Raw genomic sequence first — 113,102 nt, forward strand, 5'->3', positions numbered from 1 at the left:
GGACGATCTGCGTTGCGCTGACGTCGATTTTCTGACCATCGGTCAGTATCTCCAACCGACGCGCAAGCACCATGCCGTGATGCGCTTCGTGCCACCTGATGAATTCGAGGCCTATGAGAAGACGGCCTATGCCAAGGGATTCCTGATGGTCTCGGCCACGCCACTGACGCGATCCTCACACCACGCCGGCGAGGACTTCCAGAGGCTGCGAAAGCGACGAAGCGATCATCTATAGGCGTGCACGCCTACTCAGCTCTCCGATAAGTCCGCCGCCGCCGCAATCGTGCAGCAGCTTCCGCCGATCTGTCTTCGAAGCTCGCGTTGGGAGAATTGAGAGAGACGGCACGCTCCAGGGGCCGCTTAGCTGGTTCGCGCCAGCGACCTCGGACCGCCACCCGTCGGGGTACAATCTCGCAGAAAATCGCAAGTTGGCGTAATTAGAATCGTCTGGATTTGGTAGCGGGGGTCCGCTACGTCGCTAGACCCACTATTTCGGAAGCCCTGTTTTCTTACCGGAGAGCAGCCTAACTCGGAACGTCGCATCTCGATAGTCGCCAAATCCGCCGTTCATGCGCGATCCGTCGCCACCAAAAATGGGCGGCGAGCAGGTTCAAATTGGGGGAGGCGCAACCACCGATACCGACATTCGGTTCAAGTCGCGATGTGATCGTGAACGCCCCTTGCGTCCCGAACGCAGTGAGCATCTCCTAAGCTGTTGATGTTTCTTGATGTAGGGACCGCATTGGTCGCGTTCTGTTCACGGTCGTTTCACGCAAATCGTTGCGAATTCGTTGCGGCGTCCTGAAACACTTGAACTCTCGCTCCAATGTCCGTTTCGGGGTCAAAATGCGAAGAACTCAGATTGAGCAAATCTGGTCGGCTCTATCCCGATGAGCGGACCTCCGATAGACGGTTCAACTTCGCAGATGGGCCAATAGGCGAGTTTGAATGTTATGATGGCCCTCTCCGTTCACGGGAGGATTACATGAGGATTCTGAACAAAGCTGTATGCGTGGCGCTCGTTTCGGTCGCAACGCCAACTTACGCGAGTCCTGCAGAGGAGGCCAGCGCGGTGGTCGATCGGTGGTCGGCAACATACAGCGCCAACGATCGTAACGCACTGGTAAGACTCTATGCTCCGGATGCCCTCCTTCTCGGAACGACCGACCCGGTCGCGACCCGACGCACGGAAGCGATTCGGGAGTATTTCCTGGCGCTTGATCAGGGTGGCCGCAGCAACACGATTCAAGAGAAGAATGTAATCGTACTCGGTGAAACCGCTGTCGTTGTCGCAGGATTTATGACTTTGCCCGAAAGGAACAAAACTACGAACCCCGACCATCGCGTTTCACGTTTGTGATTGTTAAGCGAGACGGCAAATGGGTAATCGCGCATCATCACTCGTCGCCACGCGCTGCTCAGCGGCAGTGAGCAAAGTCCTCAAGGCTTCAGCTAGAGTCGGCCAGAGGTCTGCTCAGGGTCAGAATGGGCGGTCCTGGCCCTTGCACGCCGCGTCCGGTCCACACCCAGCAGCCGACACCACAATGGCCTCAGCCTTGTTCGGGAAGGGCCATAGGCGACTTGAATCAAATGGCCTCGAAAGCCTGCTACCGTCCGGTAACGGCATGGGCGGGCTAACTGTTCACTCCCTTCAGGGCACCGGATGGTCGCTCGGTCGTTCGGGGTGCCGGACAATCGGTACCGGCTTCCGAAGAAGTTCATACGAGCGCGCAAGCTGCTCGCGGGACCGCGCCAGCATAGTTGAGGTCATGTCTTTCCCGGATTGCGCGCGCTCTCGTGTCGCTTCGATGTAAGATTCGCACGCGGCTATGTCGAAAGCATGGGCTCATCCTCGTGCCCCGTCCCGTGCTTATCCTATGTCAAGTTTTGAGGCCGAGGAAGCGCCCAGATCCAAAGTTGCGTCCGAGGTTGTTTACTCCCCTCAGGAGAGCCCTAGCGCCATCGAAAGGATCGTGAGGAGACCGATGGCGGCTATTGCCCCAGCCAATAGCATCATCATCCACGTAGGACGATTACTGAACATTCCCTGCGCCTCCGGTGCAGCTCAACGTAGGCAACTACGTGGGTCGAGAGGCTGTTTGATCTAAATCAAAAGTCCATGTGTCCCGTTAAACCCCGGGTCTGAGTCCTTCAGGATTGCAGGACCTTAAAGACCACAGTGGTGCGTCTTCTTATCTCGTCCTCGATTTCTTGAGCAACTGGAGGAGCTTGGGGCCATCCAATTCTTCGCGCGCGGCGCGCATATAACGCTCCACGATTCTTAGCTCGGCCGTCGAAATAGGTTCAGCCACGTTTTCCATCGCCGTCTCCGATCCGGTTAAGGTCTGCCATCGGCCGGCTTTGCTCATTCTCGCGCCGTGTGCGCTCTGCAAGCTCGGCCAGTTGCCTGTACTCGCGTGCCATCGTCTCAAGCTCCCGCTTTGCTTCGGATTGCCGGTTTGAGACGCCTGCCGCCGGCACAGGACCTCAAGCGAGCGATAGGAATAGTTGGGTAGCAGACTCACAAGGGCGGACTTTCGTCTGTTTGTCTGTTTCCTGCCCGGCGGGCTATCTTTCGATAGTGTCCAGGTTCGAGCTTTGTGCATATTATTTAGCCACGATGACCGAATCGGATGTTGACAGGTTCCGCAAGGAGGCAAACGAGTGCCGGATGCTCGCCGCTGCTGCGACCAATCCGATCGATAAGGAGACCTGGCTCCGCCTCGCTGCCGAATGGCAAAAGCTCGCGGAAGAAGCCGCGAAACGCTTGCGCCAACCAAGCCCATTGCGTGAGTGGGGACGATAGGAACGACAAAGCATCTGCCGGATTCTTACTGATGCCCCGCTACTACTTCGATTCGCGCGACAACGAGACGTTCATCCCTGATGAAGACGGGGTGGAGATCGCCACCTTGGACGAGGTGAAGCTCACCGCTTCCCGAGCAATGGCAGATTTCGCCAAGGACGTACTGCCCGGTTCAGTCGTCCGTATTTTGACGATCGAAGTTCGGGATGAAGATGGTCCTGTTTTGCTGGTTTCCTTGCGCTTCGAGATCGCACACGCACCAGCCCGCAATTAACATAGGTTAGATTGGAACCTTCCTCTTAACCTATGCTTATGGTCTCATCGCTGGCTGAGACTCTCCGGGCGCCAGCGGCTGAGAGTTTTGGGCCCGCCTCGTCGCTAGGAGCGGTACTTCCATGCCGGCTTCAAGCTTCCTTGGGCAGGAGGGGATGTGATGCCCAATACCTTGACGGATGCGCTCGTCCTAAAACTCAAAAAGAGCAACCGGCTGGATCGAGACGATATCCTGGCTATCCAGCAACTTCCGATCCGCGGCCAGCAAGTCATGGCCCATCATTGCTTCGTGCGCGAGGGTGATCGGCCTTCGGAATCCTGCCTGATCGTGGATGGGTTTGCGTTTCGGTCCAAGCTCACGCCGGATGGAAGACGCCAAATTCTCTCGCTTCATATTCCGGGAGAAATCCCTGACCTTCAGGCCCTCCACCTGCACGTCATGGATCATGACCTGGTCGCCCTCACGGATTGCACCTTGGGCTTCATCCAGCACGATGCGTTGCGCGAGTTGATCCGCCGGCGGCCGAATGTATCGGCCGCGCTCTGGCGCGAGACGTTGATCGATGCAGCAATTTTCCGAGAGTGGATCGTTAACGTCGGGTGCAGGCAAGCGCTTCCTCGTATGGCGCACCTGCTTGCAGAGATTCATGCAAGACTTGAAATGATCGGCCGGACTGCAAACGGTTCATTCGAGCTACCGATCACGCAAGTCGAACTGGCGGATTGCCTCGGCTTATCGGTCGTCCACCTCAACCGAACCCTTCAGCAGCTTAGGCACGAGGGTCTCGTCGCGACCGAGCGGAGGTTCTTCCATCTGCTTGAAAAGGGGCGGCTGGAACAGTTGGGTCAGTTCGATCCGACCTATCTCCATCAGAATCCCTCGCTATGACAAAGGTGCGCCGCTCCGCGACTTCCGCTTGTGGGCCATAAGCTGACGGTCGGCAGCAGCGCGACAAGGTCAGCTATGGGCCGAAGAGCTGGACGCCGCGATGTCGGCTCGCGCGGTCACGACGCTGCACTGGGGCTTTTTGATCAGGTCTTCAACGACGCGGCGTTATAGACCTCGCGCCTCCCAATACGTAGGCGTCCCGTAATACTTGTGGGTTCGCGTTTCCCAGTCTCGATCCTGCCACGAGTCATCACTGAACTCAGGCGCGTCCCTCAGCTGTTGTTCGGTGATATTGGTTCGAAAACCACCAAGCGACGTATCGTATGTTAGAGCACCCCAAGGAATGGGGTAGTGGCTCTGACCCAATCCAACAAATCCGCCAAAGCTCATGACGGCGTAAGCCACGCGACCTGACACCTTATCGATTATGAGGTGATCAATTTCACCGATATTCTTTCCATCGGCTCCATAAACCTCGGTTCCTTGAATGTCTTCGCTTGAGATGCATTGACGATCCGGATGGGCTGTTGCGCGGGCCATGGCTTTGTCTCCCTCACATGGCTTTGTCTCCCTCATAGGTGGTTTTGTCGGCTTAACTCGGCCGCCACGGGGGCGTTCCTGGCTTCGGAGAACATGTCGCAGCGCCAGTCAACCCATCTATCGTCGCCGACATCGGCCCAAACAACCTCCGCTCCCAAAGAGCCGATGGCGAAAAACCTGCATCAAGGTCGCGGTGTCCGTGACCAGGAGCAACTTTCGGCTCTGGCGATCAAAACGCTGGGCACGGACCTCTATGAGGCCCGCCACTGTCGGCGGGCACGTGAACCTCATACGCGCCCTGACTGCGTCGCGGCCGCGCTCCTAGCAGTCGTCTCCCGCGGTCGCCTTTTGCTGGGACGGTGCGGGCTGGGCCGTCCCGGCCGTGGACTTCTTTGATAGTTCAGTAGGCGCAGGACGGGTTTGCTCGACCGTGCCTGCCGTCCGATCCGGTTGCTGCGTGGAGGGAGCGGGCTTCGTCGCAGTTGATTGCTCGGCAGCGGTAGGCTGGTTCTGCATCTGGCGCTGCGCGTCTTCTGACGACGTCGCGGTATGCTCTGAGGCTTTGCTCATCGCAGATGTCGGCGGATGCTGCGTGGAATCAGTTGCTGTGGAACCAGTGGTTTGTCCGGTATAGCCCGGGACATTCCCCGATCCTGCATCGCGGCTCGCCGTGTTACAGGGACCGGCATACACGGAGCTGGCGCTGAAGACGAGCACCGCGCCCAAGATTATAAGTTTGTTAGCGATCATAGCCTTCCTCCTCAGTTAGGACTCTGGAGGATTGAACAAAAGTATTGGGCTTTCCGTTCCGGGTGTGTGAACGCAGCGCCCAAATGGTCGAATGCCTGATTTCACGGGGCTTGTTGCCGCCCGGTCGAGTAGCTTCCTTGGCACACTCCATTCGATCACCTCGCCGGCGTGGGCGAGCTGCGCCACAGCCGATCGACCGGCTCTCCGCGCCTCAGCCAAGAAGCCGATTCCGCCGGAACATGAAACCGGTCGGAGTGAATCTTCTGGCCACCTCGAGCGCGCGGCTCTCGCAGCTTTCCAGCGAAATCTTCTGGGAGAGCATGACGTCGCCGATTGGCAGCTCGCCCATCGGCAGGAAACACAAGCCGGTCGTTGGACGGTCCTTTTCGTCGATCTCGCAGACGTTCGTCATAGTGCCCGCGTAGATCCTGTAGTGCTTGCCCGTGTCGCCGCCGACGACCTCGAAGTAGCCCTTTGCCGCGAACTGCGTCCGTTGCGCCGGTGATAGCCACTCTCGCAAGAGCTGCAGCGAGCGGCCCTCCGAAGTTTTCTCGGCACCGTGTCGTATGAGGAGAGCCCGGATGGCCCTCATGCGGGAGCGTTCATTTGAGCGAGACGGCCTGAAGCCTAGCATGGTGCGCACCGATCACCCGCCGACCAGCCTAGGGAAGAACACGATTTCCGCCGCGTTCGGGTCGAATGACCGGATCTGCGAGACCTGACCCGGACCCGTCCGGGCCGCCGCGGTGAAGCCCGCATTGGTGAGCTCGTAGAACCGCCGCTCTGCCTTCGCCAGCTCTCGTTCGTCGTCGGGATCGAAAAGGTGACGGCTGTCGCCGGTGCGGTCCATCACGATCTGGATTGCCATGATCGCCCTCCTCGGATTGCTGATGGCCAAGGATCTGATCAATTATCCGGCCGAAATCGCGGAGTTTCAAGAGAAGAAGATCGAGAAAAAGCGTGATCAGCCGCAGGACGTCAATGGCCAAAACCATCCACATCATTGGCGGCGATTGCAGCGGCTCTCTTCGCTCTTCTCTCGTTACTTGTCCTCGCGACGCATCCGTCGCGCCGTAATCAGTGCCGCCGACAGCCAGAGGCAGGGACGATCGGATCGGGCATCCTTCCCCCTTCAATTTCTTTGTCGGCGCCAGAAGGGCTTGGCGGCTTCGCGTAGAGCCTGTTCGCGTCAGGTCGAGGTCGTTGAGTAGTTGCGAGTCATCGGCGATCTCGCCCACACAACGCGCTGATCCCGCCGGTCTAGATTGATGAACTGGTCCGGCAGGGTCGGCGGCCTGGGGCGCACGCCCTACTTCGAGACGATGCGCGGCAACAAGGCACTGGCGAGCGGACGATTGCCGCGCATAAAGTACGTCTAGGCCGTGTACTCATGAACCGTCGGCGACGTCCGCTTTGCGCCGATTGCCATAGCCTTTGTGCGACCCCAACAAATGTCGCGATGGGCCAACAGGCGACATCTCAGCCGGACATGAACGAGGCCGCCAACTGTGGCGACCCTCGCGACGACAGTTGCATGGGTCGGTGCCGAGCGGTGCCGACCACTCTGCAACGTCGAACATTGGCGACCTTACAGGCGGCCCCTACAAGTCTCGCGATACCTGCGGCAATTTCCTGCGCCTTGTTCGCCCAGCTCGTTCTTGTAGAGGCAGGCCTGTCTCAATTCGGCGCACACATCCCTGCGTACTGGTCGCTGGCAGGTCTCCCGGTATCTGCGGCAATTTCCTTCGCCCCGTTCCCCTAGAGCGTCCTTGTTTTCGCAGGCAAGCCGCAATTGCTCGCATTGCCGACCACCTCGACCGTCGTACACTCGGACGCCTCCCGGTCCAAACTCGACGGATTGGGAAAAGGCGGAGATCGGAATTACGAAAAGAGCAGTTGCTGCTGCGGCGCCGAACGCGTGCTTGCGCATAGCCGAACTAAGAAACTTCCTCATAGCGTCTCCTCCAGTGTGCGTAGCTTACGAGCGGCGTGGAGTCGGATCCACGGCTGAGAACTACGTCTATGTGTTCACGAACCCTTTGGTTCCTGGACGGAGACCTTAGAAGGTTGATCTGAACCCCAGCCGAACGGGCAGTTCAGAGACTATTTATTTCGAGCTTACCGACCTTCGCGTTCACAATCGCCCTGTCCCCCAGGGTCGATGTCAGGTTCGGTCATTACCACCGTTTGTGAAGCTCGGCCGATTGCTTCCGGTCTCACCCGACAAGCCGACAACTGCGGACGCCTTCCGAACCTCGCCTTCGGGCCAACAGCGGAAGTTGGCGGGTGAAATTCCGATGAGCGGCGCCCAAAAGATAGCACTTCTCAACTTTGTGCGCTCGGGCCGTGGCTTTCTCGGCATTCACTCGGCCACGGACACACTCTACACTTGGCCAGACTATCTCGATCTGATCGGCGGCTACTTCAATGGTCATCCCTGGCATCAGGGTGTGACTATCGAGGTGGCTGATGTTGCAGACCCACTGGTGGCGTTTCTAGGGAATTCATTGCAGTTGAACGATGAAATCTACCAGATCAGCGACTTCGACTATCGCGGATCACGCGTGCTCCTGCGCCTCGACCAAAGTTCGGTGGACCTCAATAAGGCCGGTGTGCATCAACGCTTCTATGGTTGGCCGCTCGCCTGGAAACGATTTTTACGGCGAGGGGCGAGTATTCTATTCGGCTCTTGGCCACGAGGCGTCGGTCTGGCAGGACCCGCGCTGCCAGAAGATCCTCACTAACGCTATCCTCTGGTCTACGAGAAGGTCGGCCTAGGGCAACCGGATTGCTATGCCGCTTGTGCCTTTACTACAGGCAAATATTGTGGCGGCTATCGACAATGCCGCTCCCCTTGATCGAGACTGGCTGTCGCCCGGCATGTCGGATTATCGGAAGTATCCGACCCTGCAAAGAACTGAAAGGCAAGAACATGGGCCACTGCACGCTCAATGCTGGTTATCACTTCGGGATTGGGTCAGACCTCGGCCCTCAATGTGCCGGATCGGGGCTTCCGGTCCTTCCTGACAAGCTGACCTTTTTTGAGGCGCATCGAACGTCGCCGGCCGTGTCCGGACCCTTGCACTTCCATTCCGAAGGATGAAAATCAGCTGGCTTTATATTTTATGTTGAGCCGCAGTTCCGAAGCGGCGATCTCGAAACGAGGTTCGCGATGACCTCCAGGTACTCGATCAGGCGGCTCGGCGCGCCGCTCGTCGCCTTTCTTCTGACCATCTGGCCATTCGTTCCTCCGGTGCATGCTATTGAGGGCGCTGCAAAGGTTGGCGTGGTGTCCTTTGGCCTGTATGGGGATCAAAGCGTGTTTAGATCCGAGGCGATCGGCGCGGCTCAGGTCGTGGCGGGCCGTTTCGAGACTGGACCGATCAACGTGGAGTACAATTCCAAGAAAGGGGGAAGTGCAACGATCGAAGCTCTGACCAAGTCGTTGCAGGCGGCAGCCAACCGCTTGGATCCCGAGAAAGATGTTCTGTTTCTGATTCTCACCTCGCATGGCTCTCCTGATGGCCTTGCAATCAAGGCGGGGCGGCTGACAGAAACGCTTACACCATCTCGTCTCCGCGACATGCTCGCGAAGACAGGTGTGCGACACAAGGTGGTGGTCATCTCGGCTTGTTATTCCGGGGTTTTTATTCCGCGCCTAGCGACTCCCGATGTGCTGGTCATCACCGCGGCCGATGACAAGCATCCGTCGTTCGGCTGCCAGGACAAGGCCAAGTGGACCTATTTTGGAGACGCTTTTTTCAACGTCGCGCTCCGAAAAGCTGTCAGCCTGAAGGATGCGTTTCTCGATGCGCGCTCACTCGTCCGGAAACGAGAATTGCGGGAACATTTCGAGCCGTCGAATCCGCTCATGGCGGGCGGTGCAGACGTGCTGCCATTGCTCGTCGGACGCCCTTAAGCAACCGGCCGTGAGCGCAGACGCTATTGCTCGCGGGCGTATCGCCGTTTCCGATCACACCCGATAAGCAGACTATTTGGCTGCCCGCTCAGACTTGGCATTCGGGCCAAAAGCAGACGTTCACTCTCTTCAGGTAGGGGGTCGCCATCGGCTCACAATGAATTTCTTGACTGCATGAATTGTGCGAGCAAGCTGTCGCGGCCGGTGCGACCTACGCGGCGGAGTGACTAGCACAACGAAGAGCAGGTTCAGCAGCAGCCAGCAACCGACCGCGATGAGAATGTAGGTCATAGCTCCTCAAGGGAGCCCTCGGAAGAGCACTGCAAGAAGAGCGGCAGCAACAATCGCCAGCCAGATCATCGATACAACGATGGTCGCGAAATGCCAATCTACGTCGCGGCGCCCGGGCTGCATTGCGTCTCCTTCCGGAAGCCGCGTCTCAGCGGTCCTTGTCGGGCTTCCCATTGGGGCTGCCGTCACCGCCGCCGTTGCCTTTGCCGTTGTTGCCAAGAGGGCCGGCCGGCCCCGCGCCGGATTTTGCAATGGCGTCCGAGGTGAGAGACGTCGAGAGCAGGAGCGTCATGGCAGGAGGAGTCACCGCGGCGAACCTGCCGCAGGTCTTGAGGAATTCGCGGCGATCGTCATCCGGGCAAGGCATGGGGTGAACCTCCTATAATGACGGCGATTAAATCCAGTTATATAAATTAAATCAAATAAAAATATTAAGTTCCATGTCGCTCGCTCTTTCATTTCTGTCGGAGGAACGGCAGGCCGCCGCCGCGAACCAAGCCAATTCCAGACGGCGGCCAGAGTCGCTGACAATTCTGGAACACGCAGAACTTTTAAGATTTTGCCGAGTTTTCCCGATGCCCTTCCCCAAGGGCAGCCCCGATTGGCCCCAGCTCATCCCCATTGCCCCCCGGAGCTGGGGCCATTTTTAGCATGAACCCGAACGGACCAGCCTGGGCACCTCAGTTCTTCGTCAGTGGTTTCTTGGGCTGCTCGGCGGCCATCTCGATATCAACCGGGGGCAACTCTCCCGTGCGGTCCTTCAGGTCGGCCGCTCGCTGGATCAATCCCGAGGCAACCTGCGGGTCCCTAGTTGTTTTGGCCATTCGCAGCAACGTTGCTGCCGCCTCTCGGGCGAAGGAGGTGTAACGCGGCACGTCATTTATCCCGTCAAAGTCCCCGTAATATGAGTCAGAAGCCCGGACTGCGTTCCGGTGCTATGTGCAAAAATGTACACAAGCAGCAAAAAGGCCTCAGCTCCGGGGCTGGCGCCGAGCTGAGGCCTTGGGTCGGCATCACGTTTGTCGAGGCGCAGGGCCTCAACGTGACGGCGGGTCGAAACGATCTATCTTCCGGTTACCTTGCCACAGCTCGACGGCGTGACCATCCACGAGTTGTTTGGCGCGTTCGCGTGCGCTGTCCTCATCCGCACAAACAAGATCGATCCGAGTGGTGAAGTGGCCGTCCTGATCGACGACATAAGCCCTGTATTCTTGCAACTGGCTCTCTGGTCTGTCCCGCCGGTCTGTCCCGCCGTCCCAACAGCTAGTTTAGAACGTTTCAAAAGTTTGAGTCTAGTCCAAGCTCCACCCCGTCAGGGCGGGTCCACTCCCTTCAAGAGAGCCCTAGCGCCATCGAAAGGATCGTGAGGAGACCAATGGCGGCTATTGCACCAGCCAATAGATGCATCATCCACGTCGGACGATTACTGAACATTCCGTGCGCCTCCGGTGCAGCTCAACGTAGGCAACTACGTGGGCCGAGAGGCTGTTTGATCTGAATCAAAGCCCATGTGTCCCGTTAAACCCCGGGTCTGAGTCCTTCAGGATTGCAGGACCTTAAAGACCACAGTGGTCCGTCTTCTTATCTCGTCCTCGATTTCTTTGAGCAACTGGAGGAGCTTGGGGCCATCCAATTCTTCGCGCGCGGCGCGCATATAACGCTCCACGATTTTTGGCTCGGCCGTCGAAATAGGTTCAGCCACGTTTTCCATCGCCGTCTCCGATCCGGTTAAGGTCTGCCATCGGCCGGCTTTGCTCATTCTCGCGCCGTGTGCGCTCTGCAAGCTCGGCCAGTTGCATGTACTCGCGTGCCATCGTCTCAAGCTCCCGCTTGGCTTTGGGATTGCCGGTTTGACACGCCTGCCGCCGGCACAGCACTTCAAGCGAGCGATAGGAATAGTTGGGTAGGTAATCCATCCGGCCAGTATGATTGGCAACCGCAGTTAGGTCGTTCACTTGTGTTACAAAGTGGACAGTTCCGGAGGTCACTATCACTTGGTTCCTGCACGGAAAGATGTTGTGCTCGCCTCCGGCTACTCGATCCACTCCCTTCAAGGAAGCGCATAGAGGCAGCCTGAAAGTCCGCTTCGGGTCAATCGCGACGCTTTGGCCTGGCTTAAGTTAGGTCCGGTCTGCCCCTGACCGCCGACATATCCTCGGCCGTGGGACGCGGCGGCGATGGGGTAGTAGGAGACAATCCTTGCGCCGAGTACGGCTCATGTCGATGGTCACGAGTTCATTTGACGAAAGCCTGTAACCTCCCTGACTTGAAGTTGACTTCTTCAAAACTGCAGGTCCCGCTTGGGTTCTTAAGCGGGGGGCCGCAACGCCAGGAGGCGTCCATGGGTAACGAACTCGTTGTTCGAAAGTCCAGCCTTCCAGCTTCTCAAAGGATCCATCGAGCTGCCCAGTACGTTCGTATGTCCACCGAACGTCAGCAGTACTCAATTCAGAACCAGGCTGCAGCGATCGCTGCATACGCGCATTCGAACAAGCTGACCATTGTTCGAACTTATAGAGACGAAGGCGAAAGTGGTCTTTTGATCAAAAATCGAGCCGGTCTCATTCAGCTCCTGGAGGACGTACAAGCGGGAGAGACCGATTTCGCTCATATCTTGGTCTATGACGTGAGCCGCTGGGGACGCTTTCAAGATGCGGACGAAAGTGCGCACTACGAGTTCATTTGCAAACGAGCCGGCGTCAGAGTGGCTTATTGTGCAGAACAATTCGACAACGACGGAAGCATGCTCGCCAGCATCGTCAAGAACATCAAAAGAGTCATGGCGGCCGAGTACAGCCGAGAGCTTTCGTCGAAGGTTTATGCGGGTCAATGCCGATTTGCTCGACTGGGTTACAAACCTTGCGGCAAAGTTGGTTATGGTTTGGTGCGAGAGCTCGTTGACGAGAAAGCGGATATCGTCGTCGCGCTCTTTGTTCCGCGTATTCGCGACTGGGTGGCCAAGATAGCGCACGATGAGACGCGCCATAATGATCAGCAGCATGAGCAGAACCTGCGGCAGGCGATCGAAATCCTGGTCAGATGGGGCAACGATGATGATCGTCGTTTCATCGAAGAGGTTGCACAACAACGTCTCGCCGGGGGACTCACCGTTCCGTTCGCGAAGGTGTGGTTGCCGCCGCTTCTAAATCTGAATCCGGTCGCCGCTATCGACGTCCTGGAGAAGGGGCTGGCGAACATGCCGGCCGCCAAGCTCGGCTCCGGCGTTCAGTTGTTTGCCGACCTTTTCGGGCATGACTTCGGCGGATTCGGCTTCGATCTCCATGGCCCTGGATTTACGCCGCCGCTTCTGCTTCGCCTTCTCCGGCTCGCCTATATCCAAGTTCGTATCGGCGACGATACAGAGCATGAAGGCTCCCATTCTCTCGACACCCGGGACTACGCAGAGCGCGGGCGCGGCGCGATCTTGGGCGCGCTTTTTGCCTCAACAGGCCCCGAGGGCTGGGCAGCAAAGATCGAAGTGGCTGGCGATTGTTTGTTTGCGCATATCAAGGATCGCACCTTGGCTCTCGCGGAAAAGAAGGCGGCTGAGGAAGCGGATGGCGTTGCGCTGACGGAGACTGAATTCTGCATTCTCGACAAGACCGGAGAGTCGCCACCGAAGACCTGCGAAGCGATGTTTGCGCTCATGCGGGACCGGCTCGATGATATCGACGATCTCCTGCTTCAGGATATTTCGCCGCGCGCACTCTGGGCCAGTATCACCGATGAACATATCATGCGAAGGGAGCTCGCGCGTGCACTCCGTGACGCCGCCAACCACAGTTACACCGTCGATCAGGAAGCCGTGACAGCAGACGAAAAGGAGACCGATATTCGCTTCCGTTCGACCGGTTCCGCCCAACAGGGAACAATCGAACTCAAGCTCGGCGACGACCGCTCCGGGAGGGATCTGTTCGACACCATACGTGACCAACTTCTCACGAAGTATATGGCGGCGGATGATTGCCGCGCAGGGTGTCTGCTCGTCACCATCGCGAAAGAGCGGAAGTGGGATCACCCCAAGACTGGAAAACAGCTAGACTTCGCAGAGTTGATGACTGTTCTAAGCGATGAAGCTGAACGCATCTCGACCGAACTCGGCGGCACAGCGAAGCTTATGGCCAAGGGATTGGACCTGCGGCCCCGGTTATCTTCGGAAAGGAGCTCTCGGGCAAAACGCCGCCAAGGATAGGTCACTTCAAGTCCTGCCGGACCGGCCTAATCGGCTAACCTCGGGTTCGGCACCACGGACGACACTTCCATGAAGCTGACGCGCTTGGGATCGATGCCATGGAACACCGCGGCAAAATCGGGCACAAACTAGCCGCGCTTCGTAAGATTGTGCCGCGCCTGCCTCCCTATCGCATGCATGATAAAGTCCGCGACCTCGAGGCCCGACTCGGCCTCGCGCTTGCGCATGAAATAGCAATCGACCGGCAGCCGTTTTCCGTCCTCCTCGATCGCGATGTTTTGAAATGCTTCCTCGATCAGGGGATCAGCGCGCTCGGAGGATTCAAAGATCATCGCGATGGAATGAAACCGTGTCCATCTGGCGATATCGGCGATACGCTTATTAAGGACCATCGCGACGTTTGCGATTGCGCTCAACTCGTCGGCAAACTCGGTATCCACCGTAACAATGGCGCCGAACCGGGCAAAGCGCCCGCGCTGGAAGAAGTCGGCACCCTCAGGATGTCATCTTTTGTCGCGCTCGGGCCGAACTCACTTGCGTGCAGCGGCGTGTCCGGTGAGCCCGTCACCTGTCGCCGCACCTCCCGCCACGGCGACCGGACGAAGGCATCAAGATCCTGCGCAAGGGCTGCGCAACCACCGAGCCCGTAGACCGGATGGCCGGGGACTAGGGCTTCATGGCCGGTATCATCAAAGAACACGGCGAGACAGTCGTTTGGCAGCTTCAATTCCATCGATCGATCCAGAGGGCACGGCTTTCGAGCCTAGCAGGCTGCACTGCTGCCATCCGTCTCGCCGATCGCGGTTCTTTCTCCGGCCTTATCGCGCCTCACGTCGGCTCGCGAATGCAAGTGCCGGCACTTCTCCACCGCGTTTCGGTCGCAAGCGATGCATCCGCCTCCCCCGGCGCAACGGCCTCCTTTGAAGACCGCGATTGGCGCGTTCGGCATATGTCCGAAACTGATAAGCTTTCTCTCAAAAGCTTATCAGTTGGCGAAGCCCGACTGGGCTCGTCTGGCGGCGGTCGCAATAGAGCCTGCTCCACCAATCGTCTCTTTGAAACGAGAATTTTTGGGAGACCGCCGGAGACTTCCCGTCATTTTAGACAGAAGCTGGAAGATGACGCGCGACGCCATCGCCCATTAAATTCTACAGCTATATCGGCGCTTCGAGGCGGGACCGGTTCTGCTCTATCACCGCATGGCGGCGTACCGGCCGAACAACATGAGGGTTCACGTCGACTTTAAACACTATTTCGAATGGAAGTGCCGCGCAGCTGGCGCAATACGTCGCCGATGGCATTGGACAGAGGGGCAAGAATGCCGGCTTCGTCGGGCGGCTCTGACTCAACACAACGTTGAGGAAGCGGTTCTGTGAGGCGGACTTCTAGTCGCCTTGGCTTCTGCCGCGACGAGTAGAGCAGATCACAATGCCGAGAGTGGACTCGCCAAACGGCCGTCAAAAACACCGTTTGAAAAACCGTTTTAGTCTGGCTCTCTCAAACGGTTTGTCTCGCTAAAGTCTTGATTTATATGGTGGGCGCACCAGGGCTCGAACCTGGGACCCGCTGATTAAGAGTCAGCGGGTCCAAGGGCGATAATCTGATGCGCGTTCCAAAATCTCCTATCACCGCACCAGTTTCGCGCCAGAAACAACGCGAACGAAACACAACGAACGCGAGCGAAGTCAAACAAAACTGCAGCAAAATCAACGAACCTGATCAATAGTCTGCCGCTCATAACGGCCTGGTTGCACGCTCAAGTCCACTGACCGGCCAGTGAAATTCTGCGCCCTCGTGGTGCGCGGGCTCGTTCGCCGCACCAGTTACGCGAATCCCCGAAGCGGCGGACGAATGTCGGACATGTTAGCACCGGGGCATCCTATTCGTACTCCAAAGAAGCCGAATTCCCTCCGCGCGATGGGGAGCGCTTTTCGCCTGCAATCTTATCCGCTCATTTTGCTTCACCAAGACAGAGCGGCGAGGCATTATGCATTTGCGCCCCGGGAGCGTGCAGCCACCCTATTCTTCGACCGAGGTCGCGGCAGCGATCGGCGTCTCTCTGGATACATTCTATCGCACGCGCCGCCTCAGGCACGAGCGCGATGGATTGCCTTCGCCGATCAGCGAGCGAGGACCGCTGAAATGGGAACGCACGGGCTTCGATGCTTGGCTTACCCGACATCATCCTATGCGCCCAAAGACGATTGCGAATGACGCATTCGCGCCGCCTCCGGCATCAAGCGACGACGAACACCGTGAGCGGCTGCGGAGGGCCTACGGCCAGCACGATGCTTGACAGACCGGATTACGCTAGATTCCAATGGGTGCCATCTCTTACTGGTACTGAGGCGCGCAATGGCCGATCCTAAGTTTCCTCATGTGAAGTGGCGTGATGGCCGTCCACGCTCGTCGCACGGCTCTTATGCCAGAGCGCTCGGCTTTGCCGACGCCGACCTGCGCCATCCTCCGTACGATGAAAAAGGCCGTCCGGTTGGCGCCTGGTTCAATCTCCAAGAAGCCTCAGACTTTTCAGACAAACGAAAGTCTGAAATCGAGGCGGCGCGCCGCGCCGGCAAACTGCCGAAGAAAATTACGATCCGGAAGCGTTCTACGATCGAAGATCTTCTGGACGATTGGAGCAAGTCGGTTGAGTTCAAGGCGTTGTCGTCCGCCTCGCAATCTTCCTATCGCAAATGTATCTCCGCCATCTTGTACCGACCGCAATCACGCGAATCCGCGGCGAAGATGCGTGCCGAAATCCGTGCCGCCAAGCTGCTCGGCGTAGCCGAGCCCGTTCGAGAACTCGAGGCGATCGCGACTGCCACTCCGACATCAATCGGGAAGCCGGAGTTCCGAGCCTTTTATAACTATGCGAAATCGGCTCGCGGCCATCACATGGCGCTCTCGATGATAGCGACGCTCTCGGCAGCATTCACTTGGGGGCAGGAAAGCACACTGTGGCGTCTCGGGCCCAATCCGCGAGAAGGCATGGAGTTCGATCATCCAGAGGGACGCATCGTGCAGGTTACGATGCCCGAATTTTCCGCGTGGGTCGCCGCAGCCGATGCGATCGAACGGCCTTCGATCGGCGATAGCTTTCACCTGGCATTGTTCACCGGGCAGCGCCAGACCGATCGTCTAATTATGCGCAATGAGAGCGACGTCGAGGGCCGCCACGCGTTCCGGCAGAGCAAAACTGGCGAGCTTGTCGACATAAAAGAGGCGCCGCAACTCAGCGCACGGCTGAATGCCTCGCGTGCACGAGTAAAGGAGCTAAAGCTTCGGCTTCAACTGGATAGGGTGCCACCCGAGCTGGTGGTCAATGAGGACAATGGCGAGCCTTATGACGAGAGTACCTACCGCCACTGGGTGTCGACCGCCCGAGCTGTCGCTATATTCGGCTTTCTGAAGCGCGACAACGCGCGCCAGGCAATCGTGCGCGCAGAGCGATTGAACGCCGAACTGATTAAGGATGTCGACAAGCTCTTCGCGCCGTTCCCTCTCGAGGAAAGTAAAGCGCGGCGCGCTCGAGCGGTCGATCAGCGCAAGCGCGTATTAGCGGAATGGCTGGATGCGCAGACCGCTCGCGACAGCAATGGCGACGAGACAGCATGGCACGTGAAGCCTTGCCCCACCCTAATGTTCGTCAACGGCGCTGGGGAACTCGACCAAAAGCATGACCAAGACCTACGCGATACTTGCGTCATGCTTCTCGATCGCGCTGGCTGCGACTTGCTGACGATCTGCGACATCACCGGGCATTCATATCGAAGCGCGCAGACTATCGTGAAGCACTACCGCGCCCGCAATGCGGCTCGGGCTGATTCCGGTATCGACAGGCTTGAATTGCAGGTCCGAAAGGAAGGCATGAAGACCTGAACGCAGGCCGGTGGGTCTCATTTGGCCGCGCGTGTCAGCGGCGGATGTTTCGCGCCTAATTATCCGACTCGTCGCACGGCATGCGACGTACGACCATCAAAAGCGTCGCACGAGACCCGGTTTGTTCTGCCGAGGAATTTAAAAAAAGCCCTTGCGGGCCAATCTCTTAAGAGTGGTGGGCGCACCAGGGCTCGAACCTGGGACCCGCTGATTAAGAGTCAGCTGCTCTACCAACTGAGCTATGCGCCCGAAAGGCGGTCAAGGCCTTGCGAGGCCGGTCGTTTAGCAAAGCGATCCGGGTATGGCAAGCGATCGGACGTAAGTTTTCCAAGGTCTCGTCCACAGGAACGGAAATGCGAAAAGCCGCTGGATTCCAGCGGCTTCGCCAGGGTTTACGGCCTGAGAACCGGTCCGTTCAGAGCCGGCCCTCCCGGTCCCGGTCGGGACCGCGGTCACGGTCGAAGCGGTCATGGTGGAAGTGGTCCATGCCCCGTTCCATCATGCGGTCCATGCGCTCCTTGAAGTGGTAGTGGCGCGGGCCGTCCTCGCCGCCGCCGAACGGGCCGCGGTGCCGGGTCAGCACGGCGAGACGCCGCTTCTGGCCCTCGTCGAGGGTCTTGTAGAGCGGATCGGCGGCATCGGCGATCTTCTTCAGGGCGGCGGAGCTGGCGCCCATGTCCTCGGCCCGCTGGCGCAGGCGGGCGATCGGATCCTCGGCCCTGTCGGCATCGCCCGGCCCGGCATTCATCCGCGCATTGGCACGGTCGATGCGCAGCTTGGCGAACTCCCGCACCGCCGCCTCGACCGGCGGCCACAGCTTCTCCTGATCTGCGTTAAGCCTCAAGCCGGCATGGACGGCGGCGATCCGCGCATCGACGAAAGCGGCCCGGTCCTCGGGGTTCATGCGCATGTGGCGGACGTGCTCCATCCACGGGCGATGATATTGGGCGTAGACCGCGCCCGAGCCGGCGATGCTGAGCACGGCGATGGCTGCGATGGTGAATTTCTTCATCCTGACCTCCTCTGGAAAGGTGCCCGTGAGGATGAGCGCGAGGGGGCTGACGCGCAACTTACAACTTGGACAGGAAGGGGTCCTTGCAGAGATGTAACTGCCGTGAATGTCCGTTCAGATGCAAACTGAAACGATCTGCAACAAAAAGGGCTTCCGTGCGCTGCGCGGAAGCCCTTCGTTGGGGTCGCCCCGTCGAGGTCAGTTCGTCGGGCTCTTGGCTTCCTTCAGGAACTCGTCGATCAGCCCCTGGCCGATGCGGCCCGCGGCCTCCTTGTAGACCGGCTCCATCGCCTTGCGCATCGCCTCGTCCTGATCGGCCGTCAGCTTGATGATCTCGCTCTTGCCGCTCTTCTTGATCTCGGCCAGCGCGTCATCGTTCTCCTTCTGCGACTGCGCGTTGCTGAATTCGGTCGCCTCTTTCATCGCCTTCGACAATGGGTCACGGATGTCGGCCGGCAGATCGTCCCAGAACTTCTTGTTCACGATCACGACGTAGCCGATGTAGCCGTGATTGGTCTCGGTGATGTACTTCTGAACCTCGTGCATCTTCTGGGTATAGATGTTCGACCAGGTGTTCTCCTGGCCGTCGACCACGCCGGTCTGGAGTGCCTGGTAGACTTCCGAGAACGCCATCACCTGCGGCAGCGAGCCGAGCGACTTGAACTGGGCCTGGATCACGCGCGAGGATTGGATGCGGAATTTCACGCCCTGATAGTCGGCCGGCGTGATCAGCTTCTTGTTCGCGCTCATCTGCTTGAAGCCGTTGTCCCAATAGGCAAGGCCGGTGATGCCCTTGGCATCCAGCAGCTTCAGCAGTTTGGTGCCGAGCGGCCCTTCCGTCACCTTCCGCAGTGTCTTGATGTCGGGCAGGATGTAGGGCAGGTCGAACACCTCGAACTCGCGGATGCCGAGCGGGCCGAACTTGGAGTTGGACGGCGCCAGCATCTGCACGCTGCCGAGCTGGAGCGCCTCGAGCTCTTCCTTGTCCTTGTAGAGCGTCGAGTTCGGATAGACCTCGACCTTGACTTTGCCGCCGGTGTACTTCTCGGCGAGCTCCTTGAACTTCTCCGCGCCCTTGCCTTTCGGCGTGTCGGTGGCGACAACGTGGCTGAATTTGATGATGATCGGTGATTGGGCCGATGCCGGCCCGCTCAAGCCAAGTGCCAGAACCGCGATGGAGGCGGCGATCGCCAAGGTGCGCATAGTCTCTCCCTGTTGTTCGTTTGAGCCCCCGGCGGCGCCGGGTGACCAATCTTATGCCGGCTACATCAATAGCGGCTCGCCTGCAGGGCCGCTATTGGCTCTTAGCAGGACAGGCATTCATGGTGAATACCGCAAGCACTGCTGCGCTCCCTCTCCCGCTCGCGGGAAAGGGTTGGGGAGAGGGTGTCTCCACAACGGGACAATCCTCGGGAAGAGAGAGCCCTCACCCGGCGCTACGCGCCGACCTCTCCCGCAAGCGGGAGAGGAGTAAGAACTCGCAGCTTCGCTTGTCAGCTCGCCGCCGCCGTCGTCACATTGTCGCGCTGGCGCTTCATGACGATCTTGTTGAGCGCGCCGAGATAGGCCTTGGCCGAAGCCACCAGGGTATCCGGATCCGCCGCGCGCGCCGTCATCGAGCGGCCGTCCTGCGCCAGCCGCACCGACACTTCCGCCTGCGCGTCGGTACCTTCGGTGACTGCGTGCACCTGGTACAGCTCGAGCTTGGCCTCGTGCGGCACCAGGCGCTTGATGCAGTTGAAAACGGCATCGACCGGCCCGTTGCCCTCGGCTTCCTCGATCTTGATCTGGCCGTCGACGTCGAGCTTCATGGTCGCGCGCTGCGGGCCGTGGGTGCCGGCGATCACGGTCAGCGAGGTCAGCTTGATGCGGTCGTGGGAGGCCGCCATCTCCTCGTCGACCAGCGCCTCGATGTCCTCGTCGTAGATGTCCTTCTTGCGGTCGGCCAGCGCCTTCATCCGCGTGAACGCATCTTCCAACTGGTTCGGACCGAGCTTGTAGCCCATCTCCTCCAGCTTGTGCACGAAGGCATGGCGACCGGAATGCTTGCCCAGCACCAGCGAGGACTGCTTCAGGCCGACCATCTCGGGGCGCATGATCTCGTAGGTCGAAGCGTCCTTCAGCACGCCGTCCTGGTGAATGCCGCTCTCATGCGCGAAGGCATTCCGGCCGACGATCGCCTTGTTGTATTGCACCGGGAACGAGGTCGCCGCCGACACCAGCTTCGAGGCGCGGGTGAGCTGGGTGGTGTCGATCTTGTTCCAGTAGGGGAATTTGTCGTTGCGCACGTTGATCGCCATCACGATCTCTTCGAGCGCGGCATTGCCAGCGCGCTCGCCGATGCCGTTGATGGTGCACTCGACCTGGCGCGCGCCGCCGGTGATGCCGGCCAGCGAGTTGGCGACCGCCATGCCGAGATCGTTATGGCAGTGCACGGAGAACACCGCCTTGTCCGAGTTCGGCACGCGCTCGATCAGCGTCCTCATGAAGTGGGTATATTCCTCCGGCACCGTATAACCGACGGTGTCGGGGATGTTCACCGTTGTAGCGCCGGCCTTGATCACGGCCTCGACGATGCGGCACAAAAAGTCCATCTCGCTGCGGGTGCCGTCCTCGGCCGACCATTCGACGTCGTCGATCTGGTTGCGGGCGCGCGCGACCATGGCGACCGAGGTCTCGATCACCTGCTCCGGGGTCTTGTTCAGCTTCACGCGCATGTGCAGCGGCGAGGTCGCGATCACGGTGTGGACACGGCCGCGCTTGGCGAACTTCACGGCCTCGGCGCAGCGGTCGATGTCGGCGGGATGGGCGCGCGACAGACCTGCGATGACGGCGTTCTTGGAGCGGCGGGCGATCTCGCTGACCGCCTGGAAGTCGCCTTCGGAGGTGATCGGAAAGCCCGCCTCGATGACGTCGACGCCCATATCATCCAGCAGTTCGGCGACCTCGAGCTTCTCCTCGAAGGTCATGGTCGCGCCGGGGCACTGCTCGCCGTCGCGCAGCGTGGTGTCGAAAATGATGACGCGGTCCTTCTCGGACTTGTTCACGGTGGCCATTCCTAGATTTCCTTTTGAGCGTTTGCGCCGTTCAGAGCCCGTTTCAGTCCCTTGGCGCTTGAGGTGTCCGTTGATCTCGACCAACCCCTGAGCGCCCAGGCGCATGGCGCCCAGCCGGCCCTCAGGGGCAAGTAAGAAGAAGGCCGCCAATAAGGAGGGTGGGCAGCAGTGCAGCCGGGATCGCGGCGGCGGCCAGAGCCACCTCCCCCGAAATCCCCTCGATTTGGCCGCGAATCAGCATTGCCAGACCCTGCAGAGCCTCAAATCCTCGGTCAAAACCATTGACGGTTGGTTTCCGGGAGGGGCCCGATGTGGCCGTTTCTAGACGAGAAATGGCCGCAACTGCAACGCCAAAAGATGGTCAACATAGGTGACCTAAAAGCGATAGGCCTACGCCGTGCCGGTGCGGCGGGCGCGCGCCCTGTTCTCCCAACGGTTCAGCATTTGGCCGAGCTCGCCAGTGGGCGCAGGGGTGCCGGTCTTCGCGATCTCGTTGGTGTTGGCCGGCGCATTGGCTGAGAGCCAGTCCGGCTCAGCGTACTCGCGCCAGCGGCGTGCCTCCGCGCGCCTTTTTCGGGAGACGTAATCTCGCGTGAAATAGCCAGCCGCAAAGGCAAACGAGAGAAGGATGACCAGGATGACGACTTGCACAATGAGCTCCGGCTTTATCCCCTAGCGCCCTTCAATCCAAACGCACTCGAAGGTGACGAAATTGCGACCCGCGATCACGCCGCGGTTTCAAGTCTGCCCCTCGCAACCTGACGCGGACCGGACTAACCTTCGCCTCGCTCGGCCGGATCAACCGGCGGGCCGAACATGACCGGGAGGACACGATGACACGCCAGGAGGCTCCTGAGCAGGAGCAGCGTGCGCACGATGCTGCGCTTTCACGACGAACGCTGGTCGGGGGGCTGGCGCTCGGCGCCGCGGCCACGTTGGCGGGCCCCGCGCTGGCCCAGACCGGGCCCGCCGCACCGCCGACGACGATCACGACGCCGCCGCGCGATTTCGGCCCGGGCGGCGCGCCGACGACCTATTTCTGGGACCCCGACATCATCGCGGTCGATCCGTCCTTCAACGATCTCGCCCAGCCCAACACCGCGATCAAGCGTCTCTATACCGGGCTGCTCTGGGCCGAAGGCCCGGCGTGGAGTGCGCAGGGCCGCTATCTCTTGTGGAGCGACATTCCCAACAACCGGCAAATGCGCTGGACCGAGGACGACGGCCGCGTCAGCGTGTTCCGCTCGCCCTCCAACAATTCCAACGGCAACTCGTTCGACTTCCAGGGCCGCCAGCTCTCCTGCGAACACCTGACACGGCGGGTGACGCGCTACGAGCATGACGGCACCGCCACCGTGCTCGCCGAGTCCTACCAGGGCAAGAAGCTGAACTCGCCGAACGACATCGCCGCGCATCCCGACGGCAGCTATTGGTTCACTGATCCGCCGTATGGCGGCCAGCTCTACGAAGGCGAGCCCGACGTCGCGGGCGGCCCGAGTAATGCCGGCGGCAAGCTCAATCCGCGGATCGGACAGCCGGCCGGCTTCGTGCCGGGCAAGCGCGAGCTGCCGACCAACTGCTATCGCATCGATCCCTCCGGCCGCATCGACCTCGTCGTCACCGAAGACCAGGTGCCCGATCCGAACGGGCTGTGCTTCTCGCCCGACTACAAGAAGCTCTACATCGCCTCGACCGGCAAGGGACCGGGCGACACCGGCCCCGGCGGCAAGGGCGAGATCTTCGTGTTCGACGTCGGCAGCGACAACAAGCTCTCGAACCTGAAGAAGTTCACCGATTGCGTGATCGATGGCGTGAAGTGCGGACCGGATGGTCTGCGTTGCGACGTCAACGGCAATCTCTGGGCCTCCAGCAATGCCGGACGCGCCGTCGGCTACAGCGGCGTCACGGTGTGGTCGCCGGAGGGCAAGCTGCTCGGCCGCATCCGTCTGCCGGAAGTGTGCGGCAACGTCTGCTTCGGCGGCCCCAAGCGCAACCGCCTGTTCATGGCCGCAAGCCAATCGCTCTACGCCGTGTATACGGCGACACAGGGCGCAGGGCCGGGCTGAGCGAAGAGTGCACCGCTAGCGTAGGGTGGGCAAGGGAAGCGTGCCCACGATCACTCCGATACGGGACGAGATGGTGCCCACCTTACGACCCTGAGAGATTTACGTGAATTGCGAGAGGCGCCGGCGTCGACGCCTTTGCATGAGAAGCAGTCATTCACAAGAACAGCGACGAGGCCTTCGATCCCATGCTGCCGCCGCAGGCATCGCACTAGCAGCGGCAGTATGCTATGCGAGCCAGATTGTGGCCGCAACGATCGGCTCCTCGAGGGAAGAAGGCGATGCGTGTTGTAATCTGTGGCGGCGGCGTCGTCGGAGCTTGCACTGCTTATTTCCTCCGCCGGCATGGTGTCGATGTCATCGTCGTCGAACGGACCGCCGTGGCGGCTGCAGCCTCCGGCAAAGCCGGCGGCTTTCTGGCGCGCGACTGGTGCGCGGGCACGCCCCTCGACGCTTTGGCCAGTCGCAGTTTTAAGCTTCACGCGCAACTGCCTCGGGAGCTTCCTGGGCATTGGGACTACCGGCCGATGAGCGCATACAGCGGCCGGGTCGTTCCCGAAGGTGATCCGCGCCGGAACACGCGCTCTACATTCGACTGGCTCAGCAACGGCATCCACATCGCGCAGCGCATCGGCACGACCGAGACGACCGCCATCGTTCATCCCCAGAAGTTCACATCGGCCATGATGAATGCGGCGATCGCGCAAGGCGCCGAGCTGCGCCATGGCCTCTTCACGGGCATCCTGCGCGAGGCGGGTTGCACGACCGTCAAGGGCATCGGGGTGGGCGATAGCATCATCGAGGCCGACGCCGTGGTGATCGCAATGGGTCCATGGTCCCTGCTCGCCACGAAGTGGATGAGTCTGCCCGCCCTGTATGCGCAACGCAGCCCCAGCATTGTCTACGACACGGGCACACATGTATCCGCAGACGCCCTGTTTCTCGAGATGGAGATTCGCGGCCAAGTCACCCCTATCGAGGTGTTCCCCCGCCCGGACGGCACCACCTATGTGACCGCTTGTCCCGACACAGACACCTTCCCTACGGATCCGGCCCGTGTGGAGCCCGAGCCAAATCTCATGCACAGGCTGCAACAGATCTCAGAGCGACTTTCGCCGCTGTTCCGACCGGAGAAGATCATCGCCAAACAAGCGTGCTACCGCCCCGTGACAGCGGATGGCTCCCCGTTGATTGGCCGCGTGCCGCAGGAAGAAGCGCTCTACGTTGCGACTGGCCATGGGGTCTGGGGTATCCTCAATGCCCCTGCAACCGGCGAAGCACTCGCAGAGTTGATTGTCGAAGGCGCGACGCGCAACGTCGACCTCGCGCCGTTCGATCCGGCCCGCCTTCCGCCACTTGATCTGCCGCGAAGGCAGTGGTCATAAGGACTCGCTCCCTGCGTTGTAAGCGCACGCCCATCGAAATCTGAACGCTTTTGGCTTCGTCAGGTCATAACGGTCCCGCCGGCATCAACGGACCCATCCTGCGATCCTGCCGTTAATCCCGACGCGGCCGGGAGCAGCCAGATGGACGATCGACCAAGACAACCCGACCTGATGCAGGACGACGGCTTCGTGCGAGTCCGGGGCGCGCGCGAGCACAATCTGAGAAACGTCGACGTCCGCATTCCTCGCAACGCCCTCGTCGTGTTCACGGGCGTATCAGGCTCGGGGAAATCCTCGCTCGCCTTCGGGACTATCTACACCGGCCTTCACCCGCGCGACGTCGAGCGCCTGATCGCGCAGCTCGAACGGATCGTTGGCAACAGCGTGATCGTGGTCGAGCATGACATGGACGACGTGGCGCACAGCGACTGGATCATCGATCTCGGGCCCGGTGCCGGTGACGAAGGCGGCAATATCGTCGCATCGGGAACGCCGCATCACCTGGCCAAGGCCGTTGGAAAGACCGCGCGCTATCTGGCGCGGCGCTTGGAGCAGTGATCGCGGGTGTGCGGGGGTCCCTTTCGCAATTGCACTCCCGGCCGCGGAGGACGAAACTCGACTTTCGCGATGTTGACTTTCCGCCGTCCCGCTCCCCATACTTTGTGAACAACAACAAGATCGAACGACGGATTTGAGGGAGGATAGGATGCCGACTTCACGCAGGCAGCTGCTGAAGACATCGGCGGCTGCCGCCGCCGCACTCAGCCTCGATTGGACGCGCGCCCAGGCACAAGCGGAGACTATACGCATCGGCCTGATCTACGACCTCACCGGCCCCTTCGCCGCCGGCGGCTCGGTCGCCTCCTCGATCGGCGCGCAGATCGCCATCGATCTCGTCAACGAGAAAGGCGGTGTCGGCGGCAAATACAAGGTTGCTCCGGTCGCCGCGGATTCGCAGAGCAAGCCGGACGTTGCGATCAACGAGGCCGAACGCCTGATCAGCCAGGAGAAGATTGACATCCTCAACGGCGTCTATGCGAGCTCGCATGCGGTGCCGCTCGCGGCCAAGGTCGAGCAGCAAAAGAAGATCCTCTGGATCACGACCGCGGTCTCGACCGCCGTGTTCAAGGACAAGAATCTGCAACACGTATTTCGCGCGCAGATCCATTCGGATCAATACGGCCAGGCCTTTGCAAGCTTCCTCACCGAGCATGCCAAAGCCAAGCTCGGCATGGACCCGAAGGAGGTCAAGGTCGCGTTGATCCACGAGGACGGCCCCTATGGCGTCGGCGTTGCCTCCGCTGACGAGGCCTATGCGAAAGAGGCCGGCATTCCGGTGGTGCTGCGCGAAGGCTATTCGGCCTCGGCGCCCGATCTCTCGGTGCTGGTGACGAAGATCAAGCGGGCCAAGGCCGACGTGATCTCGCATGCGGGCTACAACCCTGACATCACCCTGTTCCTGCGCCAGGCGCGCGAGAGCGGCCTGCGCTTCAAGATGCTGTTCGGAGCCGGTGCCGGCTACAGCCAGCTCGACAAGCTGCGCGCCACGTTCGGCGCCGACATCGACCATTTCTGCAACATCGACCCGGTGCCGGCGCAGCTGCTCGATCCCGCCAAGCTCGCGCCCGGCATGGGCGATCTGATCAAGACCATGGTCAGTCGCTACCAGGCCAAGACCGGCGCCACCGACGTGCCGCCGCACTGCTCGATGGGCTTCAACCAGACCTGGGTGCTGCTCAACAACGTGCTGCCGGTCGCCAAGGAGAAGTACGGCAGCTTCGAGCCCGAGGCGATCCGGAAAGCGGCGCTCGACGTCGACATCCCCGCGGGCGGCACGATCCAGGGGTATGGCGTGAAATTCTTCCCGCCGGGCACGCCGCTCTCCGGCCAGAACGAACGTTCGACGCCGGTCGTGATGCAGAACGCCGGCGCGCACATCTCCGTGGTGTGGCCGACCAACATCCGCACGCAGGACCCGGTCTTCCCGCTGCCGAAGGGCTCGACTTACGGGGCGTGAGGGGGCGGCGCACTCCCCACCCTCCCCTGGAGGGTAAAGAAGCCCTTACAACACCACCCGCCGCCCCTCCTCCGCCGCCCAATATCCCGCGTAGTTCACCTTGATCGTCTCATACGCCAGCGCGAGGTCCGAAAGCGGCTGGCGCCCGGTCGCAACGCATTCCATGAAGTCCTGGATCTCCTGCAAATAGCCGCGAGTCCATTCCTCCTCGAGGCAGACATATTGCCAGCCGGTTTTGCGGTCGACCTTCTCGGTGATGTAGACGGAAGCGAGCTTCTCCTCGTTGGTCTGATAGCTCATCAGATGATTGTTCGGCGTGATGTTGGCGAACAGGGAGCCGCCGCTCGTATAGGTCTCGATCAGATTGCGCACGCCGCCCATGATCATGTCGCCGGAGAACACCGTCGCCTTGGTGCCGTCCGAGAAAGTGGCGGTGAGCGTGCCCCAGTCCTCGACGTCGAGGGGATTGGCCTTGATGTAGCTGCGCTCCTCCGGCTTGAGCCCGGCGGTGACGTTGCCGACATCGCCGGTGACGCTGTCCACATGGATGCGCTCGCCGCGCGCCTTGGCTTCGACCTGCTTCAGATACAGCACGGCCGAGAGGGGATGGCAGCCCATGCGGATCAGCGAGCCGCCGCCGGTCATCGCCCATTGCGCGGCATGCGCGGCGTGCGAGCCGGAATGGCTCTCCTCGCCCTTCATGAACAGGATCTTGTCCTTGGTCGCCTTGATGATCTCGGCGGTCTTGGTCACGGCCGGCGCGTAGATCCAGTCCTCGGCATACATGAAGAGCTTGTCCGTGCGCTCGATCGCGGCGCGCGTCCTGTCCATCTCCTCGATCACGCGCTCATACATCAGCGCCTTCGGCACGTGCTTGCCGATCGGCTGCTGATCGCCTTCGCGGCCGAAATAGCCGGCGAACGGCTTTTCGCAGATGACGTGCCTGCCGGACTGCATGGCGGCGACGATCATCTCGGCGTGAAGATTGGGCGGGGTGCAAACGTCGACGACGTCGAGATCGCGGTCGGCGATCAGCTCGGCGAAGCTCCGGTAAACACGCGGGATATTGTGATGCCCGGCAAACGCGACAACCTTGTCGCCGCGGGCAGCAACCGCCGCGACCTCGACGTCAACGCCATAGACGCGCCGGAACGCATACATGTGCAGCTCCGACACGAAGCCGCAGCCGACGAGTCCCACCCTGATCCGAGTCATAGCGCCCCCTGTCTTGCTTTGGGCGGCACTATAGCGTGCTCGGGGGCCTAATCCACCGAGACCTGAACGACGCCCGCGCCCATGATGCATGGACCCGGCAGGGGCATCACACTTTGTTACTGCTGGTGGAACACCAGCGTGCGGACCTCGATGCTCTCGCGGGGCGCGGCATCGGCCGGCGTGGTCGGATCGACGAATGCGGTATGCGGCCCGAAACGGGTCCGGCCGTCGGTTGCGGAATCGTAGCACTTCAGCAGCAGCGCCTCATCCGGCGTCATCTCCGGGAAATAGAACCAGCGGTGGTTCGGATTGTACTTCACCGAATAGGTCTCGCCGCGGCGGTTGGGATAGATCAGGTCGGAAGCGACGAGGTCTTCCGGCTTGACCGTGGTTCCGTCGGCCATGGCGAGCGGTGAATCCCGCAAGGGACCGCGGATCGGCCGCCACAGATTGATCACCTGCACGCGCCCCTTCAGCAGCTCTTCGGCTTCATCAGGCAGATGCTCGCGGACGCGGTTGGCGCCGGACGTGATGGTCTGGTCGACATGGACGCGCGTGGCAGGCTGACGCGGGCCGCCGTCGCGGATATCAGGTGCGCCCTCAACACGCTTGCGCACGGTGTGATCGAAGATGACGACGCGGTCGGCCTTCAGCGTCGCGCGCAGAAAGGCCTCCACGGCGGGATAATAGACCGCCCTCACCTCGTCCTCGTTGTAGAAATCCTTCACCTGCGTCGGGTGACGCACCAACGCAAAGCCCTCTCGATCCAGCGAGAAGTTCTGCGCGATCAGCCGCGCATCGAAGATCGGCACCTTGTGCGGCTCCGGCAGCGAAGTGCTCTTGGGCTCACCCGCCGGCGGATCGAACGCGTAGGTACGCGGCTTGCCTTCGATCGGTGCGAGATAGTTGAGTTCGGCAGTGACGAAGGGAAGCGATTCGATTTTTGTTTCTTGCAGGCCCATGGCCGGTCTCCCGATGTGGTCGTCGGATTGATCTTTGCGGGAGTGCGCCATGCCGCAAGAGCTGCGGTGCAAATAGCAATGAGGGTGTTGTCGGGCGGTGAGAATGCAGAAGGAATATTTCGAAGAAGGCGATTGCGCTAGAACGTGCTCGTCGCGCTTCACGAATGCTTGAGTGACTCGTGAGCTCTCACACCCACGGTCGTCATTCCGGGGCGCCCGAAGGGCGAGCCCGGAATCCATCGAGCCGCAATGTCTGTCGATGAATGGATTCCGGGCTCGCGACTTCGTCGCGCCCCGGAATGACGACGGAGCATTACATTTTCGCCTTCGATTGCGTCCGTGAATGAACGGCCCACGATCTCCGCTGCGTCCAGCTTCTGCTTGATCAGTCCCAGCGGAAATACAGATCGATCGTAGCCTGCGCGTCGGCGCCCACGCCATCATCGATCGGTCGGCCAGTTCGTTGACCGCCGCCGCCGACCGCAGCTTCGCAGCCGCGGGATCGAACTAGGCGGAGGCGGCGGGATGCGCAGGCTTCACCTCAAGCCCGCCATTGCATCTCGCCGCGATCCTGCTCATGCATGTTGCATGCATGAGCCTGATCGTGTGGCTGCCATCTAGCCGCGCGGTGCTCACCAATAGGCGCGGTAGTAGGGACGGGGATAAACACCGAACGGGCGGTGATAAACCCGGTACGGCCGGTAATAGCCATAGCTGTAATACGGACGGTACGGCCGATAATATCGCGGATAGACCGGTGCGTAGCCGTAGCCGCCGTAATAGGCGGGGGCGTAACCATAGCCGTAGCCCGGATATCCATAGCCGTAGCCACCGTAATAGGGTCTGCCATAGTAACCGTAAGGCGCGCTGCTGGCGATGGCGCCGCCGATGAGCGCGCCGGCTGCGAGACCACCGAGGGCAAAGCCCCAGCCACCGCCGCGCCAATGCACCGGTGTGACATTATCACCGGCCGCAGCCTTCATCGTCGCAACGTTGGTCGGCATCGGGGCCGCCGTGGCCTGCCCGATCTGGGCCACCATGACCACGCCGACCAATGAACAGGCAATCGCCGTCTTCCAGATCCTCATCGTCCTACTCCCTGTCTGACCTTTCGCTTGGAAAAAGGATCGCAGCGTCATGATCGGACATCCTTGCGCCAAGTCAAAGCATTGAATTTCAAAGCCTGGAGTTTGCGTGCACCGCACAAGACGCTTGCCTCCGTTCTGATCAACCGGTGCCCGGCGACGTCGCCGCCTGTGACAGCCGCGCGACGGTGGCTGAGGCCCGATCACCCGGCAAGGCATTAAGCTTCCCGTGCATTCGCAACCAACAACCACCTTCACGATTTACTATTCGTGCCATTACTATCGGTTCCAATGTGCGCGGCCGGGAGGCTTCTCGCGAGCGCCAGAGTTGTGGGAGGATCACATGAGTGCCGCGAGACCCGAGCCGCTTGCCCGTCAGGCGCTGGCCTTTGTCCTGGCCGGAGGACGCGGCAGCCGCCTGCTGGAGCTGACCGACCGCCGCGCCAAGCCGGCGGTCTATTTCGGCGGCAAATCCCGCATCATCGATTTCGCGCTGTCGAACGCGGTGAACTCCGGCATCCGCCGTATCGCGGTGGCGACCCAATACAAGGCGCACAGCCTGATCCGGCACCTTCAGATGGGCTGGAACTTCTTCCGCCCCGAACGCAACGAGAGTTTTGACATCCTCCCCGCCAGCCAGCGCGTCTCCGAGAGCATGTGGTATGTCGGCACGGCGGACGCGGTGTACCAGAACATCGACATCATCGAATCCCACGCCTGCCGCTTCATCGTCGTGCTGGCCGGAGACCACATCTACAAAATGGACTACGAGGTGATGCTGCGCCAGCACGTCGAGAGCGGCGCCGACGTCACCGTCGGCTGCCTCGAGATGCCGCGGACCGAATCCTCCGGTTTCGGCATCATGCATGTCGACGAGAACGGCTGGATTCAGGAGTTCCTGGAGAAGCCGAAAGATCCGCCGCCGGTGCCGGGCAAGCCGGACGTCTCGCTCGCCAGCATGGGCATTTACGTGTTCGACGCGAGATTCCTGTTCGATCAGCTCAAGCGCGATGCCGAGGACCCGAACTCGAACCACGATTTCGGCAAGGACATCATTCCCTACCTCGTCAAGAACGGCCGCGCGATGGCGCACCAATACTCGACCTCCTGCGTTCGCTTCGGCACCGACACCCCCGCCTATTGGCGCGACGTCGGCACGGTCGACGCCTATTGGGCCGCCAATATCGACCTCACCGACGTGGTGCCCGAGCTCGACCTGTTCGACCGCGCCTGGCCGATCTGGTCCTATGCCGAGATCACGCCGCCGGCGAAATTCGTCCATGACGAGGAGAGCCGGCGCGGCCAGGCGGTGAGTTCGCTGGTCTCCGGCGGCTGCATCATCTCCGGCGCCTCGCTGCGCCGCTCGCTGCTGTTCACCGGCGTGCGCATCAACTCCTACGCCAATGTCGAGAACGCGGTGATCATGCCCTACGTGAATGTCGGCCGCGGCGCCCGCTTGAGGAACGTCGTGATCGACCGCGGCGTCGAGATCCCGGAAGGGCTCGTCGTCGGCGAGGATCCCGAGTTCGACGGAAAGCGCTTCCGCACCACCGAGCAGGGCATCTCGCTGATCACCCAGCCGATGATCGACAGGCTCAATACATGATGCCTGTTCGCGTCCTCGCGGTCGCCTCTGAAGTCTATCCCCTCATCAAGACCGGCGGCCTCGCAGATGTTGCGGGCGCGCTGCCGGTTGCGCTGAAGGCGCATGGCGTCGAGATGCGCACCTTGCTGCCGGGCTATCCCGACGTGATGCGCCTTTTGTCCGGCACAGAGGAACTGCGGCGCTGGCCGGATTATTTCGGAGGCCCCGGCCGGCTGCTGGCGGGCTCGCATGCCGGGCTCGATCTGTTCGTGCTGGACGTGCCGCATCTCTATGCGCGGCCGGGCAACCCCTATGTCACCACCGATGGCATCGACTGGGCGGACAACGGCGTGCGCTTCGCCGCGCTGTCGCGCGTGGCGGCCGATATCGGCCACGGCCTCGCGCCGGCCTTCGTGCCCGATGTCGTGCACGCCCACGATTGGCAGGCGGGGCTCGCGCCGGCCTATCTGCACTACGACAATCGTCCGCGGCCCGGCACCGTGATGACCATTCACAACATGGCCTACCAGGGCAAGTTCGCCCCTGAGCTGATCGGATCGATCGGCCTGCCCTGGCATGCCTTCAACGTCAGCGAACTGGAATATTTCGGCGGCATCAGCTTCTTGAAGGCCGGCTTGCGCCTTGCCGATCGCATCACCACGGTATCGCCGACCTACGCGAAGGAAATCCAGAGCGACGAAGGCGGCATGGGCCTCGGCGGCCTGCTTCGTGAACGATCGAGCGTGCTGAGCGGCATCCTCAACGGCATCGACACCGAGGTCTGGAATCCGCAAACCGATCCGCACATCGCCTACCGCTTCGGCGCGGAAGACCTGACCTTCCGGGCCGCGAACAAGGCGGTGCTGCAGCAGCAGTTCAATCTCGATTCCTCGGACGAAGCGCCACTGCTCGGCGTCATCAGCCGGCTGTCGTGGCAGAAGGGGCTCGATCTCCTGATGGAAGCCATCCCAACCATCCTGCGCGAAGGCATGCAGCTCGCGCTGCTCGGCAGCGGCGACCGCGATCTGCAGGATGGCTACCAGGCCGCGGCCCGCTCCAATCCGGGCCGGATCGGCGTCGTGATCGGCTATGACGAAATCCTGGCGCACCTGATCCAGGCCGGCTCGGACGCGCTGATCGTGCCGTCGCGCTTCGAGCCGTGCGGCCTGACCCAGCTCTGCGCGCTGCGCTATGGCGCGGTGCCGATCGTCTCGCGCGTCGGCGGCCTCGAAGACACCATCGTCGATATCGGCGAGGCCGACGCGTCCGGCCACGATGCCACCGGCTTCAAGTTCGCCCCCGTGACGGCGGATGCCCTCGCCGGCACGCTGCGCAAGGCCAACACCGCCTTCCACGACAAGCTGACCTGGCGCCGCTTGCAACGCAGCGGCCTTGCGACCGACGTCTCCTGGCGCAACCGCGCCGGCGACTATGCCGCGCTGTACCGCGGGCTGATGACGGCCCGCGCGTGAGGCAGAGCCGAATCCATGCTATAGAGCCGGACATGGACCCCTTCGCGATCAAGCTGCTCGGCTTTGCCGCCGCCACCTGCACCACCGTCGCCTACGCGCCGCAGTTCATCAAGGTCTGGAAGACCCGCTCGGCGCGCGACATTTCCCTCGGCATGTTTCTGGTCATGATGCTGGGCCTCACGCTCTGGCTCATCTACGGCCTGCTTTCAGGCGATGCCCCTCTGGTCGCGGCGAACGCCGTCACCATGGTTCTTGCCGGCGGCATTCTGGTAATGAAGCTGAGATATGGGTGAGGCTTTTCTTCGCCTCTCCCCGCTTGTGGGACGACGGAGAAGAGATCATTACCCAAACACATACGAGGCCATCGCCACATGCGCGACCTCGTCGACGAAGACGCGCCGTCCGACGTCGCTTCCCGCAGCACCGGCCGCCACCATCAGCGGCAGCAGATGATCCTCGCGCGGATGCGCAAGGCGGGCGCTCGGCGCATTCTCCCAATCGACCAGCATGGCATTGCGGCGCGCCGCATCGGGGTTGCTGATTGCCTCGTTCAGGTAGGCCTCGAAATCATACGAGACGGGCTTGGACTCCGGACGGTTGAAGCCGCGCATGTTGTGATAGGTCAGGCCGCTGCCGACGATCAGGATGCCTTCGTCGCGCAAGGATGCGATCGCCTGCCCCACCTTGACGTGCTCGGCCGCGTCATAGCTGGACTTCAGCGACAGCAGCACGATCGGCATGTCGGCATTCGGATACATCAGCCCGAGCGGAACGAACGTGCCGTGATCGAAACCCTGGTCGGGATCTTCGCGGCAATCGAGGCCGGCATGCGCGAGCAGCGCCTTCACTTGCGCGGCAAGCTCGGGCTTGCCCGGCGCCGGATATTTGAGCTGGTAGGTATGCTCGGGGAAACCGTAATAGTCGTACACCATCGGTGGATGCGGCGAGGTCGAGACCGTGAAGGCGTCGGCTTCCCAATGCCCGGTGATGACCAGCACCGCCTTCGGCCTCTCGGGCAGAAGCTGCGGCAGGTTCGCGAACGCCTCGGCAGTCCTGGCGTATTGCACCCGCCTGTCCTCCATGAAGGGCCAGGGGCCGCCGCCATGCGACAGGAACAGGGTCGGAAATCGCGTCATCGGCTCGTCTCATTGACAACGGGCGCGTGCGGGCAGTCCGCACGTTCGGCGGTGAGCATAGGCAAAGCAGCATGGTTAGCAAGTCGTTAACGATTTGCCGCCCAGAATCCCCGCTGGGCCGAAGCAGTCGGCCTGAAGACAAGTGAGACGTGCGATGAGGAAGTTTGCGCTGGGGGACGTCGTCAACAGTGACAAGGGCCGCCGCGGTGTCGTCCGCGCCGCCTTCAAGTCGCGGGATGGCCAGCAGTTCTATGCCGTCGAGAAGGACGGCGCGATGGATTATCTGGAGGAAGACCGGCTCAGCCCGGCGCCGCGCGTCGAGCTCGCGGCTTAAATCCGATTCATCTCCTGCCCTCATTTGCGAGCCGGTCGAGGCGATCCGCGAACGGATCGTCACCGCTCGCGATGCCATCGTTCGTGATCAGCAGCAGGCGATCGCCGCTAGCTGCGTCCCAGCGTGGCAGGTCGGGACCATGTAGGTCGGGACCATTGGGATCGCCACTTCGGGCGAAGTTTATCCAATAGGCGCGCATGCGGCCTGCGACCTCGCGATCGCGCCGCGACAGGATGCCCGCACCGGGCACGCCTTCCGCACCGAAGATGAACTGCAGCTCGCGCCCGTGGCCGACGTCCGGATTGGCGCGCCTGGCCTCCGGCACATAGGCGAAGCGGTAGCGAAAGGTCGGCGCGCCGCCTGCCGCGTGCAGACGTGCCAGCAGCCGCACCGGCTCGGAAAAGACCTTGTCGGTGTAAATTCTTGCCGCGAGATCCGACGGTCTGGTGAGATCGGGATAGAGCTTGCGCAATTCGCCGCCGTCCGCGCCCGGCGGCGCAAGCTCCTCCTTGATCGCGGTCTCGTTCTCCGAGCCGGTCTCATCCTGGTTCGAGCCGACGATCAGGGGAATGCGGCTTTGGCGTCCGGCCGCAAAACCTGCGGCGAGGTCCTCGCTCACAAGACGTCCATCCATCATCGGTGCAAAGCTGCTTGGCGATGTCTCCAGCAATTGTTTCTCGGCGGCCAGCAGGCGCCGCGGCTCGACTGCACGCAGATCCATGTTCACCGAAAGCGCGGCCACGAACTCCCGGCCGATGGCCTCAGCCTCTTCTGCCGAGCGCAGCCGCGCGCGGCCGGGCACCGATTGCAGAATGGCCTTGTGGAAGAGATCGCGCGCTTGCGCGGACAACATCAGCAGCGCAATCGATGTCGCGCCTGCATCGCTGCCGAACAGCGTGACGTTATCAGGATCGCCGCCGAAGGCCGCGATGTTGTCGTGCACCCAGTGCAGCGCGGCGATCTGGTCCATCAGGCCGAAATTGCCGGAGCCGGCGTCCGACAGCGCGGGATGCGAGAGCCAGCCGAGCGCGCCGAGGCGATAATTCACGGTGACCACGATGAGGCCCGCCTGCGCCAGCTTGGCGCCATCGAATAGCGGATCGTTCGCGGTGCCCGTGACGAACGCGCCGCCAGGGATGAACACCATCACCGGTAACGGGCCGTCGACCCCGAAAGGACGAAACACGTTCAGCGTCAGGCAATCCTCGCTCGCCGCCGGCAGCGCCGGCTGAAGGCACGGCGCGCCGTATTCGTAAGCGGTGCGCATCTCCGAGCTTTCGGTCGTCGGCTGCGGCGGTTGCCAGCGCAGTGCCCCGACCGGCGGCGCCGCGTAAGCCAGGCCCTTGAACGAGGCCACCTCGCCTTCCACGGCACCGAGCATCTGCCCTTCACGGGTCAGCGCGAATGGAAACTGCCCGACCGGCTGGGCGGCGGCCGAACCGGCGCCACACAAGACTGCAATAGCCGCAACGAATGCAAGCAAGGCCCGCATCTTCGCAACCATCTCGATGAAGGGTTTCGGCAGGTTATGTCCAGAGCCGTCGGCAAGGCAAGCCTCGCGCCTTGAGCCTAACCGCCTTTGCCAATCAGCTCCGCGAGCGCGTGGCGCGCGACGATGCCGAGCTCGCCCAGCGTGGAGTGGCCCGCCCGTGCCGCCTCGATCAGGCGCTCGGCGATGAACCTGCGGCTGTCGTGATCGCCGCCATGCGGCAGTTGCCGGCACGTCTGCTCGAGGACGACGTCCATGTTCGCTCTGGTTCGCTCACTCAACTCTGTCATGACGCCCGGGCGGTACGCGTGGCTTGTAAGCGCAAGCATACACAGAAGGACGATGGCTGATTACCCCGGGCGATCACGGCCATTGTGCATCGCGGTGCGTGTGGTGCCGCAACCTTCGCGCGGTCACGAAGCCGCCGCAAACGACCACCCTAAGATTGCACTTGCTGTAATGACAAGCTGAGCCTGCGGCTATAGCCTGCCGCCAAAACAAGACATCCGGGAGGAATACCATGCCTGACGCAATGGTTGCCACACGTGCCTCCGATGAGCGCGGAACCGCTCAGCAGGTCGATGTTGCCGTGGTCGGCGCCGGATTTGCCGGCCTCTACCTTCTCTATCGCCTGCGCAAGGCGGGGTTCTCGGCAGTCGGGCTCGACGAGGCCGGCGATGTCGGCGGCACCTGGTACTGGAACCGCTATCCGGGCGCGCGCTGCGACATCCAGACCATCGACTACAGCTACACGTTCGATCCGGAGCTCGAGACCGCCTGGGCCTGGTCGGAGAAATACGCGACCCAGCCCGAGATCCTGCGCTATCTCGGCTTCGTCGCCGATCGCTACGATCTGCGCCGCGACATCCGTTTCAAGACCAAGGTCACCGAAGCCAGATGGGACGAAGCGTCCGAGCGCTGGCTCATCACCACGGACAATGGGCCACCCGTCTCCTGCCGCCATTACATCATGGCGACCGGTTGCCTCTCCGCGCCGAAGCCGCCGGAGATCGACGGCGTCAAGGACTTCAAGGGCGAGGTCTATTTCACCGGGCGCTGGCCGCATGACGGCGTCGATCTCACCGGAAAGCGCGTCGCCGTGATCGGCACGGGCTCCTCGGCGATCCAGTCGATCCCTGTGATCGCCGAGCAGGCTGCGCATCTGACGGTGTTCCAGCGCACACCGAATTTCGCTTTGCCGGCGCATAACGGCCCGGCGCCCGCGGACCGCATGAGCCTGCTGCAGAGCGACCGCGCGGCCTATCGCGAGCAGGCGCGGCAGTCGATGGCCGGCGTGCCCTACCCGCAGCAGACGGTCGTGAGTTGGCAATTGAGCGATGCCGAGCGCCGCGAGCGGTTCGAACGCGCCTGGGCCGCCGGCGACCTCGTCCACATCCTGACGCAGCTCTGGGCCGACCAGGCCGTCGACGTCGACGGCAACAAGATCGTCCAGGACCTGATCCGCGAAAAGATCCGCGTCGCCGTCAAGGATCCCGAGACCGCCGCGGCGCTGATGCCGGACGACCATCCTTTCGGCGCGAAACGCCCCTGCCTCGAGACCAATTATTACGCAACCTACAACCGGCCGAACGTCACGTTGGTCAATCTGCGCAAGGAGCCGATCAAGGCGATCACCGCGAGCGGCATCTCCACGAACGGTCGCAGCTTCGACGTCGACGTCATCGTCTTCGCAACCGGCTTCGACGCCATGACCGGCGCGATCCGTGCCGTGCATCCGATCACCGGGCGCGGTGGCAAGTCGCTGTCCGATGTCTGGGCGCAGGGACCGCAGACCTATCTCGGCCTCACGGTCGAGGACTTCCCGAACTTCTTCATGATTACCGGACCCGGAAGCCCGTCGGTGCTGTCAAACATGGCGGTGTCGATCGAGCAGCATGTCGACTGGGTGGTCGATCGCCTTGCATCGCTGCGCGATGCCGGCTTCACCACAATCGAGCCGACCGAGACGGCACAGGCCGGCTGGAACAGGCACATGGCCGACTGCTCGATGCTGACGCTGCACCGGCTCGCCAACACCTGGTACACCGGCGCCAACGTGCCGGGCAAGGTGCAGGGCCTGATGCCCTATACCGGCGGCGTCGGCCCTTATCGCAGCATCTGCGACGAGGTGGTCAGCCGCGGCATGCTCGGCTTCAAGCTCACCGGCCCCGATGGCGCCGCGCAATGCAATGACGGCGAGGTGGTGCGCCTGCAGCCGGACGTGCGGCTGGTGCTGAACCTGCTCGCCTCGCTCAACCTGCCGCCGATCGAGTCGATGGGCGCGCTCGGCGCCCGCGCCTTCGTCAACGAGTTCAACAAGGGCCGGCCTGCGGGGCGGCCGATCGGCGAGATCGTCGACGGCACCCTGCCTGTCGCCGACGGCGCGCTGCCCTACCGCGTCTACAAGCCGGCAACGCCGGGACCGCATCCGGTCGTGGTCTATTTCCACGGCGGCGGCTGGGTGCTCGGCGACGAGCAATCGGACGAGCCGTTTTGCCGCGACATGGTGCGGCGGACCGGCATGATGTTCGTCAGCGTCGGTTATCGCCACGCACCGGAGCATCGCTTCCCGACGGCTGCGGAAGACGGCTATGCGGCCGCGCGCTGGATCGCCGAGCACGCCGCCGAGCTCGGCGGCAGGCCGGGCCCGGTGCTGGTCGCCGGCTGGAGCGCCGGCGGCAACATCGCGGCCGTCACCTGCCAGCTCGCGCGCGACCGCGGCGGGCCAGCCATCGCCGGCCAGCTTCTGGTCTGCCCGGTCACCGACTGCAGCTTCGATCGGCCCTCCTACAACGAAAACGGGACCGCCTACTTCCTGACGCGCTCGCTGATGTACTGGTTCTGGGACCTCTATTGCTCGCCGGCGGACCGCACCGACCCGCGGGTCGCCCCGCTGCGCGGCAAGGTCGCCGGCCTGCCGCCGGCCCTCGTGGTCACCTGCGAGTTCGATCCCCTGCGCGACGAGGGCATCGCCTATGCCGAGGCGATGGCCGCTGCCGGCGTCCCCGTCGAGCAGCTCAAGGCGCGCGGCCACTTCCATTCGTCCTTTGCGATGGTGGACGTGGTGATCACAGGCGTGTCGGGCCGGGTGCAGATGGCGGAGGCCTTGCGGCGCTTTGCCGGGCTGCCGCCGGAGGTCCGCCGCGGCGAGAGCAACCAGGAGCATGACAGCCCCGGGCGCAGGATCGCGGCGGCCGCGAGCTGAGTGGCGACAGGCCGCCGGGAACCTTTTCCCGGCTGCCGCGTTGGCTGACCTGTGGCATTGAGATGCAGCGACAGGTGTATGGGCCCCGGCACGCGAGCACGTGTGCTGGGGTCGTGTTTTGCGTGAGGCAGGGCGATGGGGGACGTGGTCGGGGATTCAAAGGTCGATTTCGGCGCGCTTGCGGCGCTGCATAAATGGCCATCACTTGCCAATCAGCGCCAGCCTGACCGGGAGCCCTACCAGCTCATCGAAGGCACGCTCGACGATTGCATCTCGGCTTTCATGCAGAAGCCGGCGACGACCCGCCATCTCTACGAGATCCGCACCGTGGCGCAGCCGCCGCTCGTCACCGAAATCCTCTCCCCCGAACACGTCCTCGAGCTGTCGCGCTTGAGAGAATTTCTCTGACGCCCCTCACAAGCGCGCGAGCAGGAACCTTCTTCCGGTTCTTCCCGTTGTCAGGGATCAAAGCAATGACGTGAGCGCCTCGAGATGTTTGACGCCGGCGTATCATCACCGATCGTGCCTTACGGAGCGGACCAGACCCTGTTCGTAGTGATCGATCGCCGTGACGAGGCGACCGAAATCCGCATCGAGCGCAGCGATCTTGACACCACGATCGGCGAGCTCGTCGCCGGCTGCTTCAATGACCCGATCAAGGTGATCTCGTTCAACACGCTCGAGCACTGGATGAAGGATATCTCGTGCGACGTCGCCGGCGAGATCCGCGCACGGTGCGACATCTATGGAATAGAGCTCCCCGATTATCTCAGCGACTTCATCGAAAGCCATTCCCAAAGCGCGATGAAATGAAGCTCGCTTGCCGAAAGGACGGCTAGTTGCGGCGGTGCTTGCCGGCGATGACCTCGATCTCGCGGCGGCGTTCGCCCGCGAAGGTCAGCAGCTTTTCGATCGTCAGCGTATCCGTGATCCGTTTGGCGAGCCGCTCGGCGCGCGCAGCCTGATCTTCGAGATGCTGGATCGTGTTCAAGCGCCGCCTCCCCCAAAGTCCCCAATTGTGCGGGCAGCCATGGTGCTTGAGAAGCCGCTAACAGCCGGTTAAGCGCGCCGCATCGGTCGCGACGCGTGGCGCCCTATTGCACGACCTCGAGCCTGACATTGGTGATGCCCTTGTCGACCATGCCGAGCGCCTCGGCGGCGGAAGGCGAGATGTCGACCACGCGTCCGCGCACGAAGGGCCCGCGATCGTTGACCCTGACCGTAACGAAACGGCCGGAGGAGGTCTCGGTAACGCGCAGCTTGGTGCCGAACGGCAGGGTGGGATGCGCCGCGGTCAATTCGTTCTTATCGAACTTCTCGCCGCTCGCGGTCTGCGTATCCGAATAGAAGCTGGCGATGCCGTGCGACGCGATCTGCTTTGCGTCACGGTCGGGGACGCGCGCCCGGCTGATCGGGCGTGGATGCAGCGCGGCCACCCTGTGCGGGCGCTCCACCGCGGCTTGCCGGGTAGTTCCGGCGAGATCGGCTTTCTGACGGCCGACCGGCGATTGCGAGCAGGCGGCGAGCGATGCGGCCCCAAGGATTGCGACCAACAACCGGCTCGAGCTCGCCAGCGACATCCGGGCAGTTTCGGCACTTGCAATGCGAGACATGATGCGCCCTCCCAACCCCAAGTTTCGGTGGGCAATGAGGGCAGAACCTTGTCGGAACAAAAGCGGCTCTGGGGCCGCCTTCGTTTCGCGCCAGCTGTGGCGATTCCACCACAGTGACCTGTTCAGAATCGGGACAGATCGGCCCCCTTTAGGCGCGATGAAATGAGGCTTGATCGCGCAACGACCGAGGTCCGCTCCCTCTCCCGCTTGCGGGAGAGGGTTGGGGAGCGGGTGTGCTTCCGCAATGGGACAATCTTCCCAAGAGGAGAAAGCCCTCTCCCGGCGCTTCGCGCCGACCTCTCCCGCAAGCGGGAGAGGTGAACGAGCCGCGGCAATACCAAAAGCTTGGCGAGCGCCCAACCAGATCAACCGTCGGCCTGGTCCCTCAGTACTTCGGCTCGTACATCTGCGACTGGACCAGGGCCTTCACGTCGTTGGGCGCGGGTCCGTCGGCGAGCGCGCGTTGATAGGCCACATCCGCAACCGCCGCCGCGATGCGCACGGAGACCTCGCGGATGCGCGGCAGTGCCGGATAGAGGCTGCCCTGAGCGAGGTCCTCCTTGCCGACGCAATCGGCGAGCGCGTGGGCCGCCGCCATGAACATCTCGTCGGTCACGAGGCGCGAGCGGCTGGCGATGACGCCGAGGCCGACGCCCGGGAAGATGTAGGAATTGTTGCCCTGGCGCGGCACGAAGCTGCGGCCGTTGAGCTTGACCGGATCATACGGACTGCCGCAGGCGAACAGCGCGCGTCCCTCCGTGTAACGATAGGCATCCTCCGCCGAGCACTCGGCTTTCGAGGTCGGGTTGGAGAGCGCGAACACGATCGGCTGCTCGTTGAGCTCGGCCATCGCCTTGAGCACGTCGGGCGTGAAGGCGCCGCCGACCGCGGCGACGCCGATGATCGCCGTCGGCTTCAGCGTCTTGATCGCGGTGAGGAAGTCGGCGATCGGCGCCTGACCGGCATGGGCATAGCGGAGCTTATGGCCAGAAAGGCCTTCACGGCCGCTGACGACGAGACCGCGGGAATCCACCAGCCAGTTGCGGCGAAGCGCGTCCGCCTCGGACGCGCCTTCCGCCATCATGGCGGAGACCACGAGATCGGCGATGCCGGTCGCCGCCTCGCCCGCCCCGAGGAACAGGATCTTCTGATCCTTCAGCTTGCCGCCCGAGATGCGCAGGGCCGAGAACAGGCCGGCGAGCGCCACCGCCGCGGTGCCCTGGATGTCGTCGTTGAAGACGCAGGCCTCGTCGCGATATTTGTGCAGCAGCTTGAACGCCGAATGATTGGCGAAGTCCTCGAACTGGATCAGCACGCCCGGAAACGTCTTTCGCGCGGCCTGCATGAACTCGTCGACGAAGCTGTCATAGGCCTCGCCCGTCAGCCGCCGCTCGCGCAGGCCGAGATAATAGGGATCGTTCAACAGCTCTTCGTTGTTGGTGCCGACATCAAGCACGATCGGCAAGCACGCTTCCGGATGCACGCCGGCGCAGGCCGAATAGAGCGAGAGCTTGCCGACGGGGATACCCATCCCGTTGGCACCGAGATCGCCAAGTCCCAAAATGCGCTCGCCGTCGGTGACGACGATCAACCTGGCCTGGTAGGGCCAGTTCTTCAGAATCTCCGCGATCTGGCCGCGGTCGCGCGAGGAGATGAACATGCCGCGCGGCCGCTGGAAGATCAGGCCGTATTTCTGGCAGGCAAGCCCGACCGTCGGGGTGTAGATGATCGGCTGGATCTCGTCGATATTGTCAACGACGACGCGGAAGAACAGCGCCTCGTTGCGGTCATGCAGCGCATTCAGGGCAACGTATTTTTCCAGGTCCGTCGGCAGCGTGCGCAGATTGGTGAGCACACGCTGAGCCTGCGTCTCCATCGTCAGCACGCAGGGCGGCAACAGGCCGCGCAAGCCGAGTGCGGCGCGCTCTGCTTCCGTGAAGGCCGTGCCCTTGTTGAGCAGGGGGTCGCGCAGCAGCGTCATGCCGTGCGCGATCTCGGATGATGTCGAATGGGCGCTGACCCGAGCAGGTCTATTCACGATTCCCCCAAGGAGTTTCTTATTGAACCGCGGCCATTGTCGGCCAGCGTTCAGTCGAGATCAAGGACGTAGCGACTCCGGCCGCGATCGTGATCTCGCACCGCAGCAGATTTTTGCAAACGCCTGGCACTTGCGCGCGAAAGGTTAACACGCCAAGGCTTTTGCTCCCATGATGAGGTATTGGGATCGGCGCGTCCTCTCTACCACCGTCATTCCGGGGCGCGCGTCAGCGCGAACCCGGAATCCATCGCGCAACGATCTCCGCCGCCGAATGGATTCTTTGCGACCGGTTGCGCCGGGGAATGGCGAGAGCCCTCGAGAGCCTTCAGGGACGAGGACGCATGATGCGGCGCGTCTATCCCGCCGCCCGCCGGGGCGTCAGATTGGCAGCGCTGTCTGCCGGCGGCGCGATGTGCATCAGGATGGTCTGCCCCGACGATGCGACCTCGATGCCGTTCTGCTGAAAGCGCAGCTTCATGCGGCGGTTGAATTCGCGCTGGACCGGCCAGCGGCCGGCCTCGGTGCAGCGGATCTGCCCGACGATCGACACCATCGCGCCGTCGACCTTGTCGACGCCCCACAGCTCGAGGTCGCCGCGGATGAGCGCGCGGAAATCCGCTTCACGGCGCATCTCGTCGACGATGTCCTTGAGGATCTGGCCGGCGCGGTCGGTGTCTTCCTTGTAGGCGACGTTGACGCTAACCGAGGCGTTGCCGGCGCCGCGGCTGGCATTGGTGATGGTCGTGACCGCGCTGAACGGCACGATGTGCACGGCGCCGTCGCCCGCGCGCAGGCGGATGGTGCGGATCGAGACGTTCTCGACGACGCCCGACAGCCCGGACACGCTGACGGTGTCGCCGACCTGCACCGTATTCTCCAGCAGCAGGAACAGGCCGGTGATGAGATCCTGCACCAGCTTCTGCGAGCCGAAGCCGATCGCAATGCCGACGATGCCGGCGCCCGCGAGCAGCGGGGCGACGTTGACGCCGATCTCGCTCAGCGCCGTGAGGCCGACGATTGTCGCGATCAGGCAGAGCAGCGCGGTGCGCAGCATCGGCTGGAAGGTGCGCAACCGCGCGGCGCGGGCATAGTGCCCGTCCCGCGACAGCGTATTGATCTGGCGGTCCAGCAGCGCATTGCTGGCTTCCCAGATCGCTGCAGCGATGAGTACGGCGAGGCCGATGGTCACCACGGCCGAGATCAGCCGGCTGCCGATCTGGCCGCCATAGAACCAGACGATCGCGTCCACGCCCCAGACCTCGAGCACCGCCACGAAACCGATGAAGGCGATCACGCCGGATACGATCCTGCGGAGCAGCGGCAGATAGCGGTTGGCACGGATCTCGAGGCCGGGAAAGCGCTGGAGGATTTCCGGCTTGATGCGGAAGCCGCGGTCGATCAGGCTCAGCGTCAGCATGATGACGACACGCGTGACCAGCGCCACCGCGATGGTGCCGACGAAATATTGCAGCAGCAGCGAATAGCCGTTGCGGATGTTGAGCGCCCACACCGCCCAGAGCGCGAGGTCGAGGGCGATGGCAAGATAGTGCCAGCCGCCGGCGATGCGGTTGCGCAAACGAGCCGCGATCCCCTGCCGCTCGGCCGGCGCGCGGATGGCATCGGCGACCTGGCGGCGGCATTGCAGGATGATGACGGCGATGAAGAGGTGCACGACCAGCATCACCATGCGCAGCAGCGCGGCGTAGCCGGCGCGGTGCAGGCCGAGCAGCAACGCCACATTGGCAAAGGCGATGCCGGAGATGCCGACGCCGACGATGCGGCGCGCCCAGATCTCGACATAGGCGGCGGTCTCCGCGCGCACCGGAAACAAGCCGAACGGCCCCGCCAGAGCCCGAACCAGGCAGATGAGCCCGCGCGAGAACGCATAGGCGTTGACGACGGCGAGGATCACGAGGCGGACGGTTGTCGGTTCTCCAATCTCCGTCCCGAGCAGCGCGGTGGCGACGCCGACGAAGATGAGCACGGGAAGCAGCTCGAGTACGAAACGCCCGAACACGAAGGGCAGGCGCAGCATGATCTGCCAGACCCGCGCAAGGCTGTGGCGTCGCTCCTGCATTTCAGGTGCAGGCGTAACGTCGGCGACTGATGATGGCGGATCGGCAAGCGGCAACGCGGGTGCCGGCAGGCGCGCGGTTTGCGGCACGCGTCCCTCCAGGAACGCGACCGGCCGGCGGATCAGGCGGAAGATCACCCATTCGGCCGAGAGGGCGCAGCCGAGCACCAGCGCCAGCTTCCAGGCGATCTCGATCAGAAGATTGTAAGCCGCGGGATCGTTCGCGGTGCGCACGATCCAGTAGTAGAACGCGGGAAAGTGCGTGAGCGTCCGCGCGATGCCGGCGATCTCACGCGAGATTTCGCCGATCTCCTCCGAGACCGTGAGCATGAGCTGCGCTCCGAGGCCGTCGGCCGAAAGCGGGATCGGCGAATTCGGCTGCGGCCCGGCCTGTTGCGGACCAGACGCGTTGGCGATCGCACGGAGCGTATCGATCATCTGCGCGCGCTTCTTGTCGTCCTGAAGCGTGTCCAACGCACGCCTGGCTTCGTCAGGCGATAGCGCCGCGGCACCGTTCGCGGCTGGCGCATCGGCGCGGGCGCAGGAGAGAGAAGAGATCGCAAGGAAAAGAGCGGCGAGAAGCGCCGGGACAAGCTTTTGCGACACGCAGATTCCCTGGAAAAGTGAATGTGCTCGCAGGTAGCGTGGCCGCCACCGCCGAAGCACATCCGTCATGTCGGATCGGCGCTATTCGCCCCCAGCCTGTGTCGGAAGTTGGCCTTTGGGACGACATTCTCTTGGCATTTGCCGCAGCGCAGGATCGGGAGCTGATGTCCCGTCAGCGCGCACAAAGACCGTTTGCGGATCAGACAACAGGATTAAGACGAGCGGGGTGTCAAAAAAAAGCGGTGCGGCGGCCTTCACGGCCATCCGACACGATCAAAATACAGCGCCGGGAAGGTAGGGGCTTTGCCTCACTGATGCAGCCCGCTAAACCTTGTCCCGGCGTGCCGTTCGCGGTTTGCGCCGCTATGCGATAGTCCGAACGAGCTCCATCGCAATTAACGCGGCTGGATTTGCGGAGGTGGTGTCATAGACCTCCCCTTGCTCATGAGGTGGACGTTGCGCGTCGCTTGTTGGCGACCAGGGGCATGGTCCCCCTGCGACACAAAACTGTCAAGCAGGATCAATGATCTGACGATCACATTTGACGGCCCGAGTTCCGCTGTGCAAATCGCTTCCGCGCGAAGTGAGGGATTTCCGAAGGCAGCCGGCATGGTGACATCATGCCCCTGTTTTGCCCGACGATGCAAACGAATTTCGTGAAATCCGCATCGCGGATGATAGGACCCGATAAGCCATTGATACCGCTATTCCTGGCTACTGTGCATGGGGTTGTTTTCGCACTTTTGGTCGATGGCCACCCGGCCAACTAGAGAAACATCTCCGCGAGGTCGACCGTCGAGGCCTTCCCGATCTGGTCGAAGTTTCGCGCCAGCCAGTTGCGCGCCGCCGCGCGGCCCTCATCGCGCAGGCGGCACAACAGGCTCCATTCGGGGTGGAACTGCGTGGCCGTGCCGAGCTGCGACATCAGCGCGTCGTTGCCGATCCAATGCATGTACATGCGGCTATGCTTGTTGCTGTCGAGCTCGCCATCGTCGATCAGCCGGGTGGCGAAAGCGACCGCGCGCATCTCGCGCATCAAGGACGAATTGAAGCTGATCTCGTTGATTCGGTGCAGGACATCGGCGGCACTGGCCGGCAGCTCGTCGCGCCGGATCGCCGTCACCTGCACGATGACGACGTCGTGGCTGCCCTTGCGGTAGATCAACGGATAGATCGCGGGATTGCCGAGATAGCCGCCGTCCCAGTAATGCTCGCCATCGATCTCGACGGCCTGGAAATAGGGCGGCAGGCAGGCCGAGGCGAGCACGGTTTCCGCCGTCAGCAGCGGGCTCTGGAATACCTTGATCTTGCCGGTGCGGACGTTGGTGGCGTTGAGAAACAGCTGCGGCGCCTCGGGCGAGGAATTGAGCCGGTCGAAATCGATCACGCGCTGCAGCAGCGCGCGGAGCGGATTGAACTGAAAGGGATTGAGCAGGTTGGGCGGCAGCGTGTGCGTCAGCGTGTGGATGAATGCGTGGACCGGATGATATTCCGGCGGCAGCTTCAGGGCCTGAATCCACTGGTTCAGCGGCGACATCAGGTCGTATGCCATGTCCATGCGCGAGACTTCGTACCAGAATGCGTGCAGGCTCTCCCGCGCGGCCTCCGCGCCTCCATGCGCCATGCCGGAGGCCATCGCCACCGCATTCATGGCGCCGGCACTGGTCGCGCTGATCGCCTCGATCGCGAGCCTGCCGTCCTCGAGCACCTGGTCGAGCACGCCCCACACGAAAGCGCCGTGCGCGCCGCCGCCCTGGAGCGCGAAGTTGACGTTCTTGCAGTTCGTGGTCCCGCTGGCTGTCACTTTGCTTGCTTCCTGCCGCCCGTCCCTTCTCTCTCCAGAGCCTTGCGCACCTGCTTGAACTCCTCAAGCGAGGCCTTGTCGGCGCGGGGGAAGCGCAGGTCGAGCTTTTCCAGCTCGGCATTGATCACCGAGCCGATCACGACGCGGGCGAACCATTTGTGGTCGGCGGGCACGACATACCAGGGCGCATGGGACGTCGCCGTGTGCCGGACGATGTCCTGGTAGACCGCCTGGTAGCGCGGCCACAGCGCACGCTCCCTGATGTCGTCCATGGAGAACTTCCACTGCTTGGCCGGATCGTCCAGCCGCGCGAGGAAGCGCTCGCGCTGCTCTTCCTTGGAGAGGTTGAGGAAGAACTTCAGCACCACGGTGCCGTTGCGGCAGAGATAGCGCTCGAAGGCGGAGATGTCCTCGAACCGCTCCTTCCAGATGTTCTTGGTGACGAGCTTCGGCGGCAGCTTCTGCTTGGCGAGAATCTCGGGATGCACGCGCGTCACCAGGCATTCCTCGTAGTGCGATCGGTTGAAGATGCCGATATGGCCGCGCTCGGGCAGCGCGACCGCATGACGCCAGAGGAAGTCGTGGTCGAGCTCCTTGCTGCTCGGCGCCTTGAAGGCCGTGACCTCGCAGCCCTGCGGATTGATGCCCTCGAAGATCGCCTTGATCGCAGAATCCTTGCCGCCGGCGTCCATCGCCTGGAATACGATCAGGAGCGACCAGCGATCCTGCGCGTAGAGCTTCTCCTGAAACGCGATCAGCCGCTTCTTGTTGGCGTCGAGGATCGCGAGCGCCTTCTCCTTGTCGAGATCGCCCCTCTCGTCGGTCTTGTGGTCCTTGAGGTGAAACTTGCCCGAGCCATCGTAGCGAAACGGCGTGATGTAGCGGTCAAGCTCCTGGGCGAGCGACTTGGACGGCTTTTTGCTCATGAGCGCGGGGCACCTTGCGTTGCAACTTCAATCGGTCGAGCAAGCTACCAAGGATGCCCTTGGGAAGGAATATGATGAAAAGCACGAGCAGCACGCCGTAAACGAGATTATCCCAGCCGACCGCCTTGGTGCCGAAACCGATGCGTAGCGTTTCCGCCAGCAGGATGGTGATGATGGCGCCGACGGTCGGGCCGAGCGAGACGAACAGCCCGCCGACGATCGCGGCGAACACCATCTGCAGCGAGACCGCGATGCCGCTGACGGTGTCGGGCGTGATGAACATCTGGTACTGGCAGTAGATCGCGCCCGCCAGAGCCGTCATCAACGCGCTGAGCAGCGTGATCTTCAGCTTCTCGGCGGTGACGTCGACACCGGCCGCGGCGGCGGCGTCCTCGTCCTCGGAGATCGCCTCCAGCGCATAACGCGCCATGCTGCGGTCGACCCAGTGCCAGACCACGATGCCGAACAGCCACACCGCAAGCGCGATCAGGTACCAGGTGGTCTTGTCGTCGAATTGCAGCGCCAGCAGCCTGTTGCCGGACGCGCGGTTCGGGGTGTAGCCGAGCGAGCCGCCGGTATAGTCGCGCGTCGCGGTGATGACCTGGAGCACGATGCCTGACAGCGCCAGCGTCACCAGCACGAAATAATGCCCGGTGATACGAAAGCGAAAGCAGGGATAGCCGACGATCATCGCCAGCGCACCGGCCGCCGCCATGCTGATGGGAATGCCGATCCAGGGCGACAATCCTGCGTGATTCCACAACAGCGCGGTGCCGTAAGCGCCGATCCCCATGAAGCCGCCATGGCCGAGCGACACGAGGCCGAACCTCCCCATCATCGACCAGGACGTATAGGCGAACGACCAGATCAGGATCAGCACCAGGATGTGCAGATGATAGGGATCGCGATAGACGAAGGGCAGCGCGACCAGCGCCGCCAGCCCCACGCCCCATGCAGCAAGCCGCCCCTGCCCCATCATCGGCGCCTCGCAAGCAGGCCCGCGGGCCGGATGAACATCATGACGATGAAGAACGCGAAGGCCAGCACATAGCCCCATTCGAGGTCGGAGAACAGGCCCCCGAGCGAGATGATCTCGGCGAACACGAAGGCGGCGATGAAGCCGCCGATGAAATTGCCGAGGCCGCCGAGCACGCAGATCAGGAAGGTGATCGGCCCGAAGGACAGGCCGACGAAGGGATGCACGTCGTATTGCAGCACCAGGAGGCAGGCCGCGAGGCCGGCGAGCGCGCCGCCGAGCGCCGACGTGATCAGGTAGATCCGCTTGGTATCGACGCCCATCAGCGCCATGATCTGCCGGTCCTGCGAGATGGCGCGGATCGCAGTGCCGGTGAAGGTGCGCGTCATGAACAGATAGACCGCGACCATGCCGACCAGCGCGGCGACGAACGAAAGCAGTCGTGCGTAGCTGAAATTCATGTCGCCGAAGGCGAGCACCGGCAAGCGGATGCCGAGATTGCGGAAGTCGATGCCGAAGGCAACCGTGGCAAAGCTCTGCAGCACGAACAGCACCCCGCCGGTCGCGAGCAGCTGGTTGATCGGTGGTGCGGTCAGCAGCGGCGCGATGACGAGGTAGTGCAGCGCCGCACCAAGCACGGCGACCAGCAGGATAGTGAGCGGGGCAGCGACGAAATAGCTGACGCCATAATACTGCACCATGAAATACATGCCGTACATGCCGATCATGACGAGCTCGGCGTAGCAGATCCAGGTCACGTCGATGACACCGAAGATCAGGTTGAGCCCGAGCGCGAGCAGCGCCAGCACGCCGCCGAGCAGGATGCCGTTGATGACGGCCTCCAGCAGGTAGATGTCGAATACGTCCAGGAACGCCTGCATGCCCATCACACCCCGAGATAAGCTTCCTTGACCGTGTCGCTCGCCAGCATCTCGGCCGAGGTGCCGGACGTGCGGATCGTGCCCGCCTCGATCAGATAGGCGCGGTCGACCACCTTCAGCACCTGCTGCACGTTCTGCTCGACGATCAGCACCGTCAGCCCGCTGGCGCGGATCCGCTTCACCAGCTCGAACACCTGCTGCACCACCACCGGCGCGAGCCCCGCCGAGGGTTCGTCGAGCAGCAACAGTTTCGGATTGGACATCATCGCGCGGCCGATGGCGCACATCTGTTGCTCGCCGCCGGACATGGTGCCGGCCATCTGGTGACGGCGTTCCTTCAGGCGGGGGAACAGGTCGAACACGACTTCGAGGCGCTCGGCGTAGCGGTCCCGCGCCTCCTTCATGAAGGCGCCCATCTTGAGATTGTCGTCGACCGTGAGCTGCGGAAACAGCCGCCGGTTCTCCGGCACATGCGCAATGCCGAGGCTGACGATCTTGTGCGACGGTGTCGCGATGAGGTCGACGCCCTCCATCCTGATCGATCCGCGCGAGGGGCGGATCAGGCCGGAGATGACGCGCATCAAGGTGGTCTTGCCGGCGCCGTTCGGGCCGATGACGCCGACGGCTTCGCCGGCCTTCACGTCGAGGTTGACGTCGAACAGTGCCTGGAAGGTGCCATAGCCGGCATTGAGGCCGCGAAGCTCCAGCATCACCTAGCCTCCCGCGCGGCGGCGCGCTTCGGCGGCCGCGGCCTGCGTGGTCTCGGCGTCGGTGCCGAGATAGACCTCGATGACGCGCGGATCGCCGGCGACCGCGCTCGGCAGGCCTTCCGAGATCTTCTCGCCGTGATCGAGCACCATGACGCGGTCGACGACGCGCATCAGGACGCCCATGATGTGCTCGACCCAGATGATGGTGATGCCGAGCTCGTCGCGGATGTTGCGCAGCATGTCCGCAGCCTGGTCCATCTCGGTCTCGTCGAGACCGCCGAGGCTCTCGTCGGCGAGCAACAGCTTTGGCGCGGTGGCGAGCGCCTTCGCCAGCTCGAGCTTCTTCAGCCCCGCCGCGCCGAGCCCATCGACGCTGGCATGGCGGTCGGTCGGCAGGCCGACCATCGCCAGCGACCGCTCGGCCGCCTCCTCCGCCTTGGCGCGGCTGTGGCGGCCCTGGCCGTAGAAGCCGGCAAGCGCGACGTTCTCGAAAATGCTGAGGCGGCGGAACGGCCGCGGGATCTGGAAGGTCCGCCCGATGCCGCTGTTGATGATCCGGTGCGGCGCAAGGCCCGCAATCTCGTGCCCGGCGAATAGGATCGATCCGGAGGTCGGCGCCAGCGTGCCGGACAGCATGTTGAAGATCGTGCTCTTGCCCGAGCCGTTGGGACCGATCAGGCCGAGGATCTCGCCCTGATCGACCCGGAACGAGACGTTGTTCACGGCGGTGAAGCCGCCAAACCGCTTCACCAATCCGCTGACTTCCAACACCGCAGAACCCCGCTATTGGTTGCTGTAGGTGGTGCCCTTAGGCAGCGGCAGCACGGCCTCGCGCTGCGCCTGGCTCTTGGGCCACACCACATAGGACTTGTCGTCGACGTATTGGATCACGACCGGGAACGAGCGCTCGTTCTGGCCGGCCATTGGCGAGCCCTCGCCGTGGAATTTGACACCGAAGCCGAGCATGGTGCCGCCTTCGGGTATGTCGGTGTCCAGTGCTGCCTTGCGCAGGGAATCGGGATCTACACCGCCATATTTCTTGATCGCTCGCGGCAGCACGTCGTTCAGGAACAAATAAGTGTTGGACGCAGCCATGCCGACATGGGCCGAACGGATGGCGACACCCGGCTTGCGCTTGTCGAACTCCTCGCCGACCGCCTTGATGATCGGCGGCAGCTTCGGATCCATGCTCTTCTGGTTGGCGAGCCAGATCGAGATCGGATCGGTGTTGAAGACATAGTTTACGTCGGCGCCCAGGCCTTCCTTCAGCTTCTCATAGACCCCGTAGCCGGCGCCATGTCCTACCAGTGCGCCGAACTTCAGCCCCTGTTCGCGGGCTTGCCGAAGCAACAGGGTGATGTCGGGATTATAGCCGGTATGGAACACCACATCCGGCTTGGCCCGCTTCAGCTTGGTGACCAGCGCAGACAGATCCGGGGCCGTCGCCGAATAGCCCTCTCTGAGCACGATGTTGAAACCGGCCTTCTTGGCACCGGCCTCGTTGCCTTTGGCAACGTCGACGCCGTAGGCGCCGTCCTCGTGGATGATGGCGACCCGCAGGTCCTTCGGGTCCTTGCCCAGCTTTTCCTTGGTGTTCTGCGCGATGAAGTCCATCGTCATCATGCCGAACTGGTCGCCGGAGGCCTGCGGGCGAAACACGTATTTGTAGTTCTTGTTCTCCAGCACCGCCGACGAAATGCAGGTCGTGATCCACATGAACTTCTTCAGCTGCTCGACGCGCGCTGCCACCGGCACGCATTGCGCCGAGGAGAAGAAGCCGAGCAGCATGTCGACCTTTTCCTGCTCGATCAAACGGATCGCTTCATTGATGGCGATATCCGGCTTGCTCTGAGCATCGGCATAGATCGCCTCGATCTTGTAGCCTTCGACGTCTTTCGTGCTGTACTGATCCAGCATGATCCTCGCGCCGGTGTACTGCAGCTCCGAACCGCCGCCGGCGAGCGGGCCGGTGAGATCGTAGATGACGCCGATCCTGAGCTTTTTCTCTTGAGCCTTGTCTTGGGCCGCGGCAGACACCGCCAAGCCCGTCGCTGATATCGCGACCAACAGCCCACGTACCAAGCGGGCAGCCATGCGCAGGCGCATCAAAACCTCCCTGGACGATTTGTGCATTGCATTCTTGGTGCAATTCTTCGGCCCATCACATGGGCTGCGCGCGGCGATGTCAAGCCTCGCGCATCAGCGCGCTGCGAACTGCTGCTCGACGAAGGCCGTGACAAATCGCGGCATGGACGGCCTGAGATCGCTGGTCCCGCGCACGAGGTGAATGGCGGACAGCTCCGGCTCGGTCTCGCGCGCAAGGTTGGCTTCGATCCGGGCGCGAGCCACATCGCCCGGCATGCCCAGGTTGATGACCTGCAACATCGCGATCGTGGGGCCCGTGACCACGCAATGCCAGCCCGGCTCGATCCGATAGTCGGCCGCGGTCAGGCCGGTCTCCTCGCCGAGTTCGCGGACGACACTGCCGGGAATATCGAGCGCGCCGTCGCTGACATCGTCGAGATCAGGCGTTCCCGAAGGGAAGTAAATGCGGCCAGCATTGGCGGTGTGGGGCGCCATCTCGCCCATGATGAAAGCGCCGTCGGAGGCGCGCAGCGCGCCCATGCCGAAGCCGTTGAACACGGCCTTGTCGGGAAAGCCCCAGTCGCGCCAGGCGAGGAAGCTTGCGAAATCCGTCTCGAAATAGGTCGCCGTCAGGTGACCGTCGTTGAACACGGCGTCACGCCCGAGCAGGACGCGGCCGTTCCAGATTTTCGGCCGCTCGCGCTGCTTCTCGGCGAAATGCGCCGCGATCTCGGCGCGCCGTTCCTCGGCGAACGGCCACACGATCGGCCGCACCGCAAGATCGAGCGTCGCGACGCGATGTATGACCGGTGACGTCATGACGCCTGATACCACGCCATGGCGTCGGCTATTTGGCGCTCCCCGTTGTCTTCTTGGCCTGCTCGACGAATTTGTTGGTGAAGGTCTTGCTGACGTCGATCTTGGCGTTCGCCACCTCGGGCGAGCCGACGCTGAACACTGCAAGCACGGCGTCGGCGCCCTTCGGGTCCATCTTGCCGGTCTCGGAATACATCGGGATCGTATTCCTCAGCGCGGCGAGATAGAGGTCCTTGTTCTTGCCGACGGTCTGCTCGGGCATCTTCGCCATGATTTCCTCCGGCGTATGCGAATGGATCCAGGCGAGCGTGGCGAGGATCGCATTGGTGAGCGCCTGCGCCTCCTTCTCATGGCCGTTGATCCAGGCCACGGTCGAATACAGCGCGCCGCCCGGATATTCGCCGCCGAACGTCTCCAGCGTATCCTTCTGGGTACGGGTGTCCGAGAGGATACGCAGATCCTTGTGGCTGCCCTGCAGCACGGTCACGGACGGATCGAGCATCACCGCCGCGTCGATCTGGCCCTGCTCCATTGCGGCCACCGCAGTGGCGCCGAGGCCCACCCCGATCACGGCGACGCTGGTGGGATCGAGCCCGTTCTTCTTGAGCATGTATTTCAGGAAGAAGTCGGTGGAGGAGCCGGGCGCACTGACGCCGACCTTCTTGCCGGCGAGATCCTTGACCGACTTGATGTCGTTGGTCCGCGATGGCGCGACCACCAGGACGAGGCCGGGATAGCGGTCATAGACCACGAAGGATTGCAGCTCCTGCTTCTTGGCGGCGAGATTGACGCAATGGTCGAAATAGCCGGAGACCACGTCGGCGCTGCCGCCGAGCACGGCTTTGAGCGCATCCGAGCCGCCCTTGAGGTCGACGAGCTCGACACTGACGCCGGCCTTCTCGTATTCGCCGAGCTGCTTGGCCAGTACGGTCGGCAGATAGCACAGGCAGGAGCCGCCGCCGACCGCGATGGTGACCTTGCTTTGCGCCGCGGCAAGCGAGGTGGTGAGCGTCAGCGCGAGCAGCGCGCCGGCGAGCCTGGCAATCGTGTTCTTCATTGGTTTCCTCCGTTCGGCCGGCGGCACCATAGAGCAGCGGGACTGGCTTGAGAAGCTCCGCCTGAGCGGGCTGGCCATCAGCCCCTCGGCGCAACAGCATGCCCAACACACATCCGCGATCGCATCGACGCGATCAAATAGACCCTGCTTCCTACCCCCGCCCGTCCGACGCAGCCGGCCGCCACACCAGGAGGCGCCGCTCCACCAAGGTGACGCCGAAATCGATCAGGATGACGAAGGCCGACAGCACGAACATGCCGGCGAACACGCCGGCGACATCGAAGATGCCCTCGGCCTGCTGGATCAGATAGCCGAGCCCGGCCGCCGATCCCAGATATTCGCCGACCACCGCGCCGACCACGGCGAAGCCGACGGAGGTATGAAGCGACGAGAACATCCACGACAGCGCCGACGGCCAATAGACATGCTGCATCAGCTGCCGCTCGCTCATGCCGAGCATGCGGCCGTTGTCGAGCACGGTCCGGCTGACCTCCTTGACGCCCTGATAGACGTTGAAGAAGACGATGAAGAACACCAGGGTGACGCCGAGCGCGACCTTGGACCAGATGCCGAGCCCGAGCCACAGCGCGAAGATCGGCGCCAGCACGACACGCGGCAGGGCGTTGACCATCTTCACATAGGGGTCGAACACCGCGGCGACCAGCGGCTGGCGCGCGAACCAGAAGCCGACCAGGACGCCGCCGAGCGATCCGATCACGAAGGCGAGGATCGATTCCGCGAGCGTGACGCCGAGGTGCTTCCAGATCATGCCGGAGGCGAACCATTTCACGATCTGGCTGAACACGTCGAGCGGGTTGGAAAAGAAGAACGGCGGCAGCAGGATCTTGCCGAACACGGGAACGGTCGACAGCACCTGCCACAGCACCAGGCCGACGACAGCGACCAGGACCTGCAGCGCAAACAGCGTCGTGCGTGACATCAGACCACCTCCGCCGCCTGGGTGGACTGTGCGTACCCCTTCATCACCTCGTCCTTGAGCACGCTCCAGATCTCGCGATGGAGCGCATGGAATTCCTTGTCGAGGCGCACCTCGAAGATGTCGCGCGGGCGGGCCAGGCCGACGCGCCAGTCACCGATGATGCGCGAGGACGGCCCCGCCGACATGATCACGACGCGGTCGGCGAGCGCGATGGCCTCTTCGAGATCGTGGGTGACGAACAGCACGGCCTTGCGGTCGGCACTCCACAAGTCGAGCAGCAGATTGCCCATGACCTGGCGCGTCTGCGCATCGAGCGGCCCGAACGGCTCGTCCATCAACAGGATCTTCGGATCGCGGATCAGCACCTGCGCCAGCGCCACGCGCTTGCGCTGGCCGCCGGAAAGCATGTGCGGATAGCGGTTCGCGAAGGCGCCGAGGCCGACGGCGGTCAGCCATTTCTGCGCCTGCGACAAGGCCTCCGCGCGCGGCGTGCCCTTGACCTCGAGTCCGATCGCGACATTGTCGAGCGCGGTCTTCCAGGGGAACAACGCGTCGGCCTGGAACAAATAGCCGGCATCCCGATTCAGCCCCGCCAATGGCTGGTCGAAAATCCTGACGCTGCCCGCGGCGGGCTTGAGCAGGCCCGCCGCGACGTTGAGCAGCGTCGATTTCCCGCAGCCGGTCGGGCCGACGATGGCCACGAACTCGCCCTGCGCGACCGCAAGATGCGCGTTCTCCACCGCCGTATAGACCCGGCCGTCCCCCAGCCGGAATGCCACCCTGGTATCTTCCAGCGCCACTGCCGTGGGCGTCGTCATGTGCTTCCTCCGAACTCAGGCCGATGCCTTAGCCGCTCGTGCGGCCAAGTTCAATCGAGGCGCCGGGCGTGCTACGCATGGCGTGCTGCCGCGCTCTTACCCTCCCCTGGAGGGGGAGGGTCGGCTCACATGAGCGCAGCGAAATGTGAGACGGGGTGGGGTGACAGTCTCTCCACAGAGGCAGTGCCCGCGTGGACAGAGCACCCCACCCCGCTCGCGCTGCGCGCGATCGACCCTCCCCCTCCAGGGGAGGATAAGAGAAAAGAGAGCTCACCTGCGATGTCTTCCAAGCTGGCGATCAGCTACCAGCACGTCACCAAGCTCTTCGGCTCCCTTGCAGCCGTCGATAACGTGTCGCTCGACATCGCCGAGGGTGAGTTTGTGGCCGTCGTCGGCGGCTCGGGCTCGGGCAAGACCACGCTGCTGCGGCTCGCCAACCGGCTGATCGAGGCCGATAGCGGCACCATCACCGTTGAAGGCGAGGACGTGCGGAATGTCGATCCGGTCGCGCTTCGGCGCCGGGTCGGCTACGTCTTCCAGAGCGGCGGGCTGTTTCCGCATCTGAGCGTCGCCGACAATATCGGCATCACGCCGAAGCTGCTCGGCGAGCCGGCTGCGGCCGTTGCAGGCCGCGTCGACGAGCTGCTGGAGCTGGTGCAGCTCGACCGCGCATCGCATCGCGACCGGCTGCCCGAGGCGCTCTCCGGCGGCGAGCGCCAGCGCGTCGGTGTGGCGCGGGCGCTCGCGGCAAGGCCCCGCATCGTGCTGATGGACGAACCGTTCGGCGCGCTCGATCCCCTCACCCGCGATGCGCTCGGTGACGATTATCGCGCGCTGCACCGCAAGCTCGGCCTGACCACCGTGATGATCACCCATGACATGACCGAGGCGATCCTGCTCGCCGATCGCATCGCAGTGATGCGCGGGGGACGATTGCTCGCACGGGGTACGGCTGCGGAGCTCTCGAGCAGCAGCGACGATTACGTGCTCGAGCTGTTGCGTACCCCGCGCCGCCAGGTCGAGCGGCTGAACGCGTTGCTGCCGATGGGCGGTGCGGCATGAGCCTCTTCACCGATCCGCGCTGGGGCGAGGCGCTGTCGCATCTGCCTGATTACCTCGGCAACCATGTGCGGGTGAGCCTCGCCGCCCTCGCGCTTGGCCTCGCCGTGAGCTTGCCGCTGGCGATCCTGACGCGCAATCGTCCGGCGCCACGCGGCATCCTGCTCGCGTTGGCCAGCATCGTGCAGACCGTACCCGGGCTGGCGCTGCTCGCGCTGTTCTATCCGCTGCTGCTGCTGGCTGCTTCCGTCACGCTGGCCTGGTTCGGAATATCCTTTTCGGCGTTCGGCTTCCTGCCGGCGATGCTGGCACTGGCGCTCTATTCGATGCTGCCGGTGCTGCGCAACGGCATCACCGGCCTCAACGGCATCGATCCCGCGCTGATCGAGGCTGCCGAGGGCGTCGGCATGACCGCGCGGCAATCGCTGCTGATCGTCGAGCTGCCGCTCGCGCTGCCGGTGATGATGGCCGGCATCCGCACCGCGGCGGTGTGGGTGATCGGCACCGCGACGCTGTCGACGCCGATCGGGCAGACCAGTCTCGGCAATTACATCTTCGCCGGCCTCCAGACCCAGAACTGGGTATTCGTGCTGTTCGGCTGCGTGGCTTCCGCCCTGCTCGCGCTCGCAGTCGACCAGTTGCTCGGCCTGATCGAGAGCGGCCTGCGCCGCCGCAGCCGCGCACGCAGCGGCCTCGGGGCGCTCGGAATCGCGGCGCTGGTTGCAGCAACGCTAGTGCCGACCATGGGGCGCTCGTCGTCAGGCTACGTGGTCGGCGCCAAAACCTTCGCGGAGCAATATGTGCTGTCGGCGTTGATGAGGGATCGCCTCCAGGCCGCCGGTCTGTCCGCGACGGCGCGCTCCGGCCTCGGCTCCAGCGTGATCTTCGGGGCGCTGAAGGCCGGCGACATCGATCTCTATGTCGATTATTCCGGTACGCTCTGGGCCAACCAGCTGCATCGCACCGACATCAAGCCCCGCGCAGAACTGGTCGCGGAATTGAAGACGGCGCTCGCCAAGGACAACATCACCCTGCTCGGCGAGCTCGGCTTCGAGAACGCCTATGCGCTGGTGATGCCAAGACGACGCGCCGATGCGCTCGGCATCCGAACCGTCGCCGATCTCGCCGCACATGCGGCCACGCTGTCGATTGCCGGCGACTACGAGTTCTTCTCGCGCCCCGAATGGGCTGCGCTGCAAAAGGCATATGGGCTGCAGTTCCGCGTCCAGCGCCAGATGCAGCCCGACTTCATGTATGCGGCCGTGGCCAGCAGCGAGGTCGACGTCATCGCTGGCTACACCAGCGACGGCTTGATCGCCAAATACGAGCTCACAGCGCTCGACGATCCCAAACGCGCGATCCCGCCCTACGACGCCATCCTGCTGCTTGCGCCGAAGCGCGCCGGTGACGCGCGACTGCAGGCGGCGCTCAAGCCATTGCTCGGCAAGATCGACATCGCCACCATGCGCGAGGCGAACCTGCGCGCCAGCGGCAATGATGCGAATTCATCACCGGATGCGGTGGCGAAGTGGCTGTGGGAGAAGGTGGGCGGGCGATAAGGTGAGATTTCGTAGGGTGGGCAAAGGCGCGTAAGCGCCGTGCCGACGGTCTTTGCGTGTGAGAGGTGGTGGGCACGCTTCAGCCTTCGCTCTCCGAGCTACGGCGGACAAGTCGCTTTGCCCACCCTACGGGTTCTCAGGTTGACGGTAAGGGCTACAGCCCCCGGATCATCCCCGCGTCGATCAGCAGCCGATTCAGCCGCCGCGCCTCGGCGCCATCCTTGCACCCGTAGAAGATGCCTTTGCAGCGGAGCATGATCTCCTTCTGCTCGGCAAAGGACGGATCGAGCGGGATGCCGGCGGCTTCCTGAACCACCAGCGGCAGATAGGGACCGTCAATCGTGTCCATCACGGCCTGGCTTCCGACCGGTTCGAAATTGATGGCGTCGATGGCGTAATAGGTCGCGTAGAGGCGCGGATCGTAGGCGTCGAGCTTCTTGCCGATGGCGCCCTCGTCGAGCCCGGGCTCGAGGATAGCAGCCGCAAACTCCGGCTGATGATCGCCGTAGCGAACGATCAGGAATGGCTCGCCGGGAAAGGTCTTCTTCAAACCGGCAACGAACGCCTTGTACTGCTCTGCGCTCATGGTCTGGCGGCGCAGATATTCATCGATGGACGGCATATTGCCCGGCGCGCGCCAATTCGGCAGCAGATCGGGACGGAAGCGGGTCTCCCAGGGGAAGTGGTTGGCACCGAGATAGATGAAGGCGAACAGCGGCTTGTTCGGCGGCTGCTGGCCGATCAGCTGAAGCGCCTTGTCGTAGAAGAAGCTGTCGGGCTCGACATCCTTGGCGCCGAGATCCTTGGAATCGAGGAAGCGCTCGATTCCCGTCGTCATCTGGAAGCTGCGCGCGCCCATGAAGCCGCCATGGGCGGGATAAAGTGACAGCGTGTCATAGCCGCAGCGGCGCAACGCCAGCGGCAGGCCGCGCTCGACCCGGTTCGAGGCGATGCGCGTGACGAAATAGGCGAAGCGGCCGAATGAACGCGAGGAAAGCCCTGCGAGCACGTTATACTCGGTGAACCAGCTCGGCCCGCCATTGCTCTCGGCGAGGAACGTGCGCTGCTTGCCGTCCCACGATTTGAAATAGTCGCCATAGCGCGGCGGCACCTTGATGCCCTGGGCGGCGCGGATGTCGAAGCTCGATTCATCATGGATCATGATGATGTTGGGGCGGCGGCCCGCCGGATGGCAGGCATCGACCAGCGGCATGTTGAGCCGCTCGCCGGTCGAAGCAGACGCCTCCATGAAGCCGTATTGCGCAAAGTCGGAGACGGCCGTGACGCCCGAGCGGAAGAATTTCGAGAGATAGCCGTCGTCGTAATAGCCGCGCCAGGCCTCGTCCGGGTGATAGAGCGAATAGCTGACCAGGGCGGCAAGGCAGGCGAGCTTGCAGGCGAGCGCCGGCAGGCGGCGGATGCGGAACGGATCGAGCCACCACAGCGCATACATCAGCGGCAGCGTGACGAGACCGGCCAGGATCACCGACCAGCGCAAATTCGGGAAGATCGTGAAAAGGAACGCGACGGTGTCGCGGTCGATCATCATCAGGTCGATGAAATTGACCGTCATCTGCACGACGTCGTGCTTGAGCCGCGACAGCAGCACCAGCACGACGACCATCGTCAGCGACAGCGCGCCCGACAGCGCGGGGCGACGCAGCAGCGTGATCCAGAAGAAATTAAGGATTCCCCAGGCCAGTGCGAAGGTCAGACGCGAGCCGAAATCGGTCTCGGTCTCGTACATCAGCGCGAGAGCCGCCAGATGCGGCGCTGCAACCGCGAGCAGCCGCCAGATGCCGAGCGCGGCGACGCTCGCCAGCACGGCCGTCGTGGCAGAAGGACCTGGATTGGGCGCGGACGCCATCGACGACACGCAACTTCTGGTCCGGCGCGGTGATGCCAAGCCTGGCTGGCCGACTTAAAAACAGCCAGGGCGTCCGGAGCAGCCGGAAGCCTGCACCGTGTCATAAAACTGTAACGGAATGGTCAAGGAGAGGCAACGCGCGGCGCGGTCCGACCTTCGCTTAATGTTAGCGGGCTGCGCCGTACGGCATCGACCAGAGCCGTTGGCCCGCTAGGGCTTTGCGATACCTGCGATGAACAGGTCGATCACCCCCTCCGCCATCCGCTCGATCTCGCCCTCCCCGACGCCCCAGCGCGGGAAATGGCCGTCGAGATTCATCCGGGCGAAACCGTAGACGAGGGCGCGCCCGGCGATCTGGGTACGCTTGAGGTCGGCCGACCGCAGCAGGCCTTGCTCTGCCGCGTCGACCAGCATCTGCTCCGTTAGCGCGATCAGCTCGGCGTTGTCTCGTGTCAGGTCCGGCGAGCTGCCATGGGCAAAGTAGCGCCCGGTCGAGATGATCTCGAAATGCGCGGGATTGCGCATGGCCCAACGCAAATAGGCGAGACCGAAGGCGCGGAAGCGGGCGAGCGGGTCGGCGGCCGGAGCCTCGCGCAGCGCCGCATCGATCTCGGCGCGAAAGCGCCGCTGCGCCTCCTCGGCCGCGGCTGCCATGAGCGCATCGCGGTTGGGAAAGTGTCGGAACGGCGCCCCCGGCGACACCGCGGCCCGGCGCGCAGCCTCACGCACCGAGACTTCGGCGCCTTCCGCTGCGAGTTGCAGTGCAGCATCGATCAACACGCGGCGGAGGTCGCCGTGATGGTACGGCCGGGCTTCGGTGGCAGGGCGGCGCGCGCGCGGCTTGGACGGCTGACGGACAGGCATGGATCCTTCTAGCCTCACCCGAACGTGAATGTAAGCGATGATTACACCATTGACGGTCCCGCAACGTCCAAATGTAATCAGTGATTACATAGAGAGGGAGATCGCCATGTCCGAACGTCGAAGCTGGCTCGAAGGCTGGCGCCTGCTGGCCGTCCTTTGCTGGAGCCTCGTCACCCTCAGCCTATGGATCGCCTCGATGCGGCAGTTCGAGGTCGAGGGCGTTCGCATGGTGATCCGCTTCACGGCGCGAAGCTCGCTCCTGTTGTTCTGCCTCGCCTTCAGCGCCGCGGCGCTGGCGCGGCTGTGGCCTAATGCCTGGACGCGCTGGCAGAAGCGCAACCGCCGCTATCTGGGCCTCAGCTTCGCGGCCTCCCACGCCATCCACGCGGCGGCGATCATGACGTTTGCCGGGATGGATCCGGCCGGATTTGCCGAGGCCACCTCGGCGGCCTCCTACATCTTCGGCGGCATCGGCTACGGCTTCATCATCGCCATGAGCGCGACGTCGTTCGACCGCACCGCTGCACTGATCGGCCCGCGCGCCTGGCGGGCCCTGCACCTAGTGGGCGGCTATTACCTTTGGCTCCAGTTCATGGTCTCGTTCGGCAAGCGCGTGCCGACGATGCCGTTCTATGCCGCCTTCCTGCTTCCGCTGCTCATCGTAATGGCGCTGCGCATGATTGCGATGGCTCGCGATCCGCGTGGGCAGACCGTCCCGGCGGGCTGATGCGACGGCTTACTTGGCAAGAGCCGAGCCGCTCAACTGCTTCAGGCCGCGGACAGAATGAGAGAGCAATGTCTCGCCGAGACGAAAAGAGCGAGACCGCTGTTTGCGATCTCGCTCGACCATAGCCGCCAAGGTCCAAGATTTGGCTTGGCGAGCGAAGCTTGAATTTCGCTCGTCACTCCGGGGCGCACGCTGAGCGCGAGCCCGGAATGACGGCGCAGACGTCAGTTCTTGCTCTTGTCGACCAGCGCGCCCTTCTTGATCCAGGGCATCATGTCGCGCAGCTTGGCGCCGACTTCCTCGATCGGGTGTGCGGCGAGCTTGGCGCGGGTCGCCTTGAACGAGGTCTGGTTGACCTTGTTCTCGAGCATCCAGTCGCGGGCGAACTTGCCGCCCTGGATGTCGGCCAGAACCTTGCGCATCTCCTTCTTGGTTTCGTCGGTGATGATGCGCGGACCGGTGACGTACTCGCCGTACTCGGCGGTGTTGGAGATGGAGTAGTTCATGTTGGCGATGCCGCCTTCATAGATCAGGTCGACGATCAGCTTCACTTCGTGCAGGCACTCGAAATAGGCCATCTCGGGCGCATAGCCGGCTTCGACCAGGGTCTCGTAGCCGCCCTTGATCAGCTCGACCAGGCCGCCGCACAGCACCACCTGCTCGCCGAACAGGTCGGTCTCGCACTCTTCCTTGAACGTGGTCTCGATGATGCCGGCGCGGCCGCCGCCGATGGCGGAGGCGTAGGACAGGCCGAGGTCGTGGGCGTTGCCCGAGACGTCCTTCGCAATTGCGATCAGGCAGGGCACGCCGCCGCCGCGCTGATATTCCGAGCGCACGGTGTGGCCGGGGCCCTTCGGCGCGATCATCAGCACGTCGAGGTCGGCACGCGGATCGAGCAGGTTGAAGTGAACGTTGAGGCCGTGCGCGAACACGAGGGCAGCGCCCTTCTTCATGTTGTCGTGCAGGTGCTCGCGATAGATGTCGCCCTGGAGCTCGTCCGGGGTCAGCATCATGACGAGGTCGGCCCATTTGGCAGCTTCCGCAACTTCCAGCACCTTGAAGCCGGCGGCTTCCGCCTTCTTCGCCGAAGCCGAACCCTTGCGCAGCGCAATGGCGACTTCCTTGACGCCGGAATCCTTCAGGTTGAGCGCATGGGCGTGACCCTGGCTGCCGTAGCCGACGATGGCGACCTTCTTGCCCTTGATCAGGTTCAGGTCGGCGTCGCGATCGTAATAAACACGCATAGGTCGTTTCCTCGTTCAGGGCCGAAATCGGCCAATGGTCAGTGTCCGAAGGGTGAAATTTGCGGATTTCGGGGGCTGTCTAGAGCATTTTCAGCCCTGAGGGAAACCCGTTTCTGCATGGAAATCCGCGACATCATGCATCCATGAAAACGGGGTAGAGGGAGGCCAGCAGCAGGATCGCCATCAGGATGTTGAAGGCGCGGACCAGCCGCTCGGAAGTCAGAACCGGCCGCAATGCGGTGCCGAACAGCGCCCAGACCACGGTCGAGACCGTGCCGACGACGAGGCTGATCACGGTCTGAATGGCGATGTTGAGCGGGAATTGGGCGATCGCCGCATAGGCAGTGATGGTGCCGATCACGATCACCCAACCCTTGGCATTGATCCATTGGAACATGGCCGCGCCCCAGAAGGTCATGGGGCCGCGGCCATTCTCCTCGCCCGGCTTGGCCGGACCGGCCATGGCGATCACAGCGGCGAGGTAAATCAGATAGGCAGCACCGGCATATTTCAGGATGGTCTGGAGGATCGGATAGGCCAGGAACACGGAGCCGAGCCCGAGGCCGACCGCGGCGACCATGAAGGCGAAACCGAGCACGATGCCGACGATGTGCGGGATGGTGCGCCGGAAGCCGTAGGTCAGGCCGGAGGACAGCAGCATGATGTTGTTCGGCCCGGGCGTGAAATACATCACGACCATGAAGACGAGGAAGGCGTAGAGCAGCGAGTAGGTCATCATCACCCTCACGCAGTCTTCGGTAGAACTTGCGGGCGCTTCGCCAGCACCATCACGGCGATCCCAAAGATCACGGTCAGCATGCCGGCGAGGCGCAGCGGCCCGAACCGTTCGCCGAACACGATGCTGGAGGCCGCCGAGCCCACGAACGGCACCAGCAGTGCGAACGGCACCACTTGTGCAGCCGGATAGTCGCGCAAGAGGCGGCCCCATAGCCAATAGGCGATGCTGGTGGAAATGCCGCCGAGCATCAGCATGCAGAGCGCCGATGCCAGCGACATGTGCGTCAGCGACGTCCAGGTCGGCGCCGGACCGTTGGCGATCAGCGCCAGCACGAACAGCGGCACGGCCGAGGCGAGGCAGAGCCAGGCGAACAGATCGAACATCGGCACGCCGCGGGCGCCGCGCAGCAACAGATTGCCGATGGCGAAGCTGAGCGGCGAGACCATCAGAACCGCGAAGGCGCCGACGCTGAAATCATAGCCGACGGTGCCGCAGATCATCAAAAGGCCGGCCGCGGCAATGACGATCCCCAGAGTCTGCATCGGCGTCGGCCGCTCGCCGAACGCGAGCGCGGCAAAGCCGATCGTGAAGAGTGCCTGGCTCTGCACGACGACGCTTGTCAGGCCCACGGGCACCCCATGAGCGATGCCGTAGGCCTGCGACAGGAACTGACCGAGGAACAGCGTGAAGCTGATCGCGATCAGCAGTGACCAAGCGACCTTCGGCCTGGGAATGAACAGGCACGGCACCGCGGCGATGGTGAAGCGCAACGCCGTCATCAGCTCCGGCGACAGCTCGTCGAGCGCGATCCGGCTCGCCACGAAGGCAAGCCCCCAGATGATCGCCACCATGACGGCGATGAGGATGTCGGCCGGCTTCATTGTTGTTTCCGGTTCTGCTTTGTCTCGCAGCCCTGCTTGTTGTTTTGGTCTAGCCTTGCTCGCCGGCTTTCGGTTTCCGCAGCAGATACGTGCCGTGCATCGGCGCGTGGTAGTCGGCCGCGACCAGGGTGAAGCCGACGTCGGTCAGCATCCGCTCCATCACCCAGCCGAAGGTGGAATATTCGTCGCGCATGTGGGTCACCACGCCCTCGCGGGAGAAATCGTGGTTCTTGATCTGGAAGTCGGCCCATTGCTCGACGTCACGCTCGATCGCGTCGGGCATCGATGAGTAAACAATGTCGCGGAGATAAAATGTCGCTCCGGGCTTGAGCGCGCGAAAAATCCGCGACATCGCCACCGCTTTCCAGAAATCCGGCAGGTGGTGCAGCGTGAACTCGCTGACGATGAGATCGTAGGACTCGGGCCGGTAGGCGAAGCTGAGCAGACCGGCGGATTGGGTGCGCACGGGCGCCTTGCGGTCGCGGGCGTAGATCTCGGCGAGCGCCAGCATGGCCGGGGAAATGTCGATGGCGTCGACGTCGGCCCCCATCAACGCCGCTTCGGTGGCGAGCACGCCGTTGCCGCAGCCGATATCGGCGATGCGCCAGCCGCGCTGGACCCCGAGCATCTTCAGAGCGGCGCGCGCCCGTAGATCGGCATCGTCATGGTTGTCGTAGATCGAGGCCACAGCGGGCTCGATCCCCATCCGGTTCCGCTCGTTGTAGTACCAGTCGCGCGCCAACATGGCTCACATCCCTTCAGGCCCGCGACCGATCGCGGCAACACCCGTGCGCGACACCTCGACGAGGCCGAGCGGGCGCATCAGATCGATATATTGATTGATCTTGTCCGTATTGCCTGTGATCTCGAACACAAAGCTCTCGGTGGTGGCGTCGATCACACGGGCGCGGAACGCGTCCGCCAACCTGAGCGCCTCGACCCGATGCTCGCCCTGCCCGCGCACCTTGACCATCGCCAACTCGCGCTCGATCGAGCGCTTGGTCTGGGTCATGTCGACGACCTGGTACACCGGGATCATGCGGTCGAGCTGGTTCTTGATCTGCGCGATCACCATCGGCGTGCCCGTGGTGACGATGGTGATCCGCGACAGATGCTTCTGGGCCTCGGTCTCCGAGACCGTGAGGCTCTCGATGTTGTAGCCGCGCCCCGAGAACAGGCCGATGACGCGCGCGAGCACGCCCGGCTCGTTCTGCACGAGCACCGCAAGCGTATGCGTCTCGTTCGGATCGTGACGGTCCTCGATGAAATAGGCGGATGCGGGCTGGTTCATTGTCGTCCCCTCTTGTCTCTCCTTCACGCCATCGCTGGCGCGTCCGTTCCGACCCAACGGCGGAACAGATCGAAATCGATATTGCCGCCGGACAGCACGAGACCGACGCGCTTGCCCTTTAGCTTGCTCTTTTCCTGCAGCGCCGCGGCCAGCGCGGCTGCGCCGGCGCCTTCGGTGAGATTATGCGTATCGGTCCAGTAGGCGCGGATCGCGGCGGCGACCTCGTCGTCGGTGACCTCTACGATGCGCGAGGCACCCTTGCGGATCAGCGCGAATGCATCCTCGTCGGGGATGCGCGTCGCCATGCCGTCGGCTCGCGTGTTGCTGGTTTCGGTCGTCACGATTTTTCCGGCCGCGAACGACAGCGCATAGGACGGCGCTTCCGTCGACTGCACGCCGACGATCTCGGTCTTCAAGCCGAGCAAGTCGCGCGCCATGATGCAGCCGCAGATGCCGGAGCCCTGCCCGATCGGCACATAGAGGATATCGAGGTCGGGCACTGCACGGAACAGTTCGAGAGCGTAGGTCGCAACGCCAAGAACGAGATCCGGGTGGAACGAGGGCACCATGTGGAGCCCGGCGAACTGCGCGCGGCGCTCGGCTTCCTCGCGTGCCGCCTGAAAGTCCTCGCCGTGTTCGACGAGCTCGGCACCAAAGGCCTTCATCGCGCGGTTCTTCTCGACCGAGTTGCCGCGCGGCACATAGATCACCGCGGGCACGCCGTGGCGGCTCGCGGCAAAGGCGAGGCTCTGACCGTGATTGCCGCGGGTTGCCGAGATGATGCCCGGTGTCTTCGGCCGCTCGCGCTTCAGCCGTTCGAGATAGACGAGGCCGCCGCGCACCTTGAAGGCGCCGATCGGCGTGTGGTTCTCGTGCTTGACCACAACCTCGGTGCCGAGCCGACCTGCGAGCAACGGCCAGGCATGCGCCGGCGTTGCCGGCACCGCCTGCCCCACGATCGCATGTGCGCGCTCGAGCTCTTTCAGGTCGAACATGGCATCACACCAGCGCCTTGCCGCCGGCGAATGCCTTCGCGGTCGCCTCGTCGTTGGCCTGCTCCGGCAGCAGCATCTCGTTGTGGGCCTTGCCGGAGGGGATCATCGGGAAGCAGTTTTCGAGCGCCGCGACGCGGCAGTCGAACAGCACGGGGCGCTTGACCGAGATCATCTCCTTGATGGCGCCATCGAGATCGGCCGGCTTGTGCACCTGAAGCCCGACGGCGCCGTAGGCCTCCGCGAGCTTGACGAAATCGGGCAGCGCCTCCGAATAGGAATGCGACAACCGGTTGCCGTGCAACAGCTGCTGCCACTGGCGCACCATGCCCATGTACTGGTTGTTCAGGATGAAGATCTTGATTGGCAGCTCGTACTGAACTGCCGTCGACATCTCCTGCATTGTCATCTGCACCGAGGCATCGCCCGCAATGTCGATGACGAGGCTGTCGGGATGGGCCACCTGAACGCCGACCGCGGCCGGGAGGCCGTAGCCCATGGTGCCGAGTCCACCCGAGGTCATCCAGCGATGCGGCTCCTCGAAGCCGTAGAACTGCGCCGCCCACATCTGATGCTGGCCGACCTCGGTCGTGATGTAGGTATCCTTGCCGCGCGTCTGCTCGAACAAGGCCTGGATCGCGTGCTGCGGCAGGATGACGTCGTTGCTCTTCTTGTAATAGAGCGAGTTGCGGGCGCGCCATTGCGCGATCTGCTGCCACCACGACTTGATGTCGGGCTTCTTCGCCTCCGCCTTGAACACCTGGAGGATGTCGCCGAGGACGTTGCCGCAATCGCCGATGATCGGCACGTCGACGCGGATGTTCTTGTTGATCGAGGACGGATCGATGTCGATGTGGATCTTCATCGAGCCGGGCGAAAACGCATCGACGCGGCCGGTGATGCGGTCGTCGAAGCGCGCGCCGACGCACAGCATGACGTCGCAATCATGCATGGTCATGTTGGCTTCGTAGGTGCCGTGCATGCCGAGCATGCCGAGCCAGTTCTTGCCCGACGCCGGATAGGCGCCGAGGCCCATCAGCGTCGAGGTGATCGGGAAGCCGGTGACCTCAACCAGCTCGCGCAACAGCTTGGTCGCCTCGCGGCCGGAATTGATGACGCCGCCGCCGCTGTAGATCACGGGACGCTTGGCGTTCGCGAGCAGCGAGACCGCCTTGCGGATCTGCGTCGCATCGCCCTTCACGCGCGGCGCGTAGGAGCGGTGCACGTCGGACTTGCGCGGGGGATGGTAGGTGCCGGTGGCGAACTGCACGTCCTTGGGAACGTCGACCAGCACCGGGCCCGGACGGCCCGAGGTGGCGACGTAGAAGGCCTCATGCAGCACCTTGGCGAGATCGTTGACGTCGCGCACCAGCCAATTGTGCTTGGTGCAGGGACGCGTGATGCCGACGGTGTCGCATTCCTGGAACGCGTCGTTGCCGATCAGATGCGTCGGCACCTGGCCGGAGATGCAGACCAGCGGGATCGAGTCCATCAGGGCATCCGTCAGCGGCGTCACCATGTTGGTGGCGCCGGGGCCGGAGGTCACCAGCGCAACGCCCGGCTTGCCGGTGGAACGCGCATAGCCCTCTGCGGCATGGCCGGCGCCCTGTTCGTGGCGGACCAGGATGTGCTGGACCTCGCTCTGCTGGAAGATCTCGTCATAGATCGGAAGCACCGCGCCGCCGGGATAGCCGAAAATGTCGGTCACGCCGTGATCGATGAGTGCGCGGACGATCATCGCGGCGCCGGTCATCTGGTTCGGATCGTGGCTCTTGTCGCTCATTGGCTTGCTCCGGATGCGCTGTCGTCAGCGGCTTCATTCGTGTCGGGTTCGGGAAATAAAAAAGGCCCCGAAGAGGGCCCCATGCACACCGCCTGTCATGTGGATGGCAGCTAGCCACCCCCGGCGGTGTGCCTGGGTACGACGGCGATAAGGAGTTTGGTAATAATGTTACGCATGGCAGGCGCTCGGCTTCCCAAAGGTTGCGCGAAACATAGCGGCCAAACCTTGGATGTCAAGGCAATGCGGCCGTTCTCGCGCGATTTTGGCAGTGTAGCGGTGTTCCCCGGGTTCGGCGAGAGGTAAATTCGGGAACTCGGCACAAAAGCGCGTCAGTCGGTGTGCCGTTCCGCCGGCACGGCCGCGGCGAGCCATCCCCTCGCCTCCTCCGGCCTCACCCATTCGAAGTCCGGCAGCTGGTGCCGGAACCAGGTGAATTGCCGCTTGGCGTAATGGCGGGTATCGGCGCGGCCAATGCTGGCGGCCTCCTCCAGGCTGAGCTCGCCGCGCAGGTGCCGGATCAAGGATGGCACGCCATGAGCCTTCATGGCCGGCAGCAGCGGATCGAGATGCCTGGCGGCCAGCCGCTCGACCTCCTCGAGCGCGCCGGCGCCCAGCATGGCATCGAAACGGGCATCGATGCGGGCATACAGCTCGTCACGTTCGGGCGCGAGGAAGACCGCGCGAAATCTGTCCTTGGGCAGCAGCGGTGGCTGTCCCTCCCGCTGCCAATCGAGCAGCGAACGGCCGGTTGCCTCGATCACCTCGAGCGCGCGGGCGATGCGGGTGCGGTCGCGCAGGTTCAATCGCTCGGCCGCGCGCGGATCGCAGGCTGCGAGTTCCGCGTGCAGCGCTTCGACGCCGTTCCGTTCCAGCCGCGCGCGCACATCCTCGCGCAGCTCGGCAGGGATTGGCGGCACCACGGAGAGACCTGTGGTCAGCGCCTTGAAATAGAGCCCGGTGCCGCCGATGAAGATCGGCAGCCGTCGCTGGGCCCTCGCCTCATCGAGCGCCTTCGCCGCATCGCTTACCCAGGCACCGGCCGAGAAATTCACGGCGGCATCGACGTGGCCATAAAGACGATGCGGCACGAGCGCCTCGTCCGCCGCGGTCGGGCGCGCCGTGATGATGCGGAGGTCACGATAGACCTGCATGGAATCGGCATTGATGACGACGCCGCCGGCGGCGCGCGCAAGATCGAGCGCAAGCGCCGACTTGCCGCTGGCGGTCGGGCCTGCGATAAGCACGGCCTTGCTCGAATACCCCTCGCTCACGAAAACCTCAAATGTCCCTCGTCGCCACGCTGATCTGCAACCCTGACAATCCCGCGCTCGACTCGACCATCGTCGATGGCGCCCGCGCCGTGCTGCCGCAGGCGGCGCCCGCGCACTGGCTGTTCGACGGGGTTGCGGTCGACATCCCCTTCGGCGCGGACAGTAACCTCGAAGGCGACCGCAACGCCATCGAGCAGCGGCTCCGCGAGCTCCGCGGCGATTTGCCGATCGACATCGTCGTGCAGCCTGTTGGCTTCCGGCGCAAGAAGCTTTTTCTCGCCGACATGGATTCCACCATGATCGGCCAGGAATGCATCGACGAGCTCGCCGATTTCGTCGGGGTCAAGGCGCATGTCGCAGACATCACCGAGCGTGCGATGCGCGGCGAGATCGAGTTCGAGCCAGCGCTGCGCGAGCGCGTCGCGCTGCTCAAGGACCTGCCCGCCAGCGCGGTCGACGAGGTGCTGGCCAAGCGCATCACGCTGACGCCGGGCGGCCGCGAGCTGGTCGCCACCATGCGCGCGAACGGCGCCTATACCTGCCTCGTCTCCGGCGGCTTTACATTGTTCACGCGCGCGGTCGCCGCCAAGATCGGTTTCCAGGAGAACCGTGCCAACGAGCTCGTCGTGCGCGACGGCAAGTTCACCGGCGAAGTGAAGGAGCCGATCCTGGGCCGCGCGGCGAAGCTCGCGACCTTGGTGGACCTGATGGAATCGTTCGATCTCGACGACATCGACTCGGTCGTGGTCGGCGACGGCGCCAACGATCTCGCGATGATCCAGGCGGCGGGTCTGGGTGTCGCCTATCACGCCAAGCCGGCGGTGGCTGCGGCCGCGGCGGCGCGGATCGATCACGGCGATCTCACCGCGCTGCTGTATGCGCAGGGGTATCGGCGGGACGAGTTCGTGGAGGGGTAACCGCTCTCGCAGCTCGCTCAGCAGCCGTAGGATGGTCAAAGGCGCACTTGCGCCGTGCCCACCACTTCACGCCGTGATGGCGGACAGAATGATGGTGGGCACGCTTCGCTTTGCCCACCCTACGGCTCTACGCGTTATCCCTACTGCACGCTCAGCGCGACGAATCGCAGCTCGCCCTCGCCGTTCGAGACCAGCAGCAGCACCGATTTCTTGCCGTCCTTCTTGAGCTGATCGACCCGCTTCTGGATGTCGGCGCCGCTCGACACCGCCTCCTGCGCCACCTCGACGATGACGTCGCCGGCGGACAGGCGCTTCTCGGCGGCATCCGAACTGGCGTCGACATTGGTGACGACCACGCCCTTGACGCTGTCCTTGATCTTGTAGCGCGTGCGCAGATCCTTGCTCAGCGTTGCGAGATCGAGGCCGAGCGCCTTCTGCGTCACCGGCTTCTCCGGCGCCGGCTCGTCGGTCTTCACCGCCGCCTGCACCTTGTCGGGATCCTGGAGGCGGCCGAGCGTGACCTTCTTGATCTCCTCCTGGCCCTTGCGGATGACGACGACGTCGACCTCCTTGCCGACCGCGGTGTCGGCGACGACGCGGGACAGGTCCTTCGGGTCCTTGACGTCCTTGCCATCGAACTTGACGACAACGTCTCCGGGCTCGATGCCCGCAGGCTTGGCCGGGCCCTTGTCATCAACGCCGGCAACCAGCGCACCGCGCGCAGGCTTGATGTTGAGGCTCTCGGCGATCTCGTCGGTGACGCTCTGGATGCGTACACCGAGCCAGCCGCGGCGCAGCTCGCCGAACTGACGGAGCTGGTCGACGACGCCCACCACCGTCTTCGACGGCACGGCGAAGCCGATGCCGATGGAGCCGCCGGACGGCGAGATGATCAGCGTGTTGACGCCGATGACGTCGCCGTCGAGATTGAACAGCGGGCCGCCGGAATTGCCGCGGTTGATGGATGCGTCGGTCTGGATGTAGCTGTCGTACGGCCCGGAGGAGATGTCACGGTTCTTGGCCGAGACGATGCCGGCAGTCACCGTGCCTCCCAGGCTGAAGGGATTGCCGATTGCGACCACCCAGTCGCCGAGGCGCAGCTTGTCGCTATCGCCGAACTTGACCGCGACCAACGGCTTCGTCGGCTTGATCCTGAGCACGGCGAGATCGGTCTTCTTGTCGACGCCGACCAGCTCGGCCTTGATCTTGGTGCCGTCGTTGAGGATGACGTGGATCTCGTCGGCGTCCGCAATGACGTGGTTGTTGGTGACGACGACGCCCGCGGTGTCGATGATGAAACCGCTTCCGAGCGAATTGGTCTTGCGCGGCGCGCTGTTCTCGCCGCCCTTGCTGCCGCCGCCGGGCCCTCGGCGGTTCTTGAAGAAATCGTCGAAGAACTCCTCGAACGGCGAGCCGGGCGGCAGTTGCGGCATGGTGTTGCCGCCGCCCCCCTTGGCTTCGACCGTCTGCGAGGTCGAGATGTTGACCACCGCGTCGATCACCTTCTCGGCGACGTCGGCGATGCCATCCGGTCCACGCGCATGTGCCGGCGCGCCGAACGCGCTGCAAGCACCGATGGCGAGCGCAACCAGCCCAAGTCGAACACCAAATCGCGCGCGGCGGCGCGAGCGGGACGGGACAATGGTGGCAGCGGTCATTGTGATCTCCAGGCAAAAGGGATTCGGCGCCAGACTGCGCTCGAACGGGGGCGCGGCGCAAGCGCGGAGCTTAACGGGCCTCAAGAGCCCGATAATACGGCGAAAACCAGTCTGGCGCCTTCACTTTGGCGTTGGGCCGAAGGCTTAAATCGGGCGCCGCATAACCCAGATCAGGACCAAGCCGGCCACGGCCGAGCCGATCCCGACCGCCCGCAGGATGTTGTCCGGCGTGGCGATGGCGCTTTTCATGGCTTTGCGCATCCAGTTTGGACTGGCCGCGAACATCAAGCCTTCGAGGACGAACAGGATGCCTAGGCCGATGAGGAAGTCGGCGAACGCAATGGACCTCATCGGAATGGAACCTCCCGCTATGCTGTTCTTGTCTGGACGAAGGGCGGCGAAATCCGCCGCCCTTTGTCTGGCTTACGGCTTCGCCTGCGTCTCGGTTGGCGTCCTGCCGGACGGGCTACCGAAGTACCGGAAGAAATCCGACTCCGGCCGGAGCAGGAAGCGAGTATCGTTCGCACGCAACCCGTTCTCATAGGCCGTCATCGACCGGTAGAAGGCGAAGAAGTCGGCGTCCTTGCCGTAGGCTTCTGCAAACAGGCGGTTGCGTTCGGCATCGCCCGCACCACGGGTCTGCTCAGCCTGTGAATTGGCCTCAGCGATGATGACGGTCGCCTCGCGGTCGGCCCTGGACCTGATCTCCTGGGCCTTCTGTCCACCCTGTGCCCGGAACTCGGCGGCCTCGCGCTCACGCTCGGTCTTCATGCGCAGGTAGACCGCCTGGCTGTTCTGCTCCGGCAGGTCGGCGCGGCGGATCCGGACGTCGACGACCTGAATGCCGTAGCCATCGGCCTCACGGTCGAGCTGGTCGCGAATGCGCAGCATCAGCTTCTCGCGGTCGTCGCGCACCACGTTGATGAAGGTGACCTCGCCGAGCACGCGGCGCAGCGCCGCGTTCAGGAGTGTGGTGAGCTGGATATTGGCGGCCTGGATCGAGCCGACGCTCTGATAGAAGCGCAGTGCGTCCTTGATGCGGTAGCGCGCGAAGGCGTCGACCACGAGCCGCTTCTGGTCGGAGGCGATCGCCTCCTGCGACGGGTTCTCCAGGTCGAGAATCCGCTTGTCGATGTTGATCACCGAGTTCCAGGGCGCCTTGAAGTGCAGGCCGGGCGCGGTGACGACGTCGACCGGCCTGCCGAACTGGAGCACGATCGTCTGCTCGGTCTGCTGCACCGTGAACAACGACATATAGCCGACGATCACGACGAACAGGAGGGCAAGCAGCGTGACAAAACCTGTGACCGGAGACTTCATCGGGTGCCTCCGCTGGACTGCGGACCGGTCGTAGGTGTCCGCTTTGGCGCCAGTTCGGGAAGCGGCAGATAGGGTACGACGCCCTGGCCCGAGGGGCCACCGTCATAGACGAGCTTGTCGGCCCCGCCGAGCACGCGCTCCATCGTTTCCAGGTAGATCCGTTCACGCGTCACGTCGGGCGCCTTCTTGTATTCCTCGTAAACCTTCAGGAAGCGTGCACTCTGGCCCTTGGCCTCGGCGACAGCCTGTTCCCTGTAACCTTCGGCATCCTGCTGGATCTTGGCCGCGCGTCCACGCGCCTGGGGGACAACCTGGTTGGCATAGGTCTGCGCTTCGTTCTGCAGCTGCTCCTGATTGGCGCGGGCCGCCTGGACGTCGCGGAAGGCGTCGATCACCTGCGCGGGCGGATCGACCTTCTGCATCTGCACCTGGGTGATCTGAATGCCGGCACCATAGCTGTCCAAAGTCCTCTGGATCAGCTCGTGCACGTTCTGCTCTGTGACGTTGCGCGCTCCGGTCAGGATCGGCTGGATCTGAGACCGGCCGATCACCTCGCGCATCGCACTCTCGGCGACCGCCTTCACGGTACCCTCGGGGTTCTGGATGTTGAAGAGGAAATCACCGACACCGTCGGGCTTGATGCGCCAGAGCAAGGTGAAGTCGACATCGACGATGTTCTCGTCGCCGGTCAGCATCAGGCTCTCTTCCGGAACGTCCCGAATGGAGCGGCCGCGCCGCGCCGGATCCTCGATCACCGTCATGCCAATGGAGGTGGTGTTGACGCGCAGCGCCTTGGGCAGCAGCACGGTCTCGATCGGATAAGGCAGATGATAGTTCAGACCCGGCTGCACGGTGCGGACGTGCTTGCCGAAGCGCATCACCACGCCGAGCTCTTCGGACTGCACGCGGAAGAAGCCCGACAGCAGCCAGAATGCGACGATCAGCAGGATGATCAGCGTGATGCCGACGCCGGAGAAATAACCGCCCGGCATGATCTGCTGGAGGCGGTCCTGGCCGCGCCGCAGAAGGTCTTCCAGATCCGGCGGCCTCGGCCCGACCGGTTGCGGGCCTGAGCCCCACGGTCCCTTTGGACCCGAGCCCCACGGGCCACCGCCCTGATTCTTCCACGGCATTCGACGTTCTCCTCGGCAGGGTGGAATTGCCACCGCCCGCTTTGTCCGGTCCGGCTTTATAGGGGACAGGCAAGTCCCTTACAACGCAGCCCTGACCGTCTTCCGAGCTATGCTCGGGCACGAAAAAGTCAATGTAAACATTGGCAAAAGCGGTTAATGGCCGCGCCGCCGACGATATGTCACATAGGACAGGTCGGCGCTGTCGTCGGGGCCGGCCGGATGGCGGATGCGTTCGACCTCGTCCCATTCCGCCTTGTCGATGTCGAAACGCGTGTCCCCTTCGGGGCGCGCGTGCACTTCGGTGATCTCGAGACGATCGGCACGACCAAGCCATTGCCGGTAGATCTCGGCGCCGCCGATCACCGCGATCTCAGTGACCGAACGCCGCAGAGCGTCGCCGCGCGCGACTGCCTCCGCATCCGCTGGCGATGTCGTGACGATGGCGCCATTGGCGCGATAGGCCGGATCGCGCGTGACCACGATGTTGGTGCGAGCCGGCAGCGGCCGGCGCAGGGTCTCGAAGGTCTTGCGGCCCATGATCACCGGCTTGCCGATCGTCAGCGCCTTGAAGCGCGCCATATCGGACTTCAATCGCCACGGCATCGCATTGCCCGCGCCGATGACGCCATTCTCTGCGATGGCGACGACGAAGACGATCTCCATCAGGCAGAGCTCCCGGCAAGCTGGGTCAGCGCAGGCCCGGTGACCCGGCACAGCGTCCAGTCGTCCATCATGACCGCGCCGATCGATTTGTAGAACTCGATCGAGGGTGCGTTCCAGTCGAGGACCGCCCATTGCAGGCGCGACCAGCCGCTGTCGACGCATTCCCTGGCGAGATAGGCCAGCAGCGCCTTGCCGAGGCCCTTGCCCCGATGCGACGGCCGCACATAGAGATCTTCGAGATAGATGCCGTGACGGCCGCTGAAGGTGGAGAAATTGAGAAACCACACCGCGAAGCCGACCGGCTCACGGTTCCACTCCGCGATCACGCAATAGAGCTGCGGCCTCTCGCCGAACAGCGCGTCGGCGATGTCAGCCTCGGTCGCTTCCACCTCGTGCGACAGCTTTTCGTACTCGGCGAGCTCGCGGATGAAGGAGAGAACGAGCCCGGCTTCCTCGGGCCGTGCACGGCGGATGGTGAGCGACATAGGGCGCTAGACCGCCACTTCCGCCTTGATGTGCGGATGCGGATCGTAGCCGACAAGCTCGAAGTCTTCGTAGCGGAAGGAGAAGATATCCTTCACGTCAGGATTGATCCGCATCACCGGCAGCGCGCGCGGCGCGCGGCTGAGCTGCAGCCTCGCCTGCTCCAGATGGTTGGAGTAGAGATGAGTGTCGCCGAGCGAGTGCACGAAGTCGCCGGGCTTCAGGCCTGTGACCTGCGCGACCATCATGGTGAGCAGCGCGTAAGAGGCGATGTTGAAGGGCACGCCGAGAAACACGTCGGCCGACCGCTGATAGAGCTGGCAGGACAGCTTGCCGTTCGCGACATAGAACTGGAACAGCAGGTGGCAGGGCGGCAGCGCCATCTTCTCGACGTCGGCCGGATTCCAGGCGGTGACGATCAGGCGGCGGGAATCAGGCGTGCGCTTGATCATGTCGATGACATTGGCGATCTGGTCGATGCTGCGTCCGTCGGCCGTGGGCCAGGAGCGCCATTGATGGCCGTAGACCGGGCCGAGATCGCCATTGGCGTCCGCCCACTCGTCCCAGATCGTGACGCCGTTGTCGCGCAGATATTTGATGTTGGTGTCGCCCTTCAGGAACCAGAGCAGCTCATGCACGATCGCCTTCAGCGGCAGCCGCTTGGTCGTCAGCATCGGGAAGCCGGCCGACAAATTGAAGCGCATCTGATGGCCGAACACCGACAGCGTGCCGGTGCCGGTCCGGTCGGTCTTCTCGGCGCCGTCGGAAAGAATCCGCTCGAGCAGGTCCTGATATTGGAGCATGTTGCGACTGAGCCTTTGGGGAGGCGGCGAACTTAGCGACACCCCCAGCGCTGCGACAGCGGCGATTCGCTGTCGCAGTCGATTATACCCGGAAAAGTGAGTGTTCCCGGCACAAACGGCAAGGGGCGGAACTCAGCGTTCCGCCCCTCGCCTAGTGGCTTGATCGCCTTCGCTTAATTCGCCGGCTTGAGCACCGGACTCCACTTCGCAATCTCGCTCTTGACGAGGGTCGCCAGCGCCTCCGGGGTTCGGTCCTTCGGCGCGGGGATGACGCTACCGAGCTCGAGCAGGCGCTTCTTCACCGTCTCGTCGTCGAGTGCCTTGATGGCGGCGGCGTTCACACTTGCCACGATCGCGGGCGAGGTTCCCTTGGGCGCGAACATCGCGTTCCAGGCCTGAGCCTGGAATGCCGGCAGGCCGGCTTCCGCCGTGGTCGGCACGTTCGGCAGCGACGGGTTTCGTTCGGCCGTGGCGATCGCATAGGCCTTGATGGTGCCGGCATTGATCTGCGGGACGGCGTTGACGATCTGGTCGCACATATAGTCGACCTGACCCGCCACCAGCGCGTTCATCGCAGGTCCCGTGCCGTTAAAGGGCACGCCGACGGGCTTGATGTCGAGGATGGAGTGGAGGAGCTCGCACGAGACGTGCGAAACCGAGCCGACACCAGCATGCGCGGCGTTCACCTTCTCGGCATTCGCCTTCACATAGGTGACGAACTCCTTGAGGTCCTTTGGCGGAAAGTCCTTGCGGGCCAGGATCAGGATCGGCGTGCCGGCCAGCAGTGCGATCGGCACGAAGTCGTTCTCGGGGTGATAGGCCAGCTTCGGATAGAGGGGCACGGAGGCGGCATGCGTGCCCATATGCCCGGTGATCAGCGTATAGCCATCGTTGGCCGCACGCGCGGCACGCGTCGTGGCGGTGGTGCCGCCGGCGCCGACCACGTTCTCGATGATGATGCTCTGCCCCAGCGTCTGCGCCATGTGCCCGGTGACGATGCGTGAGATCACATCAGTCGGCCCGCCGGCCGCGAAGGGCACGATCACGGTAATGTTGCGCGTCGGATAGGTCTGCGCCTCAGCCGTTGCGATGAAGGCGCCCAGCGATGCTATCGCAGCTGCACATGCGCCTGTGAGCGCGCGAATGAACGTCATGGCGATCCTCCCTTTGGACACACTAAAATGCCGGCCCAAAGGCCGGCATTTCCATTTCACAAAGCCGTAACACAAGTCGATTCGACTTCCGAATGCGGCGCGCCGACGCAGGACCGAAGCCGACGCAGGCGCACACACCATCAATTCTCGGACTCGGTGAACACCTCGTCGCGCTTGGCGCGCAACGCCGGTAGCACCGTAAGGACAAGCAGGCCCGCCGCGACCGCGAGCAGCACCGCGGACAACGGACGCGTCAGGAACACGCTCCAGTCGCCGCGCGAGATCAGCAGCGCCCGGCGCAGGTTCTCCTCCATCAGCGGTCCCAGCACCATGCCGAGCAGCAACGGCGCCGGCTCGAAATCGTGCTTGATCAGCCAATAGCCGACGAGACCGAAGACGCCCGCGAGGATGACGTCGACCGGCGCGTTGTTCACCGAATAGATTCCGATCGCGCAGAAGATCACGATCGAAGGGAACATCAGCCGGTAGGGCACGCGCAACAGCCGCACCCAGATTCCGACCAGCGGCAGGTTGATGATGATCAGCATCAGATTGCCGATCCACATCGAGGCGATCATGCCCCAGACCAGATCCGGCTGCTTCTGCATCACCTGCGGGCCCGGCACGATGCCATGGATGGTCATGGCGCCCACCATCAGGGCCATCACCGCGTTCGGCGGGATGCCGAGGGTGAGCAGCGGAATGAACGAGGTCTGTGCCGCGGCGTTGTTGGCACTCTCCGGCCCCGCCACGCCCTCGATCGCGCCGCGCCCGAACCGGGACGGGTTCTTTGAGAGCTTCTTCTCGAGCGTGTAGGCCGCGAAGGACGCGATCACCGCGCCGCCGCCGGGCAGGATGCCGAGGATCGAGCCGAGCACGGTACCGCGCAGGATCGGCGGCGTCGCATCGGCCAGGTCCTTCCTGGTGGGCATCAGTCCGGTGATCTTCTGCTGCACGAGATCGCGGTTCATCCCGGCGCCGTGGTCTAGATTGCGAATGATCTCGGCAAAGCCGAACACCCCCATCGCCACCGTCGCAAAGCCGAGGCCGTCAGCAAGCTCCGGAATATTGAAGGCCATGCGCGAGGCACCGGTTTCGATGTCCGAACCGACCATCGAGAGCAGCAGGCCGAACACGATCATCGCGATCGCCTTCAGCACCGAGCCCTTGGCCAGCACGACCGCGAAGATCAGGCCGAGCACCATCAGCGAGAAATATTCGGCCGGGCCGAACGCCAGCGCGAGTTTCGTCAGCGGCGCACCGAGCAGGGCAATGAGCACCGTCGCGACGCAGCCAGCGAAGAACGAGCCGATCGCCGCGATCGCCAGCGCCGGGCCGGCGCGGCCCTGCTTGGCCATCTGGTGACCGTCGATGGCGGTCACGACCGACGTCGCCTCACCGGGTATGTTGACCAGGATCGACGTGGTCGAGCCGCCATATTGCGCGCCGTAATAGATGCCGGCGAGCATGATCAGCGCGCCAACCGGCGGCAATCCGAAGGTAATCGGCAAGAGCATCGCGACGGTGGCGATGGTGCCGATTCCGGGGAGAACGCCGACCAGCGTTCCGACCAGGGCGCCGATCAAGCACATCAGCAGGTTGATCGGAGTAAACGCGACGGCAAAACCGTGAGCGAGGTTGGCAAAGATATCCATCACGCCCTCACTGGATCAGAAAACGCGGATACATCGGCATCGGCAGCCCGAGTATGTAAGGAAACAGAATGGCGCAACCGAGCGTCAGGCAGGCGCCGACGATCGCTGCTTCGAGCCAGCGTGTCTCGTGCGAACCGGCCGCCGAAATCATGAAGCTGGTAAAAGCCGTGACTACGAGGCCGAGGGAGCGGATCGACAGGGCGAAGAAGACGATCGCAGCCACCACGAACAGCGGTCCCCGCCAGGAATAATGGGCCATCGCCGGCCCGTTCGTCAGAAGACCCGTCAAGGCAATGCCGGCTGACAAGGCGACCAGCAACCCGCCGAACATGCGCGGCGCGGTCCCTGCGCCGAAGGAGAAGCCCCGCATGCCCTGCAGATCGCTCCCTGCCCACAGCGCGAACAGGGCGACGGCCATCAGAACGACGCCGCCGACATAATCCTGTGCCGATCGGATCGTCATGAACAACGTGAGGATCGCCACCGCAAACAGCGGATAGGAATAGATCAGCGCCAGCAGCACCTCGGACGACATCTTCTTGGCGCCGCCGCCGAACGATCCGAACAAGGCGCTGGGCGCGCCGGCGAGCAGCGCCGTCGCGTGGCCGGTGACGACCGCCGCCGGACCGCGGCCGGCCCCCCAGCCAAAGATCGTCCCGATCGACCAGATCAATTCGAAAATCTGCGGCGCAATCGCCAGCAGACAAAAGCCGAGCGCCAGCCTGGTATTTCGGGTGGCCGTCGCTGAGTGGCCCATCGTGTCGGCCATGCCTGTCTCCTCCGCGACCCGTAAGTCACGAGCACTGTTGTTTTAAATCGACTGGAACTGGATCCCCCGCCCCGGATCACTGCCTAGCGATTTTCGTTACACAATGCCAGCAAAACCCAACGCGCCGCCGGCAAGCAGAAGCCGGACTGGATAGTTGCGCGAGATGGACGCGGCCGCCGCAACCATTGCGTCAGACGCAGTGCAGCAATTGCTGGACCAGGCCGATTTAACATCACGATAAGCACGTTCGGACCTGGCGAGACCTGTGAAGTCGCGTGGGCGTTTTAGTCGGTGCTTTGCCCTGACCGCGATGCTGTGCGTCTTCGGGCACTGCCGCCGCAGCCCCGGCGAGAGAGCGAGATCCGGCCGAAGCTGGAGATCAGCTTGCGGCTCCTCGTGCTGCTACTTTCCGCCGCAGGAAATTAACCGACGCCGAGACTGACAATGTCGTTCGCTGGAGCAGCAGCGTCATCATGCGCAAGGATTCAGCACATCGGGCCGGCGACCTCTGCCAAAGGCCAGAGCCGCGATAGGCCCGACAGTCCGAAGCCTATCCAAAGGGAACCGCGGGATCGCGCCCCCAACCCTCTGTTTTTCGAAAGCTTTGCCCCCTATATTGGGGGTGCCGGTTCGCCGGCTATGGAAATAAACGGTCGTCGCAATAAACCATTCGGACCCGGGGGCGGTACCCGGCGCCTCCACCAAAGCCCATCATCGGGCGTGCCCGAAGCTGGGCTTTGGCGGGGGCGAAATAGGATCGACGAGGGCGTAAAGGGCGTACTTTTTCCCGGTATTGTTCCGCCGTTATCGGGCTACTGCAATAGTTGCCAACGACAACTTTGCTCCGGTTGCTCAGGCTGCGTAACGCAGTTTGAAAGACCACTCTAAAGTCCTAGTGGGTTAAGCTCCGCTAGGCGGGGTTCGGAGGCACCTGGCAACAGAAGCCTCCACTTTACTCTTTGATTCTTCCCCGGCGGGGACTCCTGCTCGCCCGTCAGGCGCGGTACTATTGCGGCTTGGCGAGTCGGATCGGCAGGGTCCGGCTGCTTGGATGCAACAGGACCACCATGGCGACCGATCATATCCGATACGATGTGCTGGCCCGCGACGCGCTGCGCGGCGTGCTGCGGAAGGTGCTGACCGATGCCGCGGCGCATGGCCTGCCGGGCGAGCATCATTTCTTCATCACCTTCGTGTCCAAGGCCGAAGGCGTGAAGCTGTCGCCGCGGCTGCTCGCACAATATCCGGAAGAAATGACGATCATCCTCCAGCACCAGTTCTGGGACCTGACCGTGCTCGAGGATCGTTTCGAGGTCGGCCTGTCCTTTGGCGGCATTCCGGAGCGGCTCGTGGTGCCGTTCAGTGCCATCAAGAGCTTCCTCGATCCGTCCGTGAAGTTCGGCCTCCAGTTCGACACCTCCGACGTCGCCGAGGTCGCGCCGGACAATCTGCCGGCAGCGCCCGCGCCATCGGCCGTATCGGTCCCGGCACCTGCCGCGGAGAAGCCGGAAGCTGCCGACGAGCCGCCGCCGCCGAGCCAGGGCGGCGCCGAGGTCGTGCGGCTCGATCGTTTTCGCAAGAAATGATCTAGGTTGGCCGCGAAGCCGTCGCGCCCGCCCAAACTGCCTATATAGAGAAGCACATGAACAGGCCGCGCGGCGTTTCGCGCGGCAGAATGGATGTGCTCATGGCCAAAGCGTCCCGCTCGAAGACTGCCCGCCCCGCAACCCGCACCGAGACCGACAGCTTCGGTCCCATCGAGGTCGCCGCCGACCGCTATTGGGGGGCGCAGACCGAGCGCTCGCGTCAGAATTTCCGCATCGGCACCGACCGCATGCCGATCTCGCTCGTGCATGCACTCGGCATGGTCAAGCTCGCCGCCGCACAATCCAACCTCGAGCTCGGCCTGCTCGACCAGCGCCGCGCCAATGCCATCGTCCGCGCCGCGCGCGAGGTGATCGAAGGCAAGCTCGACGACCATTTTCCGCTTGTCGTGTGGCAGACCGGCTCGGGCACCCAGAGCAACATGAACCTCAACGAGGTGATCGCCAATCGCGCCAACGAGCTGCTCGGCGGCGAGCTCGGCGCCAAGAAGCCGGTGCATCCCAACGATCACGTCAACATGAGCCAGTCGTCGAACGACTCCTTCCCGACCGCGATGCACATTGCGGCAGCAAGCCGCATCAATGCCGATCTTGTCCCTGCGCTCGGCGAGCTACTGCGCGCGCTGCGCAAGAAGGAGAGGGAGTTTTCGAAGATCGTGAAGATCGGCCGCACCCATACCCAGGATGCGACGCCGCTGACGCTCGGTCAGGAATTTTCCGGCTATGCCGCGCAGGTCGAAAGTGGCATCGCCCGGCTCAAGATCGCGGTGAAGGACCTCTATCCGCTGGCGCAGGGCGGCACAGCCGTCGGCACCGGCCTCAACTCGAAGCCGCGCTTTGCAAAGCTGTTCGCCAAGCACGTTGCCGGGATCACCAAGCTGCCCTTCACCAGCGCCGCCAACAAATTCGAGGCGCTGGCCTCGAACGACGCCTATGTGCTGGCGCACGGCGCCATCAATTCCGTCGCGACCGGCCTGTTCAAGATCGCCAATGACATTCGCCTGCTCGGCTCCGGCCCGCGCTCGGGCCTCGGCGAATTGATCCTGCCGGAGAACGAGCCCGGCTCCTCGATCATGCCGGGCAAGGTCAACCCGACCCAGTGCGAGGCGATGACCATGGTGTGCTGCCAGGTGTTCGGCAATCACACCGCGATCACGATCGCCGGCAGCCAGGGCCATTTCGAGCTCAACGTCTACAAGCCGGTGCTGGCCTACAACATGCTGCACTCCATCCGCCTGATGGCGGATGCCGCGCGCTCTTTCACCGAACATTGCGTCAGCGGCATCCGCGCCGACGAGAAGCGCATCGAGGAGCTGATGCAGCGCTCGCTGATGCTGGTGACGGCGCTGGCCCCGAAGATCGGCTACGACAACGCCGCCAAGGTAGCCAAGACGGCGCATGCCAACGGCACCACGTTGAAGGAGGAGGCGCTGCGGCTCGGCTTCGTCGCGGCCGACGAGTTCGACCGCCTGGTGCGCCCCGAGAAGATGACCAGCCCGGGATGATTCCGAATTCCGATAGCCATCCGTAATGATACGGACGCTCGGCGCCCAAAAATATGCGGCTTTGGGGGCGGGATTTGATTACCGTCAATGTTGCGGCCGGGGCGGCGTGTTACGCGGCTCTACTGCCCTAGACGGGGCGAAATTCATCGTTTGATGGCCCAAGGGCCGATTGACGAGGACGAGCGAATGGCGATCAAGTCTTCTGGGGCGCAATGCGGCGTCCTGTTTCTGAGTGTTTCATCCGGCAAGAAGAGGATCGGGTGATGGAGACGCGGCATGGGGAACGTCATCAACCTGAATCGTTTCAGGAAGCGCGTCGAGCGGGAAGCCTCGGCGAAGCAGGCGGACGCCAACCGGGCGAAGTTCGGGCGCACGAAGGCGGAACGGTCGTCCGAGGCGAAGCGGGCGGACCAGGCCAAGGAGCATCTGGACCAGCACCGGATCGATCGCGAGGAGCAGCCATGAAGTCGCCGGTCGTGAAACGGTCGATCGTCGTCGCCGGCCACAAGACCAGCGTCAGCCTGGAAGAGGCGTTCTGGAACGGCATGAAAGAGATTTCCGGCCTGCGCAACATGACGTTGTCCGAGCTGGTCGGTGAGATCGACAACAACCGCCAGCAGGGCAATCTGTCGTCGGCGATCCGCCTCTTCGTCCTGGACTACTTCAAGAGCCGCGCCATGGCCGCCCAGCCGGACAAGGTCCCGGCCCAGTAGCCGTCGGGGGCGCCCGCGACGGCGCCCCGGCCTCTGCACTTTAAAATCGCTCTAAGGTGCAGCTTCGGCGCGCGGGCACGCTTGACCTCAATGCCCGGCGTTGAAAATACAGGGCATGACCGACACCACTGATACGCGTTCGCACATGCCGCTGGGTCTGGCCCAGCGCGGCTATACCGGCGTCATCCAGCACCTTGCCGCCAAAGAGGCTGGCTCGGCGCTTTCGGACGTCGAGCTCGAGAGCCGCCTGATCGAACTCGGCTTCGTCGAGGGCGCCCGGGTCGAGATCCTGCATGAGGGGCTGGTCGGGCGCGATCCGATCGCGGTACGGGTCGACAGCACCACGATCGCGGTCCGCCGTCGCGAAGCCATGGCCATCATCGTCGCCTGACGCGCGACCGGAATCTTGCCCCCAGGCCCTTGATCCCATGGAAGCACCGCTGCTGCATCTCGCTTTGGTCGGCACGCCCAACAGCGGCAAGACCTCGCTGTTCAACGCGCTGACCGGCAGCCGTCAGAAGGTCGCGAACTATCCCGGCGTCACGGTCGAGCGCAAGGAAGGCTTCTTCGTCACCCCGCTCGGCCGCCAGGTCTCCGTGGTCGACCTGCCCGGCACCTATTCGCTGCGCGGCCGCAGCCCGGACGAGGAGATCACCCGCGACTTCGTGCTCGGCAAGGCCTCCGGCGAGACCCTGCCCGATCTCGTGCTGTGCGTCGCCGATTCCACCAATCTGCGCCTGACCATCCGCCTGCTGCTGGAGCTGAAGCGCACCGGGCGGCCGATGATCCTCGTGCTCAACATGTTCGACATCGCAAGCCGCCGCGGCATCACTGTCGACGTCGAGCGGCTCGCCAAGGAGCTCGGCGTGCCCGTGGTCACCTCGATCGCGGTGCGCAAGGGCGGCACCGCCGACCTGCTCAAGCTGACCGACGAGATTTCCGCAGCGCTCGCCGCCGAGCCGGTGGAGAACAGCTGGCGCGCGCTCGGCGTCTCCGAGCTGCGCGCCACCCAACGCGAGGCCGACCGCATCATCGCCGACTGCGTCAGCCTGCCTGCTCGCCCCGACACCTGGACCGCGCGGATCGACGCGATCGTGCTGCATCCCGTCGGCGGGCTGATCGTGCTCGCGCTGATCCTGTTCGTGATGTTCCAGGCAGTGTTCGCCTGGGCGCAGCCGGCGATGGAGATGCTGAAGTCCGGCTTCGACTCGCTCGGCGAGCTGGTGCAGGCCACCCTGCCCGACGGCTTGCTGCAAAGCTTCCTGCAGAACGGCGTGATCTCCGGCGTCGGCAGCGTCATCGTGTTCCTGCCGCAGATCATCCTCATCTTCCTGTTCATCCTGCTGCTGGAAGATTTCGGCTACATGGCGCGCGCGGCGTTCCTGATGGACCGCATCATGGGCGGCGCCGGGCTGCACGGGCGCGCCTTCATTCCGCTGCTGTCGAGCTTTGCCTGCGCCATTCCCGGCATCATGGCGACACGTGTCATCGACAACAAGCGCGACCGGCTGACCACGATCCTGATCGCGCCGCTGATGACCTGCTCGGCGCGCATTCCGGTCTATACGCTGATCATCTCCGCCTTCATCCCGGCCAGGGACGTCTGGGGCTTCATCAACCTGCAGGGCCTCGTGATGTTCGGCCTCTATGCCGCCGGCATCGTCAGTGCGCTCGTCGTCTCGTTCCTGATCAAGTTCTTCATGCTGCGCGACTTTGTGCCGGCGCCGTTCATGTTGGAGCTGCCGGACTACAAGATGCCGCGGCTGAAATCCATCGTGATCGGCATCTACACCCGCGCCAAGATGTTCTTGCAACGCGCCGGCACCACGATCTTCTCGATGATGGTGCTGATCTGGTTCCTGGCCTCGTTCCCGCAGCCGCCCGCGGGCGCGTCCGGGCCGGCCATCGAGTTCAGTCTCGCTGCGATGATCGGCAAGGCGCTCGAGCCTCTGCTCGCCCCCGTCGGCTTCAATTGGCAGATCGCGGTGGCGCTGATCCCGGGCATGGCGGCGCGCGAGGTCGCGGTCGCGGCGCTCGGCACCGTCTATGCGATCGAGGGCGGCAGCGAAGCGGTCGAGCAGATCGGCCAGGTGCTGGCGACGAAGTGGTCGCTCGCGACCGCGCTGTCGATGTTGGCCTGGTACATCTTCGCCCCGCAATGCGCCTCCACGCTCGCCGTGATCCGGCGCGAGACCGGCAGCTGGGCCTGGATGGGCGTCACCTTCGCCTACATGCTGGTGCTGGCCTATGCGGCGAGCCTCGTGACGTACAACGTCGCGGTCGCGCTGGGGGCGGGGTAGCCCCCTTCCAAAACAAAACTGCGAAAACAACCCCATGCACAGTAGACCGGGGCTCGTGAAATCAATGGGTTGCGGATTATCCTAAGTCGCTGCTTGCTCCGTCGGGCAAAACAGTGGCATGATGTCAAAATTCAGCCCCAGCGATAGCACCATGAACGACACGCCACCGACCCGGCGATCTGTCCCCCTGGACCATTTCACCACCGACCGCCTGACCGCCGAGCGATTGCGCGAGGATCACCTCGGCGACCTTGTCGCGCTGCATCGCGACGCCGAGGTCTCCCGTTTTCTCGGCGGGGTACGGACGCCCGAGGTCACGAAGGCCTATCTCGCGACCAACATGGCCCATTGGGACCAGCACGGCTTCGGGCTCTGGACGCTGCGAACGAAGGACGGGGCCTTCGCCGGACGTGCCGGCATTCGGCACATTGTCGTGGACGATGTCGACGAGATCGAGATCGCCTACGCATTCAAGCGCGAATTCTGGGGCCAGGGATTTGCAAGCGAGATCGCGGCCAAGCTGACGGACATCGGCCTGTTGCAGCTTGCGCTGCCGTCCCTCATCGGCATCGTCCATGTCGGCAACACTGCATCCCGCCGCGCGCTGGAGAAGTCGAACTATCTCCTCGAGCGCAGCACGAACCGTCACGGCGAAGATGTCGTGATTTACCGCATCAGGCGGTGAATGCCGCGGCGGGGCCGACGGCGGCTGATCGCTTGTGTTCATTTTTGAACCGACACCCCCCAGGGGGTCGGCTCAGTCTGAGCGGCGAAGCGGTCGCCTGACAGCCCGAGGCATTCGAGCGGGAACTCAAGCCCGGCCTCGGAGTTCCTTAGACGGACCTTTCAGTCATCCGGCTCCCGGCAAGCGCTTGGAGCGCATGGAGAGCTTTGGGAAGATACGCGTAAGGGGGGTTCATGACCGGTCAATCCGCGGCTGCCCCAGGCAGCGACCTCAAGGATTCGCCGAGAGTTTCGACCGGCAGCGAAGGACTGGACGATATCCTCGGCGGTGGCTTGGACCCGAACCGGATGTACCTCTATGAGGGACGACCCGGCACCGGCAAGACCACGATTGCGCTCCAGTTTCTGCTCCGCGGGGTGCGGGACGGCGAACGCGTACTCTACATCTCGCTTTCCGAGACGAAGCGCGAGCTCACCTTGGTCGCGCAACGACACGGCTGGTCGCTGGACGGAGTCGACATCTTCGAGCTTGTCCCGCCCGAGACGACGCTCGATCCCGAGCGGGAGCTGACGGTTTTTCATCCTGCCGAGATGGAGCTGAGCGAGACCACGGGTCTGATCTTCAAGGAGGTCGAACGGATCAATCCCACCCGCGTGGTGCTCGACAGTCTCTCCGAATTGCGGCTGCTGGCGCAGAACCCGCTCCGCTACAGGCGCCAGGTTCTGGCCCTGAAGCACTTCTTCACCAACCGCAATTGCACCGTGGTTCTGCTCGACGATCTGTCCTCTTCCCAGGACGACCTGCAACTGCATTCGATCGCACACGGCGTCGTGATGCTCGAGCAACTGGCCATCGACTACGGTGCCGAACGGCGACGGCTTCGCGTGATCAAGATGCGCGGCATCCGTTTTCGCGGCGGCTTCCACGATTTTACGATCGCGCAAGGCGGCCTGCGCATCTATCCCCGGCTCGTCGCAGCCGAACATCACAGATCATTCGAAGGCGACATGGTGTCCAGCGGCAACCCCGAGCTCGACCAGCTCCTCGGAGGCGGGCTCGAGCGCGGCACCAACGCGCTCCTGCTCGGCTCGGCCGGCGTCGGCAAGTCGTCACTTGCGCTGACCTACGCCATCGCGGCGGCGCAACGCGGCGAGCACGCCGTGTTGTTCGCATTCGATGAAGGACGCGGAACGGTTGAGGCACGTGCCAGGACGCTCGGACTGCCGCTGGACGAGCACCTCGCCTCCGGACGGATCCGCTTTCAGCAGATCGATCCCGCCGAATTGTCGCCGGGCGAGTTCGCGGCAACGCTTCGCCGCAGCGTCGAGGCCGACAATGCCCGCATCATCGTCATCGACAGCTTGAACGGCTATCTGAACGCGATGCCGGACGAACGCTTCCTCATTCTGCAGATGCATGAACTGCTCAGCTATCTGGCCCAGCAGGGCGTGCTCACCATCCTGATCCTCGCCCAGCATGGGCTCGTTGGCCCGATGGATACGCCGCTCGACATCAGCTATTTGAGCGATGCGGTGCTGATGCTGCGCTATTTCGAGTTCGGCGGGACGGTGCGGCGCGCGCTCTCGGTCGTCAAGAAGCGCAGCGGCAATCACGAACACAGCATCCGCGAGTTCCGGCTCGGCGGCGCGGGGATCAAGCTCGGTCCACCTCTCCAGGAGTTCAGCGGCATTTTCTCCGGCAATCCTCGTTACACCGGCACGGTGTTACCGGACGGACCGGCCGAATGAGTGCCGACCGGGACGACCGCATTCTGATATTCGCCCCGATCGGTCGCGACGGACCGGCATCGGCGGAGCTTTTTCGCGGCGCAAGCCTGGAAGCGGTCAATTGCCGGAGCTTGCCAGAACTCGTTGCCGAGATGGCGGCTGGCGTTGGAGCGGTTTTTTTGGCCGAGGAAGGACTATTCGGCAAAGACACGGCGCCGCTGGCACATTGGATTGCGAACCAGCCGCCATGGTCCGACCTTCCCTTTGTCGTTCTTACCAGCCATCGGGAGCAGCCGGCAGTTGTCGCATGGAGACGCAGTATCGTCGAGCTCCTGCGAAACGTTTCGCTGCTCGAACGTCCGGTCCAGCCGATCACGCTGACCAGCGCGATTCAATCGGCGATGCGCGCCCGACGGCGTCAATATGAAATCCGGGCTCTGCTCGAAGCACGCGAGCAGACCGCGCAGGAGCTCGAGAAACTGGTGGTCGAGCGGACGCGAGAGCTGGAAGAAGCCAACGAGCAGCTTCGCCTCGAAATGAACGAACGCACGCGCGTGGAGGAGACGCTGCGCCAGGCCCAGAAGATCGAGGCCATCGGCCAGCTCACCGGTGGTGTCGCCCATGACTTCAACAATCTCCTGATGGTGATTTCCGGCGGCCTCGACATGCTCGAACGCCAGACTGATCCGGCCCGCCGTCGCCGTCTGATGGACGGGATGATCCAGGCGGCGCAGCGCGGGGCAAGCCTGACCAAGCAGCTTCTGGCGTTCTCACGGCGGCAGAAGCTCCGGCCGGAGCCCGTCGACGTGGCCGCGCAGATCGGCGGGATGCGAGAACTGCTCGATCGCAGTTTGCGAGGCGATGTTCACGTCGAGTTCGACTTTCCGGACACTCTATGGCCGGTGGAGGTCGACCCCGGAGAGCTCGAGCTGGTCATTCTCAACCTGGCCGTCAATGCCCGCGATGCCATGCCCAATGGCGGGACGATCGTTGTGAGGGGCGAAAACCTACCTGGTTTCAACCACGGGCAGATCGCGGGCGACTACGTCCGCCTGTCCGTCATCGATACCGGCGTCGGCATGTCTCCCGAGATTTTGGCGCGCGTGTTCGAGCCGTTCTTCACGACCAAGGACGTGGGAAAGGGATCGGGGCTCGGGCTGGCGCAGGTCCACGGATTTGCCACCCAGTCCCGGGGCACCGTGCGAATTCAATCGGAAGTCGGGCGAGGCACGAGCATCGAGCTGTACCTGCCGCGATCGTACGAGCTTCCTTCCAGCGAACGACATCTGATCGACCTCACCAGGGTCCGGCCGAAAAAGAGCAATCAGGGCGAAATCCTGCTGGTGGAGGACGATGACGAAGTTGCCGCGCTGGTCAGCGAAATGCTCGGCCAGCTCGGTTACAACGTCACGCGGGCCGCGAGCGCTGCCGCGGCGCTCGGGGCTTTGGCCGATGGCCGCTCGGTCGATGTCGTTTTTTCGGATATCATGATGCCGGGCGGCATGAACGGGGTCGAGCTTGCGCGAGAGATCCGAAATCGGCGAAGCGACATCCCGGTGTTACTGACCAGCGGATATTCGGAAGCGTCCGCTCACGAGGCCGACGCAGCGGGCATTCAGATCCTGGCGAAGCCCTATCACATCGACGAGCTGGCGGCAGCGCTGAGCGCGGCGAGATCAAGTCTAAGGCTCGATGCGGAATCCAAGCGCTCCCATTCCTGCTGAGAGCGATCCCCGATTCGCTGCGTCTCGCAGGCTACGAAGTCTTACCGGAAATATCCCAGCACGAGATCGACGTCCGCGCTGCGGGCCGCCGTGCCGTTCAGCTCGGCGTCGATGACGCGGCGGCAGGCGTCCACCGCGGCGTGGTCGCCGAGGTCGTTGGCGGCTTCCAGCACGAGCCAGGCGGCGTCCACCGAGGCCTTGTCCGGAGCTGCGCCGCCGAGATCGGTGGCGCCGGCATTGGCGAGATTCTTCTTGCGAACGGCGGTGCCGAATTGAGGCAACATTGCAGGTACTCCCCTCTCCTCAGTGGACCTGTCAGTGGACTTGAAGTTCGGGCTGACGGCCCGCATCGGCACCCGCGCCGGTCTTGCGCGACTGGTAGAACTTCAGAATGCTGCGCGACGTCTCGATCTTGAGCCGGCCGTACTCGCGCTCGTTGTCCTGGAGCTCGCGCGCCGTGATCAGATGATCCTTGGCGCCGAGGAACAACAGCGACATCGTCGTGTCCCAGGAGAAGTCGAGCGCCTTGCACAGCACCAGGATCATCTCGCGGTTGCGGTCCATCAGCGCGCGCTCGATCACGTCGACCGGCAGCGCCGACAGCAGCGACAGGCCGATCTGCACCTCGTCGAAGCGATGCTGGCGGGCATAGTTCGAGATCGAGTCCTGGTTGAGATTGCCCTGGCGATACTGCGTCGTGACCACGCGCTTGGCGACGAAATAGCTGCGCGAGGACGGGCCGAACTTGGACTGGAGATCGCCGGTGACCTCGGTGACCGAGCTCTGGATCTGCGACATCATCTCGGGCCGCTCGGTCTCGAGGCGGCGGCGGACGTCTTCGGAGGCCTTCGCGATCAGCTGCTGGAAGATGTGGCGCGGCACGTCTTTGCGCAGGCCGAGCTGCTCGGCAAGGATCGAATCGCCCTCGGCGCGGCGGACCATGTGCAAGAGACCCGAGCCGGAGAAGCGCGCGCCCTCGTTCTTGGCGACCGAAGTCACGACCTCCTGGTTGCCGCGCTTGACCAGCACGTCGGTCACGGCTTCGCCGATCGACTGGCGCTGCGAGATCGCCAGCAGATGCGCCTGGCCCTTGGTCATGGCGCTCTGGACCAGCATCTTCTCGTCGATGCGGTTGGAATCGCGCAGCACGGGACCGGCAACCGCGATCTCGTCGTCGAGGGCGAGCCTTTCGATGACGTTGAGCGGAGCATGATCGCAGGCCGACATCACTTCGGAGAGCTGCGCGCGCGCTGCCACCTCGATCTCGTCGGCGAGCCGGCCGATCACCTCGCCGAACATGCTGATCTCGTCGTCGCTGTAGCGGCCGGTGATCAGGATGTCGGTCGCATGCCACAATGCACGCGTCCGGCTTTCGTCGGTGCCGCGCGCGATCGCGTCGTCCAGATCCTGCAGAAGCGATTTCGCCCCGTTCATCTCGATCACCCCAGTTCTTGGCAGCCCGTTGGCGAGCCGTCCCGCCGCTCGCGTCGCGACGCCGAATTCCTCTGGGAACCCACGCTAGAGATGAAACGCGAGAATTCAGTAAAGTCGGCAAATCAGTTTTGCCGACGAAAATTCGTTCAAATGCGAGGGAATGGATTTACTGTTGTGCAAGAGCCGAGAAGCTTTGGGCACTGAAACCTCTCCGCGTCATGGCCGGGCGTGTCCTGGCCATCCACGCCTTGCCGCATGGCACAAAGAACGTGGATGCCCGGGACAAGCCCGGGCATGACGAGCATCGGCACCGGAGCGCTTTAGATAGCGCCGTCTACGGATTCTGCGGCGTCAGCACCAGCGGCGGCTTCGGCCTGGGCTTGGCGGGCGGCGGGCCCGGGGCGGGCTTCACGTCGATGGCCGGAGGGAGCGGCGCGAGCTGCTGGCTCGCGAGCGGCGGGCTCGTCAGTGAAGGGCTGGGCGCGGCGGGCGCGGCCTGCGGAGCTTTCGGGGTCGGCGCCACCCTGGGCTTTGCCGGCGCGCGGCGCGGGTCCTGGCCCGGCAGCGGCACGTTGGGTGGCGCCTGCTCGGTCGCTATCTCCGGTGACACCAGCGTCGGCAGCGCAGCGGTGGCCGGCGGCGGCTCGCCGCGCTCGATGGCGTCGAGCCGCCGCGTCTCGCGATCGATCGTGCGCACCGCGAGCCATGACGACAGCGGTGCGAGGTCGATGGTACGGGTCAGCCTGTCGGGCGGGCCTGCCGCAAACAGCTGGATCTCGGGCGGGGCGCCGGAAAGCCCGGTCATGATTGGCGTCAGGCTGGCGCGGATGTCGGCCTGGTCCGCCGGAATGTCGTAGCCGCCGGAGACGATGGCGCGGGCGTTCTTCGCTTCCAGCGGCGTTGCGCCGATGCGCAGGCGGCCGTCGCGGATCGTGAACGGAATCTGCGCCGAGGGCACCGCGATGCGCCCCGCCGACAGCGCGGGCTCGACAAGCTGCCGCAGCCGGTTGTCGTCATTGACCTGGCCGCCGTCGCTGGCTCGGATGGCGATCTCGAACGCACGCGGATTGAGGCCGGCGATCTCGGCGGATTCGAGCGTCACCGTGCCGTTGCCGGCGAGCGCGCCGGTCAAGGCCGCGACGCTGCGGCCCTGGCTGGTCAGCGCCATCTGCACCGAGGCGCGCCCCTTGGGCAGGGCGAGGTCGCGATAGCGCAGCGCCGCCGCATCGACGTTGCTGAGCTCGATGCGCGCGTTCAGCGCAAGACCACCCGCGCCATTGCGCGCGTCCAGGCTTGCGGACATGTCGCCGCCGCCGACGCCGCCCTTGAGCGCATCGAATGCGAGCGACTGGCCGTCGCTCCGGATCGTGCCGCCGAAGGGGCGGAGCTCTATGCCGCCGGGCAACGTTCCGCGTAAGGCCTGGAAGGCGATGCGGCCGCGCCAGCCGCTGACCAATCCTGCGCTGAGCGGCTCGCCGGACTCACGACCGGCTGCGCCGACGGCGATTGCGAGCGCCGGCGCCAGATCGAGCGAGTCGAGACCGACCTCGCCGTCGATGCTCTTGTCCTGATCGAGCGTCACCGAAACATGGCCGCGCAGATGCGAGCCCGCGGCATTGCCTTCGAGATCGCCGAAGGTCAGGCGATTGCCGGAGAGCGTGAGGCGGGAGGACAGGCTGACATTCTGCGCCGACTTGCCGGCCAGGCTGGTCCCGAGCAGCGGCGCCAGATTGGCGTTGCGCACGCGCAGGTTCACGCTCGCCTTCGGTTCGAACGATTTGGGTTCGGACGATTTGGGCTCCGACCATTCGACGCTGCCTTGCGCGTCGGCATCGAGCCCGCCGCCGCTGAGCTTTGCGTTCAATTGCGAGGGACGGCGCCAGGCTCCGCTCAACCGTCCTTCGAATTGCGAGGCGCCCTCGCCCGCGGCCACGATGCGATCGAGCCCGAGCAGCGCCAACAGCGCGCCGGCCTGCGGCGCCGCGACTTTCGCGTCCAGCGTGAAGTCGCTGTTGCGCAGGCGTTCGAGGTCGATACCGCCGATGGCGGCCGCCGGCGTCTGCGCGGCCAGGGTCGCCGTGGTCTTGAGCTGCGGTGCGTCGAGGTCGAGCACGAAGCGGGCATTGCTGCGATCGGCATGCTCGGCGTTCTTGTCGAGGCTGAGATCGAGCTTGAGACGGGTCGCGCCTGGCAAGGACGGGAGCGCATCGAGGCGCGCGCGCAGCGCGGGCGCGAACGGCTCGACCAGCGCGGTGAGCTCGCGCAGCGAATTGGCCGAGGATTTCAGCGCGAGCTTGCCGGTCGTCTTGGTGCGGTCGAAGCTGCCGCTCGCCTCCGAGGTCACGCCGCCGCCCTGGCCGAAGCGCAGCTGCTCCAGCGACAGCGACGCCGGGCTGTAGGCGAGCCTGGCTGCGAACGGCCGCAGCTCCTGGCCGGCGGAGATCGCGCGGCCGATATCGAGCGAGAGCTTTGCCTCTTCCGGCCATTCGCCTTGCGGCCCCGCCAGCGCGCGCACGAAGCTCGCGGCGGCATCGAGGTCGAGACGGTCGGCCCTGAGGTCCGCATCGATCCGCGAGCCCTTGCTCGCGCCTGTCTGCACGAAGACGATGCGGCCTTCGACCGCGCCGCCGTCGATGTCGGCCTTCAGCCTCTCGATGGCCAGATGATTGGCGGCGATGGTGACGTCGCCGGAAAGGCGCAGCGGCCGCGTGCTGCGGCGATTGATCTCGCTGCGGCCCTGCAGCCAGGCCACCAGCGTGTCTGGATCGGAGGATTCGACGCTGAGCCGGCCGCTGAAACTGTCGGCGCCGGGAGCTGCGCCATTGAGCGAGACCTGCGTCATGCCGGGCGCGCGCAGCTCCAGCCGCCGGAACGTCCAGGACCGGCCGTCGGTCGCAAGCTCGGTCGCGATATTCTGGAGCGGACGGCCGCCGAGCATGATCTGATCGGCATTGAACTCGATCTGGGCAGGGATCGGCACCTGCGGGATCGCCGCCAGCCCTGCGCGCAGCGCCGGCAGGACGCGCTGCGGATCGGCATCGTCCTTGGCGGTCAACCTGTCGGCATCGACCTGCCGCGCCGACAGCACCGCGCGCAGCAAGGGCGATGCGCCAAACCTGAGGTCGCCCACGCCGCCGAGCTTCAGCGCGGTGTCCTCCGGGCCGAAGCTCGCGTCGATCTGCTCGAATTTCGCGCCGGCCGGATCGGCCTTGAGCCTGGTCGCCAGCTTCCAGGGCGTCGGTCCCGCCTCGCCCGCCTTCCTGGCCGCGGGCACGGCGAGGGTCAGCGCGCCCTCGAATTTCGGCTGGCGGTTGTCGAAGGCGAGCACGCCCTCGAGATCGGCGAGGATGGCGCGCTCGCCGGGATCGATGTTGAGGTGGAGACGGGTGGCGCTGCCGTCGGCGCTGGGGCCGGAGGAGACACGGAACGGGTAGCGCACGCCGCGCGCGGCGAAGCTGCCCTCGCCCCGCACCGAGCCTGCGAGCGAGCGCACGTCGCCGGAGAAGGCGATGTCGTTCAATTCCAGCGTCGAGCGGCTGGCGGCATCGTGCAAGGCGATGCGGCCGGCGAGGTTCAGCCGCTCGATGGCGAGGGAGGCCAGGTTGAAGGTGCCGCTCGCGGTGGAGGGCAAATCGACCCGTCCGCGCGCGTCCAGGCCAAGATCGACCGCCATGCCGCCGACCGAAAGCTCGGTGGCGCGCCATTCGCCGCGCATCAGGGAGCCGAGGCTGAACTCGACGTCGAGCTTGTCGGCGCGCAGGCGGCCGAGATCGTTGTTGCCACCGAAGGTGACGCCGCGCAGCCGCAATGTCGGCGCCGGCAACAGCCGCGCATCGAGCTCGCCCGCCACCCGCACCGGCACGCCGATGATCTTGCCGGCCTCCGCCTCGAACTGGGGCCTGAACTGGTTCCAGTCGATGTAGTAAGGCCCGATCAGCGCGGCCAGCAGCGCAATGATGAAGGCAATCGCCAATCCGAGCAGCGTCGTCTGCACGGGTCTCCCCTCGGCCAAACCGGCCTGGGCCGAAGCTGAGAGCCTCAGGCGCGCCGGAACAGCCCCTTATATAGGGGGAAGTGTGGCGAAGTCACAGCGACTGTTGCGCGCGGAGGTTAACGCGCAAGCCCCCTTCACCAGCTCGCCGGCAGCCGCTTCAGCCCGCGCAGCACGAAGGTCGGCCGCCATTCCGGGGTCTCGATGTCGTCGATGCGCAGATCCGGCAGCCGCCGCAGCAGGGTCGCGATGGCGATCTCGGCCTCGATCCGCGCCAATTGGGCCCCCAGGCAGAAATGGATGCCGCCGCCGAACGACAGCGGCTTGACGTTCGCCCGGGTGACGTCCAGCCGGTCGGGCCTGTCGGGGTAGACCGCGCCATCGCGGTTGGCCGAGCCGAGCAGGCACAGCACGGTCTCGCCCTTGGGGATCTTCACGCCGCCGAGGTCGTCGATATCCTCCAGCGTAACGCGCCCGGTCATCTGCACCGAGGAATCATAGCGCAGGAACTCCTCGACCGCGTTCGTGATCAGCTCCGGTTTCGCCTTCAGCAGCGCAAGCTGATCCGGGTTGCGGTGGAGCGCGAGCAGCCCGTTGCCGATCAGGTTGACCGTGGTCTCGTGCCCTGCGCCGAACAGCAGGATGATGTTGGCGGTCAGCTCCTCGTTGGTGAGCTTGTTGCCGTCCTCCTCGGCCTGCACCAGCTGGGTGATGAGGTCGTCGCCGGGATTCTTGCGGCGCAGCTCGAACAGCTGCTGGAAATACATCTGCGCCATCAGGTTGGCGGCGTTGCCCTGTTTGATCTCCTCCGGCGAGAGCGGCACGGGATCGAGCAGCCGCCCGCCGTCCCGCGAGCTCTTGTAGAACACCTCGCGATGCTCCTCGGGGATGCCGAGCATGTCGCAGATGATGGTGACGGGCAGGCGGAAGGCGAAATCCTCGATCAGGTCCATGTGCCCGCGCGCGATCACGGCATCGATCGCCTGGTCGACGATCTCCTGGATCCGCGGCCGCATGTCCTCGACGCGGCGGGCGGTGAAGGCCTTCACGACCAGGCCACGCAGGCGCGTGTGGTCCGGCGGATCGGCTTGCAGCATCCATTGGCTCATGCTGCGAAACACCGGCTCCTTCATGATCTCCGGGCCGTAGCGGCGCGTGGTGCGTTCGACGAAATCCTTGCCGAAGCGCTTGTCACGCAGCACGAGGCTGACCTCGGCGTGACGGCTGGCGACGTACTGGCCGAACGGCGTCACATGGATCGGATCGACCGTGCGCAGCCGTTCATAGTGCGGATAGGGATCGCGGATGAAATCCGGCGAGAGCGGGTTGAACAGCGGTCCGCCAAATGGTTGCACTTGCTCGTTCATGGTGACCTCGGATCGGTTGCCGCATGACACGCATAGGCAAGGCTGCCCCATCGCCCGGCGTAACCATCCCTCGAAGATTATCAACTCGATACATTGTTGTATCGAGTTGCATTCTGCCCTAAGCTGCGCCGATGTCAAGGGTGAGAACCAGGCCGACCAGGGACGACACGCGCGAGGCGCTGTTCGAGGCGGCCGCGCGCGTGTTCGAGGCGGACGGCATCGGCGGCGCCAGCATCGAGGCGATCGCGGCGGCGGCGGGCTTCACCCGCGGCGCGTTCTATTCGAACTTCAGGAGCAAGGACGAATTGATCTTCGCCATGCTCGAGGATCATGTCGCGCAGTCGATCCGGCGCAACATGGACATCCTGGCGCAGCACGACAATCTCGACGATTTCATCGCGGCGCTGAAGGCGATGGATCGCAGCCGCCAGGATCCGCTCGGCCGCTCGCCCCTGCTCCACATGGAGATGATCCTGTTCGTCGCGCGCGCCGAGAAGCGCCGCCCGGAGCTCGCCAAACGCCTGCGGGCGCGGCGCAGGCTGGTCGCCGACATCGTCGAGGCGACATCGAAGAGCAACGGGCGCAACGTCAATCTGAACCCGCCCTGGATCGCCTCCGTCGTGCTCGCGCTGGAAGACGGCTTTCGCCTGCACCGGCTGATCGACCCCGAGACGACGCCGGCCGACAGTTTCCTGCGCGCGATCACGGATCTCCGGCGCAGGACTGGATTGGCCCCGGCCTAGCGGGTGCCTTCCGCGACCGGCGCTCCTTACTTCTTCTTTGCGGGTCCGAAATCCGGTTGCCAGGCGACTTCCTTGCGGGACGGAGCCGCGGCGATGACCTTGGCCTTTTCCTTCTTCGGCTTCTTGGCTTCGCGGTTGCCGCGTTGCTGGCCCTTTGCCATGTCGCTCTCCGTTGCTGGTTTGAGTTCGTCGAATTCATTCGGCTGCAGGACACGGCCGCGCGGGGTGCAGACCCTGACGTCCATGTAGCCCTCGCGCAGCAGCTTTTCCGCGAGACGTAGCGCGACCGTCGCAGTTCCGCGGCCGAGATTGGAGCTGCCGTATTCGTTGGTGCCGCTGACCAGATACGGCACGCGTGTTGTCCTAGCCATTGATGACCGCAGCGGCGCACACGAGAATCAGAAGAAACAGCGGAACGATCACCGGCGGCACGATCCATTCCAAGATGCGGACACGCGACATCGAACGCTCCTGCGAAGCCTTCGGCGGGAGCACACGTGACCCTCAGTCACCGGTCGATGCCGTTGAGAAGCGCGGTGATGACAACGACCCTACGCCCGGGCCGAACCAATAGCGAGCGCTAAATGCGTCGCGGGCCAGCGCCGCACCGTGACAAACCGTTCGCCGCTAACGCAGACGATAGTGCTGGCTATTGCCGCGCCAAAGGCGCATGCTCGTCGCAGCCAGCACCGGTTGGGGCTTCACTTGCGAAAGGCAGGCGTGCATGACCATCCGCTCGCGGCGAGAGACCGTCATCTTCAGGCGTCCGTTCCAAATCCGCGGCATCGCGCGCACCTTGCCGGCGGGCACTTACGAGGTCGTCACGGATGAGGAGACGATCGACGGCTTGACATTCGCCGCCTATCGCCGGGTTGCCACGATGATCACTGTCCCTGCGGAAGGCCTGCGCGGTACCACGGAGGTACTGTCGATCGGTTCTGTCGATCTTGCTGATGCGCAAGCAGCGGACGCGAGCATAGCCAATGACTGACCGGCCGGTCGATCTCGACAAGCACCGTGGCATGGCCGCGCAGAAGGCCACCGACCTGCGCCGCGCGCTGGCCGAGGTCGAGGCCCATGTCAGGGAGTTGCGCGAGCGCGAGGCCGATCTCGAGCACCGCATGATGACGGTGCCCGCTGCGTCCTGGCAGGAAGCCGCGGTGAAGGCGCGCCATCTGCTCAACCTCTATGCTGCGAGTCTTCCGGCAGAGGACACGCGCCACCGCGCGCTCGTGTCGGCGCTGTTCGACGATTTCGCACGGCTGTCCGGGGACGGCTGAGCCGAGCGACGGCCGCCCGCATTCTACGCGCATGCCGGTGCGAGCCAGGAAACCGGCGCGCGGTCCCGGTCAATGACCGGATGGCGCGACCGCGCCAGGACACCGACGTGCAATGGAGTAGGCCATGACCCTGACGAGCGGCCGCTTTATCGGCCATGAATACGAGCGGATGATCGTACGGTTCTCGATGCATGACGGCGCCAGGGAGATTCCTTGCGCAATTTCGACCTCCGCGATGGACGATCTCGAGCAGGGCCCGCAAGTCAGGCCCGAGCAGCGGGAAGCCCAATTCGCGCGTCTACGGGATCGCATCGAAGCGTGTGCTGCGAGCAAGTATCGCGCCACAGAGTTCGAAGGTACCCCGCCGGGCATCGTTCTGCGCGGCATCGATTTCAGGCGATAGGATCTCAGCCCATCGAAGACAGCCCGCGAAGCCTGGTCGGGCTTTTCTGCAGCGTCACGCTGACGCGGCATGGTATGAGATCCGGAAAGTCGATCGTTGCTACTCGGGCCTTGCCTTGATCTCCGGCAATGGCGGCTTGCGCTCGAAAGGTTTCTTTTTCGGCGGCGCGGGCAGCAATCCTTCCCTGATCGCCTGCTTGCGAGCCAGCTTGCGGGCGCGGCGAACGGCCTCGGACTTCTCGCGGGTCTTCCTCTCCGACGGCTTTTCGTAGGACCGTCGCTGCTTCATTTCCCGGAAGACGCCCTCACGCTGCATCTTCTTCTTGAGAACGCGCAGTGCCTGCTCAACGTTGTTGTCTCTGACGAGTACGTGCAATTGATCCTCCTGGCTCGGGCTGCGAATGCGACACGTCCTGCAGGGCAGCCAATTGCGCAGGAGCTTCATTGCGATGTGTGATGATGGTGGGCCGCGACATTGGTCGCGGCTTCGGACGAGCCGATCTGCTTGTCACAGCGAGCAGCTTGGTGGCGCCACGTGACCATTGTCGTGCTGCGCTGTCAATCGATAACGCCTTGCTCGCTGATTGACCGACACTCGCAAAGCGCCACGATCGGAACAGAAGAACCGCCTTGCAGCAAACAAACTGGCTTCGCTCCTTGCAAATGCGCGAAAGTCGTATATATTGAAGTTGTTCGATTAGCCGCTGTGCCTTGTTGAATGCGCCCGCGGGCTCCTTTTCCAAAGACATCGACGAAGTTGAAGGTAACCGCGCGATTGTCGCGCGGGATGCGCTCGCGCGCTTTGGAGAAGACAATGACGACAGGTACGGTCAAGTGGTTTAACGGCCAAAAGGGCTTCGGTTTCATCCAGCCAAACGACGGTGGCAACGATGTGTTCGTTCACATCAGCGCCGTTGAACGGGCTGGGCTCGCTGGTCTGGGCGAGGGCCAGCAGGTCAATTTCGAGATCAAGACCGACAAGATGCGGGGCAAGTCCAGCGCCGAGAACCTCTCGCTGGCTTGATATCTTGGCGCCGTTTCACGGATGTACTGAAACGGTCGCTTTGCCCGCTCAATCCCTGGATTGAGCGGGTTTAGTCTTTGCGGGTGAATGATGAGCAGCAAGAAGCCGGCAGAGCCGTCACCCGAAAGCATTGCGCGTTCCGATCGCAAGCGCCTGGCCGCTGAAGAGGGCGCGCGGGCATTGGCGGACGTGGAAAGGCAAGCCATCGAGGTTCGCAAGAACATGGCGCGGCTCCGAGAGGCGCGCCAGGCAAGGGAAGCGGCCGATGAAGCTCTTCGGTCGACTTTGCCGGTGCCTAAGCTCAAGAAGCGGACAAGGAAGCTGGCGCGATAGCCGTCCAACATCGCCGGCGAAATCTGAAGTGCCGATCCCATGCCGGAGAGTGCAGATCGTGCCTCGCATAAAGCCAGATCACGGAACCATCACTTTCTTTCTCGCGTCCGGCGCAAATCGGCAGATGTGCCGGCTTGCAACGACATTCAACACGCAGAAGCAGGCCTTCAGCTATCTACAGAAGCATCGCACGGAATTCGAGCGTATGGCGCGGGCGCGCCTGGCTTCAGGAGAGCTCGAAGACGGGATTGTCGTCCTGTCGATGCTCTGAAGCGCGATTATCTCCGAGATGAGCGTCATCCTGGTTGACCGGTCCAGCTCTCGTCATAGAAGGACGCTCTGAAGGCGCTCCCGCCTGCGTGCCTATGCGACACTAACTCGTCTTCTCGGAGGGGCTTTGTCGCTCGGCCTCCCTCGCCAGACGTTCGGCCTTTAGCCGCTCGCGATTTGCGTGGAAGGCTTGGTCTGCTTTCTCGTAATCAGTCGCTGGTTTCGTCGCGGTCTGCTTGAACAGGTTGTTCGCCTCGGTTACCGCACGCGCTTGGGAATTCCGTCTCATGGCTTGTCCTCCGTCGTGAATTCGACGTCCGCCGGCGTGGCGGCTTGGTTGCTGCTCGGCCTATTCTCGGGTCGGCTTGCGGCGCTTGGACCGAACAATTCGCACCCCGCGGAACTCGTTGGGCCCATCGAGCAGATGCTGCTTGCGGGTTGCCCTATCCTCCGCCGTCGTTGCCGCATCGCCCATGCGGTCGATCTTGTCAGCGGCCATTTTGCGAGCGCGCACCTTCTGATTATCCTGATCGGCGTGCAACGCAAGCCTCAAGTCCACCAGACGGCTTATTGCCCCGGACCATGGCGCGGTACCTCTCCGGTGGATGCCGTACACCAAACCGTCTGTCGCAGATGCGTTCCTATGGGCCGGGAATATCGCCCAAGGCGGCTACGCCGTCCGCTTCGCCGCCTCGTGTCCGACTGCCGCAACATCGAGCCGCCCCAGCATCGCCCTCGCCTGCTCGGCGCAATGCTCGATCAGCCAGCGCTCGAAGGCGGCCGGCGGCAGCGGGGGAGCGTAGAGGAAGCCCTGGACGATGTCGCAGCCGAGCTCGGCCAGCGTGCTGCGCTGCCCCTCGGTCTCGACCCCCTCGGCGACCACGCTCATGCCGAGGCCCTGACCGACGCGGACCACGGCGGTGGCGATCGCGAGCGCGCCCGCGTCCTGCTCGATGTCACGCATGAAGCTGCGGTCGATCTTGAGCTCGCGGATCGGCAGATGCGCGAGCCGGCTGAGGCTGGAATAGCCGGTGCCGAAATCGTCCACCGAGAGGCCGACGCCGAGCTCGCGGATCGCGTTCATCGTCTCCAGCGCCGCGGCGCCGTCCTGCATGAACGCGCCTTCGGTAATCTCCAGCATCAGCGCGTCCGGCCGCAGATCGTGCTCGGCCAGATGTCCTTGAGCCGCGCGGCCAGCGTGACGTTGCGGAAATTGATCGGCGACAGGTTGACCGAGACGCAGGGGATGTTGAGCCCGGCGCGGCGCCAGCTCGCCATCTGGCGGCAGGCCTCGCGCACGGACCACAGGCCGATCTGCTCGATCAGCCCGCATTCCTCGGCGAGCGGGATGAACTTTGCCGGAGAGACGTCGCCGAGCTCAGCATCGCGCCAGCGCGCGAGCGCCTCGACGCCGTGGATCGCGCCGTCGCAGCTGCGGATCTGCGGTTGGTAGTTGAGGCTCAGCGCACCTTCCGCGACGGCGCGGCGCAGCGCCGCGATCAGCGCCAGCCGCTGCTCCGCGAGCACGTTCATCTCGGCACTGAAGAGGCGATGCGTCGAGCGTCCGGCCTGCTTGGCCATGTACATGGCGGCATCGGCCTGCTGCATCAATGTGTCGATGTCGGTGGCGTGATCGGGATAGAGGCTGATTCCGATGCTGGCGGACATCGGCATCAGCTTCGATCCGAGCCGCAACGGTGCGGACAGGGCCTCGGTGATCCCGGCCGCGATGCGCTCGGCGGCCTCGGCATTGCGTTGCGGCAGCAGGATGACGAACTCGTCGCCGCCGAGCCGTCCCAGCATGTCGTCGGGACCGATCTGCTCGCGCAGGCGCTGCGCGAGCAGGATCAAGAGATCGTCGCCGGCGGCGTGGCCGAGCGTGTCGTTGACGTCCTTGAAATGATCGACGTCGAGGAAGGCGAGCGCGACATGGCCTCCGGTCGGACAGGCATTAATCGCGGTCGTGATCAGGTGGCGCAGCTGCGCGCGGTTCGGCAGGCCGGTGAGCATGTCGTGATAGGCGAGCCGCGCGATTTCGGCGCGCGCCTCCTTGCGCTCGATCGCGAATGCGCCGAGGTTGACGCAGGCATCGACGATCTCGTGGTGCCATCTGCTCGGCGCCCGCGGTTCGCGATAATAGAAACCGAAGGTGCCGATGACCCGGCCGTCCTTGGCCTTGATCGGCGTCGACCAGCAGGCGCGCAAGCCCACTTCGAGCGGCCGCGCCTTGTAGGGCTGCCAGCGCGGATCGGCATCGATGTCGGCGACCAGAACCGGAATGCCGTAAAAGGCTCCGGTTCCGCACGTGCCGACCTCGGGACCGATCGCGATGCCGTCGAGCGAACGGGAATAGTCCTCGGGCAAGCTCGGGCCGCCCAACGGATGGAGCAGGCCGGCGGCGTCGACGTGCAGCAGCGAGCAGACGACGCCGGGCGCGATCTGCTCGACGCGGCGGCACAGCCGATCGGCAATCTCGGTGATCGGCGCCTCGTCGGCGAGCGCCGCCATGATCAGTTGCTGCAGCGAGCGCAGCTGCCGGGATTCGGTGATGTCCTCGAGCAGCGCGAAGATGTGCTTGACCCGGCCTTTCTTGTCGCGGAAGGCGTCGATCCGGGCAGAGACCCAGATCTCCTCACCATCCCTGTCGTAGACGAGCACCTCGGCCTCGTCGCGCTGGCCGCTCTGCATCAGCCGCTTGACGAGCTTCGCAACCGCCTTGCGATCGGTGTGGCGGCCGGCGATGAGCTCGCCGGCGCGGCGGCCTTCGGCCTCCTCGCTGGTATAGCCGAACAGCGCCGTGAACGCGGAATTGACGTAGACGATGTTCTGCTCGACGTCGGTGATGATCACCACGCGGTTGGTCTGGTCGGAGACTGCGTGGAGAAGTGCGATCCTGGCGCGGCGTTCGGCATCGAGGGTGACGTCGCGCGCGAACACGATGTGATGGGTCGCGCCGTCGACCGTCGCCGACGACATCGCGATCTGCGCCTTGATACGGCTGCCGTCGCGCCGCGCGAGGCTGATCTCCTCGCGGAAATCCGCGGTCGCACCGGCCTCAAGACATTTGAGGGTGAGGACGGCGGCATCGCGGCCGAGCACCTCGGCGGCAGCGAGCTTCCAGATCCGCTCCGCGGCGGGGTTGAAATGGGTGATGCGATGCGCCTCATCGACGATGACGATGCCGTCGTCGGCGCGTTCGAGCGCGGCGCGCAGCACGTCAGGAGTTTCTGTCGCAAGGTGATCGGAGGCGGGCATCGTCTGGACCAGCGGCATCGGGAAATGCGGCAATCGGCGAGAGGTTAACGCTCCGATGGTGTCCAAGACGTTTTTGCAATCCGGTCGCGCTGCGCCAAGAGGCGGCATGATTAACGCTTCGCGAAAACGCCGAAGGTATCTTGAAGCGTACTGGACCTATTCGGATCCCATTTTGAGCTTGGGCAGCCGGCCGGCCACGGCCCTCACCTTGCCCGGCGCCGCCCGCCAGATCGCGAGCGCCGACACGCCGCTCACCACCATGGCGAGGGCAAAAGCCAGCGTATAGTCCCCGACGCGATCATAGAGAACGCCGGTCAGCCATGGTCCGGCCGCACCGCCCGCCAGTGCCGCGAGCATGATCGTGCCGAAGATGCTGCCCTGGTGCCTGCCTTGGAATATCTCGAACACCACCGCGCCCATGATCGAGGTGAGGCCGTAGCCGAACGCGCCTTGCGTGAACACCATGAGATAGACCAGCCCGAGCGAAGCCTGGTACTTCAGCGCGATCAACGCGGCGTAGCAGACGACGAAACCCGCACAGCTGATCGCCCACACCCACTCCCTGCCGATGCGGTCGGAGACATGCCCCAGCATGATCTGGCCGGGGATACCGAGCAGGCTGACCATGCCGAGTGCCCACACCGCAACGCCGGGGCTGAAGCCGACATCGAGCAGGAATTTGGTCTGGTGCACCTGCACCGCGTACCAGACGTACAGGCCGCAAAAATAGCCGAGGGCGATCCACCAGAACCGCGCGGTCGCGACGGCTCGCCGCAGCGTCCAGTCGGTGTTGACCCAGGCGTGATCGACCACGTTGGAGACCGGCCCTGCCGCGCCTGCGGCCGGAGCGGCATCGCCGTCCGGCTGGAGGCCGATGTCCTCGGGACGCTTGTGCAGCAGCAAGTTGATCGGCGCCAGCGCGATCAGGACGAGCAGGCCCATCGCGGTGCAGGCGGTGCGCCAGCCGGTCTGCTCGATCATGTGCTGCACCCAGGGCAGCAGCGTCACCGAGCCGATACCGACGCCGGCAAAAGCGATGCCGATGGCGAAGCCGCGCTTGCGGATGAACCAGTTCGGCAGGAACAGTGACTGGCCGGAATAGCCGAGACAGACGCTGCCGGCGCCGACCATGACGCCGATGGTGACATAGAGGTGCCAGGGCGCGCTCGTCAGCGGCGCCAGCAGCAGGCCGCCGCCCATCAGCACGACCCCGAGCTCCATCACCGCGCGCGGACCGGCGCGGTCCATCAGGCGACCGATTAGCGGGCTGACCACGCCCGACACCACGAAGCCGAAAGAGAAGGCGCCCGCCGTGACGCCGCGCTCCCAGCCGAATTCGGAGATGATGGGCGGAAAGAACAGCGAAAAGGCGGTGCGCGCGTTGACGCCGATCGCCATGGTGACGAAGGTCACGGCGACCACGACCCAGCCGTAGAAGAACGGAAGCCGCATATTGTGTGCTTGTTTCATCCCTAGACGGTTCTTCGGACCATCCGGGCCTGTCCGGGTCAAGCGCTTTTCGCGCATGCCCGCTGGGCAGCAACGCCGTTGGAAATGAGAGCGGCCTCGCGGCCATCCTTCGAGACGCCCGCTTTAGGCGGGCTCCTCAGGATGAGGACCGAATGCGCGGCAGCCGTTTCAACGGGCACGGATGCCGCTCAGCCTCATCCTGAGGAGACCGCGAAGCGGTCGTCTCGAAGGACGAGGCGTGCGCTCAGGCGGCGTCGAGCCGTGAGGATTTGGCCGGCGCGTCGAACAGGATCCGCTCGATCGGATGCGGTCGGCCGAACAGATACGCCTTGCGCAAAATTGACGCCGAGCGCCTTCAGCCGGTCGAACTCCTCGCGCGTCTCGACGCCTTCGGCGGTGACCGACATGTCCAGTCCGCGCGCCAGCGTCACGATCGAGGAGATGATGGCGGAAGAGCGCGGCTGCTGGGTCAGGTTGCGAATGAACGACTTGTCGACCTTGATCTTGTCGAACGGGAACGCGGTCAGGTAGCTGAGCGAGGAATAACCGGTGCCGAAATCGTCGAGCGCGAGCTCGACCCCGAGCTGCTTCAGCCGCTCCATGAAGGCATGGTTCTCGCTGCCGCGCTCCAGCAGCACGGATTCCGTGATCTCGATCTCGAGCCGCTGCGGCGGCAGGCCGGAATCGGCGAGCGCCGCACAGATCATGTCGAACAGCTCGGCTTCCTTGAACTGGATCGGCGACAGATTGACGGCGATCATGAGATCGGCGGGCCAGCCGGCTGCGTCCGCGCAGGCGCGCCGCAGCACGAATTCGCCGAGCGGCACGATCAGCCCGGTCTCCTCCGCAAGCGCAATGAACTGGTCCGGAGGGATCAGGCCGCGCGTCGGATGCCGCCAGCGCACCAGCGCCTCGAAGCCGCGTCGTTCGCCACTGAGGGCATCGACGAACGGCTGGTAGTGCACCTCCAGCTGGCAGCGCGCGATGGCGTCGCGCAGATCTCCTTCCAGCGTGTTGCGGGCCTCCAGCTCGGCCGACATCGCCTCATCGTAAATCGTGAAGCAGTTGCGGCCGGCCGATTTCGAACGGTAGAGCGCGAGATCCGCTTTCTTCAGGAGCTGCTCCTGATCGCTGCCATGATCCGGCGCGATCGCGATGCCGATGCTGGTGCCGATCTCGACGCGGTGTCCGGGCAGCAGGAACGGCTCGCTCACGAGCTTGGCGATCCGCGCCGCCAGCTCGGTCGAGCAGGCGCGCTGGTCTTCGCCGGCTTGCTGGATGATGGCGAATTCGTCGCCGCCAAGCCGCGCCAGCACGTCGTCGGCGCGCAGTGCCGATTTCAGCCGCTGCGCCACCTGGCGCAGCAGCGCATCGCCGGCCGCGTGGCCGAGGGAATCGTTGACGTTCTTGAAGCGGTCGAGGTCGAGCATCAGGATCGCGAAGGGCTGGCCCCTCGCGCTCAACTTGCCGTTCATCTCGTCGAGACGGGTGAGGAAGAAGGCGCGGTTCGGCAGTCCGGTGAGGATGTCGGTCTGGGCAAGCTCGAGCACCCGCCGGTTCGCCAGCGACAGCCGCCGCGAATTGCGGCTGGCGAGCATCAGATAGGTCGACAGCGACAGCGTCAGCAGCATGCCGACGACGAGGACCGCAACCGCGCGGTCGTAAGTCGTCGCCAGCGGACCGCCGGCGGTCGGAACCGCCCGCACCTGCCAATCGATGTCGCCGATCTTGAGACTGCCCGACCAGTGCAAGGTCCGCGCGATGTCCCGCATCGACCGCAGCGCCGAGGCGGCCGACGCATAATCCGGCAGCATCTGCTCCAGGCTGACGATCTGCGCCGTGAACGGCGGGAAGACCGTCATGCTGACGGCGGGGCTGGCTCCGGTGGTCACGCGGATGGACTGGATCAGCAGCGGCAGGTCGAAGACGCCGACCACGACGCCGGCGATATTGCGGCGCCGGTCCGCGATCTCCTCGCGCGAGGTTCCCTTGGCGTAGACGGGAACGACGACGAGGACATAGGACGGCCGGTCGCTGTCCTTCGGCCCGAACAGGCGCGTGCGCATGGCTGCGACGCGATCGTTGTCGCGCGCGCGCTCCAGCACCGCCCGTCGCTCCGGAACGGTCGTGTAGTCCATGCCGTAGACCGACGAGGTCTTCGGCTGCGTCGAGTAGAACACCGGAAAATATTCGTCGCTCTGGGGCGCGGTGACGAAGCTCTCGCCCTGCAGCGCCTTGATGTGATAGCTCGACAAACCATCCCGGACCGCCGCGGCCTCGTATTCCGCGCGCTCCTTGCGGTTGACGCGCGGCAACCAGGAAATGCGCAGCATTCCGGGGTGACGCTCGAACAAGCGGGCGCTGAAGGTCTCGAATTCGCTGCGGGTGACTTCTTCGTTGGTCGATTCGAACAGCGTGCGCAGCGCGAGAAGCCTCGATATGTACTCGTTCATGCCGTTCTGCAGGACGATCGCCTGGGTCTCGGCCGCGTTCTCGAACTCGATCTTGTTGACGCGATCTTCCCACCGCGCGACGGCGGCAGCGCCTACGATCGAGAACAGCAGGCCGACGCCGACCGCGACGAGCGCAGGACGATAGAGCCCGAGCAGCGGCGCGGCACGCCACCATCCGCCTCTACGTCTCCGATCCTGATCGTTCTGATCGCGACCGCCCATCTTGAAGCCGCCGTCCCCTATCCGCGACGAACCGAACCTCTGGTTGAGGTGCCGGTGCCGCTATCGGAACAAGACGGCGGTTAAGAAGTGCACAATTTCGCAAACTGGTCGTACCGCAATGCGGAAATTAGTTAACGAAGTGCGCGAACGATCCCGGCTTTCTCGACATAAGTTGCCGGTTTTCCCCGGTGTACTACGGCCTATCTGAGTCGTGCCGCTTAGCGAGCTATTCAGGCTCGCAAGGCTATGTTGCGCAAGGTTTCCTTCCCATGATCCGGCAAAGCCTCCCGATGCATCGATTTCGATCAGCGAGATCCGTCGTCCTGACCGTCGCGCTTCTGGCCGCCACCATGCCGGTTGCGAGAGGCGACGAGGCCGGCATCAGCGAGGATGCGATCCTGCTCGGCCAGGCCGCGGCGCTGGAAGGCCCCTCCTCCGCGCTGGGACAGCGCATGCGGCAAGGCATCGTCGCCGCGTTCACCGAGGTCAACGCCAAGGGCGGCGTTCATGGCCGCAAGCTCCAGCTCATCAGCCGCGACGACGGCTACGATCCCGACCGTTCGGTGGCGCAGACGCTGCGTCTGATCGACGACGACAAGGTGTTCGCGCTGATCGGTGCGGTGGGCACGCCGACCGCGATGGCGACGATACCGATCACCAGCTCCAGGAACGTGCCCTTCATCGGCCCGTTCACCGGCGCCGAGTTCCTGCGCGATCTCGAGCTTCCGAACGTCGTCAACATCCGCGCCAGCTACGGCGCGGAGGCGGAAGCCTGGATCAAGCATCTCACCGAGGATCGCAAGTTCACCCGCATCGGCATCTTCTATCAGGACGATTCCTTCGGCCGCGACGGGCTTGTCGGCGTGAAGCGGGCGCTCGCCAAGCGCGGGCTCGAGCTCGCCGCCGAGGGCACTTACGAGCGCAACACCCGCGCGGTCGGCCAGGCCTGGCGCATGATCAAGCGCGCCGACCCCGAAGCCATCGTCATGGTCGGGACCTATGGTCCGTGCGCGGAGTTCATCAAGCTCGCCCGCCGCAGCGGCGCTCGTCCAACCTTCGTCAACATCTCCTTCGTCGGCGCCGTTGCGCTCGCCGCGGAGCTCGGCCCGGAGGGCGACGGCGTCATCGTCTCGCAGGTGGTGCCGTTTCCCTGGGACCGCTCGCTCAAGCTCGTCGCCGACTACCAGGCGGCGCAGAAGGCGTTCGACCCTACGCTGACACCGGATTTCGTCTCGCTGGAAGGCTATCTGTCCGGCCGCCTTGCGGCCGCGGCGCTGGAAAAGGCCGGCCCTAATCCGACCCGCGCCAGCCTGCTGCGCGCCATCAACGATACCGGCCGTTTCGACATCAGCGGCAGCATCGTCACCGTCGGCACACGCATGCTCGACACGCCGCCGAAGGTGTTCCTGACGGTGATCCAGAAGGATGGGACGTTCAAGGCGGTGGACCGGCTTTGAGACCCTTCACGGCCGCCGCGTCCAGCGGTCGGCGTTGACGGCACCTTGCGGGATTTCTCCCCTTGCGATGGCCTCGACCTGTCGCACCGTCTCCAGCGACTGGTATTCGATGGCCTGCGGCGTCAGCCCGCCGACATGCGGCGTCGCGATGACATTCGGCAGCCTGGCGAGCTCGGGCGTCGGCATCTGGTCCGGTGCGCGGCCGACATCCATGGCGGCGCCGGCGATGCGGCCCTCACGCAGCGCGTGCGCCAGTGCGGTCTCGTCGACGAGATTGCCGCGCGAGAGATTGATGAAGACGGCATGCTTCTGCATGCGCGCCAGCGCCGCCTCCCCGATCAGATTCTCGGTCTGCGCGTTGGCGACGGCTAGGCAGACGACATAGTCCGATGCGACGAGGAGCTCGTCGAGACCGACCTGCCGGATCGCGGCATCGCTGACGGTTACGAAGGGATCGGAGACCAATACCTCCATGCGCAGCACTCTTGTGATCTCGGCGAGGTAGCGCCCGATGCTGCCGTAGCCGATGATGCCGATCCGGCTGCCGGCGAGCTGGCGGCCCATCCGTGCTTCCGGCTTGCGGCCTGCCTGGTAATCTGCGGTGGTCCGCGACACGCCGCGGGAGAGATCGACCATGAAGCCCAGCGCGAGCTCGGCCACGGCCTGCACGAAGCCGGGCCCGGCGCGGGTCACGAGCACGCCGGCTTGCGAGGCCGCATCCACGTCGACGTTGCGGATGTCGACGGCGCAACGGACGAAGGCCCGCAGATGCGGCAATTGCGCAAAGATCTCGCCGCGCCCTTCAGTCATGCGGTCGGCGACGATGATGTCGGCGTCTTTGGCTGCGCGCACCAGGCTGGCTGCGTCCAGCGGCTCATCCTTCTCGTGCAGGATTACCTCGGCGACCGCACGAAGGCCGTTCAGGCTGCGATCGCCGTAATAGTTGCGCCGCATCTCCGGGGTGTGCGCGAGCAGAACCTTCACGACAAGCCTCCTTCAATAGCCGAATGCCCGCGGCAGCGCGGTCGAAACGTCTAGCACAGGGACGGCTCCGGCAGATACCCTGCCCCATTTTGCCGCGGCCCCTGAGTGATCCAGCGCACAGACGCCCTCATGGCGCGGACTTAGAAATAGTGACATCATCGTGCGCATTGCCGTTGGAGGTGACATCATGCGCCGTCCAGTCTTTTCGAATTTGCTTGTTGCGTCCGGGCTTCTCGCACTCACCCAGTTGGTGACGCCGACGGACGCGGCCGCCGAAGCGCGGCTTGCGCTGGTAATCGGCCAATCGGCCTATCGCACGGTGCCGGAGCTGCCCAACGCCGCCAACGACGCCAAGGGCATGACGGAGCTGCTCGGCAGTGCCGGCTTCACCGTCACCACGGCGGCCAATCTGGCCCAAACCGAGATGC

At 63.8% G+C, this 113,102-nt stretch carries 105 protein-coding genes, 1 tRNA gene, 1 other RNA gene and 4 pseudogenes (2 of these 111 running past the window's edge); 44 read left to right on the forward strand and 67 right to left on the reverse strand.

Features of this window, described 5'->3' with window-relative positions:
• The 5 genes and pseudogenes from lipA to ABIA40_RS22425 all read left to right on the forward strand — a co-directional run.
• Positions 1-235 (forward strand): annotated as a pseudogene (lipA, locus tag ABIA40_RS22405) (lipoyl synthase) (it extends 736 nt beyond the left edge of the window).
• Positions 236-985: 750 nt separating this feature from the next.
• Complete coding sequence (locus ABIA40_RS22410; protein WP_404543280.1) at positions 986-1,360, forward strand: nuclear transport factor 2 family protein; 375 nt, start codon at positions 986-988, stop codon at positions 1,358-1,360.
• A complete protein-coding gene (locus ABIA40_RS22415) occupies positions 1,357-1,431 on the forward strand; it encodes a hypothetical protein (protein WP_404546318.1) in 75 nt (24 codons plus the stop codon). Before ABIA40_RS22410 ends, ABIA40_RS22415 begins: the two co-directional genes overlap by 4 nt.
• 1,406 nt (positions 1,432-2,837) lie before the next feature.
• Positions 2,838-3,080 (forward strand): DUF6894 family protein, encoded by a 243-nt coding sequence (locus ABIA40_RS22420; RefSeq protein ID WP_404543282.1) that lies wholly within the window; start codon positions 2,838-2,840, stop codon positions 3,078-3,080.
• Between the two features lie 159 nt (positions 3,081-3,239).
• Positions 3,240-3,968: a Crp/Fnr family transcriptional regulator gene (locus tag ABIA40_RS22425; protein ID WP_404543283.1), complete on the forward strand. Its 729-nt coding sequence runs from the start codon at positions 3,240-3,242 to the stop codon at positions 3,966-3,968.
• 165 nt (positions 3,969-4,133) lie between these two features.
• On the opposite strand, the gene ABIA40_RS22430 is transcribed toward ABIA40_RS22425, so the two are convergent.
• From ABIA40_RS22430 to ABIA40_RS22440, 3 genes are all read right to left on the reverse strand, one after another.
• Positions 4,134-4,508, reverse strand: a complete 375-nt coding sequence (locus tag ABIA40_RS22430) for a PRC-barrel domain-containing protein (RefSeq protein ID WP_404543284.1) — start codon at positions 4,506-4,508, stop codon at positions 4,134-4,136.
• A gap of 961 nt (positions 4,509-5,469) precedes the next feature.
• On the reverse strand, positions 5,470-5,850 hold the full coding sequence (locus ABIA40_RS22435) for a hypothetical protein (protein WP_404543285.1): 381 nt from the start codon (positions 5,848-5,850) through the stop codon (positions 5,470-5,472).
• Positions 5,851-5,904: 54 nt separating this feature from the next.
• On the reverse strand, positions 5,905-6,126 hold the full coding sequence (locus ABIA40_RS22440; protein WP_404543287.1) for a hypothetical protein: 222 nt from the start codon (positions 6,124-6,126) through the stop codon (positions 5,905-5,907).
• Here ABIA40_RS22440 and ABIA40_RS22445 point away from each other — a divergent pair.
• From ABIA40_RS22445 to ABIA40_RS22455, 3 genes and pseudogenes are all read left to right on the forward strand, one after another.
• Entirely contained in the window at positions 6,125-6,469 is a 345-nt protein-coding gene (locus tag ABIA40_RS22445) for a hypothetical protein (RefSeq protein WP_404543288.1), read from the forward strand. The genes ABIA40_RS22440 and ABIA40_RS22445 overlap by 2 nt on opposite strands.
• Before the next feature lie 1,086 nt (positions 6,470-7,555).
• Positions 7,556-8,036, forward strand: a pseudogene (locus ABIA40_RS22450) (ThuA domain-containing protein).
• A gap of 394 nt (positions 8,037-8,430) precedes the next feature.
• The gene (locus ABIA40_RS22455; protein ID WP_404543290.1) at positions 8,431-9,177 is read left to right on the forward strand and encodes a C13 family peptidase; all 747 of its coding nucleotides are present in this window, start codon (positions 8,431-8,433) and stop codon (positions 9,175-9,177) included.
• 439 nt (positions 9,178-9,616) lie between these two features.
• Here the strand turns inward: ABIA40_RS22455 and ABIA40_RS22460 are convergent, their stop codons facing one another.
• From ABIA40_RS22460 to ABIA40_RS22480, 5 genes are all read right to left on the reverse strand, one after another.
• Positions 9,617-9,835 (reverse strand): hypothetical protein, encoded by a 219-nt coding sequence (locus ABIA40_RS22460; protein ID WP_275510591.1) that lies wholly within the window; start codon positions 9,833-9,835, stop codon positions 9,617-9,619.
• A 313-nt stretch (positions 9,836-10,148) separates the two neighbouring features.
• Entirely contained in the window at positions 10,149-10,343 is a 195-nt protein-coding gene (locus ABIA40_RS22465; protein WP_404543291.1) for a hypothetical protein, read from the reverse strand.
• A gap of 162 nt (positions 10,344-10,505) precedes the next feature.
• Positions 10,506-10,685, reverse strand: a complete 180-nt coding sequence (locus ABIA40_RS22470; RefSeq protein ID WP_404543292.1) for a hypothetical protein — start codon at positions 10,683-10,685, stop codon at positions 10,506-10,508.
• Positions 10,686-11,008: 323 nt separating this feature from the next.
• Complete coding sequence (locus ABIA40_RS22475; RefSeq protein WP_271539106.1) at positions 11,009-11,179, reverse strand: hypothetical protein; 171 nt, start codon at positions 11,177-11,179, stop codon at positions 11,009-11,011.
• On the reverse strand, positions 11,163-11,423 hold the full coding sequence (locus ABIA40_RS22480) for a hypothetical protein (protein WP_404543293.1): 261 nt from the start codon (positions 11,421-11,423) through the stop codon (positions 11,163-11,165). Before ABIA40_RS22480 ends, ABIA40_RS22475 begins: the two co-directional genes overlap by 17 nt.
• A gap of 386 nt (positions 11,424-11,809) precedes the next feature.
• On the opposite strand from ABIA40_RS22480, the gene ABIA40_RS22485 reads away from it, so the two are divergent.
• Positions 11,810-13,660, forward strand: a complete 1,851-nt coding sequence (locus ABIA40_RS22485; RefSeq protein WP_404543294.1) for a recombinase family protein — start codon at positions 11,810-11,812, stop codon at positions 13,658-13,660.
• Between the two features lie 128 nt (positions 13,661-13,788).
• On the opposite strand, the gene ABIA40_RS22490 is transcribed toward ABIA40_RS22485, so the two are convergent.
• Positions 13,789-14,100, reverse strand: coding sequence for a hypothetical protein (locus tag ABIA40_RS22490; RefSeq protein WP_404543295.1), 312 nt, complete (start codon positions 14,098-14,100; stop codon positions 13,789-13,791).
• Positions 14,073-14,393, reverse strand: a complete 321-nt coding sequence (locus ABIA40_RS22495) for a hypothetical protein (protein ID WP_404543296.1) — start codon at positions 14,391-14,393, stop codon at positions 14,073-14,075. The genes ABIA40_RS22490 and ABIA40_RS22495 overlap by 28 nt, the downstream gene beginning before the upstream one ends.
• 1,622 nt (positions 14,394-16,015) lie before the next feature.
• Between ABIA40_RS22495 and ABIA40_RS22500 the strand changes: the two genes are divergently transcribed.
• Positions 16,016-17,539, forward strand: coding sequence for a hypothetical protein (locus ABIA40_RS22500; protein ID WP_404543297.1), 1,524 nt, complete (start codon positions 16,016-16,018; stop codon positions 17,537-17,539).
• Positions 17,540-17,712: 173 nt separating this feature from the next.
• Here ABIA40_RS22500 and ABIA40_RS22505 read toward each other — a convergent pair.
• From ABIA40_RS22505 to ABIA40_RS22525, 5 genes are all read right to left on the reverse strand, one after another.
• A tRNA-Lys gene (locus ABIA40_RS22505) sits at positions 17,713-17,788 on the reverse strand.
• 166 nt (positions 17,789-17,954) lie between these two features.
• Entirely contained in the window at positions 17,955-18,551 is a 597-nt protein-coding gene (locus tag ABIA40_RS22510; protein WP_157284152.1) for a Spy/CpxP family protein refolding chaperone, read from the reverse strand.
• Positions 18,552-18,749: 198 nt separating this feature from the next.
• Positions 18,750-19,754 (reverse strand): TRAP transporter substrate-binding protein, encoded by a 1,005-nt coding sequence (locus ABIA40_RS22515; RefSeq protein WP_271543753.1) that lies wholly within the window; start codon positions 19,752-19,754, stop codon positions 18,750-18,752.
• A gap of 290 nt (positions 19,755-20,044) precedes the next feature.
• Positions 20,045-21,607: a 2-isopropylmalate synthase gene (locus tag ABIA40_RS22520; RefSeq protein ID WP_036037552.1), complete on the reverse strand. Its 1,563-nt coding sequence runs from the start codon at positions 21,605-21,607 to the stop codon at positions 20,045-20,047.
• Positions 21,608-21,997: 390 nt separating this feature from the next.
• Positions 21,998-22,261, reverse strand: coding sequence for a hypothetical protein (locus tag ABIA40_RS22525; protein ID WP_271544286.1), 264 nt, complete (start codon positions 22,259-22,261; stop codon positions 21,998-22,000).
• A 179-nt stretch (positions 22,262-22,440) separates the two neighbouring features.
• Between ABIA40_RS22525 and ABIA40_RS22530 the strand changes: the two genes are divergently transcribed.
• The 4 genes from ABIA40_RS22530 (at position 22,441) to ABIA40_RS22545 (ending at position 27,072) form a co-directional block, all read left to right on the forward strand.
• Positions 22,441-23,673, forward strand: coding sequence for an SMP-30/gluconolactonase/LRE family protein (locus ABIA40_RS22530; protein ID WP_036006753.1), 1,233 nt, complete (start codon positions 22,441-22,443; stop codon positions 23,671-23,673).
• 278 nt (positions 23,674-23,951) lie between these two features.
• The gene (locus ABIA40_RS22535) at positions 23,952-25,055 is read left to right on the forward strand and encodes an NAD(P)/FAD-dependent oxidoreductase (protein WP_404543298.1); all 1,104 of its coding nucleotides are present in this window, start codon (positions 23,952-23,954) and stop codon (positions 25,053-25,055) included.
• Positions 25,056-25,196: 141 nt separating this feature from the next.
• Entirely contained in the window at positions 25,197-25,613 is a 417-nt protein-coding gene (locus tag ABIA40_RS22540; RefSeq protein ID WP_404543299.1) for a hypothetical protein, read from the forward strand.
• Positions 25,614-25,761: 148 nt separating this feature from the next.
• A complete protein-coding gene (locus tag ABIA40_RS22545; protein WP_157284164.1) occupies positions 25,762-27,072 on the forward strand; it encodes an ABC transporter substrate-binding protein in 1,311 nt (436 codons plus the stop codon).
• Between the two features lie 45 nt (positions 27,073-27,117).
• Here the strand turns inward: ABIA40_RS22545 and ABIA40_RS22550 are convergent, their stop codons facing one another.
• The 3 genes from ABIA40_RS22550 to ABIA40_RS22560 form a co-directional block, all read right to left on the reverse strand.
• Complete coding sequence (locus ABIA40_RS22550) at positions 27,118-28,287, reverse strand: Gfo/Idh/MocA family protein (protein ID WP_404543300.1); 1,170 nt, start codon at positions 28,285-28,287, stop codon at positions 27,118-27,120.
• Between the two features lie 116 nt (positions 28,288-28,403).
• Complete coding sequence (locus ABIA40_RS22555) at positions 28,404-29,249, reverse strand: CmcJ/NvfI family oxidoreductase (protein ID WP_157284689.1); 846 nt, start codon at positions 29,247-29,249, stop codon at positions 28,404-28,406.
• A gap of 632 nt (positions 29,250-29,881) precedes the next feature.
• Positions 29,882-30,337: a hypothetical protein gene (locus ABIA40_RS22560; RefSeq protein WP_271543741.1), complete on the reverse strand. Its 456-nt coding sequence runs from the start codon at positions 30,335-30,337 to the stop codon at positions 29,882-29,884.
• A gap of 340 nt (positions 30,338-30,677) precedes the next feature.
• Here ABIA40_RS22560 and glgC point away from each other — a divergent pair, with 340 nt between their 5' ends.
• The 3 genes from glgC to ABIA40_RS22575 are packed head-to-tail and all read left to right on the forward strand — an operon-like array spanning position 30,678 to position 33,684.
• Positions 30,678-31,940, forward strand: a complete 1,263-nt coding sequence (glgC, locus tag ABIA40_RS22565; RefSeq protein ID WP_404543301.1) for a glucose-1-phosphate adenylyltransferase — start codon at positions 30,678-30,680, stop codon at positions 31,938-31,940.
• On the forward strand, positions 31,937-33,391 hold the full coding sequence (gene glgA / locus ABIA40_RS22570) for a glycogen synthase GlgA (RefSeq protein ID WP_271543738.1): 1,455 nt from the start codon (positions 31,937-31,939) through the stop codon (positions 33,389-33,391). The genes glgC and glgA overlap by 4 nt, the downstream gene beginning before the upstream one ends.
• A gap of 32 nt (positions 33,392-33,423) precedes the next feature.
• Entirely contained in the window at positions 33,424-33,684 is a 261-nt protein-coding gene (locus tag ABIA40_RS22575) for a SemiSWEET transporter (RefSeq protein WP_036006700.1), read from the forward strand.
• A 48-nt stretch (positions 33,685-33,732) separates the two neighbouring features.
• Here the strand turns inward: ABIA40_RS22575 and ABIA40_RS22580 are convergent, their stop codons facing one another.
• Positions 33,733-34,527 carry a DODA-type extradiol aromatic ring-opening family dioxygenase gene (locus ABIA40_RS22580; RefSeq protein ID WP_404543302.1) on the reverse strand — a complete coding sequence of 265 codons (795 nt, stop codon included), beginning with the start codon at positions 34,525-34,527 and terminating at the stop codon, positions 33,733-33,735.
• A gap of 154 nt (positions 34,528-34,681) precedes the next feature.
• Here ABIA40_RS22580 and ABIA40_RS22585 point away from each other — a divergent pair, with 154 nt between their 5' ends.
• Positions 34,682-34,861: a hypothetical protein gene (locus ABIA40_RS22585; RefSeq protein ID WP_036006694.1), complete on the forward strand. Its 180-nt coding sequence runs from the start codon at positions 34,682-34,684 to the stop codon at positions 34,859-34,861.
• Between the two features lie 7 nt (positions 34,862-34,868).
• On the opposite strand, the gene ABIA40_RS22590 is transcribed toward ABIA40_RS22585, so the two are convergent.
• Positions 34,869-36,353: a carboxylesterase/lipase family protein gene (locus ABIA40_RS22590; protein ID WP_404543303.1), complete on the reverse strand. Its 1,485-nt coding sequence runs from the start codon at positions 36,351-36,353 to the stop codon at positions 34,869-34,871.
• Between the two features lie 77 nt (positions 36,354-36,430).
• Positions 36,431-36,679 (reverse strand): hypothetical protein, encoded by a 249-nt coding sequence (locus tag ABIA40_RS22595; protein ID WP_036025032.1) that lies wholly within the window; start codon positions 36,677-36,679, stop codon positions 36,431-36,433.
• Between the two features lie 191 nt (positions 36,680-36,870).
• Between ABIA40_RS22595 and ABIA40_RS22600 the strand changes: the two genes are divergently transcribed.
• The 3 genes from ABIA40_RS22600 (at position 36,871) to ABIA40_RS22610 (ending at position 40,368) form a co-directional block, all read left to right on the forward strand.
• A complete protein-coding gene (locus tag ABIA40_RS22600) occupies positions 36,871-39,555 on the forward strand; it encodes an alpha/beta hydrolase fold domain-containing protein (protein ID WP_404543304.1) in 2,685 nt (894 codons plus the stop codon).
• 135 nt (positions 39,556-39,690) lie between these two features.
• Positions 39,691-39,963, forward strand: coding sequence for a hypothetical protein (locus ABIA40_RS22605; protein WP_271543725.1), 273 nt, complete (start codon positions 39,691-39,693; stop codon positions 39,961-39,963).
• Between the two features lie 84 nt (positions 39,964-40,047).
• A complete protein-coding gene (locus ABIA40_RS22610; RefSeq protein ID WP_404543305.1) occupies positions 40,048-40,368 on the forward strand; it encodes a hypothetical protein in 321 nt (106 codons plus the stop codon).
• A 22-nt stretch (positions 40,369-40,390) separates the two neighbouring features.
• Here ABIA40_RS22610 and ABIA40_RS22615 read toward each other — a convergent pair whose 3' ends face one another.
• The 15 genes from ABIA40_RS22615 to ABIA40_RS22685 all read right to left on the reverse strand — a co-directional run bounded on the left by ABIA40_RS22615 (position 40,391) and on the right by ABIA40_RS22685 (position 56,899).
• Complete coding sequence (locus tag ABIA40_RS22615; RefSeq protein WP_172787410.1) at positions 40,391-40,546, reverse strand: hypothetical protein; 156 nt, start codon at positions 40,544-40,546, stop codon at positions 40,391-40,393.
• Between the two features lie 103 nt (positions 40,547-40,649).
• Positions 40,650-41,168: a septal ring lytic transglycosylase RlpA family protein gene (locus tag ABIA40_RS22620; RefSeq protein ID WP_404543306.1), complete on the reverse strand. Its 519-nt coding sequence runs from the start codon at positions 41,166-41,168 to the stop codon at positions 40,650-40,652.
• 385 nt (positions 41,169-41,553) lie between these two features.
• Positions 41,554-43,206, reverse strand: coding sequence for an NAD-dependent malic enzyme (locus ABIA40_RS22625; RefSeq protein WP_338122691.1), 1,653 nt, complete (start codon positions 43,204-43,206; stop codon positions 41,554-41,556).
• Positions 43,207-43,561: 355 nt separating this feature from the next.
• On the reverse strand, positions 43,562-45,886 hold the full coding sequence (locus tag ABIA40_RS22630) for a mechanosensitive ion channel domain-containing protein (RefSeq protein ID WP_271543717.1): 2,325 nt from the start codon (positions 45,884-45,886) through the stop codon (positions 43,562-43,564).
• A gap of 766 nt (positions 45,887-46,652) precedes the next feature.
• Positions 46,653-47,690: a patatin-like phospholipase family protein gene (locus tag ABIA40_RS22635; protein ID WP_338122693.1), complete on the reverse strand. Its 1,038-nt coding sequence runs from the start codon at positions 47,688-47,690 to the stop codon at positions 46,653-46,655.
• Positions 47,687-48,616: a polyphosphate kinase 2 family protein gene (locus tag ABIA40_RS22640; protein ID WP_404543307.1), complete on the reverse strand. Its 930-nt coding sequence runs from the start codon at positions 48,614-48,616 to the stop codon at positions 47,687-47,689. Before ABIA40_RS22640 ends, ABIA40_RS22635 begins: the two co-directional genes overlap by 4 nt.
• Entirely contained in the window at positions 48,576-49,595 is a 1,020-nt protein-coding gene (locus ABIA40_RS22645; RefSeq protein ID WP_404543308.1) for a branched-chain amino acid ABC transporter permease, read from the reverse strand. The genes ABIA40_RS22640 and ABIA40_RS22645 overlap by 41 nt, the downstream gene beginning before the upstream one ends.
• Complete coding sequence (locus ABIA40_RS22650) at positions 49,592-50,473, reverse strand: branched-chain amino acid ABC transporter permease (RefSeq protein ID WP_036006719.1); 882 nt, start codon at positions 50,471-50,473, stop codon at positions 49,592-49,594. Before ABIA40_RS22650 ends, ABIA40_RS22645 begins: the two co-directional genes overlap by 4 nt.
• A 5-nt stretch (positions 50,474-50,478) precedes the next feature.
• On the reverse strand, positions 50,479-51,183 hold the full coding sequence (locus ABIA40_RS22655; protein WP_404543309.1) for an ABC transporter ATP-binding protein: 705 nt from the start codon (positions 51,181-51,183) through the stop codon (positions 50,479-50,481).
• A gap of 3 nt (positions 51,184-51,186) precedes the next feature.
• Entirely contained in the window at positions 51,187-51,954 is a 768-nt protein-coding gene (locus tag ABIA40_RS22660; protein WP_404543310.1) for an ABC transporter ATP-binding protein, read from the reverse strand.
• A 12-nt stretch (positions 51,955-51,966) separates the two neighbouring features.
• A complete protein-coding gene (locus ABIA40_RS22665; RefSeq protein ID WP_404543311.1) occupies positions 51,967-53,289 on the reverse strand; it encodes an ABC transporter substrate-binding protein in 1,323 nt (440 codons plus the stop codon).
• 93 nt (positions 53,290-53,382) lie between these two features.
• On the reverse strand, positions 53,383-54,087 hold the full coding sequence (locus ABIA40_RS22670) for an NUDIX hydrolase (protein WP_157284702.1): 705 nt from the start codon (positions 54,085-54,087) through the stop codon (positions 53,383-53,385).
• Between the two features lie 28 nt (positions 54,088-54,115).
• Positions 54,116-55,141: an ABC transporter substrate-binding protein gene (locus ABIA40_RS22675; RefSeq protein WP_404543313.1), complete on the reverse strand. Its 1,026-nt coding sequence runs from the start codon at positions 55,139-55,141 to the stop codon at positions 54,116-54,118.
• Between the two features lie 151 nt (positions 55,142-55,292).
• Positions 55,293-56,081: an ABC transporter permease gene (locus ABIA40_RS22680; protein ID WP_275508455.1), complete on the reverse strand. Its 789-nt coding sequence runs from the start codon at positions 56,079-56,081 to the stop codon at positions 55,293-55,295.
• The gene (locus tag ABIA40_RS22685; protein WP_157284705.1) at positions 56,081-56,899 is read right to left on the reverse strand and encodes an ABC transporter ATP-binding protein; all 819 of its coding nucleotides are present in this window, start codon (positions 56,897-56,899) and stop codon (positions 56,081-56,083) included. Before ABIA40_RS22685 ends, ABIA40_RS22680 begins: the two co-directional genes overlap by 1 nt.
• 279 nt (positions 56,900-57,178) lie before the next feature.
• On the opposite strand from ABIA40_RS22685, the gene ABIA40_RS22690 reads away from it, so the two are divergent.
• Both ABIA40_RS22690 and ABIA40_RS22695 read left to right on the forward strand, forming a co-directional pair.
• Entirely contained in the window at positions 57,179-57,961 is a 783-nt protein-coding gene (locus ABIA40_RS22690) for an ATP-binding cassette domain-containing protein (RefSeq protein WP_404543314.1), read from the forward strand.
• The gene (locus ABIA40_RS22695; RefSeq protein WP_404543316.1) at positions 57,958-59,517 is read left to right on the forward strand and encodes an ABC transporter permease/substrate-binding protein; all 1,560 of its coding nucleotides are present in this window, start codon (positions 57,958-57,960) and stop codon (positions 59,515-59,517) included. The genes ABIA40_RS22690 and ABIA40_RS22695 overlap by 4 nt, the downstream gene beginning before the upstream one ends.
• A gap of 154 nt (positions 59,518-59,671) precedes the next feature.
• Here ABIA40_RS22695 and ABIA40_RS22700 read toward each other — a convergent pair whose 3' ends face one another.
• Together ABIA40_RS22700 and ABIA40_RS22705 are read right to left on the reverse strand one after the other, a co-directional pair.
• Positions 59,672-61,384: a sulfatase-like hydrolase/transferase gene (locus ABIA40_RS22700; protein ID WP_157284708.1), complete on the reverse strand. Its 1,713-nt coding sequence runs from the start codon at positions 61,382-61,384 to the stop codon at positions 59,672-59,674.
• A gap of 210 nt (positions 61,385-61,594) precedes the next feature.
• Complete coding sequence (locus tag ABIA40_RS22705) at positions 61,595-62,248, reverse strand: TetR/AcrR family transcriptional regulator (protein WP_404543318.1); 654 nt, start codon at positions 62,246-62,248, stop codon at positions 61,595-61,597.
• Between the two features lie 106 nt (positions 62,249-62,354).
• On the opposite strand from ABIA40_RS22705, the gene ABIA40_RS22710 reads away from it, so the two are divergent.
• Entirely contained in the window at positions 62,355-62,975 is a 621-nt protein-coding gene (locus ABIA40_RS22710) for a hypothetical protein (protein ID WP_404543320.1), read from the forward strand.
• A 224-nt stretch (positions 62,976-63,199) separates the two neighbouring features.
• Here the strand turns inward: ABIA40_RS22710 and ilvC are convergent, their stop codons facing one another.
• The 8 genes from ilvC to miaA form a co-directional block, all read right to left on the reverse strand.
• A complete protein-coding gene (gene ilvC / locus ABIA40_RS22715) occupies positions 63,200-64,219 on the reverse strand; it encodes a ketol-acid reductoisomerase (protein WP_027577255.1) in 1,020 nt (339 codons plus the stop codon).
• A gap of 133 nt (positions 64,220-64,352) precedes the next feature.
• Positions 64,353-64,955, reverse strand: coding sequence for a LysE family translocator (locus ABIA40_RS22720; RefSeq protein ID WP_036006650.1), 603 nt, complete (start codon positions 64,953-64,955; stop codon positions 64,353-64,355).
• 8 nt (positions 64,956-64,963) lie between these two features.
• The gene (locus tag ABIA40_RS22725; protein WP_404543321.1) at positions 64,964-65,839 is read right to left on the reverse strand and encodes an EamA family transporter; all 876 of its coding nucleotides are present in this window, start codon (positions 65,837-65,839) and stop codon (positions 64,964-64,966) included.
• Between the two features lie 49 nt (positions 65,840-65,888).
• Positions 65,889-66,584: a class I SAM-dependent methyltransferase gene (locus ABIA40_RS22730; RefSeq protein WP_036006616.1), complete on the reverse strand. Its 696-nt coding sequence runs from the start codon at positions 66,582-66,584 to the stop codon at positions 65,889-65,891.
• A 3-nt stretch (positions 66,585-66,587) separates the two neighbouring features.
• The gene (gene ilvN / locus ABIA40_RS22735) at positions 66,588-67,130 is read right to left on the reverse strand and encodes an acetolactate synthase small subunit (protein WP_018640841.1); all 543 of its coding nucleotides are present in this window, start codon (positions 67,128-67,130) and stop codon (positions 66,588-66,590) included.
• A 23-nt stretch (positions 67,131-67,153) separates the two neighbouring features.
• Positions 67,154-68,125 (reverse strand): threonine dehydratase, encoded by a 972-nt coding sequence (locus ABIA40_RS22740; protein WP_404543322.1) that lies wholly within the window; start codon positions 68,123-68,125, stop codon positions 67,154-67,156.
• 4 nt (positions 68,126-68,129) lie between these two features.
• Positions 68,130-69,905, reverse strand: coding sequence for an acetolactate synthase 3 large subunit (locus ABIA40_RS22745; protein ID WP_404543323.1), 1,776 nt, complete (start codon positions 69,903-69,905; stop codon positions 68,130-68,132).
• Positions 69,906-70,234: 329 nt separating this feature from the next.
• A complete protein-coding gene (gene miaA, locus ABIA40_RS22750) occupies positions 70,235-71,176 on the reverse strand; it encodes a tRNA (adenosine(37)-N6)-dimethylallyltransferase MiaA (RefSeq protein WP_404543325.1) in 942 nt (313 codons plus the stop codon).
• Positions 71,177-71,187: 11 nt separating this feature from the next.
• On the opposite strand from miaA, the gene serB reads away from it, so the two are divergent.
• Complete coding sequence (serB, locus tag ABIA40_RS22755) at positions 71,188-72,093, forward strand: phosphoserine phosphatase SerB (RefSeq protein ID WP_157284713.1); 906 nt, start codon at positions 71,188-71,190, stop codon at positions 72,091-72,093.
• Between the two features lie 140 nt (positions 72,094-72,233).
• On the opposite strand, the gene ABIA40_RS22760 is transcribed toward serB, so the two are convergent.
• The 10 genes from ABIA40_RS22760 to ABIA40_RS22805 all read right to left on the reverse strand — a co-directional run bounded on the left by ABIA40_RS22760 (position 72,234) and on the right by ABIA40_RS22805 (position 81,731).
• Positions 72,234-73,751, reverse strand: a complete 1,518-nt coding sequence (locus tag ABIA40_RS22760) for a Do family serine endopeptidase (RefSeq protein WP_404543326.1) — start codon at positions 73,749-73,751, stop codon at positions 72,234-72,236.
• Between the two features lie 144 nt (positions 73,752-73,895).
• The gene (locus tag ABIA40_RS22765; protein WP_025038031.1) at positions 73,896-74,102 is read right to left on the reverse strand and encodes a DUF2065 domain-containing protein; all 207 of its coding nucleotides are present in this window, start codon (positions 74,100-74,102) and stop codon (positions 73,896-73,898) included.
• Positions 74,103-74,174: 72 nt separating this feature from the next.
• Complete coding sequence (hflC, locus tag ABIA40_RS22770) at positions 74,175-75,071, reverse strand: protease modulator HflC (RefSeq protein ID WP_036037453.1); 897 nt, start codon at positions 75,069-75,071, stop codon at positions 74,175-74,177.
• Complete coding sequence (gene hflK / locus ABIA40_RS22775; protein WP_128263123.1) at positions 75,068-76,204, reverse strand: FtsH protease activity modulator HflK; 1,137 nt, start codon at positions 76,202-76,204, stop codon at positions 75,068-75,070. The genes hflC and hflK overlap by 4 nt, the downstream gene beginning before the upstream one ends.
• Positions 76,205-76,357: 153 nt before the next feature.
• Entirely contained in the window at positions 76,358-76,867 is a 510-nt protein-coding gene (locus tag ABIA40_RS22780; RefSeq protein ID WP_404543328.1) for a dihydrofolate reductase, read from the reverse strand.
• The gene (locus tag ABIA40_RS22785; RefSeq protein WP_404543330.1) at positions 76,867-77,352 is read right to left on the reverse strand and encodes a GNAT family N-acetyltransferase; all 486 of its coding nucleotides are present in this window, start codon (positions 77,350-77,352) and stop codon (positions 76,867-76,869) included. Before ABIA40_RS22785 ends, ABIA40_RS22780 begins: the two co-directional genes overlap by 1 nt.
• A gap of 6 nt (positions 77,353-77,358) precedes the next feature.
• Positions 77,359-78,153 carry a thymidylate synthase gene (locus ABIA40_RS22790; RefSeq protein ID WP_275508445.1) on the reverse strand — a complete coding sequence of 265 codons (795 nt, stop codon included), beginning with the start codon at positions 78,151-78,153 and terminating at the stop codon, positions 77,359-77,361.
• A 173-nt stretch (positions 78,154-78,326) separates the two neighbouring features.
• Positions 78,327-79,307: a tripartite tricarboxylate transporter substrate binding protein BugD gene (locus tag ABIA40_RS22795; protein WP_404543332.1), complete on the reverse strand. Its 981-nt coding sequence runs from the start codon at positions 79,305-79,307 to the stop codon at positions 78,327-78,329.
• Between the two features lie 140 nt (positions 79,308-79,447).
• The gene (locus tag ABIA40_RS22800; protein WP_404543333.1) at positions 79,448-80,962 is read right to left on the reverse strand and encodes a tripartite tricarboxylate transporter permease; all 1,515 of its coding nucleotides are present in this window, start codon (positions 80,960-80,962) and stop codon (positions 79,448-79,450) included.
• 7 nt (positions 80,963-80,969) lie between these two features.
• Positions 80,970-81,731, reverse strand: coding sequence for a tripartite tricarboxylate transporter TctB family protein (locus ABIA40_RS22805; RefSeq protein WP_157284718.1), 762 nt, complete (start codon positions 81,729-81,731; stop codon positions 80,970-80,972).
• 585 nt (positions 81,732-82,316) lie between these two features.
• On the opposite strand from ABIA40_RS22805, the gene ssrA reads away from it, so the two are divergent.
• From ssrA to ABIA40_RS22855, 10 genes are all read left to right on the forward strand, one after another.
• Positions 82,317-82,683: a transfer-messenger RNA gene (gene ssrA, locus ABIA40_RS22810) on the forward strand.
• A gap of 115 nt (positions 82,684-82,798) precedes the next feature.
• Entirely contained in the window at positions 82,799-83,317 is a 519-nt protein-coding gene (locus ABIA40_RS22815; RefSeq protein ID WP_157284719.1) for an SspB family protein, read from the forward strand.
• An 89-nt stretch (positions 83,318-83,406) separates the two neighbouring features.
• Complete coding sequence (gene fumC, locus ABIA40_RS22820) at positions 83,407-84,840, forward strand: class II fumarate hydratase (protein WP_404546320.1); 1,434 nt, start codon at positions 83,407-83,409, stop codon at positions 84,838-84,840.
• Between the two features lie 276 nt (positions 84,841-85,116).
• On the forward strand, positions 85,117-85,305 hold the full coding sequence (locus ABIA40_RS22825; protein WP_109144934.1) for a DUF4169 family protein: 189 nt from the start codon (positions 85,117-85,119) through the stop codon (positions 85,303-85,305).
• On the forward strand, positions 85,302-85,553 hold the full coding sequence (locus ABIA40_RS22830; protein WP_025038043.1) for a ribbon-helix-helix domain-containing protein: 252 nt from the start codon (positions 85,302-85,304) through the stop codon (positions 85,551-85,553). The genes ABIA40_RS22825 and ABIA40_RS22830 overlap by 4 nt, the downstream gene beginning before the upstream one ends.
• A 115-nt stretch (positions 85,554-85,668) precedes the next feature.
• Entirely contained in the window at positions 85,669-85,944 is a 276-nt protein-coding gene (locus tag ABIA40_RS22835; RefSeq protein ID WP_036006563.1) for a FeoA family protein, read from the forward strand.
• Between the two features lie 37 nt (positions 85,945-85,981).
• Positions 85,982-87,853 (forward strand): ferrous iron transporter B, encoded by a 1,872-nt coding sequence (locus ABIA40_RS22840; protein WP_404543335.1) that lies wholly within the window; start codon positions 85,982-85,984, stop codon positions 87,851-87,853.
• A 187-nt stretch (positions 87,854-88,040) separates the two neighbouring features.
• Positions 88,041-88,538 (forward strand): GNAT family N-acetyltransferase, encoded by a 498-nt coding sequence (locus ABIA40_RS22845; protein WP_404546322.1) that lies wholly within the window; start codon positions 88,041-88,043, stop codon positions 88,536-88,538.
• Between the two features lie 233 nt (positions 88,539-88,771).
• A complete protein-coding gene (locus ABIA40_RS22850) occupies positions 88,772-90,286 on the forward strand; it encodes an ATPase domain-containing protein (protein WP_271540712.1) in 1,515 nt (504 codons plus the stop codon).
• Complete coding sequence (locus tag ABIA40_RS22855; protein WP_271540713.1) at positions 90,283-91,989, forward strand: ATP-binding protein; 1,707 nt, start codon at positions 90,283-90,285, stop codon at positions 91,987-91,989. The genes ABIA40_RS22850 and ABIA40_RS22855 overlap by 4 nt, the downstream gene beginning before the upstream one ends.
• Before the next feature lie 41 nt (positions 91,990-92,030).
• On the opposite strand, the gene ABIA40_RS22860 is transcribed toward ABIA40_RS22855, so the two are convergent.
• From ABIA40_RS22860 to ABIA40_RS22875, 4 genes are all read right to left on the reverse strand, one after another.
• Positions 92,031-92,273 (reverse strand): hypothetical protein, encoded by a 243-nt coding sequence (locus ABIA40_RS22860; protein WP_036024966.1) that lies wholly within the window; start codon positions 92,271-92,273, stop codon positions 92,031-92,033.
• A 31-nt stretch (positions 92,274-92,304) separates the two neighbouring features.
• Positions 92,305-93,423 carry a DUF2336 domain-containing protein gene (locus ABIA40_RS22865; protein WP_275508440.1) on the reverse strand — a complete coding sequence of 373 codons (1,119 nt, stop codon included), beginning with the start codon at positions 93,421-93,423 and terminating at the stop codon, positions 92,305-92,307.
• A 334-nt stretch (positions 93,424-93,757) separates the two neighbouring features.
• A complete protein-coding gene (locus tag ABIA40_RS22870) occupies positions 93,758-97,417 on the reverse strand; it encodes an AsmA-like C-terminal region-containing protein (RefSeq protein ID WP_271540715.1) in 3,660 nt (1,219 codons plus the stop codon).
• A 134-nt stretch (positions 97,418-97,551) separates the two neighbouring features.
• Positions 97,552-98,781: a cytochrome P450 gene (locus ABIA40_RS22875; protein ID WP_404543337.1), complete on the reverse strand. Its 1,230-nt coding sequence runs from the start codon at positions 98,779-98,781 to the stop codon at positions 97,552-97,554.
• A 131-nt stretch (positions 98,782-98,912) separates the two neighbouring features.
• On the opposite strand from ABIA40_RS22875, the gene ABIA40_RS22880 reads away from it, so the two are divergent.
• Positions 98,913-99,524: a TetR/AcrR family transcriptional regulator gene (locus ABIA40_RS22880; RefSeq protein WP_271540717.1), complete on the forward strand. Its 612-nt coding sequence runs from the start codon at positions 98,913-98,915 to the stop codon at positions 99,522-99,524.
• A 26-nt stretch (positions 99,525-99,550) separates the two neighbouring features.
• On the opposite strand, the gene ABIA40_RS22885 is transcribed toward ABIA40_RS22880, so the two are convergent.
• Positions 99,551-99,877 carry a hypothetical protein gene (locus tag ABIA40_RS22885; RefSeq protein ID WP_271540718.1) on the reverse strand — a complete coding sequence of 109 codons (327 nt, stop codon included), beginning with the start codon at positions 99,875-99,877 and terminating at the stop codon, positions 99,551-99,553.
• Positions 99,878-100,248: 371 nt separating this feature from the next.
• Here ABIA40_RS22885 and ABIA40_RS22890 point away from each other — a divergent pair, with 371 nt between their 5' ends.
• The 3 genes from ABIA40_RS22890 (at position 100,249) to ABIA40_RS22900 (ending at position 101,207) form a co-directional block, all read left to right on the forward strand.
• A complete protein-coding gene (locus ABIA40_RS22890; protein WP_271540719.1) occupies positions 100,249-100,515 on the forward strand; it encodes a hypothetical protein in 267 nt (88 codons plus the stop codon).
• Positions 100,508-100,804: a hypothetical protein gene (locus ABIA40_RS22895; RefSeq protein WP_157284730.1), complete on the forward strand. Its 297-nt coding sequence runs from the start codon at positions 100,508-100,510 to the stop codon at positions 100,802-100,804. Before ABIA40_RS22890 ends, ABIA40_RS22895 begins: the two co-directional genes overlap by 8 nt.
• Before the next feature lie 124 nt (positions 100,805-100,928).
• Entirely contained in the window at positions 100,929-101,207 is a 279-nt protein-coding gene (locus ABIA40_RS22900) for a DUF1488 domain-containing protein (RefSeq protein WP_036037411.1), read from the forward strand.
• A 99-nt stretch (positions 101,208-101,306) separates the two neighbouring features.
• Here ABIA40_RS22900 and rpsU read toward each other — a convergent pair whose 3' ends face one another.
• Positions 101,307-101,582 carry a 30S ribosomal protein S21 gene (rpsU, locus tag ABIA40_RS22905; RefSeq protein ID WP_128263103.1) on the reverse strand — a complete coding sequence of 92 codons (276 nt, stop codon included), beginning with the start codon at positions 101,580-101,582 and terminating at the stop codon, positions 101,307-101,309.
• Between the two features lie 438 nt (positions 101,583-102,020).
• On the opposite strand from rpsU, the gene ABIA40_RS22910 reads away from it, so the two are divergent.
• From ABIA40_RS22910 to ABIA40_RS22920, 3 genes are all read left to right on the forward strand, one after another.
• Entirely contained in the window at positions 102,021-102,230 is a 210-nt protein-coding gene (locus tag ABIA40_RS22910) for a cold-shock protein (RefSeq protein WP_197961561.1), read from the forward strand.
• Positions 102,231-102,320: 90 nt separating this feature from the next.
• Positions 102,321-102,563, forward strand: coding sequence for a transcriptional regulator (locus ABIA40_RS22915; protein ID WP_157284815.1), 243 nt, complete (start codon positions 102,321-102,323; stop codon positions 102,561-102,563).
• Between the two features lie 49 nt (positions 102,564-102,612).
• Positions 102,613-102,834: a hypothetical protein gene (locus ABIA40_RS22920; protein WP_027572524.1), complete on the forward strand. Its 222-nt coding sequence runs from the start codon at positions 102,613-102,615 to the stop codon at positions 102,832-102,834.
• 348 nt (positions 102,835-103,182) lie between these two features.
• Here the strand turns inward: ABIA40_RS22920 and ABIA40_RS22925 are convergent, their stop codons facing one another.
• The 4 genes and pseudogenes from ABIA40_RS22925 to ABIA40_RS22940 all read right to left on the reverse strand — a co-directional run bounded on the left by ABIA40_RS22925 (position 103,183) and on the right by ABIA40_RS22940 (position 110,233).
• Entirely contained in the window at positions 103,183-103,374 is a 192-nt protein-coding gene (locus ABIA40_RS22925) for a hypothetical protein (RefSeq protein ID WP_271540721.1), read from the reverse strand.
• Positions 103,375-103,503: 129 nt separating this feature from the next.
• A pseudogene (locus tag ABIA40_RS22930) lies at positions 103,504-106,088 on the reverse strand (EAL domain-containing protein).
• A 156-nt stretch (positions 106,089-106,244) separates the two neighbouring features.
• On the reverse strand, positions 106,245-107,540 hold the full coding sequence (locus ABIA40_RS22935) for an MFS transporter (RefSeq protein ID WP_271540743.1): 1,296 nt from the start codon (positions 107,538-107,540) through the stop codon (positions 106,245-106,247).
• Positions 107,541-107,802: 262 nt separating this feature from the next.
• Positions 107,803-110,233: pseudogene (locus tag ABIA40_RS22940) on the reverse strand (EAL domain-containing protein).
• A gap of 290 nt (positions 110,234-110,523) precedes the next feature.
• Between ABIA40_RS22940 and ABIA40_RS22945 the strand changes: the two are divergent.
• Positions 110,524-111,690 carry an ABC transporter substrate-binding protein gene (locus tag ABIA40_RS22945; RefSeq protein WP_271540723.1) on the forward strand — a complete coding sequence of 389 codons (1,167 nt, stop codon included), beginning with the start codon at positions 110,524-110,526 and terminating at the stop codon, positions 111,688-111,690.
• Positions 111,691-111,696: 6 nt separating this feature from the next.
• On the opposite strand, the gene ABIA40_RS22950 is transcribed toward ABIA40_RS22945, so the two are convergent.
• Positions 111,697-112,674 carry a hydroxyacid dehydrogenase gene (locus ABIA40_RS22950; protein WP_271540724.1) on the reverse strand — a complete coding sequence of 326 codons (978 nt, stop codon included), beginning with the start codon at positions 112,672-112,674 and terminating at the stop codon, positions 111,697-111,699.
• A gap of 187 nt (positions 112,675-112,861) precedes the next feature.
• Between ABIA40_RS22950 and ABIA40_RS22955 the strand changes: the two genes are divergently transcribed.
• Positions 112,862-113,102: the 5' portion of a caspase domain-containing protein gene (locus ABIA40_RS22955; RefSeq protein WP_404543339.1), read on the forward strand. Its footprint extends 1,229 nt past the window's final position; only the first 241 of its 1,470 coding nucleotides appear in the window; its start codon is at positions 112,862-112,864; the stop codon falls past the right edge of the window.

This window comes from Bradyrhizobium sp. USDA 223, assembly GCF_044909005.1.
Lineage (GTDB): Bacteria > Pseudomonadota > Alphaproteobacteria > Rhizobiales > Xanthobacteraceae > Bradyrhizobium > Bradyrhizobium yuanmingense.

What these genes read in the sequence shown, in the direction of transcription:
- ABIA40_RS22895 (WP_157284730.1), top strand. Translation starts at nt 100,508, where the DNA reads ATGACTGACCGGCCGGTCGATCTCGACAAGCACCGTGGCATGGCCGCG.
- ABIA40_RS22605 (WP_271543725.1), top strand. Translation starts at nt 39,691, where the DNA reads ATGGGGGACGTGGTCGGGGATTCAAAGGTCGATTTCGGCGCGCTTGCG.
- ABIA40_RS22580 (WP_404543302.1), bottom strand. Translation starts at nt 34,527, where the DNA reads ATGACGCGATTTCCGACCCTGTTCCTGTCGCATGGCGGCGGCCCCTGG.
- ABIA40_RS22485 (WP_404543294.1), top strand. Translation starts at nt 11,810, where the DNA reads ATGGGTAACGAACTCGTTGTTCGAAAGTCCAGCCTTCCAGCTTCTCAA.
- ABIA40_RS22850 (WP_271540712.1), top strand. Translation starts at nt 88,772, where the DNA reads ATGACCGGTCAATCCGCGGCTGCCCCAGGCAGCGACCTCAAGGATTCG.
- ABIA40_RS22530 (WP_036006753.1), top strand. Translation starts at nt 22,441, where the DNA reads ATGACACGCCAGGAGGCTCCTGAGCAGGAGCAGCGTGCGCACGATGCT.
- glgC (WP_404543301.1), top strand. Translation starts at nt 30,678, where the DNA reads ATGAGTGCCGCGAGACCCGAGCCGCTTGCCCGTCAGGCGCTGGCCTTT.
- ABIA40_RS22900 (WP_036037411.1), top strand. Translation starts at nt 100,929, where the DNA reads ATGACCCTGACGAGCGGCCGCTTTATCGGCCATGAATACGAGCGGATG.
- ABIA40_RS22680 (WP_275508455.1), bottom strand. Translation starts at nt 56,081, where the DNA reads ATGTCACGCACGACGCTGTTTGCGCTGCAGGTCCTGGTCGCTGTCGTC.
- ABIA40_RS22880 (WP_271540717.1), top strand. Translation starts at nt 98,913, where the DNA reads ATGTCAAGGGTGAGAACCAGGCCGACCAGGGACGACACGCGCGAGGCG.
- ABIA40_RS22760 (WP_404543326.1), bottom strand. Translation starts at nt 73,751, where the DNA reads ATGACCGCTGCCACCATTGTCCCGTCCCGCTCGCGCCGCCGCGCGCGA.
- ABIA40_RS22725 (WP_404543321.1), bottom strand. Translation starts at nt 65,839, where the DNA reads ATGAAGCCGGCCGACATCCTCATCGCCGTCATGGTGGCGATCATCTGG.
- ABIA40_RS22585 (WP_036006694.1), top strand. Translation starts at nt 34,682, where the DNA reads ATGAGGAAGTTTGCGCTGGGGGACGTCGTCAACAGTGACAAGGGCCGC.
- ABIA40_RS22720 (WP_036006650.1), bottom strand. Translation starts at nt 64,955, where the DNA reads ATGACCTACTCGCTGCTCTACGCCTTCCTCGTCTTCATGGTCGTGATG.
- ABIA40_RS22620 (WP_404543306.1), bottom strand. Translation starts at nt 41,168, where the DNA reads ATGTCTCGCATTGCAAGTGCCGAAACTGCCCGGATGTCGCTGGCGAGC.
- ABIA40_RS22545 (WP_157284164.1), top strand. Translation starts at nt 25,762, where the DNA reads ATGCCGACTTCACGCAGGCAGCTGCTGAAGACATCGGCGGCTGCCGCC.
- ABIA40_RS22520 (WP_036037552.1), bottom strand. Translation starts at nt 21,607, where the DNA reads ATGGCCACCGTGAACAAGTCCGAGAAGGACCGCGTCATCATTTTCGAC.
- ABIA40_RS22765 (WP_025038031.1), bottom strand. Translation starts at nt 74,102, where the DNA reads ATGAGGTCCATTGCGTTCGCCGACTTCCTCATCGGCCTAGGCATCCTG.
- ABIA40_RS22860 (WP_036024966.1), bottom strand. Translation starts at nt 92,273, where the DNA reads ATGTTGCCTCAATTCGGCACCGCCGTTCGCAAGAAGAATCTCGCCAAT.
- ABIA40_RS22650 (WP_036006719.1), bottom strand. Translation starts at nt 50,473, where the DNA reads ATGCAGGCGTTCCTGGACGTATTCGACATCTACCTGCTGGAGGCCGTC.
- serB (WP_157284713.1), top strand. Translation starts at nt 71,188, where the DNA reads ATGTCCCTCGTCGCCACGCTGATCTGCAACCCTGACAATCCCGCGCTC.
- ABIA40_RS22475 (WP_271539106.1), bottom strand. Translation starts at nt 11,179, where the DNA reads ATGGAAAACGTGGCTGAACCTATTTCGACGGCCGAGCCAAAAATCGTG.
- ABIA40_RS22665 (WP_404543311.1), bottom strand. Translation starts at nt 53,289, where the DNA reads ATGCGCCTGCGCATGGCTGCCCGCTTGGTACGTGGGCTGTTGGTCGCG.
- ABIA40_RS22935 (WP_271540743.1), bottom strand. Translation starts at nt 107,540, where the DNA reads ATGCGGCTTCCGTTCTTCTACGGCTGGGTCGTGGTCGCCGTGACCTTC.
- ABIA40_RS22500 (WP_404543297.1), top strand. Translation starts at nt 16,016, where the DNA reads ATGGCCGATCCTAAGTTTCCTCATGTGAAGTGGCGTGATGGCCGTCCA.
- ABIA40_RS22510 (WP_157284152.1), bottom strand. Translation starts at nt 18,551, where the DNA reads ATGAAGAAATTCACCATCGCAGCCATCGCCGTGCTCAGCATCGCCGGC.
- ABIA40_RS22460 (WP_275510591.1), bottom strand. Translation starts at nt 9,835, where the DNA reads ATGCCTTGCCCGGATGACGATCGCCGCGAATTCCTCAAGACCTGCGGC.
- ABIA40_RS22875 (WP_404543337.1), bottom strand. Translation starts at nt 98,781, where the DNA reads ATGAACGAGCAAGTGCAACCATTTGGCGGACCGCTGTTCAACCCGCTC.
- ABIA40_RS22910 (WP_197961561.1), top strand. Translation starts at nt 102,021, where the DNA reads ATGACGACAGGTACGGTCAAGTGGTTTAACGGCCAAAAGGGCTTCGGT.
- ABIA40_RS22575 (WP_036006700.1), top strand. Translation starts at nt 33,424, where the DNA reads ATGGACCCCTTCGCGATCAAGCTGCTCGGCTTTGCCGCCGCCACCTGC.
- ABIA40_RS22700 (WP_157284708.1), bottom strand. Translation starts at nt 61,384, where the DNA reads ATGGCGTCCGCGCCCAATCCAGGTCCTTCTGCCACGACGGCCGTGCTG.
- ABIA40_RS22790 (WP_275508445.1), bottom strand. Translation starts at nt 78,153, where the DNA reads ATGCTCCAATATCAGGACCTGCTCGAGCGGATTCTTTCCGACGGCGCC.
- ABIA40_RS22685 (WP_157284705.1), bottom strand. Translation starts at nt 56,899, where the DNA reads ATGACGACGCCCACGGCAGTGGCGCTGGAAGATACCAGGGTGGCATTC.
- glgA (WP_271543738.1), top strand. Translation starts at nt 31,937, where the DNA reads ATGATGCCTGTTCGCGTCCTCGCGGTCGCCTCTGAAGTCTATCCCCTC.
- ABIA40_RS22670 (WP_157284702.1), bottom strand. Translation starts at nt 54,087, where the DNA reads ATGACGTCACCGGTCATACATCGCGTCGCGACGCTCGATCTTGCGGTG.
- ABIA40_RS22675 (WP_404543313.1), bottom strand. Translation starts at nt 55,141, where the DNA reads ATGAAGAACACGATTGCCAGGCTCGCCGGCGCGCTGCTCGCGCTGACG.
- ABIA40_RS22835 (WP_036006563.1), top strand. Translation starts at nt 85,669, where the DNA reads ATGACCGACACCACTGATACGCGTTCGCACATGCCGCTGGGTCTGGCC.
- ABIA40_RS22690 (WP_404543314.1), top strand. Translation starts at nt 57,179, where the DNA reads ATGTCTTCCAAGCTGGCGATCAGCTACCAGCACGTCACCAAGCTCTTC.
- ABIA40_RS22595 (WP_036025032.1), bottom strand. Translation starts at nt 36,679, where the DNA reads ATGCTTGCGCTTACAAGCCACGCGTACCGCCCGGGCGTCATGACAGAG.
- ABIA40_RS22745 (WP_404543323.1), bottom strand. Translation starts at nt 69,905, where the DNA reads ATGAGCGACAAGAGCCACGATCCGAACCAGATGACCGGCGCCGCGATG.
- ABIA40_RS22535 (WP_404543298.1), top strand. Translation starts at nt 23,952, where the DNA reads ATGCGTGTTGTAATCTGTGGCGGCGGCGTCGTCGGAGCTTGCACTGCT.
- ABIA40_RS22865 (WP_275508440.1), bottom strand. Translation starts at nt 93,423, where the DNA reads ATGAACGGGGCGAAATCGCTTCTGCAGGATCTGGACGACGCGATCGCG.
- ABIA40_RS22915 (WP_157284815.1), top strand. Translation starts at nt 102,321, where the DNA reads ATGAGCAGCAAGAAGCCGGCAGAGCCGTCACCCGAAAGCATTGCGCGT.
- ABIA40_RS22590 (WP_404543303.1), bottom strand. Translation starts at nt 36,353, where the DNA reads ATGCGGGCCTTGCTTGCATTCGTTGCGGCTATTGCAGTCTTGTGTGGC.
- ABIA40_RS22705 (WP_404543318.1), bottom strand. Translation starts at nt 62,248, where the DNA reads ATGCCTGTCCGTCAGCCGTCCAAGCCGCGCGCGCGCCGCCCTGCCACC.
- ABIA40_RS22425 (WP_404543283.1), top strand. Translation starts at nt 3,240, where the DNA reads ATGCCCAATACCTTGACGGATGCGCTCGTCCTAAAACTCAAAAAGAGC.
- ABIA40_RS22695 (WP_404543316.1), top strand. Translation starts at nt 57,958, where the DNA reads ATGAGCCTCTTCACCGATCCGCGCTGGGGCGAGGCGCTGTCGCATCTG.
- ABIA40_RS22430 (WP_404543284.1), bottom strand. Translation starts at nt 4,508, where the DNA reads ATGGCCCGCGCAACAGCCCATCCGGATCGTCAATGCATCTCAAGCGAA.
- ABIA40_RS22445 (WP_404543288.1), top strand. Translation starts at nt 6,125, where the DNA reads ATGATCGCCCTCCTCGGATTGCTGATGGCCAAGGATCTGATCAATTAT.
- hflC (WP_036037453.1), bottom strand. Translation starts at nt 75,071, where the DNA reads ATGAAGTCTCCGGTCACAGGTTTTGTCACGCTGCTTGCCCTCCTGTTC.
- ABIA40_RS22560 (WP_271543741.1), bottom strand. Translation starts at nt 30,337, where the DNA reads ATGAGGATCTGGAAGACGGCGATTGCCTGTTCATTGGTCGGCGTGGTC.
- ABIA40_RS22785 (WP_404543330.1), bottom strand. Translation starts at nt 77,352, where the DNA reads ATGTCGCTCACCATCCGCCGTGCACGGCCCGAGGAAGCCGGGCTCGTT.
- ABIA40_RS22410 (WP_404543280.1), top strand. Translation starts at nt 986, where the DNA reads ATGAGGATTCTGAACAAAGCTGTATGCGTGGCGCTCGTTTCGGTCGCA.
- ABIA40_RS22710 (WP_404543320.1), top strand. Translation starts at nt 62,355, where the DNA reads ATGTCCGAACGTCGAAGCTGGCTCGAAGGCTGGCGCCTGCTGGCCGTC.
- ABIA40_RS22730 (WP_036006616.1), bottom strand. Translation starts at nt 66,584, where the DNA reads ATGTTGGCGCGCGACTGGTACTACAACGAGCGGAACCGGATGGGGATC.
- fumC (WP_404546320.1), top strand. Translation starts at nt 83,407, where the DNA reads ATGGATGTGCTCATGGCCAAAGCGTCCCGCTCGAAGACTGCCCGCCCC.
- ABIA40_RS22840 (WP_404543335.1), top strand. Translation starts at nt 85,982, where the DNA reads ATGGAAGCACCGCTGCTGCATCTCGCTTTGGTCGGCACGCCCAACAGC.
- ABIA40_RS22600 (WP_404543304.1), top strand. Translation starts at nt 36,871, where the DNA reads ATGCCTGACGCAATGGTTGCCACACGTGCCTCCGATGAGCGCGGAACC.
- ABIA40_RS22945 (WP_271540723.1), top strand. Translation starts at nt 110,524, where the DNA reads ATGCATCGATTTCGATCAGCGAGATCCGTCGTCCTGACCGTCGCGCTT.
- ABIA40_RS22435 (WP_404543285.1), bottom strand. Translation starts at nt 5,850, where the DNA reads ATGAGGGCCATCCGGGCTCTCCTCATACGACACGGTGCCGAGAAAACT.
- ABIA40_RS22640 (WP_404543307.1), bottom strand. Translation starts at nt 48,616, where the DNA reads ATGAGCAAAAAGCCGTCCAAGTCGCTCGCCCAGGAGCTTGACCGCTAC.
- ABIA40_RS22555 (WP_157284689.1), bottom strand. Translation starts at nt 29,249, where the DNA reads ATGGGCCTGCAAGAAACAAAAATCGAATCGCTTCCCTTCGTCACTGCC.
- ABIA40_RS22740 (WP_404543322.1), bottom strand. Translation starts at nt 68,125, where the DNA reads ATGTTCGACCTGAAAGAGCTCGAGCGCGCACATGCGATCGTGGGGCAG.
- ABIA40_RS22815 (WP_157284719.1), top strand. Translation starts at nt 82,799, where the DNA reads ATGGCGACCGATCATATCCGATACGATGTGCTGGCCCGCGACGCGCTG.
- ABIA40_RS22825 (WP_109144934.1), top strand. Translation starts at nt 85,117, where the DNA reads ATGGGGAACGTCATCAACCTGAATCGTTTCAGGAAGCGCGTCGAGCGG.
- ABIA40_RS22655 (WP_404543309.1), bottom strand. Translation starts at nt 51,183, where the DNA reads ATGCTGGAGCTTCGCGGCCTCAATGCCGGCTATGGCACCTTCCAGGCA.
- ABIA40_RS22830 (WP_025038043.1), top strand. Translation starts at nt 85,302, where the DNA reads ATGAAGTCGCCGGTCGTGAAACGGTCGATCGTCGTCGCCGGCCACAAG.
- ABIA40_RS22440 (WP_404543287.1), bottom strand. Translation starts at nt 6,126, where the DNA reads ATGGCAATCCAGATCGTGATGGACCGCACCGGCGACAGCCGTCACCTT.
- ABIA40_RS22515 (WP_271543753.1), bottom strand. Translation starts at nt 19,754, where the DNA reads ATGCGCACCTTGGCGATCGCCGCCTCCATCGCGGTTCTGGCACTTGGC.
- ABIA40_RS22855 (WP_271540713.1), top strand. Translation starts at nt 90,283, where the DNA reads ATGAGTGCCGACCGGGACGACCGCATTCTGATATTCGCCCCGATCGGT.
- ABIA40_RS22610 (WP_404543305.1), top strand. Translation starts at nt 40,048, where the DNA reads ATGTTTGACGCCGGCGTATCATCACCGATCGTGCCTTACGGAGCGGAC.
- ABIA40_RS22805 (WP_157284718.1), bottom strand. Translation starts at nt 81,731, where the DNA reads ATGGCCGACACGATGGGCCACTCAGCGACGGCCACCCGAAATACCAGG.
- ABIA40_RS22780 (WP_404543328.1), bottom strand. Translation starts at nt 76,867, where the DNA reads ATGGAGATCGTCTTCGTCGTCGCCATCGCAGAGAATGGCGTCATCGGC.
- ABIA40_RS22795 (WP_404543332.1), bottom strand. Translation starts at nt 79,307, where the DNA reads ATGACGTTCATTCGCGCGCTCACAGGCGCATGTGCAGCTGCGATAGCA.
- ABIA40_RS22890 (WP_271540719.1), top strand. Translation starts at nt 100,249, where the DNA reads ATGACCATCCGCTCGCGGCGAGAGACCGTCATCTTCAGGCGTCCGTTC.
- ABIA40_RS22800 (WP_404543333.1), bottom strand. Translation starts at nt 80,962, where the DNA reads ATGGATATCTTTGCCAACCTCGCTCACGGTTTTGCCGTCGCGTTTACT.
- ABIA40_RS22495 (WP_404543296.1), bottom strand. Translation starts at nt 14,393, where the DNA reads ATGGAATTGAAGCTGCCAAACGACTGTCTCGCCGTGTTCTTTGATGAT.
- ABIA40_RS22550 (WP_404543300.1), bottom strand. Translation starts at nt 28,287, where the DNA reads ATGACTCGGATCAGGGTGGGACTCGTCGGCTGCGGCTTCGTGTCGGAG.
- ilvN (WP_018640841.1), bottom strand. Translation starts at nt 67,130, where the DNA reads ATGAACCAGCCCGCATCCGCCTATTTCATCGAGGACCGTCACGATCCG.
- hflK (WP_128263123.1), bottom strand. Translation starts at nt 76,204, where the DNA reads ATGCCGTGGAAGAATCAGGGCGGTGGCCCGTGGGGCTCGGGTCCAAAG.
- ABIA40_RS22420 (WP_404543282.1), top strand. Translation starts at nt 2,838, where the DNA reads ATGCCCCGCTACTACTTCGATTCGCGCGACAACGAGACGTTCATCCCT.
- ABIA40_RS22645 (WP_404543308.1), bottom strand. Translation starts at nt 49,595, where the DNA reads ATGATGGGGCAGGGGCGGCTTGCTGCATGGGGCGTGGGGCTGGCGGCG.
- ABIA40_RS22455 (WP_404543290.1), top strand. Translation starts at nt 8,431, where the DNA reads ATGACCTCCAGGTACTCGATCAGGCGGCTCGGCGCGCCGCTCGTCGCC.
- ilvC (WP_027577255.1), bottom strand. Translation starts at nt 64,219, where the DNA reads ATGCGTGTTTATTACGATCGCGACGCCGACCTGAACCTGATCAAGGGC.
- ABIA40_RS22540 (WP_404543299.1), top strand. Translation starts at nt 25,197, where the DNA reads ATGGACGATCGACCAAGACAACCCGACCTGATGCAGGACGACGGCTTC.